The organism is Pseudooceanicola sp. DL12 (genome assembly GCF_056270665.1).
In genome coordinates this window covers 111,969-207,500 of record NZ_CM149884.1, presented here as the reverse complement: position 1 = coordinate 207,500, position 95,532 = coordinate 111,969, and the positions used below count along the sequence as shown (strand labels likewise).

Sequence of the window (95,532 nt, the reverse complement as noted above, 5' to 3'; positions counted from 1 at the left end):
GATTACTCGGATATCCTTGACGTTCGAACCTCTGCACATCTGTGTCCCGGAGGCTAGTCCGGGACGTCTCTGTTTGTCTGTGCTTCAGTACCAAAGGTACAGAAACCGTTCAAACAGTGAAGCTGACATTCCATCATCGGCCGAAGCCTAGGAACGCGATATGCAGACATTGATCATCGAAATGATCCAAACCGCCCACATATCTCTTCAGATACTCGCGATGTCAAAGAGCGTAGAGACAAAAACCAGACCAGTGCGCCCTAACTTACGGCGCGCCCGCCCGTCATTACCTCTGAATTTCTTGTCACCACCTAACCGTCCAGTCCCTCAAGAGCGTCCGCTCCGTCCGTCCCGTCCGCCTCAGTGGCGCCCCGTAGCGCCTCAGCGCCGCCGGTGAAGGGGGTTCTAAGGTTATCACCCAGAACCCGCAAGCGGAAAAAACACTCGAAGCGCGTTTTTTCTGATTTTTTGATAAAACCATTCAATATCAAATGCTTACCATGAGCGTTTTCCGCTTCCGCCTCGCCCTGACCCGCCCCCCCCCCCTCCATGGAAAGGGCGCTCTAACCCCCTCCCCAGGACAGAATCCCTGACTCGGAGCAGAATGACTCGGAAGACTCTCCGCGGTCGCCACCCGGCCAGCATCCAGAGGGGAGCAGAACAGCATATCCAGAAAGTTCGCTCCGCCCTCGGAACATGCGCCATAGAGACGTGCATATAAGGAAGGGAGCCAAGACCCGACCAAGCCCCCGCAACGACACTTGTATATAGAGCGCCATATAGAGTGCGATCGAAGCCGGAGCGGGCCAGGACAGCCCGCCAGCCCGTACCGGCACCGAAGACAGGCCTTAGGCCAAATCGGCCAGGGGCAGGTGTCTCACTCTTCCGCCAAGCCCACTTGCATTCGAGCCCGAGGAATATCGCGAGAGCGGCAGCCGCAGAGCGAGGCCCTACGCCTTCTGACCGAAGATCATTCGCCAGGCAGAGAGGCGCTCCACCGCGCGCCCAAGACCACGCACAGCCCACACTGCGATAGAGAAGACGGCTTCACACCGGATAGAGAGGCACTGCACACTCCCCCGCTGCGTGACGCATATCCGGAAGATGAGACTCGGACGTCACGCAACATGGGTGATCCGATCCCGCCTCGGCCGTATGACTGACGTATTACTGACGTATTAAAGAGCTGAAGGCTGTGACCGGCCAGGGCGCAACGGTCGCGACGGTCGAATCCCGCGCGGGCGGCTCGGACCAACACATCACCCACAGCATAAAGCCCTGCGGTCCTTCCCTGCATGGCTGACCCTGGACCCACCCACCTTGGAGCAGAGAGACAGCGAACCGGAGGTGACGATGGAATTCATGGAAGCCGGTAACGCCCGCGCGATCGCCGCCATGGCGGCAGCACATGACCAGTCCCGACAAGGGGATGCCGATCTCGCAAGCGCGCTAGACATACCCCCATGAAAGAAGGCAAGCCTGTCTGCAAATTTTCAGGAAGGGATTTGGTGGAGCCTAGGGGGATCGAACCCCTGACCTCTTGCATGCCATGCAAGCGCTCTCCCAGCTGAGCTAAGGCCCCGTTCCGCAAGGCCGTTTCGACCTTGTGCGGCGCTATCTATGGGAAGCCCGGGGCGGGATCAAGCGAAAAATCACGCCCCCGGCAAACTCTTTTCGACTTAGTCGTCGTCGTCGTTCGACACGTCCGCGATATCGTCCAGCGAGACGTTGTCATCATCGTCGTCATCCAGGACATCATCGTCCAGATCCACGTCGACATCATCATCGTCCAGGACGTCGTCATCCGAATCCACGGACATGGCGGCCGCTTTCTTGGTGGCGGCATCCTCGGCATCGGCAGCAATCATGCGGCTCTTGCCCAGATCCAGCTCGACCACCTCACCGGTGTACGGGCTGATCACAGGATTCTGGTTCAGGTCATAGAACCGTTTGCCTGTGGTCGGGCAGACGCGCTTCGTGCCCCATTCTTCCTTGGGCATTTGGGTTCCCCTTTTGGCTGACATCTCTTGTCCACGATCCGCGCCACCTGCCATAACACCGACAGGGTGTCAAAACCTTTGTGCACAACGTGGGAGCGGAGTGAAAAGCATATGGGCCAGCATGTCCTTCCCGGCAACCCCCCGGTGCCCCTGACGCTGCGCAGATCGTCGCGGGCGCGGCGCATCTCGCTCCGGGTCTCCTCTCTGGACGGACGGGTGACGCTGACCCTGCCCTCCCATGTCCCCGAACGTGCCGCGCTGGACTTCGCGGCGGAGAAGGAGGAGTGGCTGCGCCATCACCTTGCCGCGCGCGAGGAAGACGTGGCCATCCTGCCCGGCGCAGAGCTTCCGGTGGAAGGGCGGCTGCGACTGCTGGCTGCCGGCACCGGCCGTTCTGTCCGCGTCCTCGAGGACCGGATAGAGGTGCCGGGCTCCCAGGATCGCTTTGGTGCGCGCCTGCAGGGGCATCTAAAGGCCCTGGCCCGTGACAGGCTTGCCGCTGCCTGCGATCTCCATGCCGCGCGCCTCGGGCGCCCCTACAGCCGGCTGACATTGCGCGACACCCGGTCCCGCTGGGGCTCCTGCACACAGGACGGGGCGCTGATGTTTTCCTGGCGGCTGATTCTGGCCCCGGCGCCAGTGCTGTCCTACGTCGCCGCGCATGAGGTCGCCCACCTGGCCGAGATGAACCACTCCCGCGCCTTCTGGGACACCGTCGAGGAAATCCACGGCGACTATCGCAAGCAGCGCCTCTGGCTGCGTCGCGAGGGCGCATCACTGCACCGCTATCAATTCGGCGCTTGACCTTCCCCCGGGCTGTGATCACAAAACTGCCATGCTGATACAGACACGCCCGGACCCATCGCCCTCTGCGCACGACCGCACTTATCGCGGCCTGCGCACCCGCATCATGCACGGCGAGATCCCGCCCGGGCAGTCGCTGACCCTGCGCGGCATTGGCAAGGAATACGACGTGTCCATGACCCCGGCGCGAGAGGCCGTGCGCCGCCTTGTGGCCGAGGGCGCCCTGCAGCTGTCCTCCTCGGGGCGCGTTTCCACCCCCGACCTGTCGAACGAGCGTATCGAGGAGCTGGCAGCCCTGCGCTCGCTGATCGAGGTCGAGCTGGCCTCGCGCGCCCTGCCCCGTGCCCACATGGCGCTGATCGACCGGCTGCAGATGATCAACGCCGGCATCAGCGACCGCGTGCGAGAGCATGATTCGGTGGGCTACATCCGGACCAACCTGGAGTTTCACCGCACGCTCTACCTGCGGGCCCAGGCACCGGCGATGCTGGCCATGGCCGAAACGGTCTGGCTGCAGCTCGGCCCGACGATGTGCAAGCTCTACAACAAGATGCGCCGCAACGAGGCGCCGCATTTCCACAAGCTGATCATCGCGGCACTTAAGGCCGGCGACGAACCGGGCCTGCGCCTGGCCGTACGCTCGGACGTGACTCAGGGCCTCAGGATGCTGACGACCTGAAGGGCCTCAGGCGGCCCTGGGCTTGCGTCCGGCGCGAGAGACGTTGTCGCCGGCATTCGGCGCCAGGCGCACCACGTCGAACAGGCTGATCAGGCAGAAGACAGCCGCGATGGCAAAGCCCAGCTTGAAGGGCGCAGCCGGATCGCCACCGGCGAAGATCGTCTCGCCCAGCCGCCAGCCGATGGCGCCAAGGGCGATGCCAAGCGCCCGCGAGAGCTGCTGGAAGGTCGCGTTCAGCGTGTTCGCATCGGGCATCCGCTCGGGCCCCAGGTCGGCAAAGGCCATGGTGCCGAGCGCGGTGAACTGCAACGAGCGCGCCATGCCCGACACGAAGAGCAGACCGCCGATCACCCAGAAATTCATGTCGGGCCCGATGAAGATCATCGAACCGATCGCCAGGCCATTGACCACCGCGTTGACCATCAGCACGCGACGGAAGCCCCAGCGCCGCATGATCGGCGTGGTGAACGGCTTCATCACGATATTGCCCAGGAAGACCGCCATCAGCATCATCCCGGCATCGAAGGCATCCCAGCCGAAGCCGATCTGGAACAGCAGCGGGATCAGGAAGGGAATCATGTTGATCGCCATCCGGAACATCGACCCGCCCACCACCGTGACCGAGAAGGTCGGCTCCGACATCGCCTCGAAGCGCAACAACGGGTGATCGCTGCGCCGCAGGTGCCACAGCCCCAGGACCGTCAGTGCAACGCCAAGGCCCCCCAGAAGCGCGACCCGCAGGTAACGCGCCTCCTCCCCGCCCAGAGTTTCCGCCGCGAAGAGCAGGCAGAACATTGCAGGGCCGAGGGTGACGAACCCCAGCCAGTCGAAGCGCTTGCTCCAGTCGCGGTCGAGGTGCGGCAGCAGTTTCAAGCCGAAGAGAAAGGCCAGCACGCCGAGCGGCAGGTTCAGCCAGAAGATCCAGTGCCAGGAAGCCTGATCGGTGATCAGCCCGCCCACCGGCGGCCCCAGCACGGGCGCGATCAGCGCCGGCCAGATCAGCAGGGCCATCGCCCGCACCAGTTGCGATTTCGGTGTCCGGGCCAGGACGATCAGCCGCCCCACCGGCAGCATCATCGCGCCGCCGACGCCCTGCAGGATCCGGGCGGCCACGAATTGCGGCAGGGTCTGGCACAGTCCGCAGAGCAGCGAGGCAAAGGTGAAGATGATGATCGAAGAGAGAAAGACCGGCCGTGCGCCGAACTTCTGTGCCGCCCAACCGGACACCGGCACCAGCACCCCGACGGTCAGCATGTAGGTGCTGACGCCGATGTTCAGATCCACCGGCGGCACGCCAAAGGCCCCTGCCATGGCCGGGATCGCCGGGGTCACGACCGAGCCGTCGAGGATCTGCATGAACATGGTCGCGGCGACCAGAAGCGGCAGGGCGATCGGGGCCTTGGCCTCTTCCGTTGCGGGGCCGGTCACCCCCGGAGCCTCCGGTGAGGCCCCCGTCTCTGCATGCGTATCCATGTGCTTTTCCATCATCCGTTCCGCCGCGTCTTCCGAAATCGGCGGCCCGAAAACAACCCTCCGAAGAGCACAGCAGTTTCATGCAGAAACGCACAACGCTTTGGCGCCCCCCACTGTCCCGGCCAGTGTCTCAGCCCCTCAACGGATCAGTATCGCCCTGAAATCGTTCACGTTCGTCCCCGTCGGGCCGGGCGCAAAGATCAGCCCTGCCGCATCAAAGGCGGTATAGGCGTCATTGCGGGAGAGAGCCTCTGCCGGGTCGCAGCCGGCGGCACGCATCGCGGCGGCGGTGTCGCCATCGGCAAAGGCGCCGGCATTGTCCTCGCTGCCGTCGATCCCGTCTGTATCCGCCGCAAGGGCCGCAACCCCCTCGGCGCCCTCCAGCGCCAGGGCCAGGCTCAGCAGGAACTCGGTGTTGCGCCCGCCACGCCCCTTGCCGCGCAGGGTCACCGTGGTCTCTCCGCCCGACAGGATCAGCACAGGGCGGGTGAAGGGACGGTTCCGGTTCAGCACCTCGCGCACCATCGCGGCCTGCACCCGGGCAACCTCCCGGGCCTCGCCCTCCATGGCGTCCGACAGGATCACAGCGGGAATGCCCTCGGCCTCGGCAAGGGCCGCTGCCGCCTCGAGCGAGCGCGCAGCGCTGGCGATCACATGCACGTCATTGCCGGAGAAGATCGCGTCACCCGGCCCCGGCGCATCCTCCGGGGCAGAGGCAAGGAAGTCCATGATCCGATTGGGCAATTCGATGCCATAGCCCCGGATCGCGGCCAACGCGTCGGCCCGGCCCTTGGTGCAGGGCACCGTCGGCCCGGACGCCACCTGCGCGGGGTCGTCGCCGGGCACATCCGAGACGATCAGGCTGACCACGCGGGCGGGAGCGGCGGCGGCGGCGACGCGGCCGCCTTTCAGGCGCGACACCTGCTTGCGGATGGCGTTCATCGCCCCGATCGGCGCGCCGCTGGCCAGCAGCGCGCTGTTCATCGCCTGCTCGTCCTCGAGGCTGAGCCCCGCCGGCGGCCCGGCCAGCAGCGCAGAGCCGCCGCCGGTGATCAGGGCCACCACCAGATCATCCTCTGTCAGCCCTTCGAGCGCCCCGAGCAGCCGGATCGCCGCGGCCTCTCCGGCGGCATCCGGCACCGGGTGCGCGGCCTCGAGCACCTCGATCCGGCGACAGGGCGCGGCATAGCCATAGCGCGTTACGACAACCCCCTCCAGCGGCCCGTTTCCCGCCTTTTCCCAAGCATTCTCAAAGGCCTGCGCCAGCTGCGCGGCGCCCTTGCCGGCCCCGATCACGACGGTCTTTCCCTTTGGTGGCGCCGGGATATGCCCCTCGAGCGCCACGGCGGGATCGGCAGCGGCCACGGCGGCCTCGAAGAGGCGCGTGAGAAAATCGCGGGTCTGGTCGTCCATGCGGGCATCTCCTCCGGAAGTCCCGACCGAGGTTAGACAATGCCGCCGGGAAGGGCCAGCCAGTGCCGGCCCCCCGGCCCGCAAACCGCCCTTTGCACCCCGGAAACGCCACCGAAAACGCCGCCGAAAAGGCCTCTCGTCCGGCCGATTTCCCAAAAATCCAAGCCGCTGTTTTTGCACGATTCCAACGTCGGTATCACGTCGGTATCGCGTCGGTATCACGACGGTGCGAAACCGGCGCCACAGCCGCAGCATGGCAAGGCGTAAACATGGCGGTAACCTTGTTGCGCCATGGTGCCCGCAACCCGGAGGGAGACGCCATGCCCGAGAGCCTGTTTCGCAGCGAGACGAATTCCGTCACCCGCTTCCGCGCGCGTGATTGCATCGTGGCGCCGGAGGCTGTTGTCATCTTCTCCGATTGGGGCAAGCGCGAACTTGGCGGGCAGATCGGCGGCACCGCGCCACTGCTGCGCGCCGGCTATGACGTGATCTGCGTGCAGTCGAACTGCGACGACTGGCACCAGGGCCTGCCCGAGGAGGTGATTGCCGGGCTGGCGAACAGCCTGCGCGAACAGCACGGCACGCTGCACGGCTATGGCAGCTCGATGGGCGGCTGGGCGGCGCTGGCGCTGGCCGGGCGGATGCAGTTCGACCGGGTGCTGGCCATGTCGCCGCAATTCGCCATCGACGCGCCCTATGACACCCGGTGGCAGTCCGACGCGGCGCGAATCGACTGGCACTATCGCATCGGCGATCACGCCGCCGCCTATCACGGCGAGATCTACCTGGTGCATGACCCGATGGAGGCCGACGGCGAACATGCCGCGCGCATCCGCGACTGCTTTGCCCGGGCCCGGATCTCGGAGCTGCCGATTCGCTTTGCCGGGCACCCGGCCGTGCACTGGCTGAACGATGCCGGCCTGCTGAAGACCTGCCTGCTCGAGGTCCTATCGGAGGGACGATTTCCCGATGTTTCCGACCGGCGCCTGAGGCGAAACAACCGGACCCATCTGCGCGAACAGATGCGCCACCTGACCGGCCACGACAAGCTGAAGAGCGCGCGGATCGTGGCCGCCCGGCTGGAGGCCCTGGGCGACCTGGACCACGGCGCCTGGCGGCTGATCAGCGTGCTGAGGGACCGCGCCGGCGAGCGCAGCGAGGCGCTCAGCGCGGCAAGTCACGCGGTAGAGCTGGCGGAAACGCCGAAACAACGCATGCATCACCGGCTCTGGCTGGCCGGGCTGCTGCATCGCGGCGGATCCTGCGACGCAGCCCTGGCCGTGCTCGACAACGCGGTGGAGGATTCGCCCGACGTGGCCAACCTGCACGTGACCCGCGCCGCGATCCTGGCCGATGACGGCGCGGATGCGGCGGCGCTCTCGGCGGTGGAAGAGGCGCTGCGCCTGGGCGACAGCCGCCACGGCACCTATCGCCTGGCCGCGCGGCTGAACGCGACCGCCGGCCACCAAGCCCGCGCCCTGGCCCTGGCCGGCCGCGCGGTGGAAGCCGCCGGCACCGTATCCCAGCGCCAGGCCCATATGCGCTTTCTCGTCAGCCTGCAAAAGGCCTCGCCACCGCCTCAGGGCACCAGCGCGATCTTTCCCGTGGCGCCGCGGCCCAGCACCCTCTTCAGCACGTCAGGCGCCTCGGACAACTTGTAGCGCCCCTCGATGTGCGGATGCACCGCGCCGCTCTCGTACCAGGCAAAGAGCTCTTCCATGTTCCTGAGGTACTCGGCCGGTTCGTGCCGCGTCCAGTTGCCCCAGAACACCCCGACCACGGCATATTCCTTGACCAGGGTCAGGTTCACCGGCAGCTTCGGGATCTCGCCGCTGGCAAAGCCGATCACCAGCAGCCGGCCGTTCCGCGCCATGAAGCGCGAGGCGGCATCAAAGGCATCGCCGCCCACGGAATCATAGACTACATCGGCGCCATGGCCGCCGGTCAGCGCCTTCACCTCGGCCTTCAGATTGTCGTAGCCGATGGCGTGATCGGCCCCGTTCTCGAGCGCCACGGCGCGTTTCTCCTCGGTCGAGCAGACGGCGATCACCCGTGCGCCCATGACCTTGCCGATCTGGATCGCGGCGATGCCGGTGGCGCCGGCCGCGCCGAAGATCACCAGCCATTCGCCGGGCTTCAGCTCCGCGCGCTGTTTCAGCGCGTGATGCGAGGTGCCATAGGCCACCAGCAGGGCACAGGCCTCGGCCGCATCCATTGTGGCCGGCATCGGGAAACAGCGGTCGGCGGCACAGATGGCATATTCGGCATAGCCACCGCCCGAGACCGCCGCCAGCACCCGGTCGCCGGGGCTCAGCCGCGTGACACCCGCGCCAACGGTCACCACCTCTCCGGCGACCTCGTTGCCGGGGGTGAAGGGGCGGTCGGGGCGGGCCTGGTAGAGGCCCTGCACCAGCAGCCCGTCGGGATAGTTCACCCCGGCGGCCTCGGTGCGGATCACAACCTCTCCTTGTGCAGGTTCCGGCACCGGAACCTCGTCCAGGGTCAGGTCGTCGAGCGGTCCGAATTCATGACAGACGATGGCTTTCACGCAGTTTCCTCCCTTGCGATTCGCACCCGAGCATGCTGCAGGCGCGTCATGATCAGAATAGGGAAGGCTCTGATTTACGCCAAGTAAATCAGTAATTTAGGCGCGTCATTGCCGGGTTTTTCCACGCCGCAGCGCGGCATTTCCCGCTCACCTTCCGCTCTACGGAATTTGAACGGAAAAATATTCCGCAAATGCGTGGAAGGGCTTGGGGGCGCCCGGAAACAATATTACCTTGAGTGGTATCATTTAGGGAGGAGAACCTATGGATGGCATGATGATGCACCGGCCGCTGCTGGTGAAGGAGATCCTGGAATACGGGATCAGGGCCCATCGCAAGGCCGAGGTGGTGTCGCTGCGGACGGAGGGAGACGTCCATCGCTATACCTACCCCGAGGCCGGCGCACGGATCGCGCAGCTGGCCCATGCGCTGCAGGGGATGGGCATCGCGATGGGGGATCGCGTGGCGACGCTGGCCTGGAACGGCTATCGCCATCTCGAGCTCTACTATGCGATCGCCGGCATCGGCGCCGTGTGTCACACGATCAACCCGCGGCTCTCGGCCGAGCAGATGATCTATATCGTCAACCACGCCGAGGATAAGGTGATCTTCGTCGACACCACCTTCGTGCCGATCCTGGCCGCGATCCGCGAGCACCTGCCGGAGGACCTGGTCTTCGTGGTGATGACGGACCGGGCGCACATGCCCGAGACGCCCTTCCCCGCGCTCTGCTACGAAGAACTGCTGGAGGGTCAGCCGGAGGTGATCGACTGGCCGGAGTTCGACGAGAACACCGCCTGCGGGCTCTGCTACACCTCGGGCACCACGGGGCATCCGAAGGGGGCGCTCTATTCGCATCGCTCGACGGTGCTGCACGCGATGATCATCTCGGTGATGCAGACGGCGAGCTTTGCCGAGGGCAAGAAGGTGTTGCCGGTGGTGCCGCTCTTCCACGTCAACGCCTGGGGGCTGCCCTTCTCGGCACTGCTGTCCGGGCTGTCGCTGGTGATGCCGGGGCCGGGCCTCGACGGGCCGAACCTGTTCCGGCTGATGGACCAGGAGGAGGTCTATTCCGCCTGGGGCGTGCCGACGGTCTGGATGGGGCTGCTGGCCGAGATCAAGGCCCAGGGGCGCAAGCCGAACGGTTTTGCCGACGTGGTGATCGGCGGCTCGGCGGCGCCCAAGAGCATGATCGAGGCCTTCGAGAAGATGGACATCTGCGTGGGCCATGCCTGGGGCATGACCGAGATGTCGCCGGTGGGCACCCACGGGGTGATGCCGCACTGGATGGCCGAGCTGCCCTTTGACGAGCGCATCGCCCACAAGGCCAAGCAGGGCCGGCGCTGTTTCGGCGTCGACCTGAAGATCGTCGACGAGGAGGGCAATCGTCTGCCCGAGGACGGCAAGGCGGTGGGCGAGCTCTTCGTGCGCGGCAACACGGTGGTCAGCGGCTATTTCCGCAACGAGGAAGCCACGGCCAAGGCCCTGGATGCGGGGGGCTGGTTCGGCACCGGCGACGTGGCGAGCATCGACAGCGAGGGCTTCCTGAGCATCCAGGACCGCGCCAAGGACCTGATCAAGTCGGGCGGCGAATGGATCTCCTCGATCGACCTGGAGAATGCCGCCCTGTCGCACCCGGGAATCGCCAATTGCGCCGCCATCGGCGTGCCGCACCCGCGCTGGGACGAGCGGCCGATCCTGATCGCGGTGGCCGCCGGCGAGACGAAACCGACGCTGGAGGAGGTTCGCGAGCATATCGCGCCGCATTTCGCCAAGTGGCAGCTGCCCGATGACCTGATCTGGGTGTCGGAACTGCCGCTGACGGCCACGGGCAAGGTCAGCAAGCTGACCCTGCGCCAGAAGCTGGGCGATTATCAGCACCCCGAGCTGCGCGAGACCGTCTGAGACAGACTGGCACCGGCAAGACGAAGAAAGGGGGCGGGGGCCGTGGGCCACCCGCCCCTTTTTTTCACGGCCGGATCCCGGCGATGCCGGGGCAATGCCGGATCGCTCAGTCGATATGATACTCTTCATCAAAGCTGAAGACCGGGGCCTTGCCCTCGACCACCAGAGGGTCGCCAAGGCATTTCCCGTGGGTGTCCGTCACCAGGAAGGTGGCATTGTTGTAGCTGTCGACCTTTCGACTGCCCATCAATGGCCCGAGATAGGTGCGCACCCCCTCGCGGCTGACGGAATAGATCAGCACCGGCAGGGCCCCATCATTGCGAAAGGTCACCTGAGTCCAGTTGCTGCCGGCGGGGGGCACATCGATGTTCTTGGGGCAATTGGGGCCGAAGGGGCTGATCACGTGCCTGGTCATGCGGCTTTCCTCGGTGCCCTCGTTGCGAAAGCAGAGTGCAATCGAATCGATCGCTTCCGAGGCCAGGTTCAGCGCGAAGAGCCCGTCGGGCTGACCGGGTTCGAAGTCGACGTAGTGGGCCGAGCGCGCCCGGGCCATGATCCAGGTGGGCACGACGAGCTCTGCCATGCCGTTGCGGGAGTGGAAATCGGCCTTTACCGTCTCGCCGTCGAAGATGATGTCATGCTCGCCCGCGCGCCAGATCGGCGCATCGGTGGCAAGCTCCCAGCCATTGGCATCGCGGTGGACGTAGATCGATTCGCCCCAGGCCTCGGTGACGGCACTGCAACCGTCATCGTACTGGTAGACGAACCAGTTCCCCACGGTATCGCGGTAGGGCAGGATGAGATCCGCACGTGCCTGGCTGACGAGCTGGGGGAGAAGAAGAAGTGCAAGAAGGATCTGTTTCATGCCCTCAGGGTTAGGCCATTCTGCTTAACCTTCGGGTAAATTCCCGCGCACCCGTGAACACTTTTCCCGGCATAGGGCGCATGGGCAACATTCCGGGATTGGAATACGGCCAGGCGCCGCCGCCGGAGCGCTTGCCCGGGTTCGGGGGGCGGGGGCCCGGGTTCAGGGGGCTCCGCCCGTGAAATCCTCAAACGCTCCCCCGGAGCGTTTGCCCGGGCCAAAGGCCCGGGTTCAGGATTTCACACCTCCAGCCATTCCTTGCGGACGTCGTCGCGGGTGGCGAATTCCGCCGGGGTGCCGGAATAGACGATCTCTCCGTGCCCCATGACATAGACGCGATCCGCGATGCGCAGGGCGATGGAAAGCTTCTGCTCGACCAGCAGGATGGAGACCCCTGCCTTCGCGATCTCGGCGATCATGTCGCCCACCTGCTGCACGATCAGCGGCGCAAGCCCCTCGGTCGGCTCGTCGATGATGATCAGCTCCGGATCACCCATCAGCGTCCGGCACATGGTCAGCATCTGTTTCTCGCCGCCCGAGAGAACCCCCGCCGGATTGTCTGCCCGCCGCGCCAGGTTCGGGAACATCTCGAGCATCTGGTCGATGGTCCACTTGCCCGGGCGGCGCATGTCCTTGATGCCCAGCATCAGGTTCTGCCGCACGGTCATGGTGGGGAAGATATCGCGGCTCTCGGGCACATAGCCCAGGCCCAGACGCGATATCTTGTGGTTCGGCATGCCGCCGATCTCCTGCCCGCGGAACCGGATCGAGCCCTCGGGGGCCACCTCTCCCATGATCGCCTTGGCGGTGGTGGAGCGCCCCACCCCGTTGCGCCCCAGAAGCGCGATCACCTCGCCGGGCATGATCTCCATGTTGACGCCGTTGAGCACATGGCTCTTGCCGTAATAGGCGTGCAGGTCGCGGATCTGCAGCATCGGTTCGCCCGCGGGCGGGGCGACCGGTGCCGCCTGTTGTTGGACCTGAACGTTCATGCCACGGCTCCTTCCTTGCTGGTCTCCGGCAGGTCGGCCTCTTCGCCGAGATAGGCCTCGCGCACCCTGGGATCGCCGCGGATCTCCTCCGGCGTGCCGGTGGCGATGATCTGGCCATAGACCAGAACCGAAATCCGGTCGGCCATGCCGAAGACCACGCCCATGTCATGCTCGACGATCACCAGCGTCTTGCCCGCCGTGGCCTTCTCGATCAGGGCAACGGCGCGGTCGGTCTCGGAATGGCTCATCCCGGCGGTGGGCTCGTCGAGCAGCACCACCTCGGCACCGCCCGCGATGGTGATGGCAATCTCCAGCGTGCGCTGATCGGCATAGGGCAGCAGGGCGGCGGGCAGGTTCGCCTTGTCGATCAGCCCGACGTCCTCGAGGATCGCGGCGGTCTTTTCCGAGACCTCGCGCAGGTTGCCGATGTTGCGCCAGAAGGAATAGCCGTAGCCCATGGAATAGAGCACGCCGCAGCGGACGTTCTCGCGCACCGTCATGTTGGTGAAGATGTTGGACACCTGGAAGGACCGCGACAGGCCCATCCGGTTGATCTCGAAGGGCTGCCTGCCGGAGATCACCTCGCCGTTCAGCCGTACCTCTCCGGCGGTCGGAAAGAACCGCCCCGAGATCAGGTTGAACAGCGTCGACTTGCCCGCCCCGTTGGGGCCGATGATGGCATGGGTCTCGCCCCGCTCCACGGTCAGGTCGACGCCCTGGATGATCCTGGCGGGGCCAAAGCTCTTCTCCAGGCCGGTCAGTTGAAGTGCGGGGGTGCTCATTTGTCCATCTCCTTCAGCTGTCGCACGACCCGGCGCAGCAGCACCACGCCGATGGCCAGCGGAATGATCGCCATGGCCCAGGTCAGCGGGCTCTCCGGCGGAAAGGGCGCGATGCCGAAGGGCGTGAAGATCTCGCCGTAGCCGTCGGACCAGCGGAAGGCGACCTCGACGATGGTGATGATCGAGACCAGCACCAGCGCGATGCCGGCCAGCCGCTGGATCCAGATCGGCCACATCTGCCGCCAGCGCCCGGTACGCAGGGTGCCCCAGGTTTCATAGACGATGCCGGCGATGCCATCGGGCTGGAACATCACCATGGTGACGAACATCAGGCCCAGGTAGAGCAGCCAGCCGTGGGTGTAGTCGCTGAGGTTGGATCCCATGTAGGTCATCGCCACGGCGCCGAAGATCGGCCCGGTGAAATAGCGGATGCCGCCGACGTAGGTGGCGATCAGGATCGCGCCCGAGGGCAGCAGCGACAGGCTCTCGGGGGTGAAGATCTCGTCCTGGACGGCGGACATGCCGCCCGCCATGCCGGCAAAGGCCCCGGCGAAGATGAAGACCAGGTAGCGCACGCGCTGGGGGTTGTAGCCGACGAACTGCACGCGCTCGGCATTGTCGCGGGTGGCCTCGGAGAGCTTGCCCAGGGGCGTGCGGGTGAAGGCGAAGGTGCCGGCGATGCCGACGATCGTCCAGAAGGCGATGAACCAGTAGACCTGGCTGACCGGACCGAGGGAGAGGCCGAAGAGCTCGGGCCCCGCCATGCGGTCGGCCGAGATGCCCATCTCGCCGCCGAAGAGGCTGTCGAACATGAAGCCCGCCGCGGCGACAAGCTCGGCCACGCCGAGCGAGATCATCGCGAAGGGCGTACCCGCGCGCCGGCAGGAGGGCCAGCCGATGACCGCGCCCGCAAGCGCCCCCATGGCAAAGCCGAAGGCCGGCATGGAGAACATCGGCACATGGGACCAGATGCCGGTGCCCGCGTCGATCCAGTTCATCACGTGGATGGCGAAATAGCCCCCCAGCCCCATGTAGACCGCATGGCCGAACGACAGCATGCCCGCCCGGCCCAGCAGCATGTTGTAGCTGAGGGCAAAGACGATGGTGATGCCCATGTGGTTGAGCAGCGTGTAGGTGCTGCGCGAGGGCCCGAAGAAGGGAATCACGACGAGCAGCAGGGCAAAGAGGATCAGCGGCAGGGTGCGCTGACGGAACTTCTCGGCCCGGCTGGGCGCGAGATCGAGATACTGGTTGGAGGTTGCGTCGGTCATACTTCACGTTCCCCCATCAGGCCACGCGGACGGATCATCAGGACAAGCACCAGGAGCAGGAAGGGCAGCATCGGTGCCAGCGAGGCGATGGTGATTTCCCCCACCTCGGATGTGGGCGAGAGGCCGAGAAAGCCGAAGATCTGCGCCAGCGACAGGTTCACCGAGATGGCCGAGGTCTGCAGGATGCCGATCAGCATGGCGGCGACAAAGGCGCCCTCCAGGCTGCCGAGGCCGCCCACGACCACCACCACGAAGACGATGGGGCCCATCTGCACCGCCATTGCGGGATCGGTGATGAAGTAGTTGCCGCCGATCACCCCGGCGAGGCCGGCGAGCGCGCAGCCGGCGCCGAAGACCATCATGAAGATCACCGGCACGTTGTGGCCCAGGTGGCCGACCATGTGGGGATGGGTCAGCGCCGCCTGGATGATCAGGCCCGCGCGGGTCTTCTTCAGCATGTACCACAGCCCCACCAGCATCAGCACGGCGACCAGCAGGATGAAGATGCGATAGGCCGGGTATTGCACCCCGAAGAGGGTGAAGAGCGGGAAATCAAGCGCCGGCGGCACCTGGTAGTTCACCGCCGTGCGGCCCCAGAAGATCTTGACCACCTCGTCGATCAGGTAGGCCAGGCCGAAGGTGAAGAGCAGCTCGGCCACGTGGCCGTTGGCATGGACGTGGCGCAGCCCGTAGCGCTCGACCACCATGCCCACCAGCCCGACGAGCACCGGCGCGATGAAGAGCGCGACCCAGAAGGACGAGGCCCCCATGATCGTATAGGCGAAATAGGCCCCCAGCATGTAGAAGCTGGCGTGGGCAAAGTTCAGCACGCCCATCATCGAGAAGATGAGCGTCAGCCCGCTGGACAGCATGAAGAGCAGAAGCCCGTAGATCACGCCGTTGAGCAGGGCAAAGATGAGTGTTTCCATGAGGGCTCCTCCCCGAGCCTGTCCGGATTGCGTCTGTCTGACGGTTCGATGCCGTGATACCGCCCCTCTCCCCGTCAGGCGGCGTGCGGGCGCCCCTCCCCGGGCGCCCGTCCGTCATGTGGCGGTCCGGATTACTCCGGGCGCTCCATGTCACAGGTGGTCTCGGTCATCGCGGCCTCGGCCGGGATGGTGCCACCGTCGACCAGCTTCCAGCCGAGCGAGATGTTGTCGACGCCGTATTTCACGTCGTCCGCCACCGTCGAGATATAGAGGTTCTGCTGGGCCTGGTGATCGCTGCCGCGCATGGTCACGGGGCCATAGGCGGTGTCGATCGTCAGATCCTCCATCGCATTTGCAACGGCAAGTGGTTCGGCGCTGCCGGCCTTCTCGGCCGCGGCCTTGAACATCTGCATCGCCACGAAGGCCCGGTGATAGTAGTAGTCGTAATCCGGGAAGCGCTCCTTGTACTCCTCGATCAGGGCATATTGCGCATCGTCGGCGGGCAGGTTGGTGATGCCTTCCGAGACCTGATAGAGGGTGTCGATTGCCCCGTCACCCAGGGCCGCAACGGCTCCGGACGACCCGCCATAGAAAGTCAGGTATGGAATTTCCTGCCCGGCATCGGCAGCCGCCTTGACCAGCAGCGTCATGTCCTGGCCCCAGTTGCCGGTGATCACCGCATCGGCGCCCGAAGAGCTGATCTTCTGAACGTAGGGGGTGAAATCCTTGACCTTGGCCAGCGGGTGCAACTCGTTGCCGACGATCTCGATGTCGGGGCGCTTTTCACCCAGCTGCTTGACCGCGGCGGCAGCCACGGCCTCGCCATGCACGTAGTCCTGCCCGATGATGTAGACCTTCTTGATGTCGTCACGCTGGGCAATCCAGTCGGTGATGGCATTCATCTTCATGTCCGTATGGGCATCGAAGCGGAAGTGCCAGAAGCTGCAGGCCTCGTTGGTGAACTCGGGCGTGACGGCCGCATAGTTGAAGAAAACAACCTCATCCCCGGGATTCCGGGTGTTGTTCTTGCCCACGGCGTCGATCAGCGCGGCGGCCACCGAAGAGCCGTTGCCCTGGAAGACGTAGTGGATGCCCTCGTCGATGGCCTTTTGCAGCTGAACCAGCGATTCCTTCGGGCTCAGCTTGTTGTCGAGGCCCACGATCTCGATCTGGTCCCCGTTCACACCACCCTCCGCATTGATGTGTTCGGCGGCCAGCACGAAGGACTGGTACGCAGGTTCCCCCGAAGAGGCCATCGCGCCCGAGAGCGGGTCGATGAAGGCCATCTTGATCGTATCCGCGCTCGCCGATGTTACGGCAAGCATGGAGACGGCAGCCGCAAGAGCGGCTTTCGCGGTGAATTTCATAATGTTCTCCTCCCTAGATGGAAAACAGGGTATGGAAGCCCCGCCCTCCTGCCAAGATCAAAAGGTTTCCACTGCGCCTTGTCAAGCAATGTGTGAAATTCTATTCTGCGATGCGAAAGAACATCCGTTGGGGAGGACGGTATGCTGGACTTTTCCGAAGATCCGGAGGTTTTCCGGAGGGGAATCACCGCGTGGATCGAGGCCCATTGCGCGCCCGAATTACGCAACCTTGAGCCGAGTGAACAGGAGATCTGCTGGGGTGGCAAGAGGTGGGTTTTCACCTCCGATGCCCAGCGCGACTGGATGCGCGCCGCCGCCCGCGAGGGGCTGACCGCGCCGCGCTGGCCGGTGGAATACGGCGGCGCCGGGCTGACCCGCCAGCAAGAGAAGATCTGGCTGGAGGAACTGGCGCATCTGGGTGCGCCGACGCCGCTGGAGAGCTTTGGCCTGTGGATGCTGGGCCCGGCGCTGCTGGCCTTTGGCACCCACGAGCAGAAGGCCCATTACCTGCCCCAGATCACCCGCGGCGAGATCCGCTGGTGTCAGGGCTATTCCGAGCCGGGCGCCGGCAGCGACCTGGCCAGCGTGCAGACCCGCGCCGAGGATCACGGCGACCACTGGGTGGTGAACGGATCGAAGATCTGGACCAGCTATGCCGATCAGGCCGACTGGATCTTTGCCCTGGTGCGCACCGACCGCGAGGCGCCCAAGCACCGCGGCATCTCCTTCATGCTGATCGACATGGAGGCCGAGGGGGTGACGACAAAACCGATCCGCCTGATCTCCGGCGCCTCGCCCTTCTGCGAGACCTTCTTCGACAATGTCGTGGTGCCCAAGGTCGACGAGCACGGGCTGTCGCGCATCGTCGGCGAGGAGAACCGCGGCTGGGACGTGGCCAAGCACCTGCTGACCCATGAGCGCGAGATGATCGGCGGCGGCGCGCGCGGCCTGCTGGGCGGGCGATCGCTGAGTGAATTCCTGTCCTCGCTCGATCCCGAGATCCTCGCCGATCCGGTGCTGCGCAGCGAGGCCATGACACTTGAGGTCGACAGCCTGGCCACCGCCATGACGCTGGAGCGCTATCGCGACATGGCGAAACAGGGCGGCGTGGGCAATGCCTCCGCCATGCTGAAATACGCCGGCACCGAGCTGAACAAGCGGCGCTACGAGCTGCTGATGTCCGTCACCGGCAGCGAGGGCGTGGAATGGGACGGGCCCCATGGCGCGCTGGCGCCGGAATGGCTGCGCACCAAGGCAAACTCGATCGAGGGCGGCACCAGCGAGGTGATGCTCGACATCCTCGCCAAGCGCGTGCTCGAACTGCCCTCCAGCTGACAGGAATGACCATGACCGAGAGTCTGATCCCGACCGAGGATGAAACCATGCTGCGCGATGCCGCGCGCGGATACCTGGCCGAAGCCAGCCCCGTTGCCGCCTTTCGTGCCAACCGCGATGCCGGCCGCGCCTGGGACCCGACGCTCTGGAAGGCCATGGCCGAGATGGGCTGGGCCGGGGTGCTGATCCCCGAAGAGGCCGGGGGCTCCGACATGGGCCACCGCGCCGCCGGTATCTTGGCCGAGGAGATGGGAGAGGTGCTGGCCGCCTCGCCCTGGCTCTCCACCGCCGTGATCGCCGCCACCGCCCTGCGCGCTGCCGGCTCTGCCCGGCTGGCCGAGATCGCCGGCGGCGCGGTCACCTATGCCCTGGCCGTCGACGAGGGGGCGAAACACGCCCCCGCCCGCACCGCCATGACCGCCGAGCGGCAGGGCAACGGGTTCCGCCTGACCGGGCGCAAGTGCTTCGTCGCCGATGGCGGCAGCGCCGACAGGCTGCTGGTGCTGGCGCGCACCGGGGGCGCCCCGGGCGAAGAGGCTGGCCTCACGCTCTTCGACATCGATGCCACCCGCGCCGGCATCACCCGCGATGCCCGCCAGACGGTGGACAGCCGCGACCATGCGCAGATCGACTTTGCCGCCGTCGAGGCCACGGGCGAGGACGTGCTGGGCGAGGTCGACCAGGGCATGGTCGTGCTCTCCCGCGCGCTGAACGCCGGACAGGCCGCGCTCTCGGCCGAGCTGCTGGGCGTCTCCGCCGGGGCCTTCGGCATGACGGCGGGCTACCTGAAGGAGCGCAAGCAGTTCGGCCGCACCATCGGCAGCTTCCAGGCGCTGCAGCACCGCGCCGCGCATCTGTGGAGCGAGATCGAGATCACCTCCAGCGCCATCGCCAACGCGGGCCGGATGCTCGACGAGGCACCGGAGGAGGCCGACCTTGCGGTTTCCGTCGCCAAGGCGCGGGCCACGGCAACGGCAAAACTGGCCGTATCCGAGGGCGTGCAGATGCACGGCGGCATCGGCATGACCGATGAATTCGACATGGGCTTCTACATGAAACGCGCCCGAGTGGGGGCAGAATGGCTTGGCGATTACGGCTATCACGCCGCCCGCGTGGCCGCCGCGAGGGGGTTCTGAGATGGGAGTGACACCAGCCGAACTGAACGACCTGACGGGCAAGGTGGCCCTTGTCACCGGGGGCGCCACGGGCATCGGGCGCATGGCGGCCGAGGGCCTTGTCGCCGCCGGCGCGCGGGTGCTGATCGCCAGCCGCAAGGCCGAGGCCTGCGAGGCCGTTGCCGCCGAGCTGAACGCCATGGGCCTGCCCGGCAGCGCCGAGGGCTTTGGCGGCGACGTCGCGACCGAGGCGGGGATCACGGCCCTTGCCGAGGCGGTACGCGCCCGTACCGACAGGCTCGACATCCTGATGAACAACGCCGGCCGCACCTGGGGCGCGCCGCTGGGGCAGTTTCCCTATGACGCCTGGGCCAAGCTGATGGACCTGAACGTCACCGGCATGTTCCACCTCACCCAGGCCCTGCTGCCGCTGCTGCAGGCCGCCGGCACCCCGGACGACCCGGCGCGGGTGGTCAACGTGGGCTCTGTCATGGGCGAGATCCCCAAGGGTCAGGGCGCCTATTCCTACGCGGTGTCGAAATCGGCGGTGCACCACATGACGCGGATCCTGGCCAACGAGCTGGCCGCGCGGCACATCACCGTCAACGCCATCGCTCCGGGGCCCTTCATGTCGAAGATGATGGCCTTTGCCATCGGCCACGACGAGGGCCGCAGGAAGACCGCCGCCACCGTGCCCCTTGGCCGCGTGGGCCGCGAGGAGGACGTGGCCGGCGTGCTTCAGTTCCTCTGCGGGCGCGGCGGCAGCTATGTCTCGGGCGCGGTGATCCCGCTCTCGGGCGGCATGCAGGTGGCCACGGCGCAGGCCGCCTTTCTGGAGGAGTGAGAGAGATGACCCTGATGACACGCGCGGATTTCGAGGCGCAGACAGGCCGGGTGATCGGCACCAGTTCCTGGATCGAGGTGACACAGGCGCGCATCGACGCCTTTGCCGCCTGCACCGAGGATCACCAGTACATCCACGTCGATCCCGAGCGCGCGAAGGACACGCCCTTTGGCACCACCATCGCCCATGGCTTCCTGACGCTCTCGCTGCTCTCGGCCATGGCCTATGAGATGCCGGGCATCGACGGCACCGTCATGGCGGTGAACTACGGCATGAACCGGCTGCGCTTCATCAGCCCGGTGCCTTCGGGGGCGCGCATCCGGGGCCATTTCAAACTGTTGAAGATAGAGGAAATTCGCCCCCGCGAGATCCAGACCACCATGGAGGTGACGGTGGAGATCGAGGGGCAGGAGAAACCGGCGCTGGTCGCGGAATGGCTGGGCCGCCGTTATTTCGGAGAAGAGACATGAGCATTCGTTTCGACGGCCGCGTGGCCATCGTCACCGGCGCGGGCGTGGGCCTGGGCCGAAGCCACGCCCTGGGCCTTGCCGCGCGCGGCGCAAGGGTTGTGGTCAACGACCTCGGCGTTGCCACCGACGGCACCGGGCAGTCCAGCGCCCAGGCCCGCGCCGTGGTCGAGGAGATCCGCGCCGCCGGCGGCGAGGCCATGGCCCATGGCGCCAATGTCACCGACCCGGCACAGGTGCAGGACATGGTGGATCAGGCGATGGCGGCCTGGGGCCGCGTCGACATCCTCGTCTGCAACGCAGGCATCCTGCGCGACAAGACCTTTGCCAAGATGGAGCTGGAGGATTTCCAGAAGGTCGTCGACGTGCACCTGATGGGCTCGGTCGTGCCCACCAAGGCGCTCTGGGAGATCTTCCGGGCGCAGAACTACGGCCGCATCGTCTATACCACCTCGGCCTCGGGGCTTTACGGCAACTTCGGCCAGTCGAACTATGGCGCCGCCAAGGCCGCCATGGTGGGCCTGATGAACGTGCTCTGCCAGGAAGGCGCCAAGAACGACATCCGCGCCAATATCCTGGCCCCCACGGCGGCCACCCGGATGACCGAGAACCTGCTGCCCGAACAGGTGCTGGCGCTGCTGCGGCCAGAGACCATCACGCCCGGCCTGCTGACCCTGCTGCACGAGGAGGCGCCCAGCCGCATGATCCTCGGCGCGGGCGGCGGCTGTTTCACCGAAACCCGCATCTACGAGACCCCCGGCGTGGCCTTTGCCGACGAGGATCTGAACCCCGATGCGATCTGGGCCCGGATGGAGGAGATCCGCGCCGAGGCCGGCCAGCAGGTGATGCCCGGCGCCTTTGCCCAGACGAAGAAATACGCCGCCATGGCCGCCGCCCTGCGCGGCATCGAGCTGCCTGCCGGTTAAGGCCGCCGGTCAAGGCTGTCGGCCCGCGCCGGCAGCCCAGGAAAACACGTCTCAAGGGAGGAGACCCCAATGCGCGAAGCACTCATCGTTTCGACCGCCCGCACCCCGATCGGCAAGGCCTTTCGCGGTGCCTTCAACAACACCCAGGCACAGGAGCTGATCGGCCATGCCGTGCGCCATGCCGTCGACCGCGCCGGGCTGGAGGGCGGCGAGGTGCAGGATTGCATCATCGGCTCGGCCCTGCAGCAGGGCAGCACCGGCGGAAATATCGGCCGCCAGGCGGCGATCCGCGCCGGCCTGCCCACCTCGGTTGCCGGCATGTCGATGGACCGCCAGTGCGCCTCCGGCATGATGGCCATCGCCACCGCGGCCAAGCAGGTGATCAGCGACGGCATGCAGGTGGCCGTGGGCGGCGGGGTCGAGAGCATCTCCCTCGTGCAGAACCAGAACATGCGCACCGACCGCGCCCGCGATCCCTGGATCATGGAGCATCAGCCGGCGATCTACATGACCATGCTGGAAACCGCCGAGATCGTCGCCGACCGCTATGGCGTCAGCCGCGAGGACCAGGACGAATACGCCCTGCGCTCGCAGCAACGCACCGCCGCGGCCCAGCAGGCGGGCAAGTTCGATGACGAGATCGTGCCCCTGACCACCACCATGGGCGTGATGGACAAGGAGACCAAGGAGATCTCCTTCAGGGAGGTCACGCTGGAGCGCGACGAGGGCAACCGCCCCGGCACCACGCTGGAAAACCTCGCCGGGCTGCAGCCGGTGTTCAAGGACGGCCAGAAGGTGGCGCAGGGCGCCCATATCACCGCCGGCAACGCCAGCCAGCTCTCCGATGGCGCCTCTGCCGCCGTGCTGATGGAGGCCAAGGAGGCCGAGAAGCGCGGCGTCACGCCGCTGGGCCGCTATGTGGGCGTCATGGCCGCGGGCCTCGACCCCGACGAGATGGGCATCGGCCCGATCTACGCGGTGCCGAAGCTGCTCGAGGCCCATGGGCTGAAGATCGACGACATCGGCCTGTGGGAGCTGAACGAGGCCTTCGCCTGCCAGGTGCTTCAGTCGCAGCGGGTGCTGGGCATTCCCGACGAGCTGCTCAACGTCAACGGCGGCGCGATTTCCGTCGGCCATCCCTATGGAATGTCGGGTGCCCGCATGGTCGGCCACGCGCTGATCGAGGGCAAGCGGCGCGGCGCGAAATACGTCGTCTGCACCATGTGCGTCGGTGGCGGCATGGGGGCGGCGGGCCTCTTCGAAGTGCTCTGATGGGCCTGCTCTACCTGATCCGCCACGGTCAGGCCTCCTTTGGTGCCGCGGATTACGACCGGCTCTCCGACACGGGCGAGGCCCAGTCGGAGGCGCTCGGGCGGTGGTTCGCGGCCCAGGGGATCACGCCCGACCGCGTCGCCCATGGCACGCTCCGGCGGCAGAAACAGACCCTCGCGGGGATCCTGCGGGGGATGGGGCTGGACCTGGATGCCGAGGAGATCCCCGGCCTCGACGAATACGATTTCGCCGCCCTGCTCGAGGCCCGCTATGCCGCGGGCGGCGCCCCCGAGGGCATGCATACCGAGCGCAAGAGCCACTTCCGCACCCTGCGCGACACGGTGGCCCTCTGGCAGAAGGGCGAGATCGCCGCCCCGCCCGAGCGCTGGGAAGAGTTCACCGCCCGGGTCGAGGCCGCCCGCGCCCGGCTGATGCGCCCCGGGGCGGATGTGGTCTTTGCCACCTCCTCCGGCGGCGCCATGGGGCAGATGGTGGCCTCGGTCCTCGGCGCGCCCGCGACGGTGCAGACCGAGCTGCAGCTGCAGACCAAGAACGCCTCGGTCACCCGCTTCGTCTTCACGCCGCGCCGCACCTACCTGCACGGGTTCAACGAGACGCCCTTCCTGACGGGCGCGGACGACCCGCTGCTCACCTATTCCTGAGAGGCTCCCATGACGCTCACCAAGGACGACCCCGCCCGCCTCGACCCCACCCATCTGGACACCGCCGCCGTCGGCGCCTGGCTCTCGGACCACCTGCCGGGGTTCAAGGGGCCCATCGAGGCCGAGAAGTTCAACGTGGGTCAATCGAACCCCACCTTCCGGCTGAAAACCCCCACGCGCAATTACGTGCTGCGCCGCAAGCCGCCGGGGGTGCTGCTGAAATCGGCCCATGCGGTGGACCGCGAGTTCCGCGTGCAGAGCGCCCTCGCCGGCACCGACGTGCCGGTGGCGAAGATGCATGTGCTCTGCGAGGACGAGAGCGTGATCGGCTCGACCTTCTATGTCATGGACGAGGTGCAGGGCCGGCACTTCAACCTCCCCGACCTGCCCGAGCTTGCGCGCGAGGATCGCCGCCCGATCCACGAGGAGATGGCCCGGGTGCTGGCCGCGATCCACGGGGTGGACCTCGCCGCCACCGGCCTCTCGGACTACGGGCCCGAGGGCAATTACTACCGCCGACAGATCGACCGCTGGATCAAGCAGTACCGCGCCGCGGAAACCGGGAGCATCCCCGAGATGGACGAGCTGATCCCCTGGCTGGATGGAAATATCCCCCCCGATGACGGCATCCGCACCCTGGCCCATGGCGACTATCGCATCGACAACATGCTGTTCGCACAGGATGCCCCCCGCATCGCCGCCGTGCTCGACTGGGAGCTCTCGACCACCGGCCATCCCTATGCCGACGTGGCGGCGGTGATCATGCAATGGTCGATGCCCATGGGCCCCGATGGCCGGGGCCTCGCCGGGGCCGACCGCGCCGCCCTCGGGCTGATGACGGACCAGGAATTCATCGACAGCTATTGCGCCCGCGCCGGCATCCCCGGCATCGAGGGCTTCGGCTTCTACCTGGCCTTCACCTTCTTCCGCATGGCTGGCATCATCCAGGGCGTCTACAAACGCGCGCTCGACGGCAATGCATCGAACCCGGAACGGGCCCGCCAGATGGGCGCGCTTGTGCCGCGGTTCGCCGCTGCCGGCCTCGACGCCGCGAAAACGCTCTGAAAGAGGCTTCATGTCAGATCTGGATCCCGCGCTCGTCGAGGCGCCCTACCCGCTGCAGAAACACATCGGCTTCTACATCACCGACTGGCGGACCGATTATGCGCGCTTCGAGCTGCCGCTGTCGCATTTCCTGATGAACCGCTACGGCATCCTGCACGGCGGCGTGCATTCGATGATGTGCGACACCGCCATGGGCTATGCCGGCTGCTATACCGGTGATCCCGAGGCGCGGAACCTCGCGATGACGCTGAACCTCTCGGTCAACTTCCTCGGCCAGGTGAAGGGCGAGATGCTGATCGCCGAGGGCTTCCGCACCGGCGGCGGGCGCAAGACCTTCTTTGCCGAGGCAAGGATCAGCGACGAGACCGGCACGCTGGCCGCCACCGGCACCGGCGTCTTCCGCGTCCGGGGCAGCTGAGGGATGGAGCCCGCGACCGAGGCCCGCACCGAAGCCCGCATCCGTGCGAGCTTTGCCCGGCAGAGCCTGATGGCCACGCTCGGCGCAACCCTCACCCGGCTGGAGCCCGGCCGCGTCGACATCTCGGCGCCGCTCTCGGAAGGCACGCAGCAACAGCAGGGCTTTGCCCACGCGGGCCTTACCTTCGCCATCGGCGACAGCGCCGCGGGCTATGCCGCGCTTTCGCTGATGCCCGAGGGGATGGAGATCATGACCGTGGAAATGAAGATCAACCTGCTCGCCCCGGGCATGGGGCTGCTCATCGCCGAGGGCCGCGTGCTGAAACCCGGCCGCCGCCTCACCGTGGTCGCCGCCGATGTCTATGCCGAGGCGGATGGCGCCCGCCGCCATGTCGCGGCCCTGCAGGGCACGATGATCCCGGTGGAAATGTAGCAGGGGGCTCTGCCCCCTCGGGCCTGCGGCCCTTACCCCCGGGATATTTCGGGCCAGATGAGAAGAGCCGCCCGCTCCCGTTCATCTGGCCGTAAATATCCCGGGGGAGGCGCGCGGCGCCGGGGGCAGAGCCCCCGCCCTCCCGTCAGATCAGCGGACGCACGACGGGGGCGCGCTTCGGGTCGAGCTGGGCGATCTCGCAGAGGCGGTCGGGATCGAAGATCTCCAGGCGCCCCTCGTGCCATTCCGCGATGCCCTCCTCGCGCAGGACCCGCAGCGTCTTGTTGGTGTGCACCAGCGAGAGCCCCAGCGCATCGGCCAGGTCCTGCTGGCGGTAGGGCAGAGGCATCTGCCCCTGTTCCAGCAGGCCCAGCGCCCGGCCGCGTTCGAACAGGCGGGCGAAGGCGCGGGCGATCCGCCCCCGGCCGTCGAGCTGGCCTACCGCCGTCAGGGCATCGCCAAGGACATGTTCCTCGACCGCCGCCACCCATGTCAGGTCATAGGCGCGCTCGGGGTGGTCGGCAAAGAGGGTCCAGAGGTTGCGCCGGTCGAAGACGCAGAGCTTCATCCGGGTCGTCGCCTCGACCGTGTGCTGCATCTCGCTCATCACCCCCGCCTGCAGGCCGACGAAATCGCCAGGCAGCACGAAGTTGATCACCTGGCGGTCGCCCGACGGCAGGGTCTTGTAGCGCAGGCCCATCCCCTCCAGCGCGGTATAGAGATGCGGGGCATTGGCGCCTTCCAGCATCAGTGCCCCGCCCGCCTCCACCACCAGCTCTCCGGTCTTGAAGCGCTTCATGAAGGTCACTTCGCCCTCGGTCATCGGCGCGAAGGTATCGCGCCCCCGCAGAGGGCAGTTCGTGCAATCCGTGGCCATGATCAATTTCCCGGTAAATCGTACGTGATATGTCATAGTTTAATGCGCCACCCCGGCTTTCGTTCCAGAAGGGAACAAAACCGAGGGGTCAAAACCATGACGGAAACGGAATTTGGCCCGGGCGCTGCGGACGATCCGCAGACGCCGGTCTTTCTCGTGCTGGAACGCGATCTGCTGATCGCGGCGGATATCGTCGGATCGCTGCAGATGATGGGCCCCTGCCGGGCCATCGAGGTGAGAGACGCGGCCGAGGCCCGGGAAACGCTTGCGACCGAACCGCGGATCACCGCGGCCTTCCTGGCGCTGCACTTCGAGCAGGTTCTGGAGGCCGGGCTGGACGAGCAGCTGCGCAGCCGCGGCGCCCACGTGGTGCTGACGGTGGGCGACATCGAGGAAGAGGCGCCCCTGTCGCGCGGCTGGTCGGTGCTGCTGCGGCCCTTCACCGAACAGATGGTGCGCGACAAGGTGCAGGCCGTCTCCCTGGGCTGAGGCGCCATCGCACCGAAAAGGGCCGCCCCCTTCGGAGCGGCCCTTTCCTCATTCGGTCTGTGGTGGATCAGAAACCGGCGTGTTTCAGCGCGGCGCGGATCTTGGCCTTGGTGCCCTCTTCCAGCTCGGTCAGCGGCAGGCGCACCTCGGCGGAGCAGAGGCCCAGTTCGGCCATGGCGAATTTTGCCCCCGCCACGCCCGGCTCGGTAAAGATCGCCAGGTGCAGCGGCAGCAGGCGGTCCTGGTACTCCAGCGCGGTGGCATAGTCGCCGGCGGCACAGGCGGCCTGCATTTCGGCGCAGAGCTTCGGCGCGGCATTGGCCGTGACCGAGATGCAGCCCACACCGCCCATGGCGTTGAAGCCCACGGCGGTGGCATCCTCGCCCGACAGCTGGATGAAATCCGGCCCGCAGAGCATCCGGGTAACCGGCACGCGGTCGAGTTTCGCCGTGGCATCCTTGACGCCGACGATGCGCGGCAGCTTCGACAGCTCGGCCATGGTCTCGGGCGCCATGTCGATGACCGAGCGGCCCGGGATGTTGTAGATCACGATCGGCAGGTCGCAGGCATCGTGCATCGCGGTGTAATGGGCGATCAGCCCGCGCTGCGTCGGCTTGTTGTAATAGGGCGTCACCACCAGGGCGGCATCGGCGCCGACCTCGGCCGCATGGGTGATCAGGCGCACGCCCTCGGCGGTGTTGTTGGCGCCGGCGCCGGCGATCACGGGGATGCGGCCGGCGGCGTATTTCACGACTTCCTCGACGACGATCTCATGTTCACGCAGGCTGAGGGTGGGCGATTCGCCCGTCGTGCCGACCGGGACCAGCCCCGAGGAGCCCTGATCCACGTGCCAGTCCACTAGTTTCTTCAGCGTCTCCAGATCCAGCTCGCCGTTCTTGAACGGCGTGACCAGGGCTGGAATGGACCCTTTGAACATGACACGCTCCTTTTCGTTCGTGGCGGGTGGCGGAATATCGCGCGGACCCGGTGGTGAGGCCGCTCTGCCGGGAATGTGAATTTGGTCGTGGCGAGCGGAGAATTATCCTTGCAGCGTCTATCCAGAAGAACGGGGTAAAACAAGTGACAGAGCGGGGTTTCCGCGGTGTTTTGATGCGATCGGCCCTGTCCGGCGTGGTGCTGGCCGGGGGCCTGGTATGCGCGATCGCGGCCGGGGCCGAACCGACCCGGGCCGAAGCGGGGCTTGCCCCCGAAAAGAGCCTCGTGCCGCGCCCGCTCAGCTGGGCCTACAAGGCGGCGCAGCAGGACGACTGGACGCTGGCGGCGCGCATCGCAGAGCGCGACGGGCCGGTGGCCGTGGGGCTGATCGAATGGATGCGCCTGCGCGATGGCCGCGGCAGCGCGCCCGAGGTCATGGCCTTCCTGGCGACGCACCCGGACTGGCCCGGGCTGGCGCTGTTGCGGGTCAAGGCCGAGCCGACGTTTTCCAATGCGCCGCCGCAGATGATCATCGACTTCTTCGAGGGCCAGGCCCCGCGCACCGCCATCGGCGCGCTGGCGCTGTCGCGGGCCTATGCGAAACAGGGCCGGCAGGACGAGGCCGATGCCGCGCTGATCGCCGGCTGGCGCGAGATGCCGATGAGCGCCGCGGAGCAGCTGGCCTATGTCGCCGTCGGGCGCGAGGTGCTGCGCCCCCATGACGGCGAGCGGCTGGAGGAGATGTTCTGGGACGGCGAACAGGGCAACATCGACCGCATGGAAGAGCTGGTGACCCGCGCGCAATGGGCGCTGGCCGAGGCACGGCGGCGCGCCCGCAAGGGCGACGACGGCGGCATCGCGGCGCTGAGCGACGGGCAGAAGGCCGATCCGGCGCTGGCCTATGCCCGCTATCGCGCGGCGCAGGAGGCGCGGCGGACCGACGACGCCAAGGACCTGATGATCGCCCAGAGCCGCGCTGCGGCGGGCCTCGGGCACCCTGCGGCCTGGGCCAACCAGCGCCGCATCTATGCCCGCGAGGAGATGCGCCGCGGCAACCCCGAACGCGCCTACGAGATTGCCACCCGGCACGGGCTGACAGCCGGGGACGGCGGCGCCGATTTCGCCGACCTGGAATGGCTGGCGGGCTTCATCGCCCTGCGACAGCTCGACCGCCCGGAGGACGCGCTCTGGCATTTCCAGGCCCTGGCCGGAGGGGTGCAGACGCCGATCTCGCTCGGCCGCGCCTATTACTGGATCGGTCGCGCCTATGACGCCATGGGCAAGCCCGACATGGCCCAGGCCTCCTACCGCGAGGGCGGACAGTTCCAGACCAGCTACTATGGCCTGCTGGCCGCCGAAAAGGCCGGCATGGCGATCGACCCGACGCTCTCGGGCGCCGGCGATCCGCCCGACTGGCGGGTACCGGAGCTGCTCTCCTCGCCGCTGCTCGAGGCCTCGGACCTGCTGCTCTCGGCCGGTCATCCCTACTGGTCGGAAATGTTCATGACCCAGCTCGCCGATGGCGAGGACAATGCCACCAAGGCGCTGATCGGCGCCATGTACGAGGCCCGGCAGGATCCGCACCTGCAGGTGCGCCTGGGCAAGCACCTGGCCGGCGAGGGGATCGTGCTGCCGCGCTACTACTACGCGCTGCACCCGCTCAGCGGCCTCGACCTTGCCGTGAAACCCGAGCTGGCGCTGGCCATCGCCCGCCGCGAGAGCGAGTTCGACAGCACCGTGGTCAGCCCCGCCGGCGCCGGCGGGCTGATGCAGCTGATGCCGGGCACCGCCCGCGACATGGCGGCCAAGCTGGGCATCACCGATCACGACCAGGGGCGGCTGTTCAGCGACTGGCACCACAATGCGCGCCTCGGCTCGGCCTACCTGGCAAAGCTCGCGGATGAGTTCGACGGCAACCCGGTGCTGATCTCCGTGGGCTACAACGCCGGGCCGCGCCGGGCCGCGGAATGGATCGACCTCTTCGGCGATCCCCGCGATCCGGATGTCGACATCGTCGACTGGGTCGAGTTCATCCCCTACCGCGAAACCCGCAACTACGTGCAGCGGGTCACCGAGAGCCTGCCGATCTACCGCGCGCGCCTCGGTCTCGAGGCCCTGCCCGAGCCGTTTTCGGCCGAGCTGAAGGGCTCAGGCCTGCGCGCGCTTTCGCTCGCGCCAGAAGGTAAATAGCCCGGCGCCGATGATCACCGCCGCACCGATGGCGACATTGGTGCGGATGCTCTCGCCAAAGACGAAGATGCCCACCAGGCTGCCGAAGCCCAGCTGGAAATAGGCGAAGGGCTGCACGGCACTGGCCTCGGCCAGCTCGTAGCAGCGGATCAGCGTGTAATGCCCCGCGACGCCCATGATGCAGAGCAGGATCATCCAGATCCAGTCGTGGCCGGTCATCGGCTCCCAGGACCAGATGCCGATCACCGTCATCACCAGGCAGCCCACGGTGCCGGTCCAGAAGAACGAGGTGAAGGAGCCGTCGCGGCGCGAGGCATAGCGGTTGAGCAGCCCGTAGAGGGCGAACATCGCCGCCGCGATCAGCGGCAGAACCGCCGCCGGGGCAAAGACGCCGACGCCCGGCTCGAGGATGATCATCACCCCGACGAAACCCACGCCGATCGCCGCCCAGCGCCGCCAGCCGACCTTCTCGCCCAGGATCGGGCCGGAGAGCGCCGCGATGATCAGCGGGTAGCAGATGAAGACCGCCTGGGTCTGGATCAGGCCAAGATAGGTAAAGCCCAGCACCATGACGCAGACCTCGAGCGCGAGGAGCGCGCCGCGGATGCTCTGCACCATGGGCTGCGGCGTGGCGGCGGCGGCGCGAATGCCGCCCGGCTTGCGCAGGGCCAGCGCCACCACGAAGGCGGCAAAGAACCAGTAACGGATCATCACCACCATCATCACGTTGTATTCGCCGGCAAGGTACCGCGACATGCCGTCCTGGGTGGCAAAGATCAGCGTCGAGAGGATCATCAGGCCGATGCCGGCCCGGGTATTCTGTTCGGTCATGATGGGATCCGTTACGGGCGCGTGGCCCGGGTCATGTGACGCTTGCGGCCAAAGCCGGGGATGCGGTCGACGGCAAAGCCCGCCGCCGCCAGCGAGCGGCGCACGTGGCCCGCCGCGGTATAGGTGGCGGCCGATCCGCCCGGCGCGGTGTGGTCATGCACCGCCTGCATCAGGCCCGCCTCCCACATCTCGGGGTTTCGCGCCGGGGCAAAGCCGTCGAGGAACCAGGCATCGGCCGCGCCGCCCCAGGCCGGCAGGGTCACCCGCGCATCGCCGGTGATCATCTGGAACTGCAGCCCGGGCAGGGTGAATTCGGTCGCGCCCAGGTGCGGCGCCATCTCCTCGGCCAGGTCCGCGATCTCGGGAAAGGCCGCCTGGGCCCGGGCCATGTCGGCGGGGGCCATGGGGAAGGCCTCGAAGGTGGTGAAATGCAGGGTGCCCTGCTGCCCGCTCTCGCGCCAGAGGCGCAGGGTGGCGAGCAGGTTCAGCCCGGTGCCAAAGCCCAGCTCGGCCACCTGGAACCCGTCGCGGAAGCGCGCCGGCAGGCCGTTTCCGGCCAGGAAGACATGGGCGGTCTCGGCCAGGCCGTTGCCGAGGCTGAAATAGGGGTCGTCGAACCGAGTGGCGACGGGAACGTCCCCCTCGGTCCAGCTCAGCTCCGGCGGCTGGCTCTCGCTCTGGCCCTGCATGGGGCGATCCTCTAGTACGGGATGTGAAAACGGGCCGACCATGGCGAAGCGGGCCCCGAAAGGCAAGACGATGGCAGCAATGGATGTGACGGTGCGCGGCGCGGGGGCCTTCGGCCTCAGTTGTGCCTGGGCCTGCGTGGAACGCGGCGCAAGGGTGCGGGTGGTCGATCCCTTCGGCCCGGCGGCAGGGGCTTCGGGCGGGGTGGTCGGCGCGCTGGCGCCCCATGTGCCGGAGAACTGGAACGAGAAGAAGGCCTTCCAGCTCGACAGCCTGCTGATGGCCGAGGCCTTCTGGGCCGGGGTCGAGTCCGCGGGCGGGCGCTCTGCCGGCTACGGCCGCCTGGGCCGGCTGCAACCGCTGGCCGATGACCACGCGGTAGAGCTGGCGCGCGGACGCGAGGTGACGGCGGCCGAGCTCTGGCAGGGGCGGGCAGAGTGGCAGGTGATCGCGGCGACGGGCGCCCCCTTCGAGCCCGTCTCGCCCACGGGCCTGCTGATCCGCGACACGCTCACCGGGCGGATGCACCCGAAACAGGCCTGCCTGGCGCTGGTTGCGGCGCTCGAGGCGCGGGGCGTCGAGATCGTCCCCGAGGCCCCGGACGAGGGCGCGGTGCTCTGGGCCACCGGGGCGGCCGGGCTCGAGGAGATGAGCCGCCTGGCCGGCCGCATGGTGGGCGTGCCGGTCAAGGGGCAGGCGGCGGTGCTCTCCCATGACGCGGGCGCGGTGCCGCAGGTCTTTGCCGGGGGCGTGCACGTGGTGCCCCATGCCGATGGCACGGTGGCCGTGGGCTCGACCAGCGAGCGCGATTTCGAGGGGCTCGGCACCGACGATCAGCTCGACGCGGTGATCGAGGCGGCACGGGCGGCGGTGCCGGTGCTGCGCGAGGCGCCGGTGATTCAGCGCTGGGCCGGGCTGCGCCCCCGGGCAAAGAGCCGCGCGCCGATGCTGGGCTCCTGGCCCGGCCGCGACGGGCATTTCATCGCCAACGGCGGCTTCAAGATCGGCTTCGGCATGGCACCCAAGGTGGCAGAGGTCATGGCGGACCTCATGCTCGCAGGCGATGCCTCGGGCATCCCCGAGGGGTTCCGGGCCGAAGCCCTGTTCTGAGCGCGCGCAGGGGACCCTGCCCCCGTCGCCGGACGGCGACGATGGATAGGGTATAGGGGGCCCTGCCCCCGTCGCCGCACGGCGACGATGGATAGGGTACAGGGGGCTCTGCCCCCGTCGCCGCACGGCGACAATGGATAGGGTACAGAGGGCTCTGCCCCCGTCGCCGGACGGCGACAATGGATAGGGTACAGAGGGCTCTGCCCCCGTCGCCGGACGGCGACAAATGATAAGATAGAGGGGGCTCTGCCCCCGTCTCCTTCGGAGCCTCCCCCGGGATATTTTGGGCCAGATGACGGGGGAGCGGTGGCGCTCTTTCATCTGGCCCGAAATATCCCCGCCGGAGGCTTCGCCGATTGCAGAAGCGTTAACGCCTGCGTGGAGCGTTAACCCGTGCAAATTTCCCGATTTCGCACCGACGGATTACCGACGCGATACCGACGTAATACCGACGTTGGAATCCGGCCTTTTCAGGGGGTTAAAGATATTCCAATAGCGGAATGCCGACGTGCCCCTTCTACCCTTTCCGATAGGGATCCGCCGGGGCGCGGCTCTGCGACAGGGTGGCGGTGGAACGCTCCGTGATCAGCTCGATCGCATCGGCCAGGTGCTCCTCGGCGATGTTGTAATCGCCCCGTTCCACCCGGATCTTGTGAGCCTCGAGCAGCACCTTGGCATGGCTCGATCCCTCGGGCGGAAAGAACTTGTAGCTGGCCAGTTCGATCAGCAGGCCGAGCGGGTCCTTGAAGTAGATCGAGTCCATGAAGCCGCGGTCCTTGACCCCGGAATGCCGGATCCCGCGCTCGTCCAACCGCTTGACAGCCTGGGCAAAAACCGCCCCGCTGACGTTGAAGGCCAGGTGGTGGACACAGCCCGGATCCATCGGCGTGCGGTCATGGACCGGGCCGCGTGTCTCGTTGGTGAAGATGGTGATCAGCCGCCCGTCGCCGGGATCGAAGTAGAGGTGGCCCTCGTCCGGATTGTCGAGATTGGGCTGATCGAAGACGAAGGGCATGCCCAGCACCCCTTCCCAGAAGTCGATGCTGGTCTGCCGGTCGGCGCCGGTGAGGGTGATGTGGTGCACCCCCTGGACCTGAAGTTTGCGCATGAAATCCTCCTGTTGCCTGAGGAAATCCTGCGCCCCGCCCGCCCGCGCGTCAACTGCGCGGGCGCACAGGGGTCGTGCTCAACCGGGGCGTCAGACGCCCGCGTCGATGATCGCCCTGGCCAGCACCGGCACCGTCGCCGTGTTCAGGCCGGCGATGTTCATGCGGCTGTCGCCGACCATGTAGATGCCGCTGTCGGCGCGCATCTTCTCGACCAGCTCCGGCGTGGTGCCGAGGCGCGAGAACATGCCGCGGTGCTGTGCCAGGAAGCCGAAACGATCCGAGCCGGAGAGCTTCTGCAGCTCGTCGGCCAACTGCTGGCGCAGGCCCAGCATCGACAGGCGCACCTCTTCCAGTTCTGCGGCCCAGTCGGCGCGCAGCTCGGGCGTGGTCAGGATCGTGGTGACGATCCGCGCCCCATGGTCCGGCGGGAAGGAGTAGTTCTGACGGTTCAGGTAGGCCAGGGTGCCCTGGGTCAGCCTGGTCTTCGAGGCATCCGCGCTGATCGCCATCAGCAGACCGGTGCGTTCGCGGTAGATGCCGAAGTTCTTGGAGCAGGAGGCCGCGATCAGCAGTTCCGGCACGTTTTCAGCCACATAGCGGGTGCCGGCGGCATCTGCGTCAAGGCCGTCGCCAAAGCCCTGATAGGCGATGTCGATCATCGGTACGGCGCCGGCGGCGTTCAGGATCGAGACGACCTCTTTCCACTGCACCATGTTCAGGTTGGCGCCGGTCGGGTTATGGCAGCAGCCGTGCAGCAGCACCACGTCACCTGCCTTCAGCCCCTTCAGGTCCTCGACCATGCCGTCGAAGTCGACGCCTCCGGTGGCGCTGTCGAAATAGCGGTAGGGCACCATTTCCATCCCGAGGTACTTCAGGATCGACAGGTGGTTGGGCCAGGTAGGATCGGAGTAGAAGACCCGCGCGCCGGGGTTGGCCATCTTGATCATCTCGAAGGCCTGGCGCACGGCACCGGTGCCGCCGGGGGTGGCCACGGCCGCGACCTGCTCGCGCTTGACCGCGCCGCCCAGGACGAGGTCGATCATGGCATCGGCATAGGCCGGATCACCCGCCAGGCCGGTATAGGCCTTGGTTTCCTGGCCTTCCCAGATCAGCTTCTCGGCGGCTTTCACCGCGCGCATGACCGGGGTGATGCCCTCGGCGTTCTTGTAGACGCCGACGCCCAGGTCGATTTTCTGCTCGCGCGGATCTTCGCGATACATCCCCATCAGGGCCAGGATCTTGTCCGCGGGTTGTTCCTTGAGGTTCTCGAACATGTCTCTCTCTTATTCTCCGGTGGCCACGGGCAGGGTGGGGAAGGCGCCCCATTCGGTCCAGGAGCCGTCGTAAATGGCGTGGTCGGTCTTGCCCATGCGCTCCAGCGCAAGGCACAGGACAGCCGCGGTCACGCCCGAACCACAGCTTGCAATGACGGGTTTCGTCAGGTCGACGCCGGCGCCTTCGAAGATCGCCCGCATCGTCTCGGGGTCCTTCATGGTGCCGCTGCGGGTCAGCAGGTCGGTATAGGGCACGTTCTTCGCGCCCGGGATATGGCCGCTGCGCAGCCCGGCGCGGGGCTCCGGCACCTCGCCGCGGAACCGCGGGGCGGCCCGGGCATCGACGATCTCGTAATCGCCCAGCTTGCTGGCCGCGCTGACCTGGGTCACGTCCTTCACCATCTGGTTCTGGCGGCGCACGGTCATGTGGCGGTCGCGGATCACCGGGTCGAGGTCCTCGACCGCGCGGCCTTCCTTGATCCATTTCGGCAGCCCGCCGTCGAGCACGGCCACGTCGAACTGTCCCATCAGCCGGAACAGCCACCAGACGCGCGCGGCGGAAAAAAGACCCTTGTTGTCGTAGACCACCACCTGGTGGCCGTCGCCCACGCCCATGGCGCGCAACCGGCTCATGAATTTTTCCACCGGCGGCGCCATGTGGGGCAGCTCGGAGCGGTGATCGCTGACATCGTCGATATCGAAGAAGCGCGCGCCGGGAATATGGGCTGCATCATAGGCCGCCCGGGTGTTCTCGTCGGTGCCGGGAAGGGCCATGCTCGCATCAAGCACCCGCAGATCGGGGTCCTTCAGATGCTCTTCAAGCCATTCGGTCGATACCAGAATCTTCGGATCATCCTGCACGGGGCGCCACCTTTCGCATGAAAATCGACGATTCCCTAGCCCGGCAGCCCTGATTGCGCAAGGGTTGCAGACCTAGTGATGCTCTTTCAGCAGCCGCTGTTTCTGCCGACCCCAGTCGCGCTTGGCCTCCGTGGCACGCTTGTCGTGGTTCTTCTTGCCCTTGGCGATACCCAGCTTGATCTTGGCCATACCGCGGTGGTTGAAATAGAGAACCAGCGGCACGAGGGTCATCCCCTTGCGCTGCGTTTCATTCCACAGCCGCGACAATTCCTTCTTTGAAACCAGCAACTTGCGGCGACGTCGATCCTCGTGTCCGAACATGGCCTGCTCGTAGGGGGCAATGTAGGAATTGACCAGCCAGAGTTCGCCGTTCTCGACTGCGGCATAGCTCTCGGCAATGTTCGACTGACCGGTCCGCAGGCTTTTCACCTCGGAGCCCATCAGCTGGATACCGCATTCTATATCGTCCTCGATCGCGTAGTCGAAACGCGCCCGACGATTTTCAGCAATAACCTTGTAATTCGGATCTGGTTTCTTCTGTGCCATGGTCGGGCCTCTTTACGTCACTGCGGGTGGTCCTGTCCATGCGGGTTGATCAGGGGACAGCCGCGCCGCCGGCGCGGAATTCCATTCCAATCTGCGGTTGGATTTCCGCAGCAGAGGCTTAACGTGGAGGCGAAAGGGAGGATTTCAAGATGACAGAGATGATGCAGCGGATCGTTCTGGCGCGGCGCCCGGAGGGATTTCCGGTCGAGGCGGATTTCCGGCTGGAAGAGCTGCCCATGCCCGAACCAAGGGAAGGAGAGGTGCTGGTCAAGGTCAGCCACTTCTCCCTCGACCCCTACATGCGCGGCCGGATGGACTACGTGAAGAGCTATGCCGCCCCGCAGGAGCTGGACGAGACGATGGTGGGCGGCGCAGTGGGCCGCGTGATTGCCTCGCGCGCGCCGGCCTTTGCCGAGGGCGACCTGGTCTTTGGCATGCTCGGCTGGGCCAGCCATGGCTGCCTGCCCGCGAAACAGCTGCGCAAGCTCGATCCCGACCTGCCGCCTTCGACCGCGCTCGGGGTGCTGGGCATGCCCGGCTTCACCGCATGGTCGGGGCTCAAGGCCTATGGAGAGATGAAGCCCGGCGAGACGCTCGTGGTGGCCGCGGCCACCGGGCCCGTGGGCTCGATGGTCGGGCAGCTCGCCCGGAGCGCCGGGCTGCGCACAGTGGCCGTGGCCGGCGGCCCGCGCAAATGCGGCCTCGCCACTCAGGTCTTCGGCTTCGATGCCAGCGTCGACCACCGCGCCCATGACACGCCGATGGAGATGATGCAGGCCCTGCACGAGGTCTGCCCCAACGGCATCGACATCTACTTCGAGAACGTCGGCGGGACGGTCCTCGGTGGGGTGATGCCCCTCCTGAACCTGCACGCCCGGGTGATCATCTGCGGCATGATCGCCTGGTATTCCGGCGAGAGCGACGAGGTGGGCAAGACCCCGCTGCAGAAGCTCTGGCGCCTGGCACTGGTGAAGCGGATCCGCATCCAGGGGCTGCTGCAGACCGATCACGTCGATCTCTTTCCCGCCTTCCTGGCAGAGGTCGGCCCCAAGGTACGCTCGGGCGAGATCACCTATCTCGAGGATGTCGCCCTTGGCCTTGAAAACGCGCCAAAGGCCTTCTTCTCGATGCTCAAGGGCGGCAACAAGGGCAAGCAGGTCGTCAAGCTGACCTGACACGCAAAGGGGCGCCGGTTTGCACCGGCGCCCCCTGCTGTCCCGCACGCGGGCCGTATCAGCTCAGCTGTTCGTCCAGGATCTTCTTCAGATCCGCATAGCTCATGTTCGAGTACTGCTTGCCGTTCACGAAGAGCGTCGGCGTGCCGGTCACGTCGTCGTCGGTGGCGTTCTTCTGGTACCAGGCGACAAGTGCACGCGCCTTGGCGTCGTCCGACAGGCATTCCTCCAGGGCGGCATCATCGAGACCCGCGATCTTGCCGATGCGGCGCAGGTTGTCGGCGATCTCGGCCTCGGATTTCGCCGAGCGCAGCCACTGGTCCTGCTGTTCATAGAACATGTCCGCGATGCCGAAGAAACGGTCGGGATTGCAGCGCGCGATCAGCGCCGCCCAGAGACCGTAGCGGTCGAAGTAGACGTCGCGATAGACGAACTTGACCTTGCCGGTGTCGATGTACTCGGTCTTGACCTTGTCGAAGACCTCGTTGTGGAAATCGCGGCAGTGCGGGCAGGTGAAGGAAGCGTATTCCATCAGGGTCACCGGCGCATCTTCCTTGCCGAGGACCATTTCCTTGATTTCCGGCGCATCTGCCGGGGCCTCGGTGCTGTCGTCCTGTGCCAGAGCGGCCGTGCCGCTGCCCAGCAGGGCCGTGCCGCCGCTCAGGGCCGCGACCATAGCGGTCAGGCCGCTGCCAAGGAGGAACCTGCGATCCATATGAAGATCCTTTCTCAAATCAAATCCGTTCTGCTTGCTTACTTGAGGACATTGCGGGCCAGGGCCTCCAGCGCCGCCTTCAGGCCCTCGTCCTGAACGCCATCGGCCACGGCTGCGGCGCGCTGTACCACCTCCGGGGCCGGTGCGGCCGGCTGGGCCTTCTGCTGGGCACGAAAGGCCACCTGACCCTCGGCAAAGCCCGTGGGCGCGGTCTGGGTGATCCGGATCCGCGCGATGGCGTTATAGCCGTAGGTGGCATTGACCTTCTGGCGCAGCTGCTCCTTCTGCATCTCGAGGATGGGCGCATGGGCCCCCGTGGTCAGCAGCACCAGAGTTGCGCCGAGCGAGCCCTGCCCGCGCGGGTATTTCACCTCGACGGGCCGGGCCATGGCGGCCATGTCCTCGCCCACGATGTCATCCCAGTGGGTCAGCACCTTGGACACGGCAAACCCGCGCGACTCGCCGGCCTTGCGGATCCGGCTTTCCAGCAGGCCGTAGGTCCGGGTGAACCCGTAAGTTGTGGTCTGTCGGCGCGGCATGGCTTGCATCCTTGGTCGTCGCACTATTGTAGTCTGACGGATGCGCCATGCCATAGCAAAGCCTGAAGGAACCATAAAGATTGCGTGAGGGATCCGAGACCGTCCGAGAAACTGCCCACGACCCGGCCGCCGAGGCCGGAACCCTGCTGGCCTGGTACGACCGCCATGCCCGGGTGATGCCCTGGCGCGTGGGCCCGGCGGAAAGGGCCGCGGGCCAGCGCCCCGATCCCTACCACGTCTGGATGTCCGAGGTGATGCTGCAGCAGACGACGGTTGCCGCAGTGCGTGAGTATTTCCTGCGTTTCACCGCGCTCTGGCCGACGGTTGCCGATCTTGCCGCTGCCGAGGATGGCGCGGTGATGGGCGAATGGGCCGGCCTCGGCTACTATGCCCGGGCCCGCAACCTGCTGAAATGCGCCCGTGCGGTGGTCGCCGATCACGGCGGCGTCTTTCCCGATACCCGCGAGGGGCTGCTGAAACTGCCCGGCGTGGGCCCCTATACAGCCGCCGCCATCGTCTCCATCGCCTTCGACCGGCCCGAGGTGGTGGTCGACGGAAATGTCGAGCGTGTCATGGCCCGGCTCCACGATGTCCATACCCCCCTGCCCGCGGCCAAGCCGGAACTGACCGACCTGGCCGCAGCCCTCACTCCGCAGGACCGGCCCGGCGATTACGCCCAGGCGGTGATGGACCTCGGCGCGACGATCTGCACGCCGCGCTCGCCCGCCTGCGGCATCTGTCCCTGGCAGGGGCCCTGCGCCGCCCGCGCCGCAGGCACCGCGCCCGAGCTGCCGAGGAAGACGCCGAAGAAACCGAAACCCACACGCCTGGGCGTGGCCTACGTGGCGCGCCGCGCCGATGGCGCCTGGCTGCTGGAGCGCCGCCCCGATCGCGGCCTGCTGGGCGGCATGCTGGGCTGGCCCGGCTCCGACTGGGCCGAGGAACAACCCGCCCACGACGCCCCTCTCGATGCGCAGTGGCGCGAACTTCCGGCCGAGGCGCTGCATACCTTCACCCATTTCCACCTGCGCCTTCGCGTCATGGTGGCCGAGGTGCCGCAGGGCACGAACCCCGAGCGTGGCATGTTCCTTCCCGCGGCCGAGTTCCGCCCCTCGGATCTGCCCACCGTCATGCGCAAGGCATTTGACCTCGCGCGCGGGGAGTTCATAAGCTTGTCCTGACACGACAAGGAGAGGCCCCATGTCAGGCAGCACACCGATCCCGGCCTTCAGCCGCGCGGCGCCCTTCTGGCTGTCGCTCTTCATGGTGCCCCTGGTGGTGATCGGCGCAAGACAGGGGGGCTGGACGGTCTTCCTGGTGCCGCTCTACGGCTTCGGTCTCTTCTCGGTGCTCGACAGGCTCCTGGGTCTGAACACCGAAAACGCCGACCCGCAGACCGAGGAGAGCGATCTCTTCTGGTACCGGGCCATCACGCTGATCTGGGCCCCGGTGCAGTTTCTGACGCTGTTCTGGGCTATCTGGTACACGGTCCATGCCGGCGATCTCGGCTTCTGGGGCAAGCTGGTGCTCTTCTACGGGGTCGGCACGATGACCGGCGCCATCGGCATCGTCTACAGCCACGAGCTGATGCACCAGAAGAACAGGCAGGAACGCTGGCTGGGCGATATCCTTCTGTCGATGGTTCTCTACAGCCATTTCCGCACGGAACACCTGCTGGTGCACCATTCCCAGGTCGGCACCCCGGGCGATGCGGTCACCGCGCGCTACAACGAGGGCTTCCCGCATTTCTTCTGGCGCATCCTGCGCGATTGTCCCCGCTCCGCCTGGCAGGCCGAGGCGACGCGGCTGGAACGGACCGGCCGGTCGCGGTTCGACCGGGCCAACCCCTTCTGGCGCTATGCCGCCCTGCAGGGTGCAATGCTGCTGCTGGCAATCCTGCTGGGGGGCTTCGAGGGCTTGGTTCTCTTCCTCTACCAGGCACTGATCGCCATCTGGATGCTGGAACTGACGAATTACGTCGAACATTACGGGCTGACGCGCAAGTACCTCGGAAACGGCAAGTACGAGCGCGTCTACCCCCATCACAGCTGGAACGCCGCTCATACCGCCTCGAACTGGCTGCTGATCAACCTGCAGCGCCACTCCGATCACCACATCAAGCCCGACCGCCGCTTTCCGCTGCTGCAGAACCACGGCGAGGACGAGGCGCCGCAACTGCCGCACGGCTATCCGATCATGGCGATGATGGCGACCATCCCGCCGCTCTGGCGCCGCCGGATGAACCCGCGGGTGCGGCAATGGCGGGCCATGTACTACCCCGAGATCACCGACTGGCAGCCCTACAAGACGGGCCGCCACGCCGATTGAGACGGTAAAGGGGGGCTCTGCCCCCGTCCTGCGGACTCCCCCGGGATATTTCGGGCCAGATGATCAGGAGCCGAGTTTCCCCCGTCATCTGGCCCGAAATATCCCGGGGTGAATGACGCCGCAGGCGGCAGAGGGGCAGCGCCCCTCCGTCGCCTGGGCATGTCTCAGGCGGCCATGACGCGGGACAGGTGAAAATCCGTATCCCCCAGCTGATGGTCGATCATGATGATCCGCTTGGCATAGTGGCTGCCGGGGTATTCCCAGGTCATGGCGATCCCGCCGTGCATCTGGATCGCCTCCTCGGCCACCAGGCGACCGGCCCGGCCGATCAGGTTCTTGGCCATGGAGGCATAGCGCGCGGCCTCCGCCCCGCCCAGCTCGCCCGCGGCGCGGATGGTGATGGAGCGCGCCTGTTCGATCTCGGTCAGCATGTCCACCGCGCGGTGCTGCAGCACCTGGAACTTTCCGATCGGCACGCCGAATTGCTTGCGGGTGCGCAGGTATTCCAGCGTCATCTCGTGCAGCACGTCCATGGCGCCCACGGCCTCGGCACAGAGCGCCACGATCCCGGCGTTCACCGCGTCCTGCAGCGCTGCGCCCGCATCCTCCAGCAACAGCTTTGCGGGTGTCTGCTCCAGCACCAGCTCTGCCGCGCCGCCGCCGTCGATCATGCCGTAGCCGGTGACCGAGGCATCGCCCGCCTGCACCTCGAAGAGCGCCAATGTGCCGTCAAGCCGGGCTGCGACGAGAAAGACATCTGCCGCCTGCCCGCCATAGACCGCGCTTTTGCGACCGCTCAGCACGTGCCCCTCGCCACTGGCGCTGGCCGTGGTCTCGGTCAGTTCCAGCTCCCAGGGGGCATCCACCTCGCCCATGGCCACGGCGTATTTCGTGGCCCCCGCAAGCAGCGCCTCCTGGTCGGCGCCGAGGGTCGTCAGCAGGCGCGAGGCCAGCAGCGCGCCCAGCACCGGCTCGGGGCAAAGGGCGCGGCCCATGGCCTCGAACACCACCGAGATGTCGAAGCCGCTGCCGCCGAAGCCGCCCGCCTCCTCGGGCGCCAGCGCAAAGAGCGCGCCCAGTTCGGCCAGCTCCGCCCAGCGCTCGGGCGAATGGTAGGGCGCGGCATAGGCGGCCTTGTTGCGGGCCTCCACGGGATATTTCTCGCGCAGGTAGCGGTTCAGGCTGTCCGACAGCATCTGCCGGTCTTCGGTCAGGTCGAAATCCATGGGCTCACAGCTCCAGCATGGTCTTGGTCAGGATGTTTCGCTGGATCTCGTTCGAGCCACCGAAAATCGACGTCTTGCGGTTGTTGAAGTAGCGCGCGGCATCATTGGCGTGATCCGCCGGCGCCACCGCCATGTTCGCGGGCAGCATCCCCGGGAAGGGTGCGGCAGAGGGGCCGAGCGCGCGCTGCGCCAGGTCCTTCAGCTCCTGCGAGATCACCGTGCCCTTGATCTTCAGTATCGAGGTCTCGGGCCCCGGCGCGCCCTGCTTCTGCGCCTGGTAGAGCATCCGCAGGTTGGTGATCTTCATCGCCTCCAGGTCGATCTCCACCTGGGCGATCCGCGCGGCAAAGAGCGGATCCTCGATCAGCGGCCTGCCGTTGCGCTTCACCTGACGCGCCAGGGCCTTGACCTCTTCCAGCGACTGCATGGAGAAGCCGACGCCGGCGATATTGGTACGCTCGTGGGTCAGCAGGAACTTGGCAATGGTCCAGCCCATGTTCTCCTGGCCCACCAGGTTCGCGGCCGGCACCCGCACGTCGGTAAAGAAGACCTCGTTCACCTCGTGGCCACCCTCGATCAGGCGGATCGGGCGCATCTCGATGCCGGGTGTATCTAGATCGACGAGAATGAAGGAGATCCCCTGCTGCTGCTTCACGTCGGGGTCGGTGCGCACCAGGCAGAAGATCATGTTGGCGTGCTGGCCCAGGGTGGTCCAGGTCTTCTGCCCGTTGATCACGTAGTCATCGCCGTCGCGCACCGCCCGGGTCTTCAGGCTGGCCAGGTCGGAGCCCGCGCCGGGTTCCGAATAGCCCTGACACCACCAGTCCTCGCCCGTGAGGATCCGCGGCAGGTAGTGGTCCTGCTGTTCCTTGCTGCCGAACTTCATCAGAACCGGCCCCAGCATCGCCAGACCGAAGGGCACGATGCGCGGCGCATAGGCACGGCAGGCCTCCTCCTCGAAGATGTGCCGCTGCACCGGCGACCACCCAGGCCCGCCGAACTCCTCCGGCCAGGTCGAGGCCAGCCAGCCCTTCTCGTTCAGGATCGCGTGGTAGCGCTCCATCATCGCCTTCGGCAGCTCGCCGCCCGCGCGCACCGCGTCGCGAATGTCGCTGGGCAGATGCGCATCGAAGAAATCGCGCACCTCCTGGCGAAAGGCCTGCTCCTCGGCACTGAAACTCAGGTCCATTCCTCACCCTTCCTTGTTGAGATCGGCAAACGTGGTGCCATTGGCCGCCATCTCGCGCAGCAGCTCCGGCACCTGCCAGTAATGTGGATCGTCCTGCGCCCAGGCCTCGATCCTGCGGATCAGCTCTGCGGCGCCGATCGTGTCGGCGTAATGCAGCGGCCCGCCGCGGAAGCGCGGAAAGCCGTAGCCGAAGAGGAAGACCATATCGACGTCCACCGGCCGCTTGGCGGTGCCGTCGGCCACAACGCGCGCGGCCTCGGCGATCATCGCGGTCATGTAGCGGTCGACGATCTCCGCGTCGGTGAAGGCCTTGGGCGTGATCCCCTTCTCGGCACGCACCGTGTCGATGATCTCGCTCACCGCCTCGTTCGGCACCGGCGCCCCGCTGCCATAGACGTAGTAGCCCTGCCCGGTCTTGCGCCCGAACCAGCCCTGTTCGCAGATCCGGTCGGCAATATCGCCGCCATAGCGTTCGGCCGGGTCGCGGCTTTCGGCCTTGCGCTTGCGGGTGGCCCAGCCAATGTCGAGCCCGGCAAGATCGCTCACCTTGAAGGGCCCCATGGCAAAGCCGAAATCCTCCAGCGCCCGGTCCACCTGCTGCGGAGAGGCGCCGTCGAGCACGAGATAGCCCGCACAAAGCCCGTAATGCGCCAGGATCCGGTTGCCGATGAACCCGTCGCAGACCTGCGCCAGCACGCCCACCTTCTTCAGCCGCTTGGCCAGCGCAAAGCCGGTGGCAAGAACATCGGGCGCCGTCTCGGCCCCCTGCACGATCTCCAGCAGGCGCATCACATGCGCGGGGCTGAAGAAATGCAGGCCCAGCACATCGCCCGGGCGGCTGGTGCAGCCCGCGATCTCGTTGATGTCGAGGTAAGAGGTGTTCGACGCCAGGATCGCCCCCGGTTTGCAGATAGCGTCGAGCTTGCCGAAGATTTCGCGTTTCACCGCCATTTCCTCGAACACCGCCTCGATCACCAGGTCCACGTCGGCCAGTGTCTCCATGTCCAGGGACGGCTCCAGCATCGCCAGCGCGGCATCGCGCCTGTCGGCCTTCAGCTTGCCGCGGCTGACGGCGCCGTCGAGGTTCTTGGTGATCGTCGCCACGCCCCGGCTCAGCCCCTCTTCGGCCACCTCGATCAGGCGCACCGGCACGCCGGAGAGCAGGCAGGCCGTGGCGATGCCCGATCCCATGGTGCCGCCGCCGATCACGCCGATCTTCTGAACCTCGCGGGTCGGCCCCTTGGCCTCGGGGATGTTCGACACCGCCCGCTCGCCAAAGAAGGCATGGATCAGGCCGGCGCGCTGCGGTGTCTCCATGCAGTCGAGAAAGGCCTGCCGTTCCACCTTCATCCCCTCCTCCAGAGGCAGGGAACAGGCGGCGATGGCCTCGATGCACTTGATCGGATTGATCAGATGCGGCGTCTTCGCCTTTGCCCCGGCAATCGCGGCCTCTATCACCTCCGGATCGACCGTGGCGGCGATCTGATCGGTGCGGCGTGTCTTCAGCGTCCCGTCCAGCACCTCCTGCGCGGCGGCCAGCGCCACCTCGCGCGGGGTGCCCTCGACCACGCGGTCGATGGCCCCGGCCTGCAGGGCCTCCTCCACCGGCACCTGCCGGCCCGTCAGGGACATGTCGAGGGCAAAGGGCACGCCCGCGAGGCGCGGCAGGCGTTGCGTGCCGCCGGCCCCGGGCAGCAGCCCGATCAGCACCTCCGGCAGGCCCACGCGGCTGCCCGCGATCGCCACCCGCGCATGGGCCGCCAGGCCCAGCTCGAAGCCGCCGCCCAGCGCCGTGCCGTGCATCACCGCGACTACCGGGATCTCGCTCCGCTCGAGGATGCTGTAGACCTCGGGCAGCACCGGCTCCTTCGACGGCTTGCCGAATTCGCGAATGTCGGCCCCCGCCATGAAGGTGCGTCCGGCGCAATATATCGCGATGACCTTCGCCGCGCCCTCCTCGTTCAGCCCCTTCAGCGCCTCGACCAGCCCGACGCGCACGGCATGGCCGCTGGCGTTGACCGGCGGGTTGTCGATGCAGATCAGCGCGATCTCTCCGGAATACTCCGTCGAGATGACGTCGTTCACCTTGCTTCCGTCCGCCATGATGCGGCCCTCCCCCCATGTTTGCGGGCGGCACGTCTCCACGCGCCGCTCCTCCTCCGGGGATCAGGTTAGGCCCTCGTCAGGGCGAGGTCAACATTTGCGGAACTTGATTTCGCTTTGCGGAAATATTCCGTTTTCAGATCATGTGATGATCTCGAATTTCACCACGTCGACCATGCCCATGTCGGTGATCTTCAGCGCCGGAATCACCGGCAGCGCCAGAAAGGCCAGCTGCAGGAAGGGTTCCTCCAGCGTCACGCCCAGCGATTTCGCCGCGTCCCGCAGCACGATCAGCTGGTCATGCACCACCTCGAAAGGCTCCAGGCTCATCAGCCCCGCCACCGGCAGCGGCAGCTCGGCCAGCACCTTGCCGCCCTCCACCACCACGAAACCGCCCTCGATCTCGCCAAGCCGGTTCGCGGCCAGCGCCATGTCGTCATAGTCCACGCCGACGCAGGCGATGTTGTGGTGATCGTGGCAGACGGTCGAGGCGATGGCCCCGCTCTTCAGGCCGAACCCCTTCACGAAGCCGCTGGCGATATTGCCGTTCACCCCGTGGCGCTCCACCACCGCGATCTTCACCAGATCGCGCGCCGGGTCGGGGCGCTTGTCGCCGCCCTCGATGGCGATCTCCTCCTTCAGGTGCTCGGTGATGATCTTGCCCTCGACGATGCCGATCACGTCGGTCTCGCTCTTGTTGGCCTCGGTACGGAAGTTGTCCGCCACCACCACCGGCGCCTTCACCGAATGGCGCCCCACCGGCGGGGTGATGCTCCGCGCGGCAAAGGCCGCGTCGCTGAACTGCACCCCTCCCGAGAACACCATCTCGGCCCGACAGGTGCTCAGGTCGTCGATCACCACGATATCGGCGCGCTTGCCCGGCGTGATCGAACCGCGGTCCTTCAGTCCAAAGGCCTCTGCAGCCGAAAGCGACGCCGCCCGGTAGACGGCCAGCGGCGGGCAGCCCATGCGGATCAGCTCGCGGATCATGAAATCGAGGTGCCCGTGATCGCCGATGTCGAGCGGGTTGCGGTCATCGGTGCACAGGCACATGTAGGCGCTGGTGATATCGGTCAGCAGCGGCTGCAGCGCCACCATGTCCTTGCTCACCGAACCCTCGCGGATCAGCACCCGCATGCCCTTCTGCAGCTTCTCGCGCGCCTCCTCGGCGGTGGTCGCCTCGTGTTCCGTGCGGATGCCCGCCGCGCAATAGGCGTTCAGGCCCTTGCCGGTCAGCTGCGGGCAGTGGCCGTCGATATGCTCGCCCCGGAACATCTCCAGCTTGGCCATGCAGCCCGGATCCTGGAAGATCACGCCGGGATAGTTCATGAACTCCGCCAGGCCGATCACCTGCGGATGATCCCGCAGAGGCGCCAGGTCCGCCGCCTCGATCCGTGCGCCCGCCGTCTCCATGTGCGAGGACGGCACGCAGCTGCTCAGGTTCACGCGAATATCCATCACCGTCTCGGTCGCGCTGCTCAGAAAATACTCGATCCCCGGCACCCCGATCACGTTGGCGATCTCGTGCGGGTCGCAGATCGCCGTGGTCACCCCGCGCGGGCCCACGCAGCGGTCAAATTCATGCGGGGTCACCATGCTGCTCTCGATGTGCAGGTGCGTGTCGATGAAGCCGGGCACGAGGATCTTGCCGGTCACGTCGATGACCTCGCGTCCCTCGTAGCTGTCCATGATCCCCACGATCCGCTCGCCACAGATCGCCACGTCGCCCTCCAGAAGCGCCCCCGTCACCACGTCCAGAACCTTGCCGCCGCGCAGCACCAGATCGGCAGGCGCGTCGCCGGCCCCTTGGGAAATCATGTCGGACAGGGGTTTCAGGGTCATGGCAAAGCTCCGAATTCAGGGTTGGCAGACAGCAAAACCCCATTGCACGCGCTTGTCCAGCGCGTGACAAGCCGCCGGGCGGAGCGTACGCATTGGGAAAACAGCCCGACAGGAGACCCGCATGAGCCTTTTCGACCTTCCCCCGATCCCCGACATCCCCGTGCAGGGCGAGAGCGAAGGCTACCCGGTGCGCCGGATCTTCTGCGTCGGACGCAACTATGCCGCCCATGCCGCCGAGTTCGGCAACGAGGTGCCGGAACAGCCCTTCTACTTCACCAAGTCCCCCGCCAACATGGTGCTCTCCGGTGCCACCGTGCCCTATCCCTGCGGCACCGAGGACTACCAGTTCGAGATGGAGCTGGCCGTGGCCCTGCAGGCGCCGCTCTTCCGCTGCACCGCCGCGGAGGTGCCCGGCGCCATCTACGGCTATGCCTGCGCCCTCGACATGACCCGCCGCGACCTGCAGCTGCGCGAGCGCAAGAAACAGCGCCCCTGGGACCTCGGCAAGGACGTCGAGAATGCCGCCGTCTTCGGCCCGATCACCCGGGCGGCCGATTTCGGCGCCGTCACCAACCAGCGCATCGCCCTCACCCTCGACGGCGCGGTAAGGCAGGATTCGACCCTCGACCTGATGATCAACGACATCACCGCCGTGCTCATGCACCTGTCGGGCTACTACCACCTCGGCGCCGGCGACCTGATCATGACCGGCACGCCCGAGGGCGTGGGCCAGGTTGCCCCGGGCAACGTGCTCTCGGGCGTGGTCGACGGCCTCCTGCCGGTCGAGCTGACCATCGGCGCCGCCGAATGATCCATGTGCGGCAGGGTGCAAAAACAGGCAGCGGCCTGGCACGCCGCCCCCTGCCTGCCGTTCCCTGCCGCATGTCGTCGGGTCAAGACTGCTACGCGCGCCTGCTAGTCGTTGCTGCAATGCAGCAAGTGGCGTAGCATTGACTCATGAGTCGCAAGAGCCGCCTTTCCCCGGACGACTGGCTGCGCGCCGGTCTTGATGCACTCTCGGCCTCCGGGCCCGAGGCGCTGAAGGCAGAGCCGCTTGCCCGCGCCCTGGAAACGACAAAGGGCTCCTTCTACTGGCATTTCCCCGACGTTCCCGCCTATCGCAAGGCGCTGCTCGATTTCTGGGGCGCCGAGGCCGGCGCCTCTCCCGAGGATCCGGAAGACCGCAAGGCCGCGGTGGCACAGCTGCACGCCCTGGTGCGCGACGGCTTCTCCTCGAACCCCGCCACCGAGACCGCCATGCGCGCCTGGGCCCTGACCGACGAGACAGCGCGCGCCACCCTGGCAGACATCGATGCGCGGAGGCTCGCTCATCTGTCCCATGTCCTGCGGCAGGTCGGTGTGACAAATCCGGACATTGCGCGTATGCTTTATGCCTCGCAGATCGGCATGTCGCAGCTCGACGATGCCGGCAGCTCGCGCAATGCCGCGGCCCTCGACACTCTAGTGGATCTCGTCCTGGCCCTCAGATGATACCGTTACGACGCACCGGAGTTCTCGCCACCGCCGCGATGGCGGCCCTGGTGCTGGCCGGTTGCCGCGGAGAGAGCCTGGTCGCGCCCGGCATCACCTGGCACCTGAAGGAGGTCAACGGCCGCGACGTCGCCAACGAGACCGGCGTCACCCTGCTGATCCCCTCGCAGGGAGAGCTGCGCGGCCATGCCCCCTGTTCCACCTACGGCGCCGCCTGGAGCGGGGTCGAGGCCGATTTCCGGCCCGAGCGCATCCATTCCGCCAGCATCGACTGCCCTCGCCTGGCCGAGGAAAAGGCCTATCTCACAGCCCTCTCGCGCGTGACCTCCGCCGATGTCTCCCGCCAGGAGCTGGTGCTGGCCGGCCCCGGCGTGACGCTGCTGTTCACCCAGAACCCGCGCTCCTGACACCGCGTCAGCCCGTCATCCGCCAGATCTGCTGCACCAGCCTCTGACGCGCATCCGGCAGCGGCTTCTGCCCCAGTTCCGGCGCCACGTGGTTGGACAGGAAATGCCCCGTCACCTCCAGCCCCGCGATCACCTCCGCGTCCGGCGCCTCGCCCCGGCCCAGCAGGCAGGGTGGCAGCGGCAGCAGCCGGTCGGCATATTCGCCCGCCCCGGCGCGCGTCACCGCCCGCCCGGTGCGCGGAGAGACATACTCCAGCCCCTCCGTCGCCCCCGTCACCGCGCAGGCCGTCAGGTCGAGGCCATAGCCCAGGTCCTCCAGTAGCGTCATCTCCCAGCGCAGGTAGGCCAGCGGCCAGAGCTCCTCCTGCTCCAGCAGATCCAGCAGCTGTTCGGTCTGCAGGTAGAGCCGCGGATGCGCCACACGCTCCGGCAGGCAGAACATCAGCAGCGCCGTCACCGCGTTCACCCCCGCGAGCGCCATGCGGCTGCCCAGCGTCACCGCCGCCCGCGAGCGCAGCGGCTCGACCTGGAAATTGCCCAGCTGTTCCTCGAGCCGCGCCTTCCACGTCAGGTCCAGTTGCGCCCCCGGCTGCAGCATCGGCGAAATCCTGCGCGAGGCGCCGCCCCGCACGATTCCCGCGTGCCGGCCATGACCTGGCGTGAATGCGTCAATAATCGCCGCAGTTTCGCCATGTCGCCGTGTCGACAGTAAAATTCCGTGGTCCCGCCATTCCATTTCCCGATCATCGGCGGGCTTGCAGCCGGGGGCAAGATGCCTCAGCTTGCCGCCATGGATTTCCGCTCGACATCCCTTTCTCCCGCCGCGCGCGCACTCGGTCTGCTGACCGTGATTTCCGTCTCCGTTTCCCTGGTCCTGCAGTTCGTGGCCAGCTCCCTGCTGATGCCCGATGACACCCCTCTGCAGATCGTCTGGAGCCTTGCGCGCTATTTCACCATCCTCACCAACGGGCTGGTCTTCGCGACCTTCCTGTGGATCTGCATCGGGCGCTTCTCGCCCGGCGCCACCTGGATGGGCGGGGTCACCCTCTGGATCGACATGACGGGCGCGATCTTCTACCTGCTGCTCACGCACGAGCAGCCCCCGCTGTCGGAATGGGCCGACATCGGGCTGCACGCGATCACCCCGATCATGGTCACGCTCTGGTGGCTGATCTTTTCGCCAAAGGCCGCGCTGCGCAGCGCAAGCGCCTTTGCCTGGCTGCTCTGGCCTGCGGCCTACGTCGCCTATGCCCTGCTACGCGGCCGGGCCGATGGCACCTATCCGTATTTCTTCATCGATCCGGCGCAGGTCGGCTGGGATGGCGTCGCCATCTGGTCCGGGCTGATCGGCCTGGCCTTCCTGGCCATCGGCATGGTGCTGGTCTTCATCGGGCGCAGGTTCAGGCGCTGAGCTCCTGGAGCCTCAGTCCGAAAGGCCCGGCTCGTCGAGCAGGTGCCGCCCCCGCCGGTCCTCGACCTCGATCACCCAGAGGTCGGGGTCATAGCCGCGCTGGCGGCTCACCGCGGCATCCACCTCGCGTTCCTCGCCCGCGGTCAGCTCGACCCACTTGCGGTCCCCGCTCATGATGTCAAAGGACCGCTCATAGGCGACGGCATTGCCGTCCAGAGTGTTCAGCTTGATCAGCACCGCGCCGGCGGTGTCGTCGCCATGGGCCACGACAAAGGCCGGGATCTCGCTCAGCCTCAGCCGCGTCAAATAGGCATCCACCCAGATCCGTGCCGTCAGTCTCATGATATGTCCATCCGGAACCGGCAGACGGGACGGCGGGCGGGGCGCCTCTGCACCGCAGAGCGCGCCGCCTGCCGTGCCCGGCTCAGTTCCCGTCCTTGAAATCCAGGCCCATCTCGGAGTAGCGCTCGGCCTCTTCCAGCCAGTTCTCGCGTACCTTCACCTGCAGGAACAGGTGCACCCGGCGCCCCAGGAATTCTTCCATCTCCTGGCGCGCAGCGGTGCTGACGGCCTTGATGGTCTCGCCCTTCTTGCCCAGCACGATGCCCTTGTGGCCATCACGGGTGACATAGACGATCTGGTCGATGCGGGCCGAACCGTCCTTGCGCTCCTCCCACTGCTCGGTCTCCACCGTCAGCTGGTAGGGCAGCTCCTGGTGCAGGCGCAGGGTCAGCTTTTCGCGGGTCATCTCGGCCGCGATCATGCGCATCGGCAGGTCGGCGATCTGGTCCTCGGGATAGAGCCAGGGCCCCTCCGGCACCTCGGCCGCCAGCCAGTCGCGCAGGGCCTGCACGCCATGGCCCTTCTCGGCGCTGATCATGAAGGTCTCGGCGAAATCGTACCGCTCGTTCATCTCCTTGGTCAGGCTCAGCAGCACCGGCGCCTCGACCCGGTCGATCTTGTTGATCGCCAGGGCCACGCGGCGCGTGCCTTGCATCTCCTTCAGCGCGGCGATGATCCGCTCCACGCCCTCGGTGATGCCCCGGTGTGCCTCGATCAGCAGAACCACCACGTCGGCATCCGCCGCCCCGCCCCAGGCCGCCGCCACCATGGCACGGTCCAGCCGGCGTTTCGGCTGGAACAGGCCCGGCGTGTCGACGAAGACGATCTGGCTCTCCCCCTCCAGCGCCACGCCGCGGATCCGCGCCCGCGTCGTCTGCACCTTGTGGGTCACGATGGAGACCTTTGCGCCCACCATCCGGTTCAGCAGTGTCGATTTGCCGGCATTGGGTTCGCCGATCAGGGCAACAAAGCCCGCGCGTGTGGTCATTTCAGTCATCCAGCTCTCAGGGCCCGGGAAAAGAGGCGCTCTACAGCAGATTAGCGCGCCACGCCAGCCCTGTCTCCCTTTACCCGATGCCGCGTCACCCGGCGGCGGTCGCCCTGCGCCCGCGCAGCAGCGTGTAGATCCCGCTGCCCACGATCAGAACCGCCCCGCCCAGCGTCCACAGGTCCGGCCGCTCGCCGAAGAAGACCATGGCGATCACCAGCGCCGCCAGCAGGCGGGAATAGCGGAAGGGCGCCACCACGGCGATCTCGCCGGTGCGCATCGCCTGGGTCAGCAGGGTATAGGCCGTCACGCCCACCACCGCCGTGGCGCCCAGGATCGCCAGCGCCCCGGCCGGCGGCAGCATCAGCCGCTCGCCCCGCACCAGCATGATCACGATCCCCGCCGCCAGCACGGCAACGAACCCCGAGGTGCCCAGCTGCCAGCGCGACACCGCCGGCGGCGCCGCCCGCGTGGCCAGGTCGCGGATCGAGAAGCAGACCATGGCGATCACGGCCAGCAACGCATCCACACGAAACGCCTCCGGCGAGGGCCGCAGGATCAGCATCACCCCCAGGAACCCCACCGCCATGGCACTCCAGCGGCGAGCGCCCACCACCTCGCCCAGCACCAGCGCCGCGCCCGCGGTCACCACCAGCGGCGAGGCCTGCAGGATCGCCGATGTGCTCGACAGCGGGGTAAAGGCCAGCGCCAGCGCAAAGAAGAGCCGCGCCGTCAGCTCGACACCGGAACGGAACAGCAGCGGCCCGCGCACCATGGCCGGGGTCACCACCGGCTCGCCCGCCCGCAAGGTCAGAAAAATGTAGAGCACCGTGCCGCCCAGCCCGAAACAGGCCAGCGCGAGGCCGGGAGAAACCTGCGAGGTGGCTTCCTTGTAGAGCGCATCCTCGACGGAAAAGCACAGCATGGCGGCAACCATGAAGAGGCTGCCGCGCAGGTTGGCAGAAAGCGGCGCGCTCACTCCGCCCCCCCGGAGCGGCCCCGAAATGCCTCAGGCATCGCCGGTCACCTGGTCCAGCAGCGCCTTGGCCGCGGCCTGTTCCGCCGCCCGTTTCGACGGCGCCTTGGCCTTGGCCTCCTCGCCGGTCTTCAGCCGCGCGGTGATGGTGAAGAGCGGCGCGTGATCCGGCCCGCTGCGATCGGTCTCCAGGTACTCGGGTGGTGGCAGCCGCCGCGCCTGGGCCCATTCCTGAAGGGCGGTCTTGGCATCGCGGGCATCGGCCTCGACGGTGGCGATCCGCTTGCCCCAGAGCCGCCGGATCATCTCGCGGGCAGCCTCGAAACCGCCATCCAGGTAGACCGCCGCGATCACCGCCTCCATGCCGTCGCCCAGCAGCGCCAGCTTGCGCCGTCCACCGCTTATCTGTTCCGACCGGCCCAGCTTCAGCACCGCGCCCAGGTCGATCTGGCGGGCGACATCGGCACAGGTTTCCTTGCGCACCAGCGCATTGAACCGCGGGGCCAGCTGCCCCTCGCTGGCGCCCTTGTCCTCCGAGAGCAGTGCCTCGGCCATGACAAGGCCCAGCACCCGGTCGCCCAGGAACTCCAGCCGCTGGTTGTCCTCGCGCGTCGGCCCCGAGACCGAGCTGTGCGTCACCGCCCGGACAAGCAGTTCCGGCCGGCCAAAGCTGTGACCGAGGCGCTCCTCGAAGGATTTCAGATCGTTCGACAGTTTCATCACAAGCATCCGTGCAGACGATCCACCCCTAAAACACCAGCGGGCGCCCCGGCGCAAGTCCGGGACGCCCGCAAAGTCCAGTGCAGGCAGGCCTCTGCGCCCGCCCGCCCCGCGAAAGGGGTCAGTTGATCTTCTTGAAGTAGCGACCGCTGCGCCAGTCCCAGAAGTAGAGCAGGGAGCTGCCCGCGGAAGAGAAGATGATGCGGTCGGCGCGGCCGATGAGGTTGGCCGCCGGCACAAAGCCCACGCCGCGTGCCGACTGGGCAAAGCGCGAGTCGGTCGAGTTGTCGCGGTTGTCGCCCATGAAGAAGTAGTGGCCCTCGGGCACCTTGAAGACTCCGGTGTCATCGGCGTTCTGGCGATAGGCGATATCGAGGATGTCATGGGTCACACCGTTGGGCAGCGTCTCCAGGTACCGCTTCTTCTCGCAGTCGCCACCCACGCCCACCGGCGCGTTCGAACACAGCGGATAGCGGCCCTGCGGCCCCTGCGGCTCGTAGGTTTCGACGAACACGCCGTCATCCTCGAGCTTCACCGGCTCGCCGTTGATCACCAGCACCGAATCCACCACCTGCACCGTGTCGCCGGGCAGGCCGATCAGCCGCTTGATGTAATCCTCGCCGGTCACCGGGTGCCGGAAGACCACCACGTCGCCGCGTTTCGGCTCGCCGCCCAGGAAACGGCCGTTCTCGCCGGTCGCGGGGATCCAGCCGCAGATCTCCTCTGCGTCGATGTCGATCGGCCCGAGGCGGATCGAGGGGCAGGAGGCATAGGAGTAGCCATAGGCCATCTTGTTGACGAAGAGGAAATCGCCGATCAGCAGCGTGTCCTTCATCGACCCCGAAGGGATCCAGAACGGCTGATAGAAGACGGTCCGGAAGACGCCCGCAATCAGCAGCGCCCAGAAGATCGTCTTGACGGTTTCCCAGATGAAGCTGCCGCCTTCCTTGGAGTCGCTCTTGGCCATGTATTGCCGGTCCCTCTGCCTGTCATGATCGTTTCTCGTGGTCACCGGCCCCGGCGGCCCCTCAGGGCCCCCATCGGGGACGATATCGGCCCCGGTTTCATGAGCGGATCACCCGGCCAAGTCAAGCAGATGGCCCATCACGCCCCCGCGACCCGGCCCGCCCTGCCCATGCGCGCCGCATTCCCATCCCCCGGGCCATGCGTATTTCGGGAAAGATGAAACCACCCGCCAGGCGGCGCGACCGGGGCTCCCTCATCTGGCCGTAAATATCCCGGGGGAGTCCGCAGGACGGGGGCAGAGCCCCCTGCCCTCCCGCCGGTCGCCGCCACCGCGCAGAGGCCCGCCGCCCCCAGGTCGCGGTCGGTGCGGCGCAGCTTGCGGGCGGCACCTGCGGCGGCAGGGACGGGAAGACCATCGACAGCTTGGGGTCGGGCAGCTTCAGCCACGCCGCGCCGGAGCAGAAGCGCTCCGCCGGCCGGGCGGTTGGCGGGCGGCTGGCGGGCGAGATGGCTCAGGCCGGCTGGCGCAGCACGCGCGGCACCTTGAACTCGACGTTCTCCTTGGCGGTTTCCACCATCTCCTCGGTCACGTCATAGCGGGCCTTCAGCGCATCGATCACCTCGTTCACCAGCACTTCCGGCGCCGAGGCCCCGGCGGTGATCCCGATCGAGCGGATGCCCTCCAGCGCGCGCCAGTCGATGTCGGTGGCACGCTGCACCAGCTGGGCGTAGTCGCAGCCCTGGCGCGAGGCCACCTCGACCAGGCGGCGCGAGTTCGAGGAGTTCGGCGCGCCCACCACCAGCATGGCATCGATCTTGCCGGCCATGGCCTTCACGGCCTCCTGGCGGTTGGTCGTGGCATAGCAGATGTCTTCCTTGTGCGGGCCGACGATGGCCGGAAAGCGCGCGTTCAGCGCCGCGACGATCCCCTTGGTATCATCCACCGAAAGCGTCGTCTGGGTGACGAAGGCCAGCCGCTCGGGGTCGCGCACATCGAGCGTCGCCACGTCGGCCTCGGTCTCCACCAGCAGCACCTCGCCCTCGGGCAGCTGCCCCATGGTGCCCACCGTTTCGGGGTGGCCGGCATGGCCGATCATCACGATCTGCAGCCCGGCCTCGGCATGGCGCTCGGCCTCGATATGCACCTTGCTGACCAGCGGACAGGTGGCATCCACATAGATCATCTCGCGGCGGGCGGCCTCGGCCGGCACCGCCTTGGGCACCCCGTGGGCCGAGAAGATCACCGGGCGGTCGTCGGGGCATTCGTCCAGCTCTTCGACAAAGACCGCCCCCTGGTCGCGCAGCCGGTCGACGACGAACTTGTTGTGCACGATCTCGTGGCGCACGAAGACCGGGGCGCCCCATTTCTGCAGCGCCATCTCGACGATCTTGATGGCGCGGTCGACACCGGCGCAAAAGCCGCGCGGGGCGGCCAGGTAAAGCGTGAGGGGGGGCTTGGTCTCAGATGTCATCGCGGTCTCCTGCTGCCGCACAGGTAGGCGAGACGGACGCCGAGGTCCAGTGTGCGGCGCTGTCTCTGCGGCGCGGCTGGCGGCGCAGGCTGCCCGGCCCGTCCGCCGCCTGCGGGACGCACCATGTGCACGCTCCCGCGCCGGCTCGGGCCGGATGTTTCGGATCGGGCGATACCGGGGCCACCGCGGAGGCGTCCTGGTCCGGGTCTGTCCTCCCGCACCGGGGCGCCTGTCCGCCGGCCCCTCTGCCCTTCTCTCTGGCCTCAGCCGCTGACCGCGGTGCGCATGCGCGCATCGTCGGCATTGTCGCGCGGCGGACGGCCGATGACTTCCTTCAGTTCGTCCAGCTCGATGAAATTGTCCGCCTGACGACGCAGCTCGTCGGCGATCATGGGCGGCTGGCTGCGGATCGTCGAAACCACAGAGACACGAACACCCTGACGTTGCAGGCTCTCGACCAGCGGACGGAAATCGCCGTCGCCCGAGAACAGCACGATATGATCGACCCGCGGCGCAAGTTCCATGGCATCGACGGTCAGTTCGATATCCATGTTCCCCTTGACCTTGCGGCGGCCCTGGCTGTCGGTAAATTCCTTGGCCGGTTTGGTGACCATCGTGAAGCCATTGTAATGAAGCCAGTCCACCAGCGGGCGGATTGGAGAATATTCGTCATTCTCAAGCAGGGCAGTGTAGTAAAAGGCGCGCAACAGCTTGCCACGACGCATGAATTCCTGTCGTAACAGTTTGTAGTCGATGTCGAACCCAAGCGCCTTGGCCGCGGCGTAGAGGTTCGAGCCATCGATGAACAGCGCAAGCCGTTCGTCTTTGTAGAACATAAAAAACCCTTCCAATTATAACTGCAGCGGCCCATTTGAGTGGCTGAGTGGTAATCAAGACCACTGCGAGTGCTCCAAATTAAATGTTGTGAAAGAATGCATCAAGACAAGGCGCGAGTCTAAAAGAATAGGATTTGTACGACGTGAACCGCGACTTTCTCATTGCAATCGGTGGAAATTTGCCAGAACCCGGGCTGTCGTGTTCCGGTATACTTCTCTCTGCGGTTGAACTGCTGACGCAGGGCAGGGGCAAGGTAAGCGCCGTCAGCCCCTTCTACTCCACCCCGGCCTTCCCTGCCGACTCGGGCCCGGATTTCGTCAACGCAGCCCTTGTTTATACCAGCGAAGAGAGCCCCGAAGCGGTGCTCGCGCGGCTCCACGAGATCGAGCAAGCGCATGGCCGGGAACGGAAAAACCGCTGGGGTCCGCGCAGTCTCGACCTCGACCTCATCGCCTGCCAAGACCTTGTACTGCCTGACCAAGTTACCTTTACCCACTGGCTGAATCTCCCACTGACGGATCAAATGAAAGTCTCACCGGATAAGTTGATTCTGCCCCATCCGCGCCTTCAGGACAGGGCCTTCGTCCTTGTCCCGCTGCGCGACGTCGCGTCAGCGTGGCGCCATCCGGTCCTCGGACGCACTGTCTCGGAGATGTGTGCCGCCCTGCCGGCCGAAGCACTCGCAGAGGTTGTGCCGCTATCCGGAATGTGACCGAATCTGCCCCCGTTTCACCGGCCTTCCGGGTAGAATCGGCTTGTCATCAAGGGCTGAACGCCCTAGAAACACTCACTCTAAACCTGTTCGCCTACCGTCTTAGGAGTGCCCCATGGCCCGCGTTACCGTTGAAGATTGCGTCGACAAGGTTCCGAACCGCTTCGAGCTGGTGATGCTGGCGGCCCATCGTGCCCGCGAGATTTCGGCCGGCGCGCCGATCACCGTGGACCGCGACAACGACAAGAATCCCGTCGTTTCGCTGCGCGAGATCGCCGAGGAAACCCAGTCGGCAGACGAGCTTCGCGAACGCCTGATCGAGTCGAACCAGACCCAGATCGAGGTTGATGAACCCGAAGAAGACAGCATGGCCCTGCTCATGGGTGCCGAGGCCGCCGACAAGCCGGCCGAGGACGACATGAGCGAGGAGAAACTGCTGCGGGCCCTGGTCGAGGCTCAGCGCCAGGACTGAGGCGGCCCGTCTCGGCCCCGCGCAGCCCGCAAGGCAGCCCCGGGGCCGGCAAGGGCCCCGGTCCGGATGCGCGTGCCCTGATGCACCGCATGGAGAAAGGCACCGAAAGTGGATCTTGTCCCGGCTGACGACCTGATTGCGCTCGTCCGCGCCTACAACCCCAAGACCAACGAGATCCTGATTCGCACGGCCTACGATTTCGGCCGCGAAATGCACGAGGGGCAGTTCCGCCGCTCGGGCGAACCCTACTTTTCCCATCCCATCGCCGTGGCCAGCATCCTGGCCGAGCAGAAGCTCGATGATGCCACCATCATCACCGCCCTGCTGCACGACACGATCGAGGATACCAAGGCCTCCTACGCCCAGGTCAGCGAAATCTTCGGCGAGGACATCGCCGAGCTGGTCGACGGCGTCACCAAGCTGACCAACCTGCAGCTCTCCTCGACCGAGACCAAGCAGGCCGAGAACTTCCGCAAGCTCTTCATGGCCATGTCCAAGGACATGCGCGTGATCCTGGTCAAGCTCGCCGACCGCCTGCACAACATGCGCACCATCAAGTCGATGAAGCCCGAGAAGCAGATGCAGAAGGCGCGCGAGACGATGGACATCTATGCGCCGCTCGCTGGCCGCATGGGCATGCAGTGGATGCGCGAAGAGCTCGAGGACCTGGCCTTCCGCGTCATCAATCCCGATGGCCGCTCCTCGATCATCCGCCGCTTCGTCAGCCTGCAGAACGAGACCGGCGACGTGATCGAGCGCATCACCTCGGACATGCGCCGCCTGATGACCGAAGAGGGCATCCGCGCCGAGGTCTATGGCCGGGCCAAGAAGCCCTATTCGATCTGGCGCAAGATGCAGGAGAAGAACCAGAGCTTCTCGCGCCTCTCCGACATCTACGGCTTCCGCGTCATCACCGAGACCGAGGACGAATGCTATCGCGCGCTCGGGCTGATCCACCGCCGCTGGAAGTCGATCCCCGGCCGCTTCAAGGATTACATCAGCCAGCCGAAATCCAACGGCTACCGCTCGATCCACACCACCGTCTCGGGCCGTGACGGCAAGCGCGTCGAGGTGCAGATCCGCACCCGCGAGATGCACGAGGTCGCCGAGGCCGGCGTTGCCGCGCACTGGTCCTACAAGGATGGCGTCAAGGCCGAGAACCCCTTCGCCGTCGATCCCACCCGCTGGATTTCCGCCCTGACCGAGCAGATGGGCACCGAGGAAGACCACGAGGATTTCCTCGAGGCGGTCAAGCTCGAGATGTATTCCGACAAGGTCTTCTGCTTCACGCCCAAGGGCGAGGTGGTCAAGCTGCCCCGCGGCGCCACGCCGATCGATTTCGCCTATGCCATCCACACCCGCATCGGTTCGGCCTGCGTGGGCGCCAAGATCGACGGCATGCGCGTGCCGCTCTGGACCCGGGTCAAGAACGGCCAGTCGGTCGAGATTATCACCGCCGAGGGGCAGGAGCCCCAGGCCACCTGGCTCGACATCGCCACCACCGGCCGGGCCAAGGCCGCCATCCGCCGCGCCCTGCGCGAGGTTGACCGCGAGCGCTACATCAAGCTCGGCCGCGAGTTGGCCCGCTCCGGCTTCGACCACGTCGGCCGCAAGGCCACCGACAAGGCGCTGGAAACCGCGGCCAAGAAGCTTCGCATCGACGGCGGCCGCGACGAGCTGCTCGCGCAGCTGGGCCGCGCCGAGCTGCGCGTCGCCCGCGTGGTGGCCGTGCTCTACCCCGAACTCACCTTCCACGACGACGACCAGGATTCGGTCAAGCGCGACCGCGCCCTGATCGGCCTGGAAGAGGGCCAGAGCTTCAAGCGCGCGCGCTGCTGCCAGCCGCTGCCGGGCGAACGGATCGTCGGCATCACCTGGCGCGGCCGCCCCCTCGCCGTCCATGCCATCGACTGCGAATCGCTCTCCGCCTACGAGGACCAGCCCGACCGCTGGGTCGACCTGCACTGGCAGGCCGGGCGCCATGCCGCCATCTACGCGGTGACGCTCGAACTGACATTGTCCAACGATCCCGGCGTTCTCGGCCGCATCTGCACCCTGATCGGCGAGCAGAAGGCGAATATTTCCAACATGAACTTCCTTGACCGGAAGCCGGATTTTTACCGTCTGCTGATAGATATCGAACTGCGCGACGCCGAACATCTGCACACGGTCATCTCTGCACTGGAGGCCGAGGCGGATGTCGCCTCCGTCTCGCGGCACAGAAACCCGGAGGAGGTGCCCGTGGCCCCTGCTCCTGCCCCACAAGGAGAGAGTGTTGGTCTTTAAACGCCGAGATAAACGGCCGTTTTGGAAGATCATCGCCGAGACTTTCTGGCCCCGCGGTGGCTGGACACGGGCATTCCTTTACACGAAACACCGGCTGCGCCGCCTGCCGGACAGCCCCGAGAAGATCTCCCGCGGTCTCGGCGCCGGGGTCTTCACCGCCTTCACCCCCTTCCTCGGCATGCATTTCGTCATCGCCATGCTGATGGCCACGGTGGTGCGGGGCAATATCATCGCCGCGCTCATCGGCACCTTCGTCGCCAACCCGCTGACCTTCGTGCCGATCGGCGCGCTCAGCCTGAAACTGGGCTACTGGATCCTCGGGATGAACACCGGGATGGGGCCGCTGGCCACCGATCCGGACGTGGTGCATCGCTCCTTCGGCGGCAAGTTCATCGATGCGGCCGAGGACCTGCGGCACAATTTCATCGCCCTCTTCACCGATGATCAGACCCATTGGCAGGGGCTCGAGGTCTTCTACCACGAGATCTTCTTTCCCTACCTGATCGGCGGGCTGATCCCCGGCACCCTGGCCGCCCTTGCCGCCTATTTCCTGACCGAGCCGCTGATCCGCGCCTACCAGGCCCGCCGCCGTGGCCGGCTCAAGGCCAAGCTGGCCGCGATCCGCGCCAAGCAGGGCGCCCGCGCCGAAGCCCGCAGCCCGAAGCCAGCCTCCACACCGGCCGAAGCCGCTACGCCTGCGGCCATTGCCCCCGCCAATACCCCCACGCCGCCGAACCCCGGCCCCCGGCCCGGCTCGGGCGCCAAGGCGCCTGCGGAACGGGCGCCCTCGGATCGGGCCCCCTCCGGCAAGGCCCCGGCCCGGCACTCCACCAAGCGGCCCTGACGGGGCACCACGTTGTTTTGCGGCCGCTATTGCCTCTGGCCCTTCGCCGGGCAATCCGGCATTGATGGGCCCGGACCTTGACAGGAGTGCCCGGGATGAGCGATCTGCCGAAACTGCGCCTTGGCGTGAACATCGACCACGTGGCCACCGTGCGGAACGCCCGCGGCGGCGCCTATCCGGATCCGCTGCGCGCGGCGAAACTGGCCGAGGAGGCCGGCGCCGACGGCATCACCGCGCACCTGCGCGAGGATCGCCGCCATATCTCCGATGCCGATATCGAGGCCCTTTCGGCGGGCCTCACCGTGCCGCTCAACTTCGAGATGGCCGCCACCGACGAGATGCAGGCCATCGCCCTGCGCCACAAGCCACATGCCGTCTGCCTTGTGCCCGAAAAACGCGAGGAACGCACCACCGAGGGCGGGCTCGAAGTGGCCCGCGAGGAAAACCGCCTCGCCCATTTCATCGCCCCCCTGCGCGAGGCCGGCGCCCGTGTCTCGATCTTCATCGCCGCCGACCGGCCCCAGATCGAGGCCGCCCACCGCATCGGCGCCGAGGTGATCGAGTTGCACACCGGCGCCTATTGCGACGCCCACGCCGAGGGCCGCCTTGCCGACCGCGATGCCGAGCTCGAGCGCCTGCGCGAGATGTCGGCCTTCGCCGCCACCCTCGGCCTCGAGGTTCACGCCGGCCACGGCCTGACCTACGAAACGGTCCAGCCCATCGCCGCCTTCCCCGAGGTGCGCGAGCTCAACATCGGCCACTTCCTGATCGGCGAGGCGATCTTCCGCGGCCTTCAGCCCGCCGTGGCCGAGATGCGCCGCCTGATGGACGAAGCCCGCGCCTGACGCCCGCGCGGCAGGGACCGCCTCACCTGGCGGTCCCCCGCCCCTTCATCTTTCCGATAACACTCATCCGCCCCGGCCATCCCGGCGCGGCGTCACCCCATCGGCGTCACGGCCCCCGGCAAAGGCGGCGGCGGCGCCTCGCCCACTGCGCGATGCCCCAGCCCCTCGTGCCCGGTGGTGTCGATCAGCCATTTCCGGAACAGCCGCTGCGCCGGCGAGAGTGACATCTCGCCCCCCGAGATCAGCCAGTAGCGCAGGTCGGTGCGGTGAAAGCGCGGGATCGGCGCCGCCACCCGCCCCTGGTCCAGCGCATCGCGGCAGAGCGTCTCGAAGGACAGGAACACCCCCGCCCCCGACATCGCCGCATCCAGGCAGAGCGAGGCCTCCGAGAATTCCGGCCCGTCCCGCAGCACAAGCCCCCCCGCCCCCTCCGGCACCAGCCAGTCGTCCCAGCTGAACATCGCGTTGGTATCCCGGATGATCGGCACGCTGGCAAAATCCTGCTGGCTGGTGATCGTCCGCGCCAGCGCCGGCGCACAGACCGGCACGATGCGCAGCGCGAACAGGCTCTGCGCCCGCAGCCCCTCGTAGGGCCCGCGCCCGATGCGGATGGCGAAATCCACGTCGCCGTCGTTGGGATCGGCCAGTGATACCTGGCTGTCCAGCCGCACCTTGATGTCCGGCCAGGCCCGGTAGAAGGACGGCAACCGCCAGATCAGCCAGCGCGCGGCAAAGATCGGCGCGCAGGAGATCGTCAGCACCTGCCCCCGGTCGCGCCGCCCCACCTCCGCCGCCGCGGTCAGCTGCCGAAAGCCGCTGGTCAGCAGGCGAAAGAACTCCTCCGTTCCGGCCAACGGCACCATGCCGCCCGGCCGCCGCGCAAAGAGCTTGTGCCCAAGCGTCTCCTCCGCCCGCGCCACCTGCTGCGAGACCGCCCCGCTGGAAATCCCCATCTCTTCGGCCGCCGCGCGCAAAGACCCGCTCCGGGCGACCGCCTCGACGGCGCGCAGGTTGTTCAGATGGAGGCGATTCAACGGATGCATATAGCTCAGCTAAACCCAGCTATACGTTTTCTGCAATTCTAAAGGTCATTTCTCATCCCTATATTCGGTCAATCTTAAACCAAGAAAGGAGAAGACCATGCTCAAGTGGTTCCGCAAGACCAACCCCGTTCAGCCCCGCGATCCGATGGATCACCCGGAGATTGCACGGATGAGCCCCCGCGAGCTGGCAGACCTGCCGCTCGTCGCCCCGATGTCCCACGCCCGGCAGGCCGCCGAAGAAATGGCCCGCCCCCGCCAGGCCACCCGGGACAGCACCGTGGCACCGGCCGGCTATTGCCTGCCGTAAGGCCCCACCAAGGCCCCCACTAAAGGCCTGACACGCCCTGCCATTCGCGCTACATCGGCGCGAACGGACAGGTGAGGCACTTCATGATCCTCGGTATCGGCACCGATCTCGCGAATATCGACCGCATCGCGGCCACCCTCGATCGCTTCGGCGACCGGTTCCGCAATCGTGTCTTCACCGAGGTCGAACAGAAGAAGGCCGAGCGGCGCAAGGATGTCGCCGGCACCTACGCCAAGCGTTGGGCCGCCAAGGAGGCCTGCTCCAAGGCACTCGGCACCGGGTTGCGCATGGGCATTTCCTGGAAGGACATGGCCGTGACCAACCTGCCCACCGGGCAGCCTGTCATGCAGGTCACCGGCTGGGCCGCCGAACGGCTGGCCGAGATGACGCCCCCGGGGCACGAGGCCCTGATCCACGTCACCCTCACCGACGATCACCCCTGGGCCCAGGCCTTCGTGGTGATCGAGGCCCGCCCGCTCTGACAGGCGCCCCGGGGCGCCCCGCCCCTTCATCTTTCCCCAAATACGGACGGCACCAGGGCTGCCACCGGCGCGCCGCTGCCCGTCTCGCGCCCCTTTCATCTTTCCCCAAATACTCGGCGTCGCGCTCCGCCGCCCAGGCCGCCCTTGACCTCCGCGCGCGCCCATGGTGTTCCTCGGCTCCACAGCAGAGGAAGACCCATGGCCCAGTTCTACGCCTATACCGACGGAGCCTGCTCCGGTAATCCCGGCCCCGGCGGCTGGGGCGCGCTTCTGCAGGCGAAAGAGGGCGACAGCGTCGTCAAGGAACGCGAGCTCAAGGGCGGCGAGGCCAATACCACCAACAACCGGATGGAGCTTCTGGCCGCGATCAACGCGCTCGAGGCCCTTGGCCGGCCGACCAAGATCACCATCATCACCGACAGCCAGTACGTGAAGAACGGCGTCACCGGCTGGATCCACGGCTGGAAGCGCAACGGCTGGAAGACGGCGGCCAAGAAGCCGGTGAAGAACGCCGAGCTCTGGCAGCAGCTCGACGAGGCGCAAAAGCGCCACGATGTCACCTGGGAATGGGTCAAGGGCCACGCCGGCCACCCCGAGAACGAACGCGCGGACGAATTGGCCCGCGCCGGCATGGCGCCCTACAAGTGACCGCCTGACGGGGTTCCGCAGCCAAGGGGGCCAATCGCGCCCCCCATCACGGCCCCCCCGTCACGGGCCCCGTCACGGGCCCCGACGCCTCACAGCAGCGTATCGTAATCCGACACCAGCAGGTGCAGCGGATCGGCGTTTTCCTCCACTGTGGAAAAACGCCCGATATCGGCTTCGAAGATATTGTCGGTGCGGTCATCGTTCACGGTCGAGACCTCGCCGATGAAGACCCGGCCGCCCTCGCCCCAGAAGGCATGCCAGATGTCCGGCGTCAGGGTCACGCTCTCGCCCGGGGTCAGCTTCAGCTTGCCGCCCGCCGGCAGCCTCCGCCAGATCCCGTCGGTCATCACCTCCACCGGCGCCTCGCGGTCGATCCCATCGGCGCCGTCCTTCCACAGTTCCAGCACCAGCGTGGCGCCACCACGGTTGATGATGTCCTCGGTCTTCACGATGTGCCGGTGCATGGGCGAGATCTGGTTTTCGTCCGAAATCAGCAGCTTCTCGGCATAGACCCGGCCGCCCTTCGGGTTGCCCAGGTCGCCGGCATTGCCGTTGCGCACGGTGAACAGGAAGAGGCCCAGGTTGTCGTAGTCCCCCTGGCCGTAATCCGTCACGTCCCAGCCAAGGCCCGCCTCGATGATCAGCCCGGCCTCGGCCTTGCGGGCACGAAATTCCTCCGGCGTCCAATAGGCAAAGGGCGGCAGGGCAAAGCCGTGCTGGCGGAAGAAGGCATCGCCCTCGCGGATCAGCTCGTTGATGTCGGATCGCTGCATGGGGGCCTCCTGCCGGGAATATGCGGGTGAATGGATGGGGTCTAAATCGGCGCCAACCTGCGCCGGAACCGCGCCCCGGGCAAGCGGTTTTTGGGGCGCTAACAGGCGCCGCGCCCCCTCACTTGCGCCCCCTCACTTGCGTCAGTTCACTTGCGCCAATGCCAGGGCACGATGATCAGCGCCCCGATCGAGGAGAGGATCGCGTTCAGCCCCGGAGAGCCGAAGCTGATCCCGAACATCACCCGGATGAAATAGAACACGAAGGCCCCGCCGACGCAGATGATGATGCTCTGCAGGTACCCGTTGGTCGTGAACCCGGTCCATTCGGCGGCGTATCCCACGATGCCGGCAATGATGATCGTGCCGAAGAGCACCATGAACATGGCTCAGCCCCCCAGGATCGTGCCGGCCGGCAGCGGCACCCCGCGCAGGAAAACCTCGGCCTCCTGCGGGCCCTTGCCGGCGCGCTGCAGCTTCAGCACCTGCACGGCGCCGCTGCCACAGGCCACCGTCAGGTGATCGTCCAGCACCTCGCCGGGCATGCCCGCGCCGGGCACAAGGCGCGAGGCCAGCAGCTTCAGCCGCTGCCCCTCGTGCTCCACCCAGGCGCCGGGAAAGGGCGACAGGCCGCGGATCTGGCGGTCGACCACCTCGGCGGGCGCGGTGAAATCCACCTGCGCCTCGGCCTTGTCGATTTTCTTTGCATAGGTCACGCCGTCCTCGGGCTGCGGCTCCGGCGTCAGCTCGCTCAGCCGGCCCAGGGCCTCGACGATCAGCCGCGCGCCCATGGCGCTCAGCCGGTCATGCAGCTCGGCGGTGACCTCCTCGGCACCGATCTGCGTCGCCTCGCGCAGCAGCACCGGCCCGGTGTCCAGCCCCGCTTCCATCTGCATGATGCAGATGCCGGTCTCGGCGTCGCCGGCCATGATCGCGCGGTGGATGGGCGCCGCCCCGCGCCAGCGCGGCAGCAGGCTGGCATGGATATTCAGACAGCCGTGCTCCGGCGCATCCAGCACCGCCTGAGGCAGGATCAGCCCATAGGCCACCACCACCGCCACCTCGGCGCCCAGCGCGGCAAACTCTGCCTGCGCATCCTCGCCCTTCAGGCTCACCGGGTGACGCACCTCCAGGCCGAGCTCGAGGGCGCGGGCATGCACCGGCGTCGGGCGATCCTTCTTGCCGCGGCCCGCCGGGCGCGGCGGCTGGCAATAGACGCAGGCCACCTCGTGTCCGGCCGCCACCAGCGCCTCGAGCACCGGCACCGAGAAATCCGGGGTTCCCATGAAAATAACGCGCATGATCGGCCTCCGCAGGTAACGCGGGGCCGTCCTGCCCCGTTCTTTCCCGATCTAGCAGCGCCACGGCCCGAGCGCCATGCGCTTGGCGCCGGAAGGGCCGGGTGGCCCCGAGGCCTCAGCCGTTCAGCTTCTTCGCCTTGCGGATCAGCATGTCGCGCTTCACCTTGCTCAGCCGGTCGAAATACATCTTGCCGGCCAGGTGATCGATCTGGTGCTGCACGCTCGTCGCCCAGAGGCCGACGAAATCGCGCTCCTCCATCTCGCCCGCCGCGTTCAGAAACCGCACCGTCACCGCCCGCGGGCGGGAGATCTTCGCCGAGACGCCGGGCAGGTTGGGGCTCGCCTCCTCGTGCTCGCGCAGCTGCACGCTGGCATGCAGCACTTCGGGGTTGGCCATGCGCACCGCCTTGCCGCGCTCCTCGCTGGCATCCACCACCGCCAGGCGCTGCATCACGCCGATCTGCACCGCGGCCAGGCCCACGCCGGGCATGGCCTCCATCGTGTCGATCATGTCGTCCCAGGTGGCGCGCACCGCATCGGTGATCTCCGCCACGTCCTCGGCCTTCGTGCGCAGCCGCTTGTCGGGCCATTGCAGGCAGGGGCGTTTGGTCATTCCTGTCCCTCGTATTGCGCCATCACCGCTGCATGGCGCGCGGGCGGCAGGTAATCCAGATAGACGCGCCCCTCCAGGTGGTCGAACTCGTGCTGGGCACAGACCGCCTCGAACCCCGTCAGCCGCGCCTCGCGCAGGGCCCAGCCGGCATCATGCCAGCGCATCACCACCTCGGCCGGGCGCGGCACCTCGGCGCTCACCCCGGGGATCGACAGGCAGCCCTCGCTGTGCACCGCCATCGCATCCGCGCGCCAGAGGATCTCCGGGTTCACGCAGACCATGGGCGCCGGCGCGCCCTCCTTCCAGCCGCAGTCCATCACGAAAACCCGTTTCAGCACGCCCACCTGCGGCGCGGCCAGGCCACGGCCCGGCGCATCGTACATCGTGTCGAACATGTCGGCGATCAGGGGCGACAGGTCGGTGCCCGGCTCCACCGGGTCGCAGACCGTCTTCAGGGTGGGATCCGGCCAGCGCAGGATCTCCAGCAGGGCCATGCTCAGGCCCCGCGGGCGCGGTCGCGCTTCAGCTTCTGCATCTTGCGGGTGATCATCTGCCGTTTCATCGGCGACAGGTAATCGATGAACAGCTTGCCATCCAGGTGGTCGATCTCGTGCTGCACGCAGACCGCCCAGAGCCCGTCGAAGGTCTCTTCCTGTTCCTTGCCGTTCACGTCGATCCAGCGCGCGGTCACATCGGCCGGCCGGATGACGGGGGCATATTGCTCCGGAATCGACAGGCAGCCCTCGTCATAGGACTTGGTCTCGTCGCTGGCCGCCACGATCTCGGGGTTGAACATCACCAGCGGGCGGGGCTCGTCGCCCTCGCGCGCGCAGTCCAGCACCACCAGCCGCTGCAACAGGCCGATCTGAGGCGCCGCCAGGCCGATGCCCGGGGCATCGTACATGGTTTCCAGCATGTCGTCGGCCAGCACCCGCAGATCGTCCGACAGGTCGGGCACGGGGGCAGCCACCTTCTTCAGGCGCGGGTCGGGATGGATCAGGATCGGACGTTTCATGCGCCCCATGTATGACAGCCGGCAGCCCTGCGCAATATGGCGCCCCGCCCGGCACCGCACCCATTCCGCGCCCTCACCCGGCAGGCCCCTGCGCCCTGCCCCAACACCCTGCCCGCCCTCCCTGCCTGCCGCGCAGGAATTTGGCAGGGTTTGGCCCCCACAGGTGCATCGCTGCAGAGGACCCGTCTGCCCCTGCGCGCCCTGCCCCCTTGCGGCTGGCCGCCAGACGGATAGCCTGCACGCAAGTGACCTGGAGTGTACGTATGAATTTCGACGAGATCATCGAGCGCCGCGGCACCCATTCCGCGAAATGGGACGCGATGGAGAGTTTCTGCGGGCTCTCGCCCGACGACGGGGGCCTGCCGATGTGGGTGGCCGACATGGACTTCCGCCCGCCCGCCTGCGTCCTCGACGCCCTGCAACAGATGATCGACCACGGCGTCTTCGGCTATTTCGGCGATGACAGCGCCTATAAATCCGCCATCTGCTGGTGGCAGGAAAACCGCCACGGCTGGACGGTCGACCCGGCGGCGATCTTCTCCACCCATGGTCTCGTCAACGGAACCGGCCTCTGCCTTCAGGCCTTCACCCGGCCGGGCGACGGCGTGGTGCTCTTCACCCCGGTCTACCACGCCTTTGCCCGGGTGATCCGCGCCCAGGACCGCGAGGTGGTGGAATGCCCGCTGGTGCAGAGGGAGGGCCGCTACGAGATGGACTTCGCCGCCTACGACGCGCAGATGACCGGACGCGAGAAGATGGTGATCCTCTGTTCACCGCATAATCCCGGCGGCCGCGTCTGGAGCCGCGAGGAGCTGCAGGGGGTTGCCGATTTCGCACGTCGCCATGACCTCGTGCTGGTCTCCGACGAGATCCACGGCGACCTGGTGCTGCCCGGAGCGAAACACATCCCCATGGCCACGGTCGACGAGAGCATCTCCGACCGGCTGGTGATGATGACCGCCACCACCAAGACCTTCAACCTCGCCGGCGGCCACGTGGGCAACGTGATCATCCACGACGAGGCACTGCGCGCCCGCTTTGCCAAGGTGATGATGGGCCTCGGCATCTCGCCCAATTCCTTTGCCATCCACATGGCCACGGCGGCCTGCTCGCCCGAAGGCGCGGCCTGGGTCGATGCGCTCACCGAATACCTCGCCGAAAACGCCCGCGTCTTCGACGCCGGAATCGCGGCGATCCCCGGCCTGCGCTCGATGACGCTCGAGGGCACCTACCTGGCCTGGGTCGATTTCTCCGGCACCGGCATGTCGCCCGAGGAGGTAAAGCGCCGGCTGCTCGACGATGCCAAGATCGCGGTGAACCATGGCCACGAATTCGGCACGGGCGGCGACGACTTCCAGCGCTTCAACCTGGCAACCCCGCGCGTTCGGATCGAGGACGCGGTGGACCGCCTGCAAAAGGCCTTTGCCGACCTGCAATGATCCGCGCGCCGGCAGATGGGCGGCGGCAAAACAAAGGAAGTGGGGGGCTCTGCCCCCGCCTCCCGTTCCGGGAGGCTCCCCCGGGATATTTGGACCAGGGAAACGGGGGCGGGGCGGCTCTCCTCATCTGGCCCGAAATATCCCCGCCGGAGGCTTTCGGCGCAGCCGAAAGAGTTAACAGGCGCGGCGGGCGTTAACCTGTCCTGTTGGCCGGATCGGCACCGTCGTGTTACCGACGCGATACCGACGTAATACCGACGTTGGAATCGTGGGATTTCAGGAGGTTAAGATTTTGGCACCGAGAGCGGAATTCGACCATGTCGTGGTGGCGGCCCCGACGCTGGAAAGCGGCGTTTCGCATGTGGAATCCCTGTTGGGCGTAACCATTCCAAAGGGTGGATTTCACCCGCTGATGGGCACGCACAACCATGTATTGCGGCTGGGCCAAGCCTCGTTCCTTGAGATCATCGCGCTTGATCCCGACGCCGCGCCGGTCACGCGCAAGCGTTGGTTTTCAATGGATAATCCGCCGTCCGAGCCACGCCTGATCCACTGGGTCTGCCGCCTGCCCGGGTTGGCGGCCGCCCGCCCTGACCTGCCGGCCGAGCTGGGCGAGATGATATGGGCGACACGTGGCGACATGCGCTGGCAGATCACCGTGCCCGAGGATGGCTCCCTGCCCTTCGGCGGCGCCTTCCCCACGATGATCGACTGGCACGGCGACCTGCCGCCGGCCCGCATGCCTGGAGCCGGATTTTCCCTTGAGAAACTGTTGGTTACCCACCCCGAAGCAAACCATGTCGCCAGTCTTCTGACGCCGTTTCTCGCCGATCCCCGGGTGCAATTCGAGGTGGGCGCCGAGGTCTCTCTCGCCGCATATCTCGCGGGCCCCGAAGGCTCGGTCATCCTGCGATGAATGCAGAAACGCGGCCCCCGAGGGGACCGCGCTGGGTAGGCTAACAGACTGAGAAGAGGCCGAAATCAGACCTCTGCGGCCTGGGTTTCGATTGCCTTGCCGTTCAGGGTGCTGGCACGGGCAATCTCGATCCGGCGCGGCTTCAGGGCCTCGGGCACCTCGCGCGTCAGGTCGATGTGAAGCATGCCATCCGCATAGGTGGCGCCCGTGACACGTACATGATCGGCCAGCTGGAAGCGGCGCTCGAACGCGCGGGTCGCGATGCCACGGTGCAGGAAGGTGCGGGCCTGTGCCTCTTCCTCCTCGGCCTTGCGGGCAGATACGACAAGGGCACGATCCTTCACCTCGACGGCAAGATCGCTTTCTGCAAAACCGGCCACGGCGATCGAGATACGATAGCTGTCCTTGGCAGTTTTCTCAATGTTGTAAGGGGGATAGGTCGGCTGCCCGCCATCGTTGGACAGCACGCGGTCCATCATGTCGGCAAGTTGGTCGAAACCGACGGTGGCACGATAAAGCGGGGCAAGGTCAAAGTTGCGCATTGGTCGTCATCCTTCTCGAAGCGATAAACGTTATGTCTTGGCCCTCCGATCATGGGACGGGCCGGTGCGGCAGGACCCGTGTTTGGCGCCCTGCTGTAAGTTATCTGGGAAGGAAAATCCGGCCTTTCAAGAGGTGCGGGCAACCGACGTCAACGTAAAACGGGAACGGCCTGCGGCAGGGGATTGTCGCTCATCGCGCGGGGCCTCGGACCGCCTGTCGCCCAGTCGAGCAATTCGACCGTGTGAACCACCGGAACACCCGTGCCGGAGCCGATCTGCATCATGCAGCCGATGTTGCCTGCAGCGATCACCTGCGGTTTCAACGCCTCCAGCGCCCTGATCTTGCGGTCCTTGAGCTGACCGGAAATCTTGGGCTGCATCAGGTTGTAAGTCCCCGCAGAGCCACAGCAAAGATGGGCGTCACTGGGCAAGAGCACCTGGAAGCCGGCCTGGGAAAGAAGCCGCTTCGGCGCATCCGTTACCTTCTGGCCATGCTGCAGGGAGCATGCAGGATGATAGGCCACGCGGATCCTTTCCGCTTCGGGATGCATTGCCTCGGGCAGGTCGAGCCGCAGCAGCAGTTCGGTAATGTCGAGAGCAAGGTTGGAGACACGCGCGGCATCCCGGACCAGCGGATCGTTCCGGAACATATGACCGTAGTCCTTCACGGTCGTGCCACAGCCAGAGGTATTGATGACGATGGCATCCAGCCCCTGTCCGTCGACTTCTGCGCACCAGGCACGGATGTTGGCGGCCGCGCTCGCATGGCTGTCGGCCTCACGGCCCATGTGATGGGTCAGGGCCCCGCAACAGCCGGCACCTTTTGCCACAACCACCTCGACGCCGAGGCGGGTCAGCAAGCGGATCGTAGCGTCGTTGATGTCCGTGTTCAGCGCCTTCTGGGCACAGCCGGTCATCAGGGCCACACGCATGCGCCGTGCCCTCTTCGGGATGAAACTCTGCGGTTCATCGTTGCGCGACACCGGGGGCAGCCGCCGGGGGGCCATGTCCAGCATCGCACGAAGGCGCGGATCTGGCAGCAGCCCACGAAACGGGCGAGCGATCCGGGCCCCAACCATGGCTGCGCGAAACCGTGAGGGATGGGGCAGGATCGCCGCCAGAAGGGACCGCAGCGCGCGGTCCGTCCAGGGCCGCCGGTAATTCGCCTCGATATAGGCGCGGGCATGATCCACAAGGTGCATGTAATGCACGCCCGACGGGCAAGTCGTCATGCATGCAAGGCAGGACAGGCACCGGTCGACATGGCGGACCGTCTTTTTATCCGGCACCCGCTCGTTCTCCAGCATGTCCTTTATCAGGTAGATCCGCCCCCGCGGGCTATCGAGCTCATCGCCGAGAACCTGGTAGGTGGGGCAGGTCGCCGTGCAAAAGCCGCAATGAACGCAAGCGCGCAGAATTTGGTTGGCGCGGGCCGTTGCCGGATCCTCAAGTTGCTTCTCGGTGAATGTGGTCTGCATGTTTTCCTCCCCCTTACGCCGCGATCAGGCCGGTATGGCGACCTGCCCCATGAGGCCTGCATTCAAGATACCGCGCGGATCGAAACGCGCCCTCAACCCTGCAGAAAGGCGCTCAACTGCCGGAGCCTGCGGATGGAACATCGGAACCTCCAAGCGCTCGCTGGCAGCAGCACGCAAGAGCGTGGCGTGACCTCCCAGATCGCTCACGGCACCGCGTATCTCGATAGCCTGCGGCCCCGCTCCCTCCAGCATCAGCCAGATGAGACCACCGCCCCAATCGCATATGGCGCGATGCCCGATCCCCAGCTGATGCAGCTGATCGAGAAGCCTCGGCGCATGTGTGGGTTGAAGCGAGATCTTCCAAAGTGGAGCGACGCTGCCGGCAAAGGCCGTGACGTCCCGGACGCCAACCCATAGCGCCGCACTCTCTGCCCCCTCCACGATCTGGTGGACGCCCGGCAGAGCCTCGGCCAGGCGCGCCGCCCGATAGGCCACACTACCGGCAAGACCCTCGACCCGAATGCGGCGCTCAGGGGCGCTCCCTGCAACCCCGGCACCGAGCCAGACAGCTCCGCTGACGTCCCAGGGCGTGCCAAGCGCGCGGCAGAGATCCGCAATCCCCTCCGCTGCTTCCTGCCCCCTCAAGATCAGCGTCGCTTCGGCTTCCGGCTTCGCCAGGACCTTCAGACTGACTTCGCTCAGAACGCCGAGCGTGCCCCAGCTCCCCGCCATCAGCTTGACCAGGTCATAGCCTGTGACGTTTTTCATAACCCGCCCGCCATTGCTCACCGGGGTACCACTGCCGTCGACGAAACGGACCCCCAGCAGGAAATCGCGGCAGGCGCCGGCTTGTATCCGGCGCGGGCCGGAAATGTTTGCGGCGACGACACCGCCGATAGTCGGCTCGCCACAGGTGCCGAGCAGCGCCCGGTGGTCCATTGGCTCAAACGGTAGACGCTGGCCGCGTTCAGCCAGAACCGCCTCGATCTCGGAAATAGGCGTACCGGCAGAAGCCACCAATGTCAGCGCGCCGGGTTCGTAAAGGCGAATGCCTGCAATCCCGGTCGTTTCAAGGATCTCTCCTCCCTGCGGCGGGCGTGCATCGCGCGTTCCGCCACCGCGTATCCATAAAGAGCCCGAGGCATCCCGTACCGCTTCGCTCAGCTCGATCTCGCTCGCGGGCTTCATGATGCCCTCCGGCGCGTTTCACTGGCAGAGAGCGGAAAGACCTTTGCCGGATTGAGTAGCCAACCCGGATCAAAAACGTCCTTGACCGACATCTGTGCCTCGAGATCAGCCAGGCTGTACTGCCGCACCATGAGATCCCTCTTTTCAATGCCCACGCCGTGCTCTCCGGTCAGGCAACCGCCAACTTCGACACAGAGCTTCAGGATCTCGGCCCCCAGCTCCTCACAGAGCTCCAACTGTCCGGGCTGATTGGCATTGAAGAGGATCAGCGGATGCATGTTGCCATCGCCGGCATGAAAGACGTTCGCGACATCGAGCCCGTAGCGGCGGCTCAACTCCTCGATCCTCCCCAGCACCTGGGGCAGAGTGTTCACCGGGATCGTCCCATCAAGGCACATGTAATCATTGATATTTCCCATGGCACCAAAGGCGCTCTTGCGCCCCAGCCAAATCCGCGCGCTCTCCTCGGCAGACCCGCTTTCGCGCAGCTCGACCGGATTGTGACGCCGCGCAATCGCCGTGATGATTGCGAGCTGCTCGCGAATTTCCTCCTCACTACCTTCGACCTCGACGATCAGAAGTGCCTCGCAATCGGGATAGCCCGCACCGGAAAAGTCGTCTGTCGCGCGAATGCAGGGACGATCCATGAATTCAATCGCCACAGGCAGGATCCCTGCCTCGATGATGTCGCTCACGCACTGACCCGCAACCTCGTTGCTGTCATACCCGATCAGAACGGGTCGGGCCCCTTCGGGTTTCGGCAGAATCCTGAGGGTGGCCTCGGTGACGACAGCCAGCTGGCCTTCACTGCCGCAGACCACGCCAAGCAAGTCCAGCCCAGCCGCATCCAGATACCCCCCTCCCAGCTCGACCACCTCTCCGTCCGACAAGACCATGGTCACACCCAGGAGGTTGTTGGTGGTCACGCCGTATTTCAGGCAGTGTGCCCCGCCGGAGTTCATGGCGATGTTGCCCGCAATGGCACAGGCGAGCTGGCTCGAGGGGTCCGGCGCGTAGAAAAAGCCCTCGGCCTCGATGGCGCCCGACACCGACAGGTTTGTGCGCCCGGTCTGCACGCGGATGAAGCGGTTGGCATAGTCGGTTTCCAGCACCGCTTTCATGCGCGCGACACCAAGTATCACGCTGTCGGCCGTGGGCAGCGCGCCGCCGGCCAAGGATGTCCCCGACCCCCGCGGCACCACCGGCACCTGCAGTTCATGACAGACCTTCATGATTGCCGCGACCTCCGCGGTAGAGGCCGGAAGCACCGCACAGAGTGGAGCACACCGGTAGGCCGTCAGCGCATCACATTCGTAGGCACGGGTTTCTGCCGGGTCATCAATGATGGCGTCTTTGGGCAGGACCGCCCTCAAACGTGCGATCAGTTCGGGTTTTCGGGCAAGTACCCGAGGATCTGGCGGAGGCATTTCCATCGGTCGGATCCCTTTTTCCTGCCTGCTGGCTTGGCAGATAATAATTGGTAATTTTTTATAACCAATATTCGAAGTAGGCAAGAACCCTCTCTCGAGGCTATCACGAGAGCCATGCACAGGTTCGATATTTTCCCCCTCTTCACAGTTTTCGACGCCGGCGCCGTGATCGCCATACTCGGCGCCTGGCTATTGATAGGCTGGCGAATCGAGAATCCCTCGCGCGCGAAACTGTCTGTTTCCATCATCATGGCAGGGTACAGGCGGGAATGGATGCGCCAGATGATCTCGCGTCAGCCACGTATCTTTGACAGTCACCTGCTCAGCACACTCCGCCAGGGCACTTCCTTTTTCGGCTCGGCTACGATGATTGCGATCGGCGGTGTAATGGCCCTGATCGGCAACTCCGATCCAATCGGAAGCATCGCGGAACAGCTGGGAGTGAATGCTCCACCTGCCATCGTCTGGGAAATGAAGCTCTTCCTCGTTCTGTTCTTTCTCTTGAACGCCTACCTGAAATTCGTCTGGTCACATCGCCTGTTCGGATATTGCGCCGTACTTATGGGCTCTGTTCCAAACGACATTGAGGATCCCCGCGCGATGGAGCGGGCGATGAAGGCGGCAGAGGTCAACATCAGTGCCGCGCGTGGCTTCAACCGAGGCATACGCGCCGTGTACTTCGGCCTTGCGGCCACGGCGTGGAGCCTCGGACCGCTCGGGCTACTGGGTGCAACTGCTCTGACCTGCGGCATACTGTGGCGACGCGAGTTCGCTTCGCAGTCGCGCGAGGTCATGCTGTCGGGGACGGATCGCACCCCCGACATGTGACGAAAGGCCCTTAGCGGCGACCTTCCCGCAGCCAACCCATCAAGATCAGCCCCGCCGTCAGAAACAGCACTAGCCAAGGAGGCAGAAGCGGCATCTGCGAAACGTTCCGAGTCTCGTAGGCCTCTCTTGGGGTCACCCCGATCCATCCTCGCCCCGCCGCCGGCCGGCCGGGCCGAACCTCCCGGATCAAGGGAAGACCATCTGATATATTCCGCACGCCGCCCCGGGTCTCGTCAACCAGCGCCGCAAGGGCTGATCCGTCCGCGATCGTCTGCTCGAATTCCCGCGGCGCAGCAGGACCCAGGCCGATGACGCTTGTCAGATCACCGGACTGCAAACGATAGAGACCAATTTCCGGCGCGACGTAGGTGGCCTCGAACCGGCCAGGTGCTGTTTCCGACAGTGTCACCTGAGTCGTGGAACCATCCGGAGCCGTGATCGTCACCGGTCCGGTCTCGTCGGAAAGTGTCCTTCGCACGATCGTCATCGTCTGTCCGGTGGCATCGGCCGTCAAGGCCTCTTCCTCTAACTCGGGCTCCTTCATCATCCAATGCGCAAGGCGGCGCAGCAACTCGAGCTGCGGCCCCCCGCCTTCAAAGCCCCGGTTCCACAGCCAAGCGTGGTCAGAAGCAAGAAGTGCCACGCGTCCTTCCCCTACACGGTTCAGAACGAGAAGCGGCGCATCATCCACACCCGACATGACGACCTCTGCTCCATCCTCCGGCTGAAGATCAATCTGCCGCATCCACCGTCCCCAGGGACCATCCCAGGATTGCGCCAACCCGGCCGTTACCGGATGGCGCTCTCCGAGGTCCGTCACCTTGGGGCGGAAACCACGCTCGAAGACATGCGCCGTGGGCCGCGCGGGCAGCACCTGTGCCAGAGGCGAGCGATAGAGCGAATCAGCAGATGCGAAATCGGGCCCCGCTGCAATCAGCACCGCCCCCCCCTCTTCGACATAGTTGCGAATATTATCGAGATAGAGCGAAGGCAGAATGCCACGGCGCTTGTATCGATCGAAGATGATCAGGTCGAAGTCCTCGATCTTCTCCATGAAGAGTTCGCGCGTCGGGAAGGCAATCAGCGAAAGCTCTGACACGGGCACGCCGTCCTGCTTGGAAGGCGGGCGCAGGATCGTGAAGTGGACAAGATCGACCGAGCTGTCCGATTTCAGCAGGTTGCGCCACGTGCGCTCGCCCGCGTGAGGCTCGCCCGAGACCAGCAAGACACGAAGACGATCCCGCACGCCGTTCATCTGGACGATCGCCGAATTGTTGCGATCGGTAAGTTCGCCCTCCTGCCCCGGAGTGGAGAACTGGATCACGTTGCGACCGCCGTGCGTCAGGGTGACCGGGATCTCGAAGTCCCGCCCTGTTTCAGCGCGAACCGCCACCGGCTCGCCTCCATCCACGGACATCGACAGCTCTGCCATGCCCTGCAAGTCCTGAGGCACCGCTCCACTGTCTTCGATGCGAACGGTCAGCACGACCTCCTCGTCCAAGATGCCAAAGGCGGGCGCGTTGTGGACCACGAGGCGACGATCCCAGTCATCCGGTTCGCCGGTCAGCAGCAGGTGCAGCGGCGCGGGGAAACTCGGTGCCTGATCGAGATCATGGAGACGACCATCAGACAGCAGGATTACACCAGCAATCCGGGCACGGGGCTCTTCGGCCAGAGCCTCGGACACGGCAGTCATCAGGAGGGTACCGCTGTCACCTTGCCCATCTCCCACGGTGACGCGTCGCAGTTCCGTATTGGGCCGCGCGGCAATGCGCGCGGCAAGGGTCTCGGCCGCATCCTCCGTCTGCACGGCCCTATCTCCAAGACGTTGCGAGGCGGAGCGATCTTCGACAAGAAGGACTATGTCCGTCAGCGGGCTGCGATCTTCTTGCCGCAGCGAAGGACCGGTGAGCGCCGCCAGGATGACGACACCCGCCAACCCACGCCAGAACCAGCCAGCGAGGCCACGCCAAATGGCCAACGCGGTGCCTGCGACAAGGAGAATGGCGAGAACAGCCAGGACGGGCCAGGCAAGAAGAGGATCGAATACGATATTGCCGGTCATCATTGTCCCAGCCTGTCCAGAAGTGCGGGCACGTGAACCTGGTCGGATTTGTAGTTGCCGGTCAGCACGTGCATGATCAGGTTGACCCCGAAGCGATAGGCGATTTCTCTCTGACGCTCACCGGAATAACCGCTGCCGATCGGCACCAGTGGATTGCCGTTGCTGTCGACCGCCCAGGCCGAGGCCCAGTCGTTCCCGCCAATCACCACCGGGGTAACGCCATCGTTGAGGTTGCGGAATGGCATCCCCTCGATAAGCTGCGCATCAAGCGGTGCGGCCTCGACCCAGATCGTGCCGCGATCATACCGACCCGGAAAATCCTGTAGCAGGTAAAAGGTGCGGGTGAGCACGTGATCGCTTGGGATGGGCTCAAGCGGCGGAATGTCCAGTGGCGCGGCAAGCTGGCGAAGCCGTCGTCCTTCCGGGCTCGAGGCACCGTAGCTGGCGATATCGGCGTCCCGGGTATCGAAGAGAATCATTCCGCCAGTACGCAGATACCGGTTGATCTTGGCGTAGGCCTCGTCGGACGGGATCGGCTGATCCGCGGTGATAGGCCAGTAGAGAAACGGAAAGAGCGACAGCTCGTCCCGCTCCAGATCGACGGCCATGGGCGCTGCCGGTTCGACCGAGGTGCGAAAGAAAAGCGTGTCCGACAGGCCCTGCAACCCCGCCTGCGCCATGTCGTCGACCTGCGCATTGCCCGTGATGACATGCGCGAGAACAACGTCCTTTGTTGCCGCCAGCGCGAAGGCATCATCTGTCTGCGCCTCCTGCGCCTGCGTCTCCGGCGCGGGCAACAGGAGGGCCAGCACAAGGATCCCGGCAGAGGCAGCGCGGGCGCCACGCAGACGGCCCGACAGGGCAAGCGACGCAAGTATGTCGGCCAGCAGCAGCAGCAAGGCCAGCGCAAGAAGGTACCCACCTAGCGGGAGTTCCTCGGGTTGTGCGAGGCCTTCTACCACCACGCTCCCGGGCCAGCTGACTGGCGTGAGGACACTGTCGGCCTGCATGACATTCCGGGCCAGGCTGCGATCTTCGTTCTGATAGACACCGGGCTGCAGATTCGGACCAAGAGGATCACTGACCAGCGCCACGCCATTCACGCCGGGCAGGGTTCCCGCATTGGAAATAGTGCCGAAGCCATCGACAACCCGTTGCGGCTGCCATGTGGTGCCCTCCATGTCGGCCACATCGGGCGTATCGATGGCGGAACTGACGGACAGCCGCTCCAGCATCTGAACGAAAAGACCCGACAACGGCAGGCTGGACCAATCGGCATTTGCAGTGACGTGGAAGAGAACCACCTGACCATCGTCGATCTTTTTCCGGGTCACGAGCGGCGTCCCATCCGACAACCGCGCAATTGCACGGGAGGAGAGTGTCGGGTCGGGCTGGGCCATGACCTGAGAGGAGACGGTGACGTCCTCCGGTATCTCGAGACCGGCAAAGGGGCTGTCCTCGTCGAAGGGGGCAAGGGTCTTGGGCTCACCCCAGCTCATGGCGCCACCGACGTTGCGCCCGCCCGCCCGCAGGCGTACCGGCATCAGCGGGTCTTCGGTTTCGCGGCTGACCTCGCTCGCGGCCAGGCGCGGTCCGGCAAAGCGCAACAGCATGCCCCCTTTGGAAACCCAGTCGAGCAGCATCTGCTCCTCGCCTTCGGACAGGGTCGCGACATCGGCGAGAACGATGACGTCCGGATTGGCAGGCAGGATGTCCGTCAATGCGCCGTGGAGGATATCGGCGCTGGGTTCCAGGGCCTTCTGCAGGTAGTGCAGCGGCGACAGCAGCTCTAGCCCCTCGCGGTCCTCCCGGCCGGCCAGCAGGGCAACCTCGCGCCGGCGCAGCCCATCATCCGTCAAGGCCACCGCCCCGGCGGAACGATCCCCGGCAATTGCAAAATGCGTAAGCCGCGCGCGCAACTCCGCCGGCAGGGCGAGGTCCGCCTGAGCGACGCTCTCGCCCTTGGCGAAGGTCATGTCGACCTGGTCCAGCACGCGCATCGCGCCCGCAGGGTCGCGCCCATGCGCCTGAACGGTGATTGTCCGCTCCTCATCCAGGTTCCGGCCAGAGCGCACGGCAGAGAGCTGAACCGCTCCATCTGCAAAACCCGCCGGACGCAGGGCCAGTACATCGTGACCCGTCTCGATGACACGCACCTCACCCTTGCCCTGAAGGGCCTCCAAGAGGTCTTCTCGTCCCGGGCGGGCAAGGCCGTCGGACAACCAGATCGTCTCGAAGCCCTGATCCGCTGCCGCAACACCCTTGATCAGCCGGGCCATGGCCTCTTCGTCAGCCGGTGCCGGCTCCCAGGCCTCGGGAGTGAACCCCGGAAGGCGGCTGCGCCAAGTCTCAGCGGTCTGGAATACCGGCGTCTCCGGGGTCGTCAGCCGAACCATCGCAGTGGGGCGCCCCTCACGGGCGGCCTCTCCGAGCAAGGTTTCCACGGCATCTTCCTTGCGCGGCCAATCCGCCGCCGAAGCCCAGCTTCCATCCATGAGGATCAGCAGGGGGCCGGAAGTGCCTTGGCGTTCCTGCTCCGGGTTCAGGACGGGGCCGGCAAGCCCGATGATCACAGCCGCAACGGCCAGCATGCGCAACAGCAGCAGCCACCAGGGCGTGCGGTCGCTGACGCTCTCGTCGTCCTTCATCCCGAGCAGCAGTGCCACGCCGGGGAAGCGGCGACGCACAGGCGCCGGCGGTACGGCCCGCAGGATCACCCAGAGCACGGGCAGCGCGAGCAATGCCAGCAGGAGCCAAGGTGCGGTGAAGCCGATCGGGCCGAGAATCATCAGGCCGTCCCCCTGTCGAGCGCCTGCCAGATCCACAGCAATGCCTGCTGGGCCGAGGCCTCGGTGTGATGTGTGCTGAATTGCCAGCCGGTGAGGCGACAGAGAGCAGAGAGCTCGTCCTTGCGCTCGGCAAGCCGGGCCAGGTAGCGATCACGCAGATCACCGGCCTTCAGCGTCTCATGCGCGACGGTGCCGCCCACGCTCTCGAAGATGGTGCGGCCCTGATAGGGAAAGGCCTCCTCGACGGGATCAAGGACCTGGAGCAGGACGCCGCGGATCCCGCGATCGGCCGCCTTGGTGAGTGCAAGCTTGAGTTCTTCCACCGGCCCCAGGAAATCAGAGATGAAGAGCGCCCTTGAATTCGGAAGCATGGCGCGATGTTCCGGCACCCCGAAATCCGCGTCTGCCGGCAGCGAAAAGAACTCGGCCAGCCTGAGGATCTGGTTGTTACCCCGGCGCGGCGGCAGGAGCGTGCCGGTCAAGCCGACGCGCTCGCCTCCGCGGATCAGCAGGATCGCTGTCGCGAGCGCCAGGTTGCGGGCGCGATCGCCCTTGTCCGGCAAGGACTTGGAGGAGGAAAACTGCATGGAGGCAGACTGATCGACCCAGAGCATCACGCTCTGCGCGATCTGCCATTCCCGTTCACGCACGAATTTTTCGTCAGACCGGGCAGAGCGGCGCCAGTCGATGGATCGCCGCGGATCACCTGGTTGGACGGGTCGGTACTGCCAGAAATCATCGCCGAGCCCTGCCCGCCGACGCCCGTGATCGCCCAGCAGAACGGTCCCCGCCAGTTGTTCGGCACGCGCGAGAAGAGGGGGCAGCTTGGCTGCTTCCTCCTCGGCGCGATGCCGGAGGGCCGCTGGCGATCTCACGCAGCGGCCTCGGCGCCGACCAGACCACCTGCAACGCCGGCGATCAGCCCGTCGAGACTGTCGCCCCGGGCCCTGGCGGCAAAATTGAGCCCCATGCGGTGAGACAGGACGGGTTGCGCCATGGCGATCACATCCTCCGGCGAGGGTGCGAGCCTGCCCTGCAGCATGGCACGCGCCCGAACCGTCAGCATCAGGGCCTGCGCTGCCCGCGGGCCTGGCCCCCAGGCCACCGTTTCGCGCACCTTGGCCGAGGCTGAAGGATCATCCGGCCGGCAGGCCCGGACCAGGTCAAGGATCATCTCGACCACGCTGTCACCAACCGGCATTCGCCGTAGAAGGGTCTGGGCGCTCAGCAGCTCATCGGCAGTAAAAACCGCATGGGCCTGTTCATCCTCGACCCCCGTGGTTGAGAGCAGGATCGCCCGCTCGGTATCGCGGTCGGGATAATGCACGTCGATCTTCACGAGGAAACGGTCGAGCTGTGCCTCGGGAAGCGGATAGGTCCCCTCCTGCTCGATCGGGTTCTGCGTGGCAAGGACGTGGAAGGGCTTGCCCAGGGGGCGATCCTCGCCAGCTACGGTCACCATCTTTTCCTGCATCGCCTGAAGCAGGGCCGATTGAGTACGCGGCGAGGCGCGGTTGATCTCGTCTGCCATAAGCAGCTGACAGAAAACCGGGCCGGGGAGGAAGCGGAAGTTGCGCGCTCCATCCTCTGCCGTTTCAAGCACTTCCGAGCCGAGGATATCGGCGGGCATCAAGTCGGGCGTGAACTGGATGCGATTTCCGTCGAGGCCCATGACCGTCGAGAGCGTCTCGACCAGTCGTGTCTTTCCCAGGCCAGGCAGGCCGATCAGAAGGGCGTGGCCCCCGCAGAGAAGCGCCGAGAGCGTCAGCTCGACCACCTGCTCCTGACCTACGAACCGCTTGGTAATGGAGCTCCTCGCTTCCGCGAGCTTGGCTTCGACCTTTTCGATCTCGGCCACGAGGGTGTCGGCTTCTGCCATGGCAATACTCCTGCGCGAACTATATCATCCCCATATCTATCAAACTGTACCCATCAGATGGTTAACGGCCAATTCCATGTCGCCACAAAATAGCGTGAGAACCTCTGCCGAGAGCATTATCGCGGCTGCGAAGGCAGCCAAGGGGCGCGGATTGCCGCCGGTCCACAAATGGAACCCTGAATTCTGCGGCGACCTGGACATGCGCATTGCCCGGGACGGCACGTGGTTCTATCTCGGCACCCCGATCGGGCGCCCCGAGCTGGTGCGGCTCTTCTCGACGATCCTGCGCAGGGAAGGTGACAGCTACTTCCTTGTAACGCCAGTGGAAAAAGTGGGCATCACCGTCGAGGACGCGCCCTTTGTCGCAGTGGATTTCTCGGCCGAGGCCCCCGGGCCGGAGCAGGTACTGACCTTTCAGACCAATGTCGCCGACAGCGCCGTGGCCGGCCCGGAGCACCCTATCCGCGTGGTCCGCGACGCCGATACTGGGGAACCCTCTCCCTACGTTCTGGTACGTGACCGGCTGGAGGCGCTGATCGACCGGAAAAGTTTCTATCGTCTTGTCGATCTTGGCACGACCGAGGAGCACGAGGGCGGGAAATGGTTCGGAATCCGCTCCTCCGGCGTGTTTTTTCCAATAATTCCGGCAGATGAGTTGACCGACTCCTGACCCCGATTCATCCTTTTTCAGGGGAATTGGGAGTTCCGGGCGAGATGCTGAAATTTGCCGCTAATCTGACCAGCCTTTTCACCGAATTGCCTATGTCCGCGCGGATTTCCGCGGCGCAGGAGGCGGGATTCGCGGCTGTCGAGATCCAATATCCCTACGACGCGCCCGCCATCGAGATGCGCAATGCCCTTGGACTGACGGGCATGCCGCTGGTGCTGATCAATGCGCCGCCGCCGAATTACACCGGAGGAACGGCAGGATTCGCGGCGCTGAAGGGCGGCGAGGAGCGGTTTCGCCACGATTTTCGCCGGGCGCTGCGCTATGCCCAGACGCTGAAGTCGCAGCATATCCATGTAATGTCCGGTGCGGCCTGGGGCGATCAGGCGACTGGAATCATGGTGGAAAACCTGAAATGGGCCTGCACTTTCGCGCCGGGGCAGAGCCTGACCATCGAGCCGATGAACGCCGAGGATCTGCCGGGCTATTTCATGTCCAGTTTCGAGCTGGCGGCAGAGGTGATTGCCGCCGTGAAGGCCCCAAACCTCGGCCTGCAGTTCGACAGTTACCACGCCCAGAGAATCACCGGCAACACGCTGAAAACATGGAAGGAATACGGCCACCTCGCACGTCATGTGCAGGTTGCCGGCACGCCGGGACAGCATGAACCCGTGAACGGACAGATCGATTTCGATACCTTCTATGCCCTGCTTCTCGAGAGCGGCTACGATGGCTGGATCGGCGCGGATTACCGGCCACGCGGAAACACCGCCGAAGGGCTCGGATGGCTGGAAGCCGCACAGCGCAGCATGAGCGCGCTGAAAAAACCTGCCTGAGCCCGAAGTCTGCTGACAGGATGCTGTCAGCAGGGCTGTGCGACAAGGGAACCGTCACCAAGACGGAGATCAGACATGACACAGCAACCCACTGTAATATGGACGGAAATTCCCGTGAGCAACCTCGAGACCTCCATCACCTTCTACAACGACATCTTTGGCTGGAGCATGGTGCCCATGCAGATGGGCGCGGAGACGGTCGCGGCCTTTGGCCGGGGCGGAATCGGTGGCAACCTGGTGGAAGGGCCGGTTGGCGCGGGCAAGGGCACGGTGGTACACCTGATGGCACCGGACGGCCTGGAGGCCACGATGGCCCGGGCAAGGGCCGCCGGTGCGGTCCTGGAAGGCGACGTGATGGAGATCGTGCCGGGCCGTTACCAGGTGATTCACGACCCCGACGGCAACCGCATCGGCCTGTTCGAGCCGAAGGCGGCCTGATGCGCAGGGCCGACCGCCTTTTTCAGATAGTTCAATATCTTAGAGGTGGTCGGCTGGTCACTGCGGCGCAGCTTGCGGAGCGGCTGGAAGTGTCGCTTCGGACCGTCTACCGGGACGTGGCGGACCTGATGGCGAACGGGGTGCCGATCGAGGGCGAGGCAGGCGTCGGATACGTGATGCGCGATGGCTTTGACCTGCCGCCGCTGATGTTCAGCAAGGACGAGATCGTGGCACTCGTGGCCGGAGCGCGGATGATCCGCGCCTGGGGCGGGCTGGACATGGCCGCCGCCGCTGAAGAGGCCCTGATCAAGATCGAAAACGTGCTGCCTCCGGCCAGCCGGGCGCGGGCAGATTCCGTGGAAATTCATGCACTTGCCATGGGCTCCATGCCTGAGGCCCTGAAGGCGCGGCTGGACCGGGTCGAGGCCGCGGTGCATGGCAAGAGGCGCCTGATCCTGCAGTATCGCAGCGAGGAGGGCGACGAGAGCCGCCGGGTGATCCGGCCGCTCGGCCTGTTCTTCTGGGGGCGGGTCTGGACTCTGGTGGCCTGGTGCGAATTGCGGAATGATTTCAGGATGTTCCGCCTGGACCGCATCGAGGGGATGGAAGAGGGCGAGGTGTTTCCGGTGGAGAAGGACCAGAGCCTGGCGCTCTACCTGGCGACACGGCGGGAACGCGAGGGAGACCGCCCACGGCGGGGGCGGGAACCCGGCTGAAAATGGCCCTTGAAATTCCGGAAATGGAATATCTCCAACCCACTGAAAAGGCCGGATTCCAACGTCGGTATTACGTCGGTATCGCGTCGGTATTGCGTCGGTGCGAAAATGGCCTCTCGGAGCGCCTTCGGGAGCGGGGAGAGGGGGCTCTGCCCCCATCGCGCGGGGCGCGCGATTCCCCCCGGGATATTTGTGGCCAGATGACCGCGAGGCCGGGCAGCACATGGCATGCCCGATGCCTTAATGCCCGATGAGCGGGGCACCGTGGCAGGCGGTTTCATGGCTCTCGAGCTCGATGGTGGTGTGGGCGATGCCGAATCGCTCTTGCAGCCGGGCCTTGAGCCGGCTGCGGACCTCTTCTCCCGCCCCGTCCTCGCCCGCCCCGTCGGCCAGCACCACGTGGGCCTCGAGCGCCACCTCGTGCTCCTGCATGCGCCAGAGGTGGAGGTGGTGGACGGAGGCCACGCCGTCGAGCGTCTCGATCTCGTCCGCGACCTCGTGCACCGTGGGGCTGTCGGGGCTGCCGAGCATGGCCATGCGGATCACCGGGCCGATCTCTCCGCCGGCGTGCCAGAGGATGTAGCCGGAGATGCCGATGGTGACGAGCGGGTCGATCCAGGGCAGGTCGAAGACCAGGATCATCACCCCCGCCAGGATCACCGCCACGGAGGACATGGCATCGGCGACATTGTGCAGGAAGGCCGCGCGCATGTTCATGCTGTCCCTGGACATCGACATCACCAGCCAGGCGGTGCCGAGGTCGATCACCAGGGCGACGCCGGCCACGATGACCACGACCCAGCCCTCGATCACCTGCGGTTCGAAGAAGCGCTGGAAGCCCTCGAAGGCCAGCATGACCGCGATGACGATCAGCGCGGTGTAATTCACCAGCGCCGCCACCACCTCGGCGCGGCCATAGCCGAAGGTCATGCTCTCGTCCGCGGGACGGCGGGCGATCTTGCGGGCCCAGAAGGCGATCACCATGGTCAGCGCATCGGAGAGGTTGTGAATCGCATCGGCGATCAGCGAGAGCGAGCCCGAAACGATGCCCGCCGCGATCTGCACCACCGTCAGCAGGATGTTGATGGCAATGGCAAAGCTGACCTTGCGGTCGCCCAGCATCGCCGGATCGGCGTGGGAATGGCCCGCATGGGAGTGGCCTGCATGGGAATGGGCGTGGGAATGGCCGTGATCATGCGGCATGGTCTGTCCTCTTCTGTGCGGCGGTGGAACCCGCGTCGATCACAGGATAGGATCTCTAGCGACTAGAGGTTCAAGAGGGAATTTCGCATGTTTTCCATTGGAGACCTGAGCCGTGCCACCGGGGTCAAGGTACCGACGATCCGCTATTACGAGACCGTCGGGCTGATCGCGCCCACGGAGCGGACCGAGGGCAACCAGCGCCGCTATGATCGCGCGGGGCGCGACCGGCTGCAGTTCATCCGCCATGCCCGCGACCTGGGCCTGCCGCTGGAGGCGATCCAGACGCTGCTGGAGCTGAGCGACCGGGGGCGGGACTGCGAGGGCGCGCATGACATCGCGCGCGGACATCTGCAGGACATCCGCGCGCGCATCGACAGGCTGACGAAGCTGGAGAGAGAGCTGGAACGCCTGTCGGCGGTTTGTGACCATGCGCCGGGGCAGCCCTGCGGGCTGATCGAGGCGCTTGGTGATCATGACCAGTGCTCCGGGGCACACTGAGGGCCCCGGAGCGAGACCCCGAGGCGAGGCAAGCCCTGGGTGGGGGTCTATTCTTCGATCGCGTAGAGCGGCAGCGTGGCCACCGCGCCGGCGGTCATCGTGTATTCGGCGGGCACGTAGATCGTGATGGCCTCGTCGGCCAGGGCCATGTTGACCGTGCCGTAGTTGAGGCCCGTGGACAGGACCATCGCAACGGCCTTGGAGGCGGTCTTCTTGGTGGCGAATTTCTTCAGATCCATCAGTCCCTCTCCTCTGTTTCCGTATTGTTCCGTTTCTGTCTGACCCACAGATAAGCGCGATCGCCCCGGTTTGAAGGTGCAAACCGGCGAAAACCGGCAATGTGACGTGGGGTAAAACGAGAACAGGCGCAGCGGCGGTGCGGGGCTGCAGGGCTGCGGCAAGCGGATGTGCCGGAGGCGCGGGCGGCCCCTCCGGCGGGAGATCAGTGCGCCTGGGCCCAGTTGCGGCCCTTGCCGCCATCGACGACCAGCGGCACGGCGATCTTTACCGCCGGGTCGGCGGCGCCTTCCATGATCTTGCGGGCGGTGGCGATCAGATCGTCCGCGGCGGCTTCCTCGACCTCGAAGATCAGTTCGTCGTGCACCTGAAGCAGCATCCGGGCGCCGGCCTTTTCCTGCAGGTCCGCAATTGCCTCGGGCATCCGGATCATGGCGCGGCGGATGATGTCGGCCGCGGTGCCCTGGATCGGCGCGTTGATGGCGGCGCGCTTGGCAAAGCCGGCGCGGGGGCCCTTGGCGGCGATCTCGGGGGTGTGGATGCGACGGCCGAAGAGGGTCTCGACGAAGAGGTTCTCCTTGGCGAAGGCCGTGGTCTGATCCATGTACTCGCGGATGCCGGGGAAACGCTCGAAATAGCGGTCGATGAAGCCCTGGGCCTCGGCGCGGGGGATGCGCAGGTTGCGGGCCAGGCCGAAGCCGGAAATGCCGTAGATGACGCCGAAGTTGATCGCCTTGGCCTGGCGGCGGATCTCGGGGGTCATCTCGTCGAGCGGCACGCCGAACATTTCCGACGCCGTGGCGGCGTGAATGTCCTGGCCCTCATGGAAGGCCTGTTTCAGCGCGTCGATGCCGGCGACATGGGCGAGGATCCGCAGCTCGATCTGGGAATAGTCAAGCGAGACCAGCAGCTTGCCCTCCGGGGCGACGAAGGCCTCGCGAATGCGGCGGCCTTCCTCGGAGCGCACGGGGATGTTCTGCAGGTTCGGGTCGGTCGAGGCCAGGCGGCCGGTGTTGGCGCCGGTCTGGACGTAGGAGGTGTGCACGCGGCCCGTCTCGGGGTTGATGTGCTCCTGCAGGGCATCGGTATAGGTCGACTTCAGCTTCGACAGCTGGCGCCAGTCGAGGACGCGGGCGGGCAGGTCGTGCTCGGTCGCGAGATCCTCGAGGATGTCGGCACCGGTGCCATAGGCGCCGTTCTTGCCCTTTTTCCCGCCCTCGAGGGCCATCTTGTCGAAGAGGATCTCTCCGAGCTGCTTGGGCGAGCCGACGTTGAAGGTCTCTCCGGCGAGCTCGTGGATCTCGCTCTCGAGCTGGGCCATCTTCTGGGAAAAGGCGTTGGACATGCGCGAGAGCGTGTCGCGGTCGACCTGGATGCCGTGCATCTCCATGGTGGCAAGGACGGGCGAGAGCGGGCGCTCCAGCGTCTCGTAGACGGTGGTGACGCCCTCGCGGTGCAGGCGCGGCTTGAAGATCTGCCAGAGGCGCAGGGTCACGTCGGCATCCTCGGCGGCGTATTTCGCGGCCTTCTCCACCGGCACCCGGTCAAAGGTGATCTGCGACTTGCCGGTGCCGATCAGCTCCTTGATGGGGATCGGCGTGTGATCGAGGTAGCGTTCGGAGAGCGCATCCATGCCATGGGTGTGCAGCCCGGAATAGAGCGCATAGGAGAGCAGCATCGTGTCGTCATAGGGCGCCACGAAGATGCCGTAGCGGCGCAGGATCTTGGCGTCGTACTTCATGTTCTGGCCGATCTTGAGGACGGCCTCGTCCTCAAGCAGCGGCTTGAGCATGTCGAGCGCGGTGTTCAGGGGCATCTGCCCCTCGGCGAGATGGTCGGAGGCGAAGAGCCCCTCGCCGCCCTCCTCGGCCTTGTGGCCGACGGGCACGTAGCAGGCATGGCCCGCGTCGATGCAGAGGCAGAAGCCGACCAGATCGGCGGTCATCTCGTCGAGGCCCGTGGTCTCGGTGTCGAGGGCGAGGATGCCGCGCTCGTTGGCACGGTCGATCCACTTCTGCAGGGCCTCGGCAGTGGTGACGATCTCGTAGCTCGCCTCCTCGAAGGACGGCGCCTCGGGGGCGTCCTCCTCGGCGGGGGCAGAGGCCGCGGCGGCCTTGGGCTCGGGGATCGCGGGGGCCTCGGCGCCCATCTGCTCGGCAATGCGCTTCGTCAGGGTGCGGAATTCCATCTCGGCCAGGAAGGGCAGAAGCACCTCCGGATCCGGGTCCTTCACCTCGAGATCATCGAGGGTGAAGTCGAGCGGCGTGTTGCAGTCGAGCGTGACGAGCTTCTTCGACAGCTCGATCTGCTCCCGGTTCTCGATCAGGGTCTGGCGACGCTTGGGCTGCTTGATCTCCGCTGCGCGATCCAGAAGCTCTTCGAGCGAGCCGTATTCGTTGATCAGCAGGGCGGCAGTCTTGATACCGATGCCCGGGGCACCGGGCACATTGTCGACCGAGTCGCCGGCGAGCGCCTGCACGTCGATCACCCTGTCGGGGGAAACGCCGAACTTGGCCTCGACGCCCTCGCTGTCGATGCGGATGTTCTTCATCGCGTCAAGCATCTCGACCCCACCGCCGACCAGCTGCATCAGATCCTTGTCGGAGGAGATGATGGTGACGCGCCCACCGGCCTCGCGGGCCTGGCAGGCCAGCGTGGCGATGATGTCATCGGCCTCGAAGCCCTCGATCTCCTCGCAGGCGATGTTGAAGGCGCGGGTGGCCTCGCGCGTCAGCGGCATCTGCGGGCGCAGATCCTCGGGCATGGCGTCGCGGTTGGCCTTGTAGAGGTCGTAGAGATCATTGCGGAAGGTATGGCTGCCCTTGTCGAAGATCACGGCGACATGGGTGGGCGCATCGGGGCCGGTGTTCCCCTCGACATAACGATAGAGCATGTTGCAGAAGCCCGCGACCGCGCCGATGGGCGCACCATCGCTCTTGCGGGTCAGCGGCGGCAGGGCGTGGTAGGCCCGGAAGATGAAGGCCGATCCGTCGATCAGATGCAGGTGACAACCCTTGCCGAATGCCATGTGCGGCCTCCTTTTGTTCGCTGCGGCGGTTATGTCAGGTTTGCAGGAGCGATGCCAGCAGGCATGGGCGCGCCCACCTGCGACAGGCAGGAAGTGGGGGCTCCGCCCCCTCGGGCCTGCGGCCCTCACCCCCGGGATATTTATGGCCAGATGACAGGGGCGCCTTGCGCTCTTCATCATCTGGCTGGAAATATCCCGGGGGAGTCGCGCAGCGACGGGGGCAGAGCCCCCCTCTGTCGGTCCGCTTGTCGGCAAGGCAGCGCCCCGACAAGCGCGGAAAGCCGGCGCACCACGGAGGGCGCCGGCGTCAACGTACAGATCCGGAGCGGCGGGAGATCAGGCCTGCAGGCCTGGGTTCTCGGTCTTGGCGGCGAGCACTTCGCGGCCTTTCAGCACGTATTTTGCATCGCAGTAGGGGCATTCCACGAAGCCGGTGTCTTCGGGGATATGCAGCCAGACGCGGGGGTGACCAAGCGCCCCTTCGCCGCCGTCGCAGGCGATCTTGCTGGTTTCGACGATCTTTGTTTCGGGTGGGTCGATCGGCATCTGGATCCCTCTTGATGGTCTTGCGCCTGCCCTCAGCCATAGCGCGAAAGCGCCGGATGCCGCAAGACACCCGGCACAAGTTGACGGTTATCGCCGCGCGCCCGGGGCCTCAGCCCGCGGGTTGCAGCATGCGGCCGAGCACGCGGCCGCCCAGCACGTGGATATGCAGGTGCGGAACCTCCTGCACGCCGTGATCGCCGGCGTTGGAGATGAAACGGCAGCCGCCACCCTGGTCCGCGGTCACGCCCATCTTCTCGCAGACCTTCGCCACGGTGCGGGTGAAATCGAGGATCTCGGCATCCGAGGCCTCGGCGGCGAAATGGTCGTAGGTGACATAGGGCCCCTTTGGGATCACCAGCACATGCACCGGCGCCTGGGGATTGATGTCCTCGAAGGCCAGGGTGTGCTCGGTTTCCAGCACCGTCTTGTTGGGGATCTCTCCGCGCAGGATCTTGGCGAAGATGTTCTGATCGTCGTAGGTGTAAGCCACTGGATGTCCTCAATCTGTGAACAGGTGATCGAGCGAGAGGATCTCGCGCGCGGTCTCTTCCGGGACCGAGAGAAAGGCGGCCAGCGCCGGCGCGTTCTGGGCCGGCGACAGGGATTCGCGGATACGGTAATGGTTCTCGAACTCGGCGTCGCGGATCTGATCGGCCTCGAAGGTGATGTCGTGGCGGATCGTGGGCAGCAGCCGCTCGAGCGTGTCGTCCGAGGTCTGTTCGCCGGCGAGGCCGACACGTTTGGCATGGCCGATCAGGTAATCGTCGGTGAAATCGCAGTCGACCTCGAGCAGGCGGGTGCGGGCGCGGTCGCCGCAGAAATCGTGCAGCAGGTCGAGCCCCGAGGGATCGAGGCAGATCACCATGCGATCGGTATGGTAATAGTCGAAGAGCATCCGCATCAGCGCGCGACGGTGCCGGGTGCGCTTTTGCAGCGAGGTCTGGATGCCGCCGAGGTCGGGCAGAGGGGCCTCCTCCTCGTGGAAAAGGTATTCCATCGCCATGATCGTGGTACGGGCACGGATCCGCTCCACCAGCCGCTTGGCCACGTGCCACTTCTTGCAGACCACGATCATCAGTTCCCGTTCACGTCCCAGCGAGCTCTCGGTCTCCCAGAAGCGGGTGGCGAAGCGCCGGCCGACGCGGCCGCGCCCGGCCAGGAAACGGAAGAGCGAGCGCCCCTCGTTGGAGATCTGGAAGTCGACGCCGCGGGCCGCATAGAGCTGGCCCAGGCGGCGCTTGATCTCGTGTGCCTCGGGGGAAATCTTGCGCGCGAAGAGATAATCCTGGCCGAGCAGCAGGTCGTAGTGGTCGTTGTAGAAGGTCACCGGCATGCCGTAGTCGGTGAACATCAGGAAGGTGAGGGTACGCGAGCGGATCTCCTTGTCCGGCACCAGGTGGCGCACCAGGGTCTGGAAGAAGGTCTCGTCGGGAATCCAGGTGGTCCGGAAGAATTTCATCACGTCGGGGCGGGCGTCACAGAACTCCAGGATCGCCTCGATCGTGCGGCGGCGCAGGCACCACCACTGCGAGCCGATCTGCACCTGGATGTCCTCCGGGATCGGCCGGGAGAGGCCGAATTTCTGCTGCAGTTCCAGCGACTTGTAGAACCAGAACTTGTGCTTGCGCTCATTCAGGAAGTGCCGGTAGACAAGCCGTTCCTCCTTGATGCCCGTCTTGATCCAGCCGGAGGTGAAGAAGTCGAAACTCTCGCAATAATCGACCTCGTCGCCATCGAGGAAGTCATGCGCGTATTCCCCCGTCTTGATCGACATGCAATCGCCGGAGAGCATGTAGAAATGGGTGGCGCGGGGAAAGGCATTCACCGCCGCCTGCACCGCGTAGAGGGTCGCCTGCACCAGCGACCACTCGCCCCAGCCGCATTTCGCACGTTTGTGGGCGAAGGTGACGTTGGGGTTGTCCTTCAACGCCTCGCGGATCTTCTGGTAGTCGGCGGGGTTGGCGCGGGCATCGAAATGGATCGACATGTAGTCGCCCACGGCAGTCAGGCGATTGGCCTGTTCGATGATCCCCTCAGGATCCTTGTGGCAGAGCAGTATGAACGCGATCGTCGCCATTGGCGGATGAGGGCCCTTCACGCAAGCGGTGTGAAGCCAAGTCATAGGCTTCAAAGCGGATTGATAAAACAGACTTTCTTTGCTTTTTTGTGAGAGTTAGAGAACAAGCCAAAAAACAGGCTGACGCGAGAGGGTAGAGCGGCATGGGTTTTCCCGGCACCTGGATGACCGAGAGCGAGAGCGTCGTGTACCGCGTGGTACCGAAATGCGCCTGCTCCACCATCGGTCAGATCATGTTTTTTTCCGACCACGGCCGGTTCTTCGACGGCGACATCCACGATTCCACGAGCGGGCTGCACAAGTGGTCGCAGGACGTGTCGCAGCCGCTGATCGAGGACAATGCCAAGCATCACCGCAGCTATGCATTCACCTGCGTGCGCAATCCCTACACCCGCATCCTGTCGTCCTTCTTCGACAAGATCTGCGGCATCCAGCGCAACGGAAACCGCTATCGCGGCAACCTGGTGCCGCTGCTGATCCAGAAATACGGCATCGAGGTGGGCGGACCGGACGGCAAGGACGAGTTCGACCAGATCAAGAGTTTCCGCCGCTTCCTGCTGTTTGCCCGCGACACCATCCGCTGGCGCAAGCCGATGGAGCCGGACATCCACTGGAGCGCCATGTCGGGCCATGTCTCGACCTTCATCCTGAACGGCGGGCGCTATGACAAGATCTTCTGGACCGAGAGGTTCAACGAGGGGATGCAGGAGGTTCTGGACCATATCCGGACGCCCCATGCCGTCGACCTGAACACGATTCCCCGGTTCAACGAGAGCGAGGGCCACGGGCCCAAGCGCGCGCATCCGGTCGAGGCGTATTTCGACGACCTGTCGATGCATCTGGTCTATGAGATCTACAAGCGCGATTTTGACCTGTTCAAGTACGATTTCGCCAATCCGGCCAACAAGATGCCCATCGGCGAGATCGACCTGGACGAGGTGCACGCAAAGTTGGGCGAATAGGGTTCAGAGCCCGAGATAGCCCCGCGCGGCGCGTTCCAGCCGGGGCAGGATCGCATCCACATCCCGCTCTCCCGCCTGCCAGGCAGCATCGGTCATGGCGTTTGTCATGACCGAGAGGTCGCGCGCGGCGATCTCTGGGTGCGGCACGCCGCGGGCCGAGAGAACGGCCACCACCAGCCCCGCGATCTCGGCCTTGAGCGCCATGGTCTCGGCATCGAGCGGCAGGTGCTTTTCCACGTCCTCGATGGCGGCGATGCGGCCCGGGTTGGTGCGGTGATGGTCGATCGAGGCCGCCAGAAGCACATGCACCGACTGCCCCAGGTCGCAGCCGGCACAGGCAGCGGTGGCGGCGCGCAGATCCGCAAGCATCCCGGCCCGCATGGCCCGCACCAGTTCGGCCAGGATGGCCTCCTTGCCGGGGAAATACTGATACAGCGAACCGATGGAGACCCCGGCAAGCTCGGCTACGACGTTGGTGGTCACGGCGCCGGGCCCCGAACGCTCGAGAATGCGAGCCGCGGCCTCTAGCACCGCGTCGCAGGTGGCCTGCGCGCGCGCCTGACGCGGCTTTTTTCGTGGGATCACAGCGGGTTGATCGGGCATCGGCAGCGCCTCTCGGGATGCGAGTAGGAAATGTGAGCCTTTGCTCGGATTCTGACGACATCGCACCCATTTGCCAAGAGGCCATGATGACCCAGACCTATTTCCTGCTTCTGAGCGCCCTGCCCGCCTTCCTGTCGCAACCGCGCGAGACCCGCGACCCCGCCGCCCATGCGGCGCTGGAAGCGGCGGGGCTGAAACACTTTCGCTTCTTCGATGCCGAGGCCTTCTCGGCCATGTGCTCCGACGTGGTGATGGTGGAGGGGATGACGCCGGTGGCGTTTCACCGCGCCATCGAACACCTGCGCGACAGCGCGATATTCTCTGTCCCGTGGTTTCGGCTGGAGGCGGTGATCCCCACGCTGGAGAACGGACACCACATGATGCGGGCGGATGCATGATGGACCACAAGGACCAGATCATCCTCGTGACAGGCGCCACCCGGGGCGTGGGCCGGGAGCTGGCCCGTCAACTGCAGGCGGAGGGGGCGCAGGTGATCTCTGTCGCGCGGGATCCCATGGCCTTGCCGCCGGGGGTCGATGGACTTCGTGCGGATCTCTCCGCGCCGGGGGCCGCCACCGAGATCGCCGCCTGGGTCGCGGAAGAGCACCCTAAATGTTGTGGCCTTATCAA

General features: G+C 66.1%; 97 protein-coding genes and 1 tRNA gene (1 of these 98 cut by a window edge). 43 read left to right on the top strand and 55 right to left on the bottom strand.

The window, feature by feature from the left end; translation table 11 throughout:
• Nucleotides 1-1,506: 1,506 nt before the first annotated feature.
• Nucleotides 1,507-1,582, bottom strand: a tRNA-Ala gene (locus AC0WR5_RS01010).
• 97 nt (nucleotides 1,583-1,679) lie between these two features.
• Complete coding sequence (locus tag AC0WR5_RS01005) at nucleotides 1,680-2,000, bottom strand: TIGR02300 family protein (protein WP_475866155.1); 321 nt, start codon at nucleotides 1,998-2,000, stop codon at nucleotides 1,680-1,682.
• A gap of 111 nt (nucleotides 2,001-2,111) precedes the next feature.
• Between AC0WR5_RS01005 and AC0WR5_RS01000 the strand changes: the two genes are divergently transcribed.
• The gene (locus AC0WR5_RS01000; RefSeq protein ID WP_475866154.1) at nucleotides 2,112-2,804 is read left to right on the top strand and encodes a M48 family metallopeptidase; all 693 of its coding nucleotides are present in this window, start codon (nucleotides 2,112-2,114) and stop codon (nucleotides 2,802-2,804) included.
• Nucleotides 2,805-2,835: 31 nt separating this feature from the next.
• The gene (locus AC0WR5_RS00995) at nucleotides 2,836-3,483 is read left to right on the top strand and encodes a GntR family transcriptional regulator (RefSeq protein ID WP_475866152.1); all 648 of its coding nucleotides are present in this window, start codon (nucleotides 2,836-2,838) and stop codon (nucleotides 3,481-3,483) included.
• Nucleotides 3,484-3,489: 6 nt separating this feature from the next.
• Here the strand turns inward: AC0WR5_RS00995 and AC0WR5_RS00990 are convergent, their stop codons facing one another.
• Entirely contained in the window at nucleotides 3,490-4,956 is a 1,467-nt protein-coding gene (locus tag AC0WR5_RS00990) for an MFS transporter (RefSeq protein WP_475866151.1), read from the bottom strand.
• A gap of 138 nt (nucleotides 4,957-5,094) precedes the next feature.
• Nucleotides 5,095-6,369: a glycerate kinase type-2 family protein gene (locus AC0WR5_RS00985; protein ID WP_475866149.1), complete on the bottom strand. Its 1,275-nt coding sequence runs from the start codon at nucleotides 6,367-6,369 to the stop codon at nucleotides 5,095-5,097.
• Between the two features lie 320 nt (nucleotides 6,370-6,689).
• On the opposite strand from AC0WR5_RS00985, the gene AC0WR5_RS00980 reads away from it, so the two are divergent.
• On the top strand, nucleotides 6,690-8,030 hold the full coding sequence (locus AC0WR5_RS00980) for a hypothetical protein (RefSeq protein WP_475866148.1): 1,341 nt from the start codon (nucleotides 6,690-6,692) through the stop codon (nucleotides 8,028-8,030).
• On the opposite strand, the gene AC0WR5_RS00975 is transcribed toward AC0WR5_RS00980, so the two are convergent.
• Nucleotides 7,949-8,917 (bottom strand): NADPH:quinone oxidoreductase family protein, encoded by a 969-nt coding sequence (locus AC0WR5_RS00975; RefSeq protein ID WP_475866146.1) that lies wholly within the window; start codon nucleotides 8,915-8,917, stop codon nucleotides 7,949-7,951. The two genes, AC0WR5_RS00980 and AC0WR5_RS00975, sit on opposite strands and share 82 nt — an antisense overlap.
• 262 nt (nucleotides 8,918-9,179) lie before the next feature.
• Here AC0WR5_RS00975 and AC0WR5_RS00970 point away from each other — a divergent pair, with 262 nt between their 5' ends.
• Complete coding sequence (locus tag AC0WR5_RS00970; RefSeq protein WP_475866144.1) at nucleotides 9,180-10,820, top strand: long-chain fatty acid--CoA ligase; 1,641 nt, start codon at nucleotides 9,180-9,182, stop codon at nucleotides 10,818-10,820.
• A gap of 106 nt (nucleotides 10,821-10,926) precedes the next feature.
• Here AC0WR5_RS00970 and AC0WR5_RS00965 read toward each other — a convergent pair whose 3' ends face one another.
• The 6 genes from AC0WR5_RS00965 to AC0WR5_RS00940 form a co-directional block, all read right to left on the bottom strand.
• Nucleotides 10,927-11,685 (bottom strand): hypothetical protein, encoded by a 759-nt coding sequence (locus tag AC0WR5_RS00965; protein ID WP_475866142.1) that lies wholly within the window; start codon nucleotides 11,683-11,685, stop codon nucleotides 10,927-10,929.
• Nucleotides 11,686-11,924: 239 nt separating this feature from the next.
• Complete coding sequence (locus AC0WR5_RS00960; protein WP_475866140.1) at nucleotides 11,925-12,677, bottom strand: ABC transporter ATP-binding protein; 753 nt, start codon at nucleotides 12,675-12,677, stop codon at nucleotides 11,925-11,927.
• Entirely contained in the window at nucleotides 12,674-13,459 is a 786-nt protein-coding gene (locus AC0WR5_RS00955; RefSeq protein ID WP_475866138.1) for an ABC transporter ATP-binding protein, read from the bottom strand. Before AC0WR5_RS00955 ends, AC0WR5_RS00960 begins: the two co-directional genes overlap by 4 nt.
• Entirely contained in the window at nucleotides 13,456-14,730 is a 1,275-nt protein-coding gene (locus AC0WR5_RS00950; protein WP_475866136.1) for a branched-chain amino acid ABC transporter permease, read from the bottom strand. Before AC0WR5_RS00950 ends, AC0WR5_RS00955 begins: the two co-directional genes overlap by 4 nt.
• Nucleotides 14,727-15,659 carry a branched-chain amino acid ABC transporter permease gene (locus AC0WR5_RS00945; protein WP_475866135.1) on the bottom strand — a complete coding sequence of 311 codons (933 nt, stop codon included), beginning with the start codon at nucleotides 15,657-15,659 and terminating at the stop codon, nucleotides 14,727-14,729. Before AC0WR5_RS00945 ends, AC0WR5_RS00950 begins: the two co-directional genes overlap by 4 nt.
• Before the next feature lie 131 nt (nucleotides 15,660-15,790).
• Nucleotides 15,791-17,026, bottom strand: a complete 1,236-nt coding sequence (locus AC0WR5_RS00940; RefSeq protein ID WP_475866134.1) for a branched-chain amino acid ABC transporter substrate-binding protein — start codon at nucleotides 17,024-17,026, stop codon at nucleotides 15,791-15,793.
• Nucleotides 17,027-17,167: 141 nt separating this feature from the next.
• On the opposite strand from AC0WR5_RS00940, the gene AC0WR5_RS00935 reads away from it, so the two are divergent.
• From AC0WR5_RS00935 to AC0WR5_RS00890, 10 genes are all read left to right on the top strand, one after another.
• Nucleotides 17,168-18,361 carry an acyl-CoA dehydrogenase family protein gene (locus AC0WR5_RS00935; RefSeq protein ID WP_475866132.1) on the top strand — a complete coding sequence of 398 codons (1,194 nt, stop codon included), beginning with the start codon at nucleotides 17,168-17,170 and terminating at the stop codon, nucleotides 18,359-18,361.
• An 11-nt stretch (nucleotides 18,362-18,372) separates the two neighbouring features.
• Nucleotides 18,373-19,497 (top strand): acyl-CoA dehydrogenase family protein, encoded by a 1,125-nt coding sequence (locus tag AC0WR5_RS00930; protein ID WP_475866130.1) that lies wholly within the window; start codon nucleotides 18,373-18,375, stop codon nucleotides 19,495-19,497.
• A 1-nt stretch (nucleotide 19,498) separates the two neighbouring features.
• Nucleotides 19,499-20,320, top strand: a complete 822-nt coding sequence (locus AC0WR5_RS00925) for an SDR family NAD(P)-dependent oxidoreductase (RefSeq protein ID WP_475866129.1) — start codon at nucleotides 19,499-19,501, stop codon at nucleotides 20,318-20,320.
• Nucleotides 20,321-20,325: 5 nt separating this feature from the next.
• A complete protein-coding gene (locus AC0WR5_RS00920) occupies nucleotides 20,326-20,790 on the top strand; it encodes a MaoC family dehydratase (RefSeq protein ID WP_475866127.1) in 465 nt (154 codons plus the stop codon).
• Entirely contained in the window at nucleotides 20,787-21,713 is a 927-nt protein-coding gene (locus tag AC0WR5_RS00915; protein WP_475866125.1) for an SDR family NAD(P)-dependent oxidoreductase, read from the top strand. The genes AC0WR5_RS00920 and AC0WR5_RS00915 overlap by 4 nt, the downstream gene beginning before the upstream one ends.
• Before the next feature lie 69 nt (nucleotides 21,714-21,782).
• Entirely contained in the window at nucleotides 21,783-22,985 is a 1,203-nt protein-coding gene (locus AC0WR5_RS00910) for an acetyl-CoA C-acyltransferase (protein ID WP_475866124.1), read from the top strand.
• Entirely contained in the window at nucleotides 22,985-23,647 is a 663-nt protein-coding gene (locus tag AC0WR5_RS00905; protein ID WP_475866122.1) for a histidine phosphatase family protein, read from the top strand. The genes AC0WR5_RS00910 and AC0WR5_RS00905 overlap by 1 nt, the downstream gene beginning before the upstream one ends.
• Nucleotides 23,648-23,656: 9 nt before the next feature.
• Nucleotides 23,657-24,712: a phosphotransferase gene (locus AC0WR5_RS00900; protein WP_475866119.1), complete on the top strand. Its 1,056-nt coding sequence runs from the start codon at nucleotides 23,657-23,659 to the stop codon at nucleotides 24,710-24,712.
• Nucleotides 24,713-24,722: 10 nt separating this feature from the next.
• The gene (locus tag AC0WR5_RS00895) at nucleotides 24,723-25,130 is read left to right on the top strand and encodes a PaaI family thioesterase (RefSeq protein ID WP_475866118.1); all 408 of its coding nucleotides are present in this window, start codon (nucleotides 24,723-24,725) and stop codon (nucleotides 25,128-25,130) included.
• A 3-nt stretch (nucleotides 25,131-25,133) separates the two neighbouring features.
• Nucleotides 25,134-25,562 (top strand): PaaI family thioesterase, encoded by a 429-nt coding sequence (locus AC0WR5_RS00890; protein ID WP_475866116.1) that lies wholly within the window; start codon nucleotides 25,134-25,136, stop codon nucleotides 25,560-25,562.
• A gap of 145 nt (nucleotides 25,563-25,707) precedes the next feature.
• Here the strand turns inward: AC0WR5_RS00890 and AC0WR5_RS00885 are convergent, their stop codons facing one another.
• A complete protein-coding gene (locus tag AC0WR5_RS00885) occupies nucleotides 25,708-26,439 on the bottom strand; it encodes a Crp/Fnr family transcriptional regulator (protein WP_475866114.1) in 732 nt (243 codons plus the stop codon).
• Between the two features lie 96 nt (nucleotides 26,440-26,535).
• On the opposite strand from AC0WR5_RS00885, the gene AC0WR5_RS00880 reads away from it, so the two are divergent.
• A complete protein-coding gene (locus AC0WR5_RS00880; protein ID WP_475866113.1) occupies nucleotides 26,536-26,928 on the top strand; it encodes a hypothetical protein in 393 nt (130 codons plus the stop codon).
• Between the two features lie 67 nt (nucleotides 26,929-26,995).
• On the opposite strand, the gene dapA is transcribed toward AC0WR5_RS00880, so the two are convergent.
• On the bottom strand, nucleotides 26,996-27,865 hold the full coding sequence (dapA, locus tag AC0WR5_RS00875) for a 4-hydroxy-tetrahydrodipicolinate synthase (protein ID WP_475866111.1): 870 nt from the start codon (nucleotides 27,863-27,865) through the stop codon (nucleotides 26,996-26,998).
• Nucleotides 27,866-28,038: 173 nt separating this feature from the next.
• Between dapA and AC0WR5_RS00870 the strand changes: the two genes are divergently transcribed.
• Nucleotides 28,039-30,054, top strand: coding sequence for a lytic transglycosylase domain-containing protein (locus tag AC0WR5_RS00870; RefSeq protein ID WP_475866109.1), 2,016 nt, complete (start codon nucleotides 28,039-28,041; stop codon nucleotides 30,052-30,054).
• Here the strand turns inward: AC0WR5_RS00870 and AC0WR5_RS00865 are convergent.
• A complete protein-coding gene (locus tag AC0WR5_RS00865) occupies nucleotides 30,013-30,885 on the bottom strand; it encodes a DMT family transporter (protein WP_475866107.1) in 873 nt (290 codons plus the stop codon). The two genes, AC0WR5_RS00870 and AC0WR5_RS00865, sit on opposite strands and share 42 nt — an antisense overlap.
• Before the next feature lie 11 nt (nucleotides 30,886-30,896).
• Entirely contained in the window at nucleotides 30,897-31,574 is a 678-nt protein-coding gene (gene mnmC2 / locus AC0WR5_RS00860) for a tRNA (5-methylaminomethyl-2-thiouridine)(34)-methyltransferase MnmC2 (protein ID WP_475866106.1), read from the bottom strand.
• A 70-nt stretch (nucleotides 31,575-31,644) separates the two neighbouring features.
• Between mnmC2 and AC0WR5_RS00855 the strand changes: the two genes are divergently transcribed.
• On the top strand, nucleotides 31,645-32,682 hold the full coding sequence (locus tag AC0WR5_RS00855) for an NAD(P)/FAD-dependent oxidoreductase (protein ID WP_475866105.1): 1,038 nt from the start codon (nucleotides 31,645-31,647) through the stop codon (nucleotides 32,680-32,682).
• 517 nt (nucleotides 32,683-33,199) lie between these two features.
• Here the strand turns inward: AC0WR5_RS00855 and AC0WR5_RS00850 are convergent.
• The 4 genes from AC0WR5_RS00850 to smpB form a co-directional block, all read right to left on the bottom strand.
• Nucleotides 33,200-33,790, bottom strand: a complete 591-nt coding sequence (locus tag AC0WR5_RS00850) for a VOC family protein (protein ID WP_475866103.1) — start codon at nucleotides 33,788-33,790, stop codon at nucleotides 33,200-33,202.
• A 90-nt stretch (nucleotides 33,791-33,880) separates the two neighbouring features.
• The gene (locus AC0WR5_RS00845; RefSeq protein WP_475866101.1) at nucleotides 33,881-35,065 is read right to left on the bottom strand and encodes an amino acid aminotransferase; all 1,185 of its coding nucleotides are present in this window, start codon (nucleotides 35,063-35,065) and stop codon (nucleotides 33,881-33,883) included.
• Between the two features lie 9 nt (nucleotides 35,066-35,074).
• Nucleotides 35,075-35,926 carry a 3-mercaptopyruvate sulfurtransferase gene (gene sseA / locus AC0WR5_RS00840; protein ID WP_475866099.1) on the bottom strand — a complete coding sequence of 284 codons (852 nt, stop codon included), beginning with the start codon at nucleotides 35,924-35,926 and terminating at the stop codon, nucleotides 35,075-35,077.
• A gap of 72 nt (nucleotides 35,927-35,998) precedes the next feature.
• Complete coding sequence (gene smpB / locus AC0WR5_RS00835) at nucleotides 35,999-36,472, bottom strand: SsrA-binding protein SmpB (protein WP_475866098.1); 474 nt, start codon at nucleotides 36,470-36,472, stop codon at nucleotides 35,999-36,001.
• 149 nt (nucleotides 36,473-36,621) lie between these two features.
• Between smpB and AC0WR5_RS00830 the strand changes: the two genes are divergently transcribed.
• Nucleotides 36,622-37,647: an NADP-dependent oxidoreductase gene (locus AC0WR5_RS00830; RefSeq protein ID WP_475866097.1), complete on the top strand. Its 1,026-nt coding sequence runs from the start codon at nucleotides 36,622-36,624 to the stop codon at nucleotides 37,645-37,647.
• 58 nt (nucleotides 37,648-37,705) lie between these two features.
• Here AC0WR5_RS00830 and AC0WR5_RS00825 read toward each other — a convergent pair whose 3' ends face one another.
• Complete coding sequence (locus tag AC0WR5_RS00825) at nucleotides 37,706-38,362, bottom strand: DsbA family protein (protein WP_475866096.1); 657 nt, start codon at nucleotides 38,360-38,362, stop codon at nucleotides 37,706-37,708.
• Between the two features lie 38 nt (nucleotides 38,363-38,400).
• Nucleotides 38,401-38,901 (bottom strand): DUF721 domain-containing protein, encoded by a 501-nt coding sequence (locus AC0WR5_RS00820; RefSeq protein WP_475866095.1) that lies wholly within the window; start codon nucleotides 38,899-38,901, stop codon nucleotides 38,401-38,403.
• Between the two features lie 176 nt (nucleotides 38,902-39,077).
• Here AC0WR5_RS00820 and AC0WR5_RS00815 point away from each other — a divergent pair, with 176 nt between their 5' ends.
• Both AC0WR5_RS00815 and AC0WR5_RS00810 read left to right on the top strand, forming a co-directional pair.
• Complete coding sequence (locus tag AC0WR5_RS00815; RefSeq protein WP_475869103.1) at nucleotides 39,078-40,082, top strand: A/G-specific adenine glycosylase; 1,005 nt, start codon at nucleotides 39,078-39,080, stop codon at nucleotides 40,080-40,082.
• Nucleotides 40,083-40,101: 19 nt separating this feature from the next.
• Nucleotides 40,102-41,229 carry an alkane 1-monooxygenase gene (locus AC0WR5_RS00810; RefSeq protein WP_475866093.1) on the top strand — a complete coding sequence of 376 codons (1,128 nt, stop codon included), beginning with the start codon at nucleotides 40,102-40,104 and terminating at the stop codon, nucleotides 41,227-41,229.
• Between the two features lie 164 nt (nucleotides 41,230-41,393).
• Here AC0WR5_RS00810 and AC0WR5_RS00805 read toward each other — a convergent pair whose 3' ends face one another.
• The 4 genes from AC0WR5_RS00805 to ade all read right to left on the bottom strand — a co-directional run bounded on the left by AC0WR5_RS00805 (nucleotide 41,394) and on the right by ade (nucleotide 47,589).
• Nucleotides 41,394-42,455 (bottom strand): acyl-CoA dehydrogenase family protein, encoded by a 1,062-nt coding sequence (locus AC0WR5_RS00805; protein ID WP_475866092.1) that lies wholly within the window; start codon nucleotides 42,453-42,455, stop codon nucleotides 41,394-41,396.
• Between the two features lie 4 nt (nucleotides 42,456-42,459).
• A complete protein-coding gene (locus tag AC0WR5_RS00800; protein WP_475866091.1) occupies nucleotides 42,460-43,644 on the bottom strand; it encodes an acyl-CoA dehydrogenase family protein in 1,185 nt (394 codons plus the stop codon).
• Nucleotides 43,645-43,647: 3 nt separating this feature from the next.
• Nucleotides 43,648-45,747, bottom strand: a complete 2,100-nt coding sequence (locus AC0WR5_RS00795; RefSeq protein ID WP_475866089.1) for a 3-hydroxyacyl-CoA dehydrogenase NAD-binding domain-containing protein — start codon at nucleotides 45,745-45,747, stop codon at nucleotides 43,648-43,650.
• A gap of 141 nt (nucleotides 45,748-45,888) precedes the next feature.
• Nucleotides 45,889-47,589 carry an adenine deaminase gene (gene ade / locus AC0WR5_RS00790; protein WP_475866087.1) on the bottom strand — a complete coding sequence of 567 codons (1,701 nt, stop codon included), beginning with the start codon at nucleotides 47,587-47,589 and terminating at the stop codon, nucleotides 45,889-45,891.
• Nucleotides 47,590-47,710: 121 nt separating this feature from the next.
• Between ade and AC0WR5_RS00785 the strand changes: the two genes are divergently transcribed.
• From AC0WR5_RS00785 to AC0WR5_RS00775, 3 genes are all read left to right on the top strand, one after another.
• Nucleotides 47,711-48,400, top strand: a complete 690-nt coding sequence (locus AC0WR5_RS00785; protein ID WP_475866085.1) for a fumarylacetoacetate hydrolase family protein — start codon at nucleotides 47,711-47,713, stop codon at nucleotides 48,398-48,400.
• Between the two features lie 146 nt (nucleotides 48,401-48,546).
• The gene (locus AC0WR5_RS00780) at nucleotides 48,547-49,080 is read left to right on the top strand and encodes a TetR/AcrR family transcriptional regulator (RefSeq protein ID WP_475866084.1); all 534 of its coding nucleotides are present in this window, start codon (nucleotides 48,547-48,549) and stop codon (nucleotides 49,078-49,080) included.
• Nucleotides 49,077-49,487, top strand: coding sequence for an META domain-containing protein (locus tag AC0WR5_RS00775; protein WP_475866083.1), 411 nt, complete (start codon nucleotides 49,077-49,079; stop codon nucleotides 49,485-49,487). Before AC0WR5_RS00780 ends, AC0WR5_RS00775 begins: the two co-directional genes overlap by 4 nt.
• Before the next feature lie 7 nt (nucleotides 49,488-49,494).
• On the opposite strand, the gene recO is transcribed toward AC0WR5_RS00775, so the two are convergent.
• Nucleotides 49,495-50,223: a DNA repair protein RecO gene (gene recO / locus AC0WR5_RS00770; RefSeq protein ID WP_475866081.1), complete on the bottom strand. Its 729-nt coding sequence runs from the start codon at nucleotides 50,221-50,223 to the stop codon at nucleotides 49,495-49,497.
• Here recO and AC0WR5_RS00765 point away from each other — a divergent pair.
• Nucleotides 50,206-50,898: a Pr6Pr family membrane protein gene (locus AC0WR5_RS00765; RefSeq protein WP_475866079.1), complete on the top strand. Its 693-nt coding sequence runs from the start codon at nucleotides 50,206-50,208 to the stop codon at nucleotides 50,896-50,898. The genes recO and AC0WR5_RS00765 overlap by 18 nt on opposite strands.
• A gap of 12 nt (nucleotides 50,899-50,910) precedes the next feature.
• Here the strand turns inward: AC0WR5_RS00765 and AC0WR5_RS00760 are convergent, their stop codons facing one another.
• The 7 genes from AC0WR5_RS00760 to AC0WR5_RS00730 all read right to left on the bottom strand — a co-directional run bounded on the left by AC0WR5_RS00760 (nucleotide 50,911) and on the right by AC0WR5_RS00730 (nucleotide 57,198).
• Nucleotides 50,911-51,243, bottom strand: coding sequence for a DUF1491 family protein (locus AC0WR5_RS00760; protein ID WP_475869101.1), 333 nt, complete (start codon nucleotides 51,241-51,243; stop codon nucleotides 50,911-50,913).
• 79 nt (nucleotides 51,244-51,322) lie between these two features.
• Nucleotides 51,323-52,228, bottom strand: a complete 906-nt coding sequence (gene era, locus AC0WR5_RS00755; RefSeq protein ID WP_475869099.1) for a GTPase Era — start codon at nucleotides 52,226-52,228, stop codon at nucleotides 51,323-51,325.
• 94 nt (nucleotides 52,229-52,322) lie between these two features.
• The gene (locus AC0WR5_RS00750) at nucleotides 52,323-53,207 is read right to left on the bottom strand and encodes a DMT family transporter (RefSeq protein ID WP_475866077.1); all 885 of its coding nucleotides are present in this window, start codon (nucleotides 53,205-53,207) and stop codon (nucleotides 52,323-52,325) included.
• 30 nt (nucleotides 53,208-53,237) lie between these two features.
• Entirely contained in the window at nucleotides 53,238-53,924 is a 687-nt protein-coding gene (gene rnc, locus AC0WR5_RS00745) for a ribonuclease III (RefSeq protein WP_475866075.1), read from the bottom strand.
• Nucleotides 53,925-54,045: 121 nt separating this feature from the next.
• Nucleotides 54,046-54,891 (bottom strand): signal peptidase I, encoded by an 846-nt coding sequence (gene lepB, locus AC0WR5_RS00740; protein ID WP_475866073.1) that lies wholly within the window; start codon nucleotides 54,889-54,891, stop codon nucleotides 54,046-54,048.
• 511 nt (nucleotides 54,892-55,402) lie between these two features.
• Nucleotides 55,403-56,362, bottom strand: coding sequence for a 4-hydroxy-3-methylbut-2-enyl diphosphate reductase (ispH, locus tag AC0WR5_RS00735; RefSeq protein ID WP_475866071.1), 960 nt, complete (start codon nucleotides 56,360-56,362; stop codon nucleotides 55,403-55,405).
• Nucleotides 56,363-56,625: 263 nt separating this feature from the next.
• Nucleotides 56,626-57,198 carry a LabA-like NYN domain-containing protein gene (locus AC0WR5_RS00730; RefSeq protein WP_475866070.1) on the bottom strand — a complete coding sequence of 191 codons (573 nt, stop codon included), beginning with the start codon at nucleotides 57,196-57,198 and terminating at the stop codon, nucleotides 56,626-56,628.
• Nucleotides 57,199-57,341: 143 nt separating this feature from the next.
• Between AC0WR5_RS00730 and folK the strand changes: the two genes are divergently transcribed.
• The 5 genes from folK (at nucleotide 57,342) to AC0WR5_RS00705 (ending at nucleotide 62,358) form a co-directional block, all read left to right on the top strand.
• Nucleotides 57,342-57,911: a 2-amino-4-hydroxy-6-hydroxymethyldihydropteridine diphosphokinase gene (gene folK / locus AC0WR5_RS00725; RefSeq protein WP_475869098.1), complete on the top strand. Its 570-nt coding sequence runs from the start codon at nucleotides 57,342-57,344 to the stop codon at nucleotides 57,909-57,911.
• A gap of 115 nt (nucleotides 57,912-58,026) precedes the next feature.
• Nucleotides 58,027-58,383 carry a DNA-directed RNA polymerase subunit omega gene (gene rpoZ / locus AC0WR5_RS00720; RefSeq protein WP_475866068.1) on the top strand — a complete coding sequence of 119 codons (357 nt, stop codon included), beginning with the start codon at nucleotides 58,027-58,029 and terminating at the stop codon, nucleotides 58,381-58,383.
• 108 nt (nucleotides 58,384-58,491) lie between these two features.
• Complete coding sequence (locus AC0WR5_RS00715; protein ID WP_475866066.1) at nucleotides 58,492-60,669, top strand: RelA/SpoT family protein; 2,178 nt, start codon at nucleotides 58,492-58,494, stop codon at nucleotides 60,667-60,669.
• Complete coding sequence (locus tag AC0WR5_RS00710) at nucleotides 60,659-61,513, top strand: DUF2062 domain-containing protein (RefSeq protein WP_475866064.1); 855 nt, start codon at nucleotides 60,659-60,661, stop codon at nucleotides 61,511-61,513. The genes AC0WR5_RS00715 and AC0WR5_RS00710 overlap by 11 nt, the downstream gene beginning before the upstream one ends.
• Nucleotides 61,514-61,608: 95 nt before the next feature.
• Complete coding sequence (locus tag AC0WR5_RS00705; RefSeq protein ID WP_475866063.1) at nucleotides 61,609-62,358, top strand: pyridoxine 5'-phosphate synthase; 750 nt, start codon at nucleotides 61,609-61,611, stop codon at nucleotides 62,356-62,358.
• Between the two features lie 92 nt (nucleotides 62,359-62,450).
• Here AC0WR5_RS00705 and AC0WR5_RS00700 read toward each other — a convergent pair whose 3' ends face one another.
• Nucleotides 62,451-63,401, bottom strand: a complete 951-nt coding sequence (locus AC0WR5_RS00700) for a LysR substrate-binding domain-containing protein (protein ID WP_475866061.1) — start codon at nucleotides 63,399-63,401, stop codon at nucleotides 62,451-62,453.
• A gap of 97 nt (nucleotides 63,402-63,498) precedes the next feature.
• On the opposite strand from AC0WR5_RS00700, the gene AC0WR5_RS00695 reads away from it, so the two are divergent.
• The 3 genes from AC0WR5_RS00695 (at nucleotide 63,499) to rnhA (ending at nucleotide 64,838) form a co-directional block, all read left to right on the top strand.
• Complete coding sequence (locus tag AC0WR5_RS00695; RefSeq protein ID WP_475866060.1) at nucleotides 63,499-63,708, top strand: hypothetical protein; 210 nt, start codon at nucleotides 63,499-63,501, stop codon at nucleotides 63,706-63,708.
• Between the two features lie 83 nt (nucleotides 63,709-63,791).
• Nucleotides 63,792-64,190, top strand: a complete 399-nt coding sequence (gene acpS / locus AC0WR5_RS00690; protein WP_475866058.1) for a holo-ACP synthase — start codon at nucleotides 63,792-63,794, stop codon at nucleotides 64,188-64,190.
• 198 nt (nucleotides 64,191-64,388) lie between these two features.
• On the top strand, nucleotides 64,389-64,838 hold the full coding sequence (rnhA, locus tag AC0WR5_RS00685) for a ribonuclease HI (protein WP_475866056.1): 450 nt from the start codon (nucleotides 64,389-64,391) through the stop codon (nucleotides 64,836-64,838).
• Between the two features lie 89 nt (nucleotides 64,839-64,927).
• On the opposite strand, the gene AC0WR5_RS00680 is transcribed toward rnhA, so the two are convergent.
• The 6 genes from AC0WR5_RS00680 to def (AC0WR5_RS00655) form a co-directional block, all read right to left on the bottom strand.
• Nucleotides 64,928-65,611 (bottom strand): D-lyxose/D-mannose family sugar isomerase, encoded by a 684-nt coding sequence (locus tag AC0WR5_RS00680; protein ID WP_475866054.1) that lies wholly within the window; start codon nucleotides 65,609-65,611, stop codon nucleotides 64,928-64,930.
• Between the two features lie 146 nt (nucleotides 65,612-65,757).
• Nucleotides 65,758-65,994 (bottom strand): hypothetical protein, encoded by a 237-nt coding sequence (locus AC0WR5_RS00675; protein WP_475866052.1) that lies wholly within the window; start codon nucleotides 65,992-65,994, stop codon nucleotides 65,758-65,760.
• A gap of 3 nt (nucleotides 65,995-65,997) precedes the next feature.
• On the bottom strand, nucleotides 65,998-66,909 hold the full coding sequence (gene fmt, locus AC0WR5_RS00670) for a methionyl-tRNA formyltransferase (protein ID WP_475866050.1): 912 nt from the start codon (nucleotides 66,907-66,909) through the stop codon (nucleotides 65,998-66,000).
• A 115-nt stretch (nucleotides 66,910-67,024) separates the two neighbouring features.
• Nucleotides 67,025-67,522, bottom strand: coding sequence for a peptide deformylase (def, locus tag AC0WR5_RS00665; protein WP_475866048.1), 498 nt, complete (start codon nucleotides 67,520-67,522; stop codon nucleotides 67,025-67,027).
• The gene (gene def, locus AC0WR5_RS00660) at nucleotides 67,519-68,016 is read right to left on the bottom strand and encodes a peptide deformylase (protein WP_475866047.1); all 498 of its coding nucleotides are present in this window, start codon (nucleotides 68,014-68,016) and stop codon (nucleotides 67,519-67,521) included. Before def (AC0WR5_RS00660) ends, def (AC0WR5_RS00665) begins: the two co-directional genes overlap by 4 nt.
• Nucleotides 68,017-68,018: 2 nt before the next feature.
• Nucleotides 68,019-68,537 carry a peptide deformylase gene (def, locus tag AC0WR5_RS00655; RefSeq protein ID WP_475866046.1) on the bottom strand — a complete coding sequence of 173 codons (519 nt, stop codon included), beginning with the start codon at nucleotides 68,535-68,537 and terminating at the stop codon, nucleotides 68,019-68,021.
• A gap of 263 nt (nucleotides 68,538-68,800) precedes the next feature.
• Between def (AC0WR5_RS00655) and AC0WR5_RS00650 the strand changes: the two genes are divergently transcribed.
• Nucleotides 68,801-69,976 (top strand): MalY/PatB family protein, encoded by a 1,176-nt coding sequence (locus AC0WR5_RS00650; RefSeq protein WP_475866044.1) that lies wholly within the window; start codon nucleotides 68,801-68,803, stop codon nucleotides 69,974-69,976.
• 292 nt (nucleotides 69,977-70,268) lie between these two features.
• The gene (locus AC0WR5_RS00645) at nucleotides 70,269-70,892 is read left to right on the top strand and encodes a VOC family protein (protein ID WP_475866042.1); all 624 of its coding nucleotides are present in this window, start codon (nucleotides 70,269-70,271) and stop codon (nucleotides 70,890-70,892) included.
• 65 nt (nucleotides 70,893-70,957) lie between these two features.
• Here AC0WR5_RS00645 and AC0WR5_RS00640 read toward each other — a convergent pair whose 3' ends face one another.
• The 4 genes from AC0WR5_RS00640 to AC0WR5_RS00625 all read right to left on the bottom strand — a co-directional run bounded on the left by AC0WR5_RS00640 (nucleotide 70,958) and on the right by AC0WR5_RS00625 (nucleotide 75,533).
• The gene (locus AC0WR5_RS00640) at nucleotides 70,958-71,434 is read right to left on the bottom strand and encodes an Hsp20 family protein (RefSeq protein ID WP_475866040.1); all 477 of its coding nucleotides are present in this window, start codon (nucleotides 71,432-71,434) and stop codon (nucleotides 70,958-70,960) included.
• Nucleotides 71,435-71,583: 149 nt separating this feature from the next.
• Nucleotides 71,584-72,912, bottom strand: coding sequence for a glycolate oxidase subunit GlcF (gene glcF / locus AC0WR5_RS00635; RefSeq protein ID WP_475866038.1), 1,329 nt, complete (start codon nucleotides 72,910-72,912; stop codon nucleotides 71,584-71,586).
• Between the two features lie 24 nt (nucleotides 72,913-72,936).
• Complete coding sequence (locus tag AC0WR5_RS00630) at nucleotides 72,937-74,100, bottom strand: FAD-binding protein (RefSeq protein WP_475866036.1); 1,164 nt, start codon at nucleotides 74,098-74,100, stop codon at nucleotides 72,937-72,939.
• Nucleotides 74,097-75,533 carry an FAD-linked oxidase C-terminal domain-containing protein gene (locus AC0WR5_RS00625; RefSeq protein WP_475869096.1) on the bottom strand — a complete coding sequence of 479 codons (1,437 nt, stop codon included), beginning with the start codon at nucleotides 75,531-75,533 and terminating at the stop codon, nucleotides 74,097-74,099. The genes AC0WR5_RS00630 and AC0WR5_RS00625 overlap by 4 nt, the downstream gene beginning before the upstream one ends.
• A 111-nt stretch (nucleotides 75,534-75,644) precedes the next feature.
• On the opposite strand from AC0WR5_RS00625, the gene AC0WR5_RS00620 reads away from it, so the two are divergent.
• Nucleotides 75,645-76,358 carry a DUF599 domain-containing protein gene (locus tag AC0WR5_RS00620; protein ID WP_475866034.1) on the top strand — a complete coding sequence of 238 codons (714 nt, stop codon included), beginning with the start codon at nucleotides 75,645-75,647 and terminating at the stop codon, nucleotides 76,356-76,358.
• Between the two features lie 10 nt (nucleotides 76,359-76,368).
• Here the strand turns inward: AC0WR5_RS00620 and AC0WR5_RS00615 are convergent, their stop codons facing one another.
• Genes AC0WR5_RS00615 through AC0WR5_RS00600 form a run of 4 tightly spaced genes read right to left on the bottom strand, consistent with a single transcriptional unit; the run spans nucleotide 76,369 to nucleotide 83,091 of the window.
• Complete coding sequence (locus tag AC0WR5_RS00615; RefSeq protein ID WP_475869094.1) at nucleotides 76,369-78,423, bottom strand: glutamine amidotransferase; 2,055 nt, start codon at nucleotides 78,421-78,423, stop codon at nucleotides 76,369-76,371.
• A complete protein-coding gene (locus AC0WR5_RS00610; protein WP_475866033.1) occupies nucleotides 78,423-81,212 on the bottom strand; it encodes a DUF4159 domain-containing protein in 2,790 nt (929 codons plus the stop codon). Before AC0WR5_RS00610 ends, AC0WR5_RS00615 begins: the two co-directional genes overlap by 1 nt.
• Nucleotides 81,212-82,087, bottom strand: coding sequence for a DUF58 domain-containing protein (locus tag AC0WR5_RS00605; RefSeq protein WP_475866031.1), 876 nt, complete (start codon nucleotides 82,085-82,087; stop codon nucleotides 81,212-81,214). The genes AC0WR5_RS00610 and AC0WR5_RS00605 overlap by 1 nt, the downstream gene beginning before the upstream one ends.
• The gene (locus tag AC0WR5_RS00600) at nucleotides 82,084-83,091 is read right to left on the bottom strand and encodes an AAA family ATPase (RefSeq protein WP_475866030.1); all 1,008 of its coding nucleotides are present in this window, start codon (nucleotides 83,089-83,091) and stop codon (nucleotides 82,084-82,086) included. The genes AC0WR5_RS00605 and AC0WR5_RS00600 overlap by 4 nt, the downstream gene beginning before the upstream one ends.
• A gap of 76 nt (nucleotides 83,092-83,167) precedes the next feature.
• Between AC0WR5_RS00600 and AC0WR5_RS00595 the strand changes: the two genes are divergently transcribed.
• The 4 genes from AC0WR5_RS00595 (at nucleotide 83,168) to AC0WR5_RS00580 (ending at nucleotide 85,748) form a co-directional block, all read left to right on the top strand.
• Nucleotides 83,168-83,761 (top strand): DUF1285 domain-containing protein, encoded by a 594-nt coding sequence (locus tag AC0WR5_RS00595; RefSeq protein WP_475869092.1) that lies wholly within the window; start codon nucleotides 83,168-83,170, stop codon nucleotides 83,759-83,761.
• A 44-nt stretch (nucleotides 83,762-83,805) separates the two neighbouring features.
• On the top strand, nucleotides 83,806-84,594 hold the full coding sequence (locus AC0WR5_RS00590) for a hydroxypyruvate isomerase family protein (RefSeq protein WP_475866028.1): 789 nt from the start codon (nucleotides 83,806-83,808) through the stop codon (nucleotides 84,592-84,594).
• Between the two features lie 75 nt (nucleotides 84,595-84,669).
• Nucleotides 84,670-85,032: a VOC family protein gene (locus AC0WR5_RS00585; RefSeq protein WP_475866026.1), complete on the top strand. Its 363-nt coding sequence runs from the start codon at nucleotides 84,670-84,672 to the stop codon at nucleotides 85,030-85,032.
• Nucleotides 85,032-85,748, top strand: a complete 717-nt coding sequence (locus AC0WR5_RS00580) for a helix-turn-helix transcriptional regulator (protein ID WP_475866024.1) — start codon at nucleotides 85,032-85,034, stop codon at nucleotides 85,746-85,748. Before AC0WR5_RS00585 ends, AC0WR5_RS00580 begins: the two co-directional genes overlap by 1 nt.
• 240 nt (nucleotides 85,749-85,988) lie before the next feature.
• Here the strand turns inward: AC0WR5_RS00580 and AC0WR5_RS00575 are convergent, their stop codons facing one another.
• On the bottom strand, nucleotides 85,989-86,951 hold the full coding sequence (locus AC0WR5_RS00575; protein WP_475866023.1) for a cation diffusion facilitator family transporter: 963 nt from the start codon (nucleotides 86,949-86,951) through the stop codon (nucleotides 85,989-85,991).
• A gap of 87 nt (nucleotides 86,952-87,038) precedes the next feature.
• On the opposite strand from AC0WR5_RS00575, the gene AC0WR5_RS00570 reads away from it, so the two are divergent.
• A complete protein-coding gene (locus tag AC0WR5_RS00570) occupies nucleotides 87,039-87,449 on the top strand; it encodes a MerR family transcriptional regulator (protein ID WP_475866021.1) in 411 nt (136 codons plus the stop codon).
• 47 nt (nucleotides 87,450-87,496) lie between these two features.
• Here AC0WR5_RS00570 and AC0WR5_RS00565 read toward each other — a convergent pair whose 3' ends face one another.
• The 5 genes from AC0WR5_RS00565 to AC0WR5_RS00545 all read right to left on the bottom strand — a co-directional run bounded on the left by AC0WR5_RS00565 (nucleotide 87,497) and on the right by AC0WR5_RS00545 (nucleotide 93,337).
• The gene (locus tag AC0WR5_RS00565) at nucleotides 87,497-87,688 is read right to left on the bottom strand and encodes a hypothetical protein (protein ID WP_475866020.1); all 192 of its coding nucleotides are present in this window, start codon (nucleotides 87,686-87,688) and stop codon (nucleotides 87,497-87,499) included.
• A 203-nt stretch (nucleotides 87,689-87,891) separates the two neighbouring features.
• Nucleotides 87,892-90,714, bottom strand: a complete 2,823-nt coding sequence (gene polA / locus AC0WR5_RS00560; RefSeq protein WP_475866018.1) for a DNA polymerase I — start codon at nucleotides 90,712-90,714, stop codon at nucleotides 87,892-87,894.
• 336 nt (nucleotides 90,715-91,050) lie between these two features.
• Nucleotides 91,051-91,260: a zinc-finger domain-containing protein gene (locus AC0WR5_RS00555; protein ID WP_475866016.1), complete on the bottom strand. Its 210-nt coding sequence runs from the start codon at nucleotides 91,258-91,260 to the stop codon at nucleotides 91,051-91,053.
• 109 nt (nucleotides 91,261-91,369) lie between these two features.
• Nucleotides 91,370-91,750: a histidine triad nucleotide-binding protein gene (locus AC0WR5_RS00550; RefSeq protein WP_475866015.1), complete on the bottom strand. Its 381-nt coding sequence runs from the start codon at nucleotides 91,748-91,750 to the stop codon at nucleotides 91,370-91,372.
• A 9-nt stretch (nucleotides 91,751-91,759) separates the two neighbouring features.
• Nucleotides 91,760-93,337, bottom strand: coding sequence for a DUF5928 domain-containing protein (locus tag AC0WR5_RS00545; RefSeq protein ID WP_475866013.1), 1,578 nt, complete (start codon nucleotides 93,335-93,337; stop codon nucleotides 91,760-91,762).
• A gap of 143 nt (nucleotides 93,338-93,480) precedes the next feature.
• On the opposite strand from AC0WR5_RS00545, the gene AC0WR5_RS00540 reads away from it, so the two are divergent.
• Nucleotides 93,481-94,299, top strand: coding sequence for a sulfotransferase family protein (locus AC0WR5_RS00540; protein WP_475866011.1), 819 nt, complete (start codon nucleotides 93,481-93,483; stop codon nucleotides 94,297-94,299).
• A 3-nt stretch (nucleotides 94,300-94,302) separates the two neighbouring features.
• Here AC0WR5_RS00540 and AC0WR5_RS00535 read toward each other — a convergent pair whose 3' ends face one another.
• Nucleotides 94,303-94,902, bottom strand: coding sequence for a TetR/AcrR family transcriptional regulator (locus AC0WR5_RS00535; protein WP_475866009.1), 600 nt, complete (start codon nucleotides 94,900-94,902; stop codon nucleotides 94,303-94,305).
• Nucleotides 94,903-94,985: 83 nt separating this feature from the next.
• Here AC0WR5_RS00535 and AC0WR5_RS00530 point away from each other — a divergent pair, with 83 nt between their 5' ends.
• Nucleotides 94,986-95,300: a darcynin family protein gene (locus AC0WR5_RS00530; RefSeq protein ID WP_475866008.1), complete on the top strand. Its 315-nt coding sequence runs from the start codon at nucleotides 94,986-94,988 to the stop codon at nucleotides 95,298-95,300.
• Nucleotides 95,297-95,532 carry the beginning of an SDR family NAD(P)-dependent oxidoreductase gene (locus AC0WR5_RS00525; RefSeq protein WP_475866006.1) on the top strand. 487 nt of this gene lie beyond the right edge of the window, so 236 of the gene's 723 nt are visible here — the first part of the coding sequence; it begins with the start codon at nucleotides 95,297-95,299; its stop codon lies off the right edge, out of view. The genes AC0WR5_RS00530 and AC0WR5_RS00525 overlap by 4 nt, the downstream gene beginning before the upstream one ends.

Excerpts from the sequence above, each read along its gene's own strand:
- AC0WR5_RS01005 (WP_475866155.1), bottom strand. The coding sequence starts at position 2,000 with ATGCCCAAGGAAGAATGGGGCACGAAGCGCGTCTGCCCGACCACAGGC.
- AC0WR5_RS01000 (WP_475866154.1), top strand. The coding sequence starts at position 2,112 with ATGGGCCAGCATGTCCTTCCCGGCAACCCCCCGGTGCCCCTGACGCTG.
- AC0WR5_RS00995 (WP_475866152.1), top strand. The coding sequence starts at position 2,836 with ATGCTGATACAGACACGCCCGGACCCATCGCCCTCTGCGCACGACCGC.
- AC0WR5_RS00990 (WP_475866151.1), bottom strand. The coding sequence starts at position 4,956 with ATGGATACGCATGCAGAGACGGGGGCCTCACCGGAGGCTCCGGGGGTG.
- AC0WR5_RS00985 (WP_475866149.1), bottom strand. The coding sequence starts at position 6,369 with ATGGACGACCAGACCCGCGATTTTCTCACGCGCCTCTTCGAGGCCGCC.
- AC0WR5_RS00980 (WP_475866148.1), top strand. The coding sequence starts at position 6,690 with ATGCCCGAGAGCCTGTTTCGCAGCGAGACGAATTCCGTCACCCGCTTC.
- AC0WR5_RS00970 (WP_475866144.1), top strand. The coding sequence starts at position 9,180 with ATGGATGGCATGATGATGCACCGGCCGCTGCTGGTGAAGGAGATCCTG.
- AC0WR5_RS00965 (WP_475866142.1), bottom strand. The coding sequence starts at position 11,685 with ATGAAACAGATCCTTCTTGCACTTCTTCTTCTCCCCCAGCTCGTCAGC.
- AC0WR5_RS00960 (WP_475866140.1), bottom strand. The coding sequence starts at position 12,677 with ATGAACGTTCAGGTCCAACAACAGGCGGCACCGGTCGCCCCGCCCGCG.
- AC0WR5_RS00955 (WP_475866138.1), bottom strand. The coding sequence starts at position 13,459 with ATGAGCACCCCCGCACTTCAACTGACCGGCCTGGAGAAGAGCTTTGGC.
- AC0WR5_RS00950 (WP_475866136.1), bottom strand. The coding sequence starts at position 14,730 with ATGACCGACGCAACCTCCAACCAGTATCTCGATCTCGCGCCCAGCCGG.
- AC0WR5_RS00945 (WP_475866135.1), bottom strand. The coding sequence starts at position 15,659 with ATGGAAACACTCATCTTTGCCCTGCTCAACGGCGTGATCTACGGGCTT.
- AC0WR5_RS00940 (WP_475866134.1), bottom strand. The coding sequence starts at position 17,026 with ATGAAATTCACCGCGAAAGCCGCTCTTGCGGCTGCCGTCTCCATGCTT.
- AC0WR5_RS00935 (WP_475866132.1), top strand. The coding sequence starts at position 17,168 with ATGCTGGACTTTTCCGAAGATCCGGAGGTTTTCCGGAGGGGAATCACC.
- AC0WR5_RS00930 (WP_475866130.1), top strand. The coding sequence starts at position 18,373 with ATGACCGAGAGTCTGATCCCGACCGAGGATGAAACCATGCTGCGCGAT.
- AC0WR5_RS00925 (WP_475866129.1), top strand. The coding sequence starts at position 19,499 with ATGGGAGTGACACCAGCCGAACTGAACGACCTGACGGGCAAGGTGGCC.
- AC0WR5_RS00920 (WP_475866127.1), top strand. The coding sequence starts at position 20,326 with ATGACCCTGATGACACGCGCGGATTTCGAGGCGCAGACAGGCCGGGTG.
- AC0WR5_RS00915 (WP_475866125.1), top strand. The coding sequence starts at position 20,787 with ATGAGCATTCGTTTCGACGGCCGCGTGGCCATCGTCACCGGCGCGGGC.
- AC0WR5_RS00910 (WP_475866124.1), top strand. The coding sequence starts at position 21,783 with ATGCGCGAAGCACTCATCGTTTCGACCGCCCGCACCCCGATCGGCAAG.
- AC0WR5_RS00905 (WP_475866122.1), top strand. The coding sequence starts at position 22,985 with ATGGGCCTGCTCTACCTGATCCGCCACGGTCAGGCCTCCTTTGGTGCC.
- AC0WR5_RS00900 (WP_475866119.1), top strand. The coding sequence starts at position 23,657 with ATGACGCTCACCAAGGACGACCCCGCCCGCCTCGACCCCACCCATCTG.
- AC0WR5_RS00895 (WP_475866118.1), top strand. The coding sequence starts at position 24,723 with ATGTCAGATCTGGATCCCGCGCTCGTCGAGGCGCCCTACCCGCTGCAG.
- AC0WR5_RS00890 (WP_475866116.1), top strand. The coding sequence starts at position 25,134 with ATGGAGCCCGCGACCGAGGCCCGCACCGAAGCCCGCATCCGTGCGAGC.
- AC0WR5_RS00885 (WP_475866114.1), bottom strand. The coding sequence starts at position 26,439 with ATGGCCACGGATTGCACGAACTGCCCTCTGCGGGGGCGCGATACCTTC.
- AC0WR5_RS00880 (WP_475866113.1), top strand. The coding sequence starts at position 26,536 with ATGACGGAAACGGAATTTGGCCCGGGCGCTGCGGACGATCCGCAGACG.
- dapA (WP_475866111.1), bottom strand. The coding sequence starts at position 27,865 with ATGTTCAAAGGGTCCATTCCAGCCCTGGTCACGCCGTTCAAGAACGGC.
- AC0WR5_RS00870 (WP_475866109.1), top strand. The coding sequence starts at position 28,039 with ATGCGATCGGCCCTGTCCGGCGTGGTGCTGGCCGGGGGCCTGGTATGC.
- AC0WR5_RS00865 (WP_475866107.1), bottom strand. The coding sequence starts at position 30,885 with ATGACCGAACAGAATACCCGGGCCGGCATCGGCCTGATGATCCTCTCG.
- mnmC2 (WP_475866106.1), bottom strand. The coding sequence starts at position 31,574 with ATGCAGGGCCAGAGCGAGAGCCAGCCGCCGGAGCTGAGCTGGACCGAG.
- AC0WR5_RS00855 (WP_475866105.1), top strand. The coding sequence starts at position 31,645 with ATGGCAGCAATGGATGTGACGGTGCGCGGCGCGGGGGCCTTCGGCCTC.
- AC0WR5_RS00850 (WP_475866103.1), bottom strand. The coding sequence starts at position 33,790 with ATGCGCAAACTTCAGGTCCAGGGGGTGCACCACATCACCCTCACCGGC.
- AC0WR5_RS00845 (WP_475866101.1), bottom strand. The coding sequence starts at position 35,065 with ATGTTCGAGAACCTCAAGGAACAACCCGCGGACAAGATCCTGGCCCTG.
- smpB (WP_475866098.1), bottom strand. The coding sequence starts at position 36,472 with ATGGCACAGAAGAAACCAGATCCGAATTACAAGGTTATTGCTGAAAAT.
- AC0WR5_RS00830 (WP_475866097.1), top strand. The coding sequence starts at position 36,622 with ATGACAGAGATGATGCAGCGGATCGTTCTGGCGCGGCGCCCGGAGGGA.
- AC0WR5_RS00825 (WP_475866096.1), bottom strand. The coding sequence starts at position 38,362 with ATGGATCGCAGGTTCCTCCTTGGCAGCGGCCTGACCGCTATGGTCGCG.
- AC0WR5_RS00820 (WP_475866095.1), bottom strand. The coding sequence starts at position 38,901 with ATGCCGCGCCGACAGACCACAACTTACGGGTTCACCCGGACCTACGGC.
- AC0WR5_RS00815 (WP_475869103.1), top strand. The coding sequence starts at position 39,078 with ATGCCCTGGCGCGTGGGCCCGGCGGAAAGGGCCGCGGGCCAGCGCCCC.
- AC0WR5_RS00810 (WP_475866093.1), top strand. The coding sequence starts at position 40,102 with ATGTCAGGCAGCACACCGATCCCGGCCTTCAGCCGCGCGGCGCCCTTC.
- AC0WR5_RS00805 (WP_475866092.1), bottom strand. The coding sequence starts at position 42,455 with ATGGATTTCGACCTGACCGAAGACCGGCAGATGCTGTCGGACAGCCTG.
- AC0WR5_RS00800 (WP_475866091.1), bottom strand. The coding sequence starts at position 43,644 with ATGGACCTGAGTTTCAGTGCCGAGGAGCAGGCCTTTCGCCAGGAGGTG.
- AC0WR5_RS00795 (WP_475866089.1), bottom strand. The coding sequence starts at position 45,747 with ATGGCGGACGGAAGCAAGGTGAACGACGTCATCTCGACGGAGTATTCC.
- ade (WP_475866087.1), bottom strand. The coding sequence starts at position 47,589 with ATGACCCTGAAACCCCTGTCCGACATGATTTCCCAAGGGGCCGGCGAC.
- AC0WR5_RS00785 (WP_475866085.1), top strand. The coding sequence starts at position 47,711 with ATGAGCCTTTTCGACCTTCCCCCGATCCCCGACATCCCCGTGCAGGGC.
- AC0WR5_RS00780 (WP_475866084.1), top strand. The coding sequence starts at position 48,547 with ATGAGTCGCAAGAGCCGCCTTTCCCCGGACGACTGGCTGCGCGCCGGT.
- AC0WR5_RS00775 (WP_475866083.1), top strand. The coding sequence starts at position 49,077 with ATGATACCGTTACGACGCACCGGAGTTCTCGCCACCGCCGCGATGGCG.
- recO (WP_475866081.1), bottom strand. The coding sequence starts at position 50,223 with ATGGAATGGCGGGACCACGGAATTTTACTGTCGACACGGCGACATGGC.
- era (WP_475869099.1), bottom strand. The coding sequence starts at position 52,228 with ATGACCACACGCGCGGGCTTTGTTGCCCTGATCGGCGAACCCAATGCC.
- rnc (WP_475866075.1), bottom strand. The coding sequence starts at position 53,924 with ATGAAACTGTCGAACGATCTGAAATCCTTCGAGGAGCGCCTCGGTCAC.
- lepB (WP_475866073.1), bottom strand. The coding sequence starts at position 54,891 with ATGGCCAAGAGCGACTCCAAGGAAGGCGGCAGCTTCATCTGGGAAACC.
- ispH (WP_475866071.1), bottom strand. The coding sequence starts at position 56,362 with ATGACATCTGAGACCAAGCCCCCCCTCACGCTTTACCTGGCCGCCCCG.
- AC0WR5_RS00730 (WP_475866070.1), bottom strand. The coding sequence starts at position 57,198 with ATGTTCTACAAAGACGAACGGCTTGCGCTGTTCATCGATGGCTCGAAC.
- rpoZ (WP_475866068.1), top strand. The coding sequence starts at position 58,027 with ATGGCCCGCGTTACCGTTGAAGATTGCGTCGACAAGGTTCCGAACCGC.
- AC0WR5_RS00705 (WP_475866063.1), top strand. The coding sequence starts at position 61,609 with ATGAGCGATCTGCCGAAACTGCGCCTTGGCGTGAACATCGACCACGTG.
- AC0WR5_RS00700 (WP_475866061.1), bottom strand. The coding sequence starts at position 63,401 with ATGCATCCGTTGAATCGCCTCCATCTGAACAACCTGCGCGCCGTCGAG.
- AC0WR5_RS00695 (WP_475866060.1), top strand. The coding sequence starts at position 63,499 with ATGCTCAAGTGGTTCCGCAAGACCAACCCCGTTCAGCCCCGCGATCCG.
- acpS (WP_475866058.1), top strand. The coding sequence starts at position 63,792 with ATGATCCTCGGTATCGGCACCGATCTCGCGAATATCGACCGCATCGCG.
- rnhA (WP_475866056.1), top strand. The coding sequence starts at position 64,389 with ATGGCCCAGTTCTACGCCTATACCGACGGAGCCTGCTCCGGTAATCCC.
- AC0WR5_RS00680 (WP_475866054.1), bottom strand. The coding sequence starts at position 65,611 with ATGCAGCGATCCGACATCAACGAGCTGATCCGCGAGGGCGATGCCTTC.
- AC0WR5_RS00675 (WP_475866052.1), bottom strand. The coding sequence starts at position 65,994 with ATGTTCATGGTGCTCTTCGGCACGATCATCATTGCCGGCATCGTGGGA.
- fmt (WP_475866050.1), bottom strand. The coding sequence starts at position 66,909 with ATGCGCGTTATTTTCATGGGAACCCCGGATTTCTCGGTGCCGGTGCTC.
- def (WP_475866048.1), bottom strand. The coding sequence starts at position 67,522 with ATGACCAAACGCCCCTGCCTGCAATGGCCCGACAAGCGGCTGCGCACG.
- def (WP_475866047.1), bottom strand. The coding sequence starts at position 68,016 with ATGGCCCTGCTGGAGATCCTGCGCTGGCCGGATCCCACCCTGAAGACG.
- def (WP_475866046.1), bottom strand. The coding sequence starts at position 68,537 with ATGAAACGTCCGATCCTGATCCATCCCGACCCGCGCCTGAAGAAGGTG.
- AC0WR5_RS00650 (WP_475866044.1), top strand. The coding sequence starts at position 68,801 with ATGAATTTCGACGAGATCATCGAGCGCCGCGGCACCCATTCCGCGAAA.
- AC0WR5_RS00640 (WP_475866040.1), bottom strand. The coding sequence starts at position 71,434 with ATGCGCAACTTTGACCTTGCCCCGCTTTATCGTGCCACCGTCGGTTTC.
- glcF (WP_475866038.1), bottom strand. The coding sequence starts at position 72,912 with ATGCAGACCACATTCACCGAGAAGCAACTTGAGGATCCGGCAACGGCC.
- AC0WR5_RS00630 (WP_475866036.1), bottom strand. The coding sequence starts at position 74,100 with ATGAAGCCCGCGAGCGAGATCGAGCTGAGCGAAGCGGTACGGGATGCC.
- AC0WR5_RS00625 (WP_475869096.1), bottom strand. The coding sequence starts at position 75,533 with ATGGAAATGCCTCCGCCAGATCCTCGGGTACTTGCCCGAAAACCCGAA.
- AC0WR5_RS00620 (WP_475866034.1), top strand. The coding sequence starts at position 75,645 with ATGCACAGGTTCGATATTTTCCCCCTCTTCACAGTTTTCGACGCCGGC.
- AC0WR5_RS00615 (WP_475869094.1), bottom strand. The coding sequence starts at position 78,423 with ATGACCGGCAATATCGTATTCGATCCTCTTCTTGCCTGGCCCGTCCTG.
- AC0WR5_RS00610 (WP_475866033.1), bottom strand. The coding sequence starts at position 81,212 with ATGATTCTCGGCCCGATCGGCTTCACCGCACCTTGGCTCCTGCTGGCA.
- AC0WR5_RS00600 (WP_475866030.1), bottom strand. The coding sequence starts at position 83,091 with ATGGCAGAAGCCGACACCCTCGTGGCCGAGATCGAAAAGGTCGAAGCC.
- AC0WR5_RS00595 (WP_475869092.1), top strand. The coding sequence starts at position 83,168 with ATGTCGCCACAAAATAGCGTGAGAACCTCTGCCGAGAGCATTATCGCG.
- AC0WR5_RS00590 (WP_475866028.1), top strand. The coding sequence starts at position 83,806 with ATGCTGAAATTTGCCGCTAATCTGACCAGCCTTTTCACCGAATTGCCT.
- AC0WR5_RS00585 (WP_475866026.1), top strand. The coding sequence starts at position 84,670 with ATGACACAGCAACCCACTGTAATATGGACGGAAATTCCCGTGAGCAAC.
- AC0WR5_RS00580 (WP_475866024.1), top strand. The coding sequence starts at position 85,032 with ATGCGCAGGGCCGACCGCCTTTTTCAGATAGTTCAATATCTTAGAGGT.
- AC0WR5_RS00575 (WP_475866023.1), bottom strand. The coding sequence starts at position 86,951 with ATGCCGCATGATCACGGCCATTCCCACGCCCATTCCCATGCAGGCCAC.
- AC0WR5_RS00570 (WP_475866021.1), top strand. The coding sequence starts at position 87,039 with ATGTTTTCCATTGGAGACCTGAGCCGTGCCACCGGGGTCAAGGTACCG.
- AC0WR5_RS00565 (WP_475866020.1), bottom strand. The coding sequence starts at position 87,688 with ATGGATCTGAAGAAATTCGCCACCAAGAAGACCGCCTCCAAGGCCGTT.
- polA (WP_475866018.1), bottom strand. The coding sequence starts at position 90,714 with ATGGCATTCGGCAAGGGTTGTCACCTGCATCTGATCGACGGATCGGCC.
- AC0WR5_RS00555 (WP_475866016.1), bottom strand. The coding sequence starts at position 91,260 with ATGCCGATCGACCCACCCGAAACAAAGATCGTCGAAACCAGCAAGATC.
- AC0WR5_RS00545 (WP_475866013.1), bottom strand. The coding sequence starts at position 93,337 with ATGGCGACGATCGCGTTCATACTGCTCTGCCACAAGGATCCTGAGGGG.
- AC0WR5_RS00540 (WP_475866011.1), top strand. The coding sequence starts at position 93,481 with ATGGGTTTTCCCGGCACCTGGATGACCGAGAGCGAGAGCGTCGTGTAC.
- AC0WR5_RS00535 (WP_475866009.1), bottom strand. The coding sequence starts at position 94,902 with ATGCCCGATCAACCCGCTGTGATCCCACGAAAAAAGCCGCGTCAGGCG.
- AC0WR5_RS00530 (WP_475866008.1), top strand. The coding sequence starts at position 94,986 with ATGATGACCCAGACCTATTTCCTGCTTCTGAGCGCCCTGCCCGCCTTC.